General features: G+C 68.9%; 106 protein-coding genes, 1 tRNA gene and 1 other annotated feature. Of the genes, 43 read left to right on the top strand and 64 right to left on the bottom strand.

Features of this window, described 5'->3' with window-relative positions; all coding sequences use genetic code 11:
* The first annotated feature begins 6 nt into the window (after positions 1-6).
* The 3 genes from D9R14_RS10485 to D9R14_RS10475 are packed head-to-tail and all read left to right on the top strand — an operon-like array spanning position 7 to position 1925.
* A complete protein-coding gene (locus D9R14_RS10485; protein ID WP_121623275.1) occupies positions 7-762 on the top strand; it encodes an energy-coupling factor ABC transporter ATP-binding protein in 756 nt (251 codons plus the stop codon).
* Entirely contained in the window at positions 759-1376 is a 618-nt protein-coding gene (locus D9R14_RS10480; protein WP_121623274.1) for an energy-coupling factor transporter transmembrane component T family protein, read from the top strand. Before D9R14_RS10485 ends, D9R14_RS10480 begins: the two co-directional genes overlap by 4 nt.
* A 3-nt stretch (positions 1377-1379) precedes the next feature.
* On the top strand, positions 1380-1925 hold the full coding sequence (locus D9R14_RS10475) for a biotin transporter BioY (protein WP_121623273.1): 546 nt from the start codon (positions 1380-1382) through the stop codon (positions 1923-1925).
* 3 nt (positions 1926-1928) lie between these two features.
* Here the strand turns inward: D9R14_RS10475 and rnhA are convergent, their stop codons facing one another.
* From rnhA to ispH, 3 genes are read right to left on the bottom strand one after another with little or no spacing between them, the layout of a single operon-like run.
* Positions 1929-2390, bottom strand: coding sequence for a ribonuclease HI (rnhA, locus tag D9R14_RS10470; protein ID WP_121623381.1), 462 nt, complete (start codon positions 2388-2390; stop codon positions 1929-1931).
* Between the two features lie 13 nt (positions 2391-2403).
* Positions 2404-3369, bottom strand: a complete 966-nt coding sequence (locus tag D9R14_RS10465; RefSeq protein ID WP_121623272.1) for a homoserine kinase — start codon at positions 3367-3369, stop codon at positions 2404-2406.
* Positions 3370-3372: 3 nt separating this feature from the next.
* Positions 3373-4335 (bottom strand): 4-hydroxy-3-methylbut-2-enyl diphosphate reductase, encoded by a 963-nt coding sequence (gene ispH / locus D9R14_RS10460; protein ID WP_121623271.1) that lies wholly within the window; start codon positions 4333-4335, stop codon positions 3373-3375.
* A 312-nt stretch (positions 4336-4647) separates the two neighbouring features.
* Between ispH and D9R14_RS10455 the strand changes: the two genes are divergently transcribed.
* The 3 genes from D9R14_RS10455 to D9R14_RS10445 all read left to right on the top strand — a co-directional run bounded on the left by D9R14_RS10455 (position 4648) and on the right by D9R14_RS10445 (position 8766).
* Positions 4648-5349 (top strand): DUF1013 domain-containing protein, encoded by a 702-nt coding sequence (locus tag D9R14_RS10455; protein ID WP_121623270.1) that lies wholly within the window; start codon positions 4648-4650, stop codon positions 5347-5349.
* Positions 5350-5699: 350 nt separating this feature from the next.
* Positions 5700-8138 (top strand): EAL domain-containing protein, encoded by a 2439-nt coding sequence (locus tag D9R14_RS10450; RefSeq protein ID WP_121623269.1) that lies wholly within the window; start codon positions 5700-5702, stop codon positions 8136-8138.
* A 184-nt stretch (positions 8139-8322) separates the two neighbouring features.
* The gene (locus D9R14_RS10445; protein WP_121623268.1) at positions 8323-8766 is read left to right on the top strand and encodes an SRPBCC family protein; all 444 of its coding nucleotides are present in this window, start codon (positions 8323-8325) and stop codon (positions 8764-8766) included.
* Between the two features lie 12 nt (positions 8767-8778).
* Here the strand turns inward: D9R14_RS10445 and D9R14_RS10440 are convergent, their stop codons facing one another.
* A complete protein-coding gene (locus D9R14_RS10440) occupies positions 8779-9945 on the bottom strand; it encodes a M20 aminoacylase family protein (RefSeq protein ID WP_121623267.1) in 1167 nt (388 codons plus the stop codon).
* Between the two features lie 88 nt (positions 9946-10033).
* Between D9R14_RS10440 and D9R14_RS10435 the strand changes: the two genes are divergently transcribed.
* The 4 genes from D9R14_RS10435 (at position 10034) to D9R14_RS10420 (ending at position 13626) form a co-directional block, all read left to right on the top strand.
* The gene (locus tag D9R14_RS10435) at positions 10034-10879 is read left to right on the top strand and encodes an enoyl-CoA hydratase (protein WP_121623266.1); all 846 of its coding nucleotides are present in this window, start codon (positions 10034-10036) and stop codon (positions 10877-10879) included.
* A 6-nt stretch (positions 10880-10885) separates the two neighbouring features.
* The gene (locus tag D9R14_RS10430; RefSeq protein WP_121623265.1) at positions 10886-11353 is read left to right on the top strand and encodes an acyl-CoA thioesterase; all 468 of its coding nucleotides are present in this window, start codon (positions 10886-10888) and stop codon (positions 11351-11353) included.
* Between the two features lie 357 nt (positions 11354-11710).
* The gene (locus D9R14_RS10425) at positions 11711-12634 is read left to right on the top strand and encodes a PhzF family phenazine biosynthesis protein (protein WP_121623264.1); all 924 of its coding nucleotides are present in this window, start codon (positions 11711-11713) and stop codon (positions 12632-12634) included.
* 491 nt (positions 12635-13125) lie between these two features.
* The gene (locus D9R14_RS10420; RefSeq protein WP_121623263.1) at positions 13126-13626 is read left to right on the top strand and encodes a flavin reductase family protein; all 501 of its coding nucleotides are present in this window, start codon (positions 13126-13128) and stop codon (positions 13624-13626) included.
* A gap of 3 nt (positions 13627-13629) precedes the next feature.
* Here the strand turns inward: D9R14_RS10420 and D9R14_RS10415 are convergent, their stop codons facing one another.
* From D9R14_RS10415 to D9R14_RS10345, 15 genes are all read right to left on the bottom strand, one after another.
* Positions 13630-14241, bottom strand: coding sequence for a TetR/AcrR family transcriptional regulator (locus tag D9R14_RS10415; protein WP_170168573.1), 612 nt, complete (start codon positions 14239-14241; stop codon positions 13630-13632).
* Positions 14242-14419: 178 nt separating this feature from the next.
* On the bottom strand, positions 14420-15379 hold the full coding sequence (locus tag D9R14_RS10410; RefSeq protein WP_121623380.1) for a zinc-binding dehydrogenase: 960 nt from the start codon (positions 15377-15379) through the stop codon (positions 14420-14422).
* A 5-nt stretch (positions 15380-15384) separates the two neighbouring features.
* Complete coding sequence (locus tag D9R14_RS10405; protein ID WP_121623261.1) at positions 15385-17301, bottom strand: AMP-dependent synthetase/ligase; 1917 nt, start codon at positions 17299-17301, stop codon at positions 15385-15387.
* Between the two features lie 54 nt (positions 17302-17355).
* Positions 17356-18873, bottom strand: coding sequence for a tripartite tricarboxylate transporter permease (locus tag D9R14_RS10400; RefSeq protein ID WP_121623260.1), 1518 nt, complete (start codon positions 18871-18873; stop codon positions 17356-17358).
* A gap of 4 nt (positions 18874-18877) precedes the next feature.
* A complete protein-coding gene (locus D9R14_RS10395) occupies positions 18878-19369 on the bottom strand; it encodes a tripartite tricarboxylate transporter TctB family protein (RefSeq protein ID WP_121623259.1) in 492 nt (163 codons plus the stop codon).
* 34 nt (positions 19370-19403) lie between these two features.
* Positions 19404-20357, bottom strand: a complete 954-nt coding sequence (locus tag D9R14_RS10390; protein WP_121623258.1) for a Bug family tripartite tricarboxylate transporter substrate binding protein — start codon at positions 20355-20357, stop codon at positions 19404-19406.
* A 76-nt stretch (positions 20358-20433) separates the two neighbouring features.
* Positions 20434-20889, bottom strand: coding sequence for a VOC family protein (locus tag D9R14_RS10385; RefSeq protein WP_121623257.1), 456 nt, complete (start codon positions 20887-20889; stop codon positions 20434-20436).
* A 20-nt stretch (positions 20890-20909) separates the two neighbouring features.
* Positions 20910-22076, bottom strand: coding sequence for an LLM class flavin-dependent oxidoreductase (locus tag D9R14_RS10380; protein ID WP_121623256.1), 1167 nt, complete (start codon positions 22074-22076; stop codon positions 20910-20912).
* Positions 22077-22176: 100 nt separating this feature from the next.
* A complete protein-coding gene (locus tag D9R14_RS10375; RefSeq protein ID WP_170168572.1) occupies positions 22177-22545 on the bottom strand; it encodes a VOC family protein in 369 nt (122 codons plus the stop codon).
* A gap of 284 nt (positions 22546-22829) precedes the next feature.
* Positions 22830-23927: a CaiB/BaiF CoA transferase family protein gene (locus D9R14_RS10370; protein WP_121623254.1), complete on the bottom strand. Its 1098-nt coding sequence runs from the start codon at positions 23925-23927 to the stop codon at positions 22830-22832.
* Positions 23928-24056: 129 nt separating this feature from the next.
* Positions 24057-24704, bottom strand: coding sequence for a CoA transferase subunit B (locus D9R14_RS10365; RefSeq protein WP_121623253.1), 648 nt, complete (start codon positions 24702-24704; stop codon positions 24057-24059).
* Positions 24704-25420, bottom strand: coding sequence for a CoA transferase subunit A (locus tag D9R14_RS10360; protein ID WP_210210836.1), 717 nt, complete (start codon positions 25418-25420; stop codon positions 24704-24706). The genes D9R14_RS10365 and D9R14_RS10360 overlap by 1 nt, the downstream gene beginning before the upstream one ends.
* 15 nt (positions 25421-25435) lie before the next feature.
* Positions 25436-26458 (bottom strand): phosphotransferase family protein, encoded by a 1023-nt coding sequence (locus tag D9R14_RS10355; protein WP_121623251.1) that lies wholly within the window; start codon positions 26456-26458, stop codon positions 25436-25438.
* Positions 26455-27666 (bottom strand): acyl-CoA dehydrogenase family protein, encoded by a 1212-nt coding sequence (locus D9R14_RS10350; RefSeq protein WP_121623250.1) that lies wholly within the window; start codon positions 27664-27666, stop codon positions 26455-26457. Before D9R14_RS10350 ends, D9R14_RS10355 begins: the two co-directional genes overlap by 4 nt.
* A gap of 12 nt (positions 27667-27678) precedes the next feature.
* Entirely contained in the window at positions 27679-28461 is a 783-nt protein-coding gene (locus D9R14_RS10345) for an SDR family NAD(P)-dependent oxidoreductase (protein WP_121623249.1), read from the bottom strand.
* 138 nt (positions 28462-28599) lie between these two features.
* On the opposite strand from D9R14_RS10345, the gene D9R14_RS10340 reads away from it, so the two are divergent.
* From D9R14_RS10340 to D9R14_RS10320, 5 genes are all read left to right on the top strand, one after another.
* A complete protein-coding gene (locus D9R14_RS10340; RefSeq protein WP_245420707.1) occupies positions 28600-29376 on the top strand; it encodes a TetR/AcrR family transcriptional regulator in 777 nt (258 codons plus the stop codon).
* Positions 29377-29688: 312 nt separating this feature from the next.
* Positions 29689-29940, top strand: coding sequence for a DUF1427 family protein (locus tag D9R14_RS10335; protein ID WP_184759611.1), 252 nt, complete (start codon positions 29689-29691; stop codon positions 29938-29940).
* A 44-nt stretch (positions 29941-29984) separates the two neighbouring features.
* On the top strand, positions 29985-30674 hold the full coding sequence (locus tag D9R14_RS10330; protein WP_121623248.1) for a hydrolase: 690 nt from the start codon (positions 29985-29987) through the stop codon (positions 30672-30674).
* A 60-nt stretch (positions 30675-30734) separates the two neighbouring features.
* The gene (locus D9R14_RS10325) at positions 30735-32612 is read left to right on the top strand and encodes an amidohydrolase (protein WP_245420705.1); all 1878 of its coding nucleotides are present in this window, start codon (positions 30735-30737) and stop codon (positions 32610-32612) included.
* A gap of 123 nt (positions 32613-32735) precedes the next feature.
* Positions 32736-34328, top strand: a complete 1593-nt coding sequence (locus D9R14_RS10320; protein ID WP_121623247.1) for an MFS transporter — start codon at positions 32736-32738, stop codon at positions 34326-34328.
* 61 nt (positions 34329-34389) lie between these two features.
* Here the strand turns inward: D9R14_RS10320 and D9R14_RS10315 are convergent, their stop codons facing one another.
* Positions 34390-35283 carry a LysR family transcriptional regulator gene (locus D9R14_RS10315; protein WP_121623246.1) on the bottom strand — a complete coding sequence of 298 codons (894 nt, stop codon included), beginning with the start codon at positions 35281-35283 and terminating at the stop codon, positions 34390-34392.
* A gap of 248 nt (positions 35284-35531) precedes the next feature.
* Here D9R14_RS10315 and D9R14_RS10310 point away from each other — a divergent pair, with 248 nt between their 5' ends.
* Complete coding sequence (locus D9R14_RS10310) at positions 35532-35981, top strand: RidA family protein (RefSeq protein WP_121623245.1); 450 nt, start codon at positions 35532-35534, stop codon at positions 35979-35981.
* Between the two features lie 81 nt (positions 35982-36062).
* Here D9R14_RS10310 and D9R14_RS10305 read toward each other — a convergent pair whose 3' ends face one another.
* Positions 36063-37472, bottom strand: coding sequence for a DUF1254 domain-containing protein (locus D9R14_RS10305; RefSeq protein WP_121623244.1), 1410 nt, complete (start codon positions 37470-37472; stop codon positions 36063-36065).
* Positions 37473-37585: 113 nt separating this feature from the next.
* Here D9R14_RS10305 and D9R14_RS10300 point away from each other — a divergent pair, with 113 nt between their 5' ends.
* The 3 genes from D9R14_RS10300 to D9R14_RS10290 all read left to right on the top strand — a co-directional run bounded on the left by D9R14_RS10300 (position 37586) and on the right by D9R14_RS10290 (position 40891).
* Positions 37586-38671: an AraC family transcriptional regulator gene (locus D9R14_RS10300; protein WP_147453001.1), complete on the top strand. Its 1086-nt coding sequence runs from the start codon at positions 37586-37588 to the stop codon at positions 38669-38671.
* A gap of 371 nt (positions 38672-39042) precedes the next feature.
* The gene (locus D9R14_RS10295; protein ID WP_121623242.1) at positions 39043-39678 is read left to right on the top strand and encodes a hypothetical protein; all 636 of its coding nucleotides are present in this window, start codon (positions 39043-39045) and stop codon (positions 39676-39678) included.
* 211 nt (positions 39679-39889) lie between these two features.
* A complete protein-coding gene (locus tag D9R14_RS10290; protein ID WP_121623241.1) occupies positions 39890-40891 on the top strand; it encodes a LysR substrate-binding domain-containing protein in 1002 nt (333 codons plus the stop codon).
* A gap of 222 nt (positions 40892-41113) precedes the next feature.
* Here the strand turns inward: D9R14_RS10290 and D9R14_RS10285 are convergent, their stop codons facing one another.
* From D9R14_RS10285 to ehuB, 6 genes are all read right to left on the bottom strand, one after another.
* Positions 41114-42112 carry a D-2-hydroxyacid dehydrogenase gene (locus D9R14_RS10285; protein WP_121623240.1) on the bottom strand — a complete coding sequence of 333 codons (999 nt, stop codon included), beginning with the start codon at positions 42110-42112 and terminating at the stop codon, positions 41114-41116.
* Positions 42113-42209: 97 nt separating this feature from the next.
* Complete coding sequence (locus D9R14_RS10280) at positions 42210-43394, bottom strand: mandelate racemase/muconate lactonizing enzyme family protein (RefSeq protein WP_342634782.1); 1185 nt, start codon at positions 43392-43394, stop codon at positions 42210-42212.
* Between the two features lie 55 nt (positions 43395-43449).
* Complete coding sequence (locus tag D9R14_RS10275) at positions 43450-44214, bottom strand: amino acid ABC transporter ATP-binding protein (RefSeq protein WP_121623238.1); 765 nt, start codon at positions 44212-44214, stop codon at positions 43450-43452.
* A 13-nt stretch (positions 44215-44227) separates the two neighbouring features.
* Positions 44228-44884, bottom strand: coding sequence for an ectoine/hydroxyectoine ABC transporter permease subunit EhuD (ehuD, locus tag D9R14_RS10270; protein WP_121623237.1), 657 nt, complete (start codon positions 44882-44884; stop codon positions 44228-44230).
* Complete coding sequence (locus tag D9R14_RS10265; protein ID WP_121623236.1) at positions 44877-45533, bottom strand: amino acid ABC transporter permease; 657 nt, start codon at positions 45531-45533, stop codon at positions 44877-44879. The genes ehuD and D9R14_RS10265 overlap by 8 nt, the downstream gene beginning before the upstream one ends.
* A gap of 10 nt (positions 45534-45543) precedes the next feature.
* Positions 45544-46428 (bottom strand): ectoine/hydroxyectoine ABC transporter substrate-binding protein EhuB, encoded by an 885-nt coding sequence (gene ehuB, locus D9R14_RS10260; RefSeq protein WP_121623235.1) that lies wholly within the window; start codon positions 46426-46428, stop codon positions 45544-45546.
* 296 nt (positions 46429-46724) lie between these two features.
* Between ehuB and D9R14_RS23105 the strand changes: the two genes are divergently transcribed.
* Positions 46725-46913: a hypothetical protein gene (locus D9R14_RS23105; RefSeq protein ID WP_170168569.1), complete on the top strand. Its 189-nt coding sequence runs from the start codon at positions 46725-46727 to the stop codon at positions 46911-46913.
* 210 nt (positions 46914-47123) lie between these two features.
* Here D9R14_RS23105 and D9R14_RS10250 read toward each other — a convergent pair whose 3' ends face one another.
* From D9R14_RS10250 to D9R14_RS10215, 8 genes are all read right to left on the bottom strand, one after another.
* Entirely contained in the window at positions 47124-48329 is a 1206-nt protein-coding gene (locus D9R14_RS10250) for an ABC transporter substrate-binding protein (RefSeq protein ID WP_121623234.1), read from the bottom strand.
* Between the two features lie 95 nt (positions 48330-48424).
* The gene (locus tag D9R14_RS10245) at positions 48425-49921 is read right to left on the bottom strand and encodes an aldehyde dehydrogenase (RefSeq protein WP_121623376.1); all 1497 of its coding nucleotides are present in this window, start codon (positions 49919-49921) and stop codon (positions 48425-48427) included.
* 41 nt (positions 49922-49962) lie between these two features.
* Entirely contained in the window at positions 49963-50934 is a 972-nt protein-coding gene (locus D9R14_RS10240) for a hydroxymethylglutaryl-CoA lyase (RefSeq protein WP_121623233.1), read from the bottom strand.
* Between the two features lie 2 nt (positions 50935-50936).
* Positions 50937-52145, bottom strand: coding sequence for a CaiB/BaiF CoA transferase family protein (locus D9R14_RS10235; RefSeq protein WP_121623232.1), 1209 nt, complete (start codon positions 52143-52145; stop codon positions 50937-50939).
* Between the two features lie 172 nt (positions 52146-52317).
* Positions 52318-53022, bottom strand: a complete 705-nt coding sequence (locus tag D9R14_RS10230; RefSeq protein ID WP_121623231.1) for a helix-turn-helix domain-containing protein — start codon at positions 53020-53022, stop codon at positions 52318-52320.
* A gap of 633 nt (positions 53023-53655) precedes the next feature.
* The gene (locus tag D9R14_RS10225) at positions 53656-53772 is read right to left on the bottom strand and encodes an Arm DNA-binding domain-containing protein (protein ID WP_121623230.1); all 117 of its coding nucleotides are present in this window, start codon (positions 53770-53772) and stop codon (positions 53656-53658) included.
* Positions 53773-53884: 112 nt separating this feature from the next.
* Positions 53885-53969: transfer RNA gene (locus tag D9R14_RS10220), tRNA-Leu, on the bottom strand.
* Between the two features lie 229 nt (positions 53970-54198).
* A complete protein-coding gene (locus D9R14_RS10215; protein WP_121623229.1) occupies positions 54199-54969 on the bottom strand; it encodes an enoyl-CoA hydratase in 771 nt (256 codons plus the stop codon).
* A gap of 267 nt (positions 54970-55236) precedes the next feature.
* Here D9R14_RS10215 and mog point away from each other — a divergent pair, with 267 nt between their 5' ends.
* A complete protein-coding gene (gene mog, locus D9R14_RS10210; RefSeq protein ID WP_121623228.1) occupies positions 55237-55791 on the top strand; it encodes a molybdopterin adenylyltransferase in 555 nt (184 codons plus the stop codon).
* A 163-nt stretch (positions 55792-55954) separates the two neighbouring features.
* Here mog and D9R14_RS10205 read toward each other — a convergent pair whose 3' ends face one another.
* Positions 55955-56398, bottom strand: a complete 444-nt coding sequence (locus D9R14_RS10205) for a Ros/MucR family transcriptional regulator (RefSeq protein ID WP_170168577.1) — start codon at positions 56396-56398, stop codon at positions 55955-55957.
* A 672-nt stretch (positions 56399-57070) separates the two neighbouring features.
* Between D9R14_RS10205 and recR the strand changes: the two genes are divergently transcribed.
* Positions 57071-57676 carry a recombination mediator RecR gene (recR, locus tag D9R14_RS10200; RefSeq protein WP_121623375.1) on the top strand — a complete coding sequence of 202 codons (606 nt, stop codon included), beginning with the start codon at positions 57071-57073 and terminating at the stop codon, positions 57674-57676.
* 135 nt (positions 57677-57811) lie between these two features.
* Here the strand turns inward: recR and D9R14_RS10195 are convergent, their stop codons facing one another.
* On the bottom strand, positions 57812-58462 hold the full coding sequence (locus D9R14_RS10195) for a glutathione S-transferase family protein (RefSeq protein WP_121623226.1): 651 nt from the start codon (positions 58460-58462) through the stop codon (positions 57812-57814).
* Between the two features lie 481 nt (positions 58463-58943).
* On the opposite strand from D9R14_RS10195, the gene D9R14_RS10190 reads away from it, so the two are divergent.
* From D9R14_RS10190 to D9R14_RS10180, 3 genes are all read left to right on the top strand, one after another.
* Positions 58944-60161, top strand: coding sequence for a polyhydroxyalkanoate depolymerase (locus tag D9R14_RS10190; protein ID WP_245420732.1), 1218 nt, complete (start codon positions 58944-58946; stop codon positions 60159-60161).
* Between the two features lie 270 nt (positions 60162-60431).
* On the top strand, positions 60432-61721 hold the full coding sequence (locus D9R14_RS10185) for an MFS transporter (RefSeq protein ID WP_121623224.1): 1290 nt from the start codon (positions 60432-60434) through the stop codon (positions 61719-61721).
* Positions 61722-61843: 122 nt separating this feature from the next.
* A complete protein-coding gene (locus tag D9R14_RS10180; protein ID WP_121623223.1) occupies positions 61844-63274 on the top strand; it encodes a homospermidine synthase in 1431 nt (476 codons plus the stop codon).
* 53 nt (positions 63275-63327) lie between these two features.
* On the opposite strand, the gene ccrA is transcribed toward D9R14_RS10180, so the two are convergent.
* Positions 63328-64611, bottom strand: a complete 1284-nt coding sequence (gene ccrA, locus D9R14_RS10175; RefSeq protein ID WP_121623222.1) for a crotonyl-CoA carboxylase/reductase — start codon at positions 64609-64611, stop codon at positions 63328-63330.
* A 226-nt stretch (positions 64612-64837) separates the two neighbouring features.
* On the opposite strand from ccrA, the gene D9R14_RS10170 reads away from it, so the two are divergent.
* From D9R14_RS10170 to D9R14_RS10145, 7 genes are all read left to right on the top strand, one after another.
* Entirely contained in the window at positions 64838-65074 is a 237-nt protein-coding gene (locus D9R14_RS10170; protein ID WP_121623221.1) for a GlsB/YeaQ/YmgE family stress response membrane protein, read from the top strand.
* A 123-nt stretch (positions 65075-65197) separates the two neighbouring features.
* A complete protein-coding gene (locus tag D9R14_RS10165; protein WP_121623220.1) occupies positions 65198-67171 on the top strand; it encodes a protein meaA in 1974 nt (657 codons plus the stop codon).
* A gap of 124 nt (positions 67172-67295) precedes the next feature.
* On the top strand, positions 67296-67916 hold the full coding sequence (locus tag D9R14_RS10160) for an invasion associated locus B family protein (RefSeq protein WP_147453000.1): 621 nt from the start codon (positions 67296-67298) through the stop codon (positions 67914-67916).
* Between the two features lie 193 nt (positions 67917-68109).
* Complete coding sequence (locus D9R14_RS10155; RefSeq protein WP_121623218.1) at positions 68110-68991, top strand: VOC family protein; 882 nt, start codon at positions 68110-68112, stop codon at positions 68989-68991.
* A gap of 119 nt (positions 68992-69110) precedes the next feature.
* Complete coding sequence (locus tag D9R14_RS23100; RefSeq protein WP_170168571.1) at positions 69111-69266, top strand: DUF5993 family protein; 156 nt, start codon at positions 69111-69113, stop codon at positions 69264-69266.
* A 7-nt stretch (positions 69267-69273) separates the two neighbouring features.
* Positions 69274-69861, top strand: a complete 588-nt coding sequence (locus tag D9R14_RS10150) for a disulfide bond formation protein B (RefSeq protein ID WP_121623217.1) — start codon at positions 69274-69276, stop codon at positions 69859-69861.
* A 268-nt stretch (positions 69862-70129) separates the two neighbouring features.
* Positions 70130-71092 carry a DMT family transporter gene (locus D9R14_RS10145; protein WP_121623216.1) on the top strand — a complete coding sequence of 321 codons (963 nt, stop codon included), beginning with the start codon at positions 70130-70132 and terminating at the stop codon, positions 71090-71092.
* A gap of 46 nt (positions 71093-71138) precedes the next feature.
* On the opposite strand, the gene serA is transcribed toward D9R14_RS10145, so the two are convergent.
* The 13 genes from serA to D9R14_RS23095 all read right to left on the bottom strand — a co-directional run bounded on the left by serA (position 71139) and on the right by D9R14_RS23095 (position 84541).
* Positions 71139-72725, bottom strand: coding sequence for a phosphoglycerate dehydrogenase (serA, locus tag D9R14_RS10140; protein WP_121623215.1), 1587 nt, complete (start codon positions 72723-72725; stop codon positions 71139-71141).
* Between the two features lie 222 nt (positions 72726-72947).
* On the bottom strand, positions 72948-74123 hold the full coding sequence (locus tag D9R14_RS10135; protein ID WP_121623374.1) for a phosphoserine transaminase: 1176 nt from the start codon (positions 74121-74123) through the stop codon (positions 72948-72950).
* 173 nt (positions 74124-74296) lie between these two features.
* The gene (locus tag D9R14_RS10130; protein WP_121623214.1) at positions 74297-74638 is read right to left on the bottom strand and encodes a DUF6968 family protein; all 342 of its coding nucleotides are present in this window, start codon (positions 74636-74638) and stop codon (positions 74297-74299) included.
* Positions 74635-75474, bottom strand: a complete 840-nt coding sequence (locus tag D9R14_RS10125) for a metal ABC transporter permease (protein WP_121623213.1) — start codon at positions 75472-75474, stop codon at positions 74635-74637. Before D9R14_RS10125 ends, D9R14_RS10130 begins: the two co-directional genes overlap by 4 nt.
* A gap of 2 nt (positions 75475-75476) precedes the next feature.
* Positions 75477-76334: a metal ABC transporter permease gene (locus D9R14_RS10120; protein ID WP_121623212.1), complete on the bottom strand. Its 858-nt coding sequence runs from the start codon at positions 76332-76334 to the stop codon at positions 75477-75479.
* Positions 76335-76554: 220 nt separating this feature from the next.
* Positions 76555-77466: a manganese/iron ABC transporter ATP-binding protein gene (locus D9R14_RS10115; RefSeq protein ID WP_121623211.1), complete on the bottom strand. Its 912-nt coding sequence runs from the start codon at positions 77464-77466 to the stop codon at positions 76555-76557.
* Positions 77463-78425 carry a metal ABC transporter substrate-binding protein gene (locus D9R14_RS10110; protein ID WP_121623210.1) on the bottom strand — a complete coding sequence of 321 codons (963 nt, stop codon included), beginning with the start codon at positions 78423-78425 and terminating at the stop codon, positions 77463-77465. The genes D9R14_RS10115 and D9R14_RS10110 overlap by 4 nt, the downstream gene beginning before the upstream one ends.
* 73 nt (positions 78426-78498) lie before the next feature.
* The gene (gene ybaL, locus D9R14_RS10105) at positions 78499-80400 is read right to left on the bottom strand and encodes a YbaL family putative K(+) efflux transporter (RefSeq protein WP_121623209.1); all 1902 of its coding nucleotides are present in this window, start codon (positions 80398-80400) and stop codon (positions 78499-78501) included.
* Between the two features lie 243 nt (positions 80401-80643).
* A complete protein-coding gene (gene leuD, locus D9R14_RS10100) occupies positions 80644-81249 on the bottom strand; it encodes a 3-isopropylmalate dehydratase small subunit (protein WP_121623208.1) in 606 nt (201 codons plus the stop codon).
* Positions 81250-81354: 105 nt separating this feature from the next.
* Positions 81355-81906 (bottom strand): cytochrome b, encoded by a 552-nt coding sequence (locus D9R14_RS10095; protein WP_121623207.1) that lies wholly within the window; start codon positions 81904-81906, stop codon positions 81355-81357.
* 61 nt (positions 81907-81967) lie between these two features.
* Positions 81968-82390 carry a metallopeptidase family protein gene (locus tag D9R14_RS10090; protein WP_121623206.1) on the bottom strand — a complete coding sequence of 141 codons (423 nt, stop codon included), beginning with the start codon at positions 82388-82390 and terminating at the stop codon, positions 81968-81970.
* 477 nt (positions 82391-82867) lie between these two features.
* Complete coding sequence (gene leuC / locus D9R14_RS10085; RefSeq protein WP_121623205.1) at positions 82868-84292, bottom strand: 3-isopropylmalate dehydratase large subunit; 1425 nt, start codon at positions 84290-84292, stop codon at positions 82868-82870.
* An 81-nt stretch (positions 84293-84373) separates the two neighbouring features.
* The gene (locus D9R14_RS23095; protein ID WP_170168568.1) at positions 84374-84541 is read right to left on the bottom strand and encodes a hypothetical protein; all 168 of its coding nucleotides are present in this window, start codon (positions 84539-84541) and stop codon (positions 84374-84376) included.
* A gap of 159 nt (positions 84542-84700) precedes the next feature.
* Between D9R14_RS23095 and D9R14_RS10080 the strand changes: the two genes are divergently transcribed.
* Positions 84701-85114 (top strand): VOC family protein, encoded by a 414-nt coding sequence (locus D9R14_RS10080; RefSeq protein WP_121623204.1) that lies wholly within the window; start codon positions 84701-84703, stop codon positions 85112-85114.
* 102 nt (positions 85115-85216) lie between these two features.
* Positions 85217-85930 (top strand): MgtC/SapB family protein, encoded by a 714-nt coding sequence (locus tag D9R14_RS10075; RefSeq protein ID WP_121623373.1) that lies wholly within the window; start codon positions 85217-85219, stop codon positions 85928-85930.
* Positions 85931-85940: 10 nt separating this feature from the next.
* Here D9R14_RS10075 and D9R14_RS10070 read toward each other — a convergent pair whose 3' ends face one another.
* Both D9R14_RS10070 and D9R14_RS10065 read right to left on the bottom strand, forming a co-directional pair.
* The gene (locus D9R14_RS10070) at positions 85941-86771 is read right to left on the bottom strand and encodes a TrmH family RNA methyltransferase (protein ID WP_121623203.1); all 831 of its coding nucleotides are present in this window, start codon (positions 86769-86771) and stop codon (positions 85941-85943) included.
* A 10-nt stretch (positions 86772-86781) separates the two neighbouring features.
* Complete coding sequence (locus D9R14_RS10065; protein WP_245420702.1) at positions 86782-87813, bottom strand: LacI family DNA-binding transcriptional regulator; 1032 nt, start codon at positions 87811-87813, stop codon at positions 86782-86784.
* A 128-nt stretch (positions 87814-87941) separates the two neighbouring features.
* Between D9R14_RS10065 and D9R14_RS10060 the strand changes: the two genes are divergently transcribed.
* From D9R14_RS10060 to D9R14_RS10045, 4 genes are all read left to right on the top strand, one after another.
* Positions 87942-88862, top strand: a complete 921-nt coding sequence (locus D9R14_RS10060) for an NAD(P)-dependent oxidoreductase (protein ID WP_121623201.1) — start codon at positions 87942-87944, stop codon at positions 88860-88862.
* A 181-nt stretch (positions 88863-89043) separates the two neighbouring features.
* On the top strand, positions 89044-90207 hold the full coding sequence (locus D9R14_RS10055; RefSeq protein ID WP_170168570.1) for an OpgC family protein: 1164 nt from the start codon (positions 89044-89046) through the stop codon (positions 90205-90207).
* On the top strand, positions 90108-90914 hold the full coding sequence (locus tag D9R14_RS10050) for an SGNH/GDSL hydrolase family protein (protein ID WP_121623199.1): 807 nt from the start codon (positions 90108-90110) through the stop codon (positions 90912-90914). The genes D9R14_RS10055 and D9R14_RS10050 overlap by 100 nt, the downstream gene beginning before the upstream one ends.
* 126 nt (positions 90915-91040) lie before the next feature.
* On the top strand, positions 91041-91742 hold the full coding sequence (locus tag D9R14_RS10045; RefSeq protein WP_121623198.1) for an SDR family oxidoreductase: 702 nt from the start codon (positions 91041-91043) through the stop codon (positions 91740-91742).
* Positions 91743-91904: 162 nt separating this feature from the next.
* On the opposite strand, the gene D9R14_RS10040 is transcribed toward D9R14_RS10045, so the two are convergent.
* Positions 91905-92129, bottom strand: a complete 225-nt coding sequence (locus D9R14_RS10040) for a toxin-antitoxin system YwqK family antitoxin (protein ID WP_121623197.1) — start codon at positions 92127-92129, stop codon at positions 91905-91907.
* A gap of 103 nt (positions 92130-92232) precedes the next feature.
* Positions 92233-93723 carry a SulP family inorganic anion transporter gene (locus D9R14_RS10035; protein ID WP_121623196.1) on the bottom strand — a complete coding sequence of 497 codons (1491 nt, stop codon included), beginning with the start codon at positions 93721-93723 and terminating at the stop codon, positions 92233-92235.
* 66 nt (positions 93724-93789) lie between these two features.
* Positions 93790-93845 (bottom strand) — a sequence feature (sul1 is cis-regulatory element that is thought to sense ions involved in sulfur or methionine metabolism; They are found in Alphaproteobacteria).
* A gap of 192 nt (positions 93846-94037) precedes the next feature.
* On the opposite strand from D9R14_RS10035, the gene D9R14_RS10030 reads away from it, so the two are divergent.
* Both D9R14_RS10030 and D9R14_RS10025 read left to right on the top strand, forming a co-directional pair.
* Positions 94038-95867 (top strand): monovalent cation:proton antiporter-2 (CPA2) family protein, encoded by a 1830-nt coding sequence (locus tag D9R14_RS10030; RefSeq protein ID WP_121623195.1) that lies wholly within the window; start codon positions 94038-94040, stop codon positions 95865-95867.
* A gap of 180 nt (positions 95868-96047) precedes the next feature.
* Entirely contained in the window at positions 96048-97184 is a 1137-nt protein-coding gene (locus tag D9R14_RS10025) for a site-specific DNA-methyltransferase (protein ID WP_281041999.1), read from the top strand.
* Between the two features lie 7 nt (positions 97185-97191).
* Here the strand turns inward: D9R14_RS10025 and D9R14_RS10020 are convergent, their stop codons facing one another.
* The 3 genes from D9R14_RS10020 to mutY all read right to left on the bottom strand — a co-directional run bounded on the left by D9R14_RS10020 (position 97192) and on the right by mutY (position 101046).
* On the bottom strand, positions 97192-98559 hold the full coding sequence (locus D9R14_RS10020) for an APC family permease (RefSeq protein ID WP_210210834.1): 1368 nt from the start codon (positions 98557-98559) through the stop codon (positions 97192-97194).
* A 77-nt stretch (positions 98560-98636) separates the two neighbouring features.
* Positions 98637-99452, bottom strand: coding sequence for a methyltransferase domain-containing protein (locus D9R14_RS10015; protein ID WP_121623193.1), 816 nt, complete (start codon positions 99450-99452; stop codon positions 98637-98639).
* 439 nt (positions 99453-99891) lie between these two features.
* Entirely contained in the window at positions 99892-101046 is a 1155-nt protein-coding gene (gene mutY / locus D9R14_RS10010; RefSeq protein WP_121623371.1) for an A/G-specific adenine glycosylase, read from the bottom strand.
* 186 nt (positions 101047-101232) lie between these two features.
* Between mutY and D9R14_RS10005 the strand changes: the two genes are divergently transcribed.
* The 3 genes from D9R14_RS10005 (at position 101233) to D9R14_RS09995 (ending at position 104009) form a co-directional block, all read left to right on the top strand.
* Positions 101233-102417 carry a pyridoxal phosphate-dependent aminotransferase gene (locus D9R14_RS10005; protein WP_121623192.1) on the top strand — a complete coding sequence of 395 codons (1185 nt, stop codon included), beginning with the start codon at positions 101233-101235 and terminating at the stop codon, positions 102415-102417.
* A gap of 2 nt (positions 102418-102419) precedes the next feature.
* Positions 102420-102977: a lysozyme inhibitor LprI family protein gene (locus D9R14_RS10000; protein ID WP_245420700.1), complete on the top strand. Its 558-nt coding sequence runs from the start codon at positions 102420-102422 to the stop codon at positions 102975-102977.
* A gap of 111 nt (positions 102978-103088) precedes the next feature.
* Entirely contained in the window at positions 103089-104009 is a 921-nt protein-coding gene (locus tag D9R14_RS09995) for a sugar kinase (protein ID WP_121623191.1), read from the top strand.
* 4 nt (positions 104010-104013) lie between these two features.
* Here the strand turns inward: D9R14_RS09995 and hypF are convergent, their stop codons facing one another.
* The 6 genes from hypF to D9R14_RS09965 form a co-directional block, all read right to left on the bottom strand.
* Positions 104014-106344, bottom strand: coding sequence for a carbamoyltransferase HypF (gene hypF, locus D9R14_RS09990; RefSeq protein WP_121623190.1), 2331 nt, complete (start codon positions 106342-106344; stop codon positions 104014-104016).
* A 10-nt stretch (positions 106345-106354) separates the two neighbouring features.
* Positions 106355-107812: a nickel-dependent hydrogenase large subunit gene (locus D9R14_RS09985; RefSeq protein ID WP_121623189.1), complete on the bottom strand. Its 1458-nt coding sequence runs from the start codon at positions 107810-107812 to the stop codon at positions 106355-106357.
* Entirely contained in the window at positions 107809-108822 is a 1014-nt protein-coding gene (locus D9R14_RS09980) for an NADH-quinone oxidoreductase subunit B family protein (RefSeq protein WP_121623188.1), read from the bottom strand. Before D9R14_RS09980 ends, D9R14_RS09985 begins: the two co-directional genes overlap by 4 nt.
* On the bottom strand, positions 108819-110204 hold the full coding sequence (locus D9R14_RS09975; protein WP_121623187.1) for a sensor histidine kinase: 1386 nt from the start codon (positions 110202-110204) through the stop codon (positions 108819-108821). Before D9R14_RS09975 ends, D9R14_RS09980 begins: the two co-directional genes overlap by 4 nt.
* A gap of 77 nt (positions 110205-110281) precedes the next feature.
* Complete coding sequence (locus tag D9R14_RS09970; RefSeq protein ID WP_245420698.1) at positions 110282-111058, bottom strand: LolA family protein; 777 nt, start codon at positions 111056-111058, stop codon at positions 110282-110284.
* A 146-nt stretch (positions 111059-111204) separates the two neighbouring features.
* Positions 111205-112788: DNA translocase FtsK (locus D9R14_RS09965; RefSeq protein WP_281041998.1), on the bottom strand; the 1584-nt coding region annotated here is incomplete at its 5' end.

The raw sequence follows: 112788 nt of genomic DNA, 5'->3' as shown, positions 1-112788 counted from the left end.
GCCGCCATGTCCGCTACCGCAGGCTCCGTCACCGCCGCCTCCCCCACCTCCGCCGCCGATGCGCGGCTGCGGGGCGTGCGGCTGTCGCGCGGCGGTCGGACGGTGTTCGACGGGCTGGACCTCGATCTGTCCGAGCGCCGCATCGGCCTCGTGGGCGACAACGGCTCCGGCAAGAGCACGCTGCTGCGGCTGCTGAACGGCCTGCTGCTGCCGGATGCCGGCACGGTCGAGGTCTGCGGCCTGGAGACCCGCGCCCACCGGCGCGCGCTGCCCGCCCTCGCCGGCTTCGTGTTCCAGAACGTCGACCACCAGATCATCTTCCCCACCGTGGGCGAGGAGATCGCCTTCGGCCCCCTGGAGCAGGGAATGGGAAAGGCGCAGGCTTATGCCCATGCCGGACGCCTGCTGGCGGCGCACGGCTGCGCCGGCTGGGAAGGCCGCGCGGTGGAGGAACTCTCCGAAGGGCAGAAGCAGTTGGTGTGCATCCTCGCCGCGCTCGCGTCCGGCCCGCGCCTGCTGCTGCTGGACGAGCCCTTCGCCAGCCTTGATCTGCCGACCCGGCTGTTCCTATCGGACCGCCTCGCGGCACTGGACCTCCACGTCATCATGGCGACCCATGACCTGCACCTTCTGGAGGGCTTCGACCGGGTGGTCTGGCTCGACCGGGGCCGCGTCGCCGCCGACGGCGCGCCGGCTACCGTGCTCGCCGCCTATGGCGGCCACGCCCGCGCCAAGGCGGCGGCGCAGGGGAGCCTGCCGTGAGGGGCGGCTACCTTGCCGCCGACACCGCGCTCCACCGGCTGCCGGCCGGCGCGAAGCTCGCCGGGCTGGCTCTCGGCTCGATCGCGCTGCTGCCGCTCCAGGACCCCCGCCTGCTCGCGCTGGCGCTTGCGCTCGTGCTGGTGCCCTATGCGGCGCTGGGCCGGCGCGGGATGGCGCGGCTTACCCAATGGGCGCCGCTGGTGCCGCTGCTCGCCATCATCGGCATCATCCAGGCGCTGGCGGAGACGCCGGCCGCCGCGCTCGCGAGCGTCCTGCGCATCCTCGCCATGGTGCTGATGGCGGACCTGGTGACGCTCTCCACCCGGCTGGACGACATGATGGAGGCGCTCGGCGTTGTGCTGCGGCCGCTCGGCGCGGTCGGGCTCGATCCGCGCCGGCTGGCGCTGGCTGTGGCTTTGGTGCTGCGCTTCGTGCCGGTGCTGGCGGCGAGCTGGCGCGCGCGGGAGGAGGCCTGGCGCGCCAGGAGCCCGCGCCGGCCGCGCCTTGCGGTATTCGCCGCCTTCTTTGCCGGCGCGCTCCGCGGCGCCGACCAGGTGGCCGAGGCGCTGGACGCGCGCGGCTTCTCCTCTCATCGAACCCGCCGGAGGCCATGAGCCATGGAGACCAGGACCCTCGTGCGCATGGCGCTGATGGCTGCGCTGATCGGCGCGCTCGGGCTCGTGCCGCCGCTCTTCCTGCCGCTGGCGGCAGGGGCGCCCATCACCGCGCAGAGCTTGGGGGTGATGCTGGCGGGCCTGCTGCTCGGCGCGCGGGCCGGGGCCGGCGCGGTGGCGCTGTTCTGCTTCGTGGTACTGCTCGGCGCGCCGCTGCTCGCCGGCGGGCGCGGCGGGCTCGGCATCCTGTTCGGGCCGACGGCCGGCTATTTCCTCGGCTACATCGCCGGCGCCTACGTGACCGGGCTTCTCGCGCCGCGCCTGCCGCTCGGCGCGCTCGTCTCGGCCTTCGTGGCGGCGGTGATCGGCGGCATCGGCGTAGTCTATCTCTGCGGCATCCCGGTGCTCGGCGCGGTGGCCGGCATCGGCCTCCAGAAGGCCGCGCTGGCCTCCGCCGTCTTCCTCCCCGGCGATCTCCTGAAGGCGCTGGCGGCGGCGCTGCTGGCGACGACCGTGCTCAAGGGCTGGCGGGCGCCGCCTCCGGCGTGAGGCCTATTGCGGGCTGACGGCCCGGCGCAGCTTGAACGGGGCCATGCCCTCGCGGGCCAGTTCGTCGGCGCGCTCGTTCCCGGGGTGGCCGGCATGGCCCTTCACCCAGTGCCAGCGGATCTCGTGGCGCTTGAGCGCCCCGTCGAGCCGCTCCCACAGGTCCTGGTTCTTCACCGGCTTCTTGTCGGCGGTGCGCCAGCCGTTGCGCTTCCAGCCGTGCATCCACTTGGTGACGCCGTTCTTGAGGTATTCGCTGTCGGTGTGAAGGTCGACCGTGCACGGCTCCTTCAGTGCCTCCAGCGCGGAGATGGCGCCCATCAGCTCCATGCGGTTGTTGGTGGTGAGCGCCTCGCCGCCCGAGAGCGCCTTCTCGTGGGCGCCGAAGCGCAAAAGCGCGCCCCAGCCGCCGGGGCCGGGATTGCCCGAGCAGGCGCCGTCGGTGAAGACCTCCACTTCCTTCTTCATCGGAATGCCGCGCTCACGGGGCGAGGCCATAGTCGCGGGCGCTGTCCACCGCGCGGTGGAAGCGCAGCTTGCGCAGGTATTCCACCGGGTCCTTGGGCCGCACGAGCGCGCCTTCCGGCACGTTCAGCCAGTCCACGAGGCGGGTGAGCAGGAAGCGCAGCGCCGCCCCGCGCGCGAGGCGCGGCAGAGCGGAGGCCTCGTCGGCGCCAAGGGGGCGCAGGCTCTCATAGCCGGCGAGCAACGCCCGGCCCTTGGTGACGTTGTAGGAGGCGTCGGGCTCGAAGCACCACGAGTTCAGGCACACCGCCACGTCATAGGCGAGGAAATCGGTGCAGGCGAAATAGAAGTCGATGATGCCGGAGAGCGCGTCGTCGAGGAAGAAGGCGTTGTCCGGGAACAGGTCCGCATGGATCACCCCCGCCGGCAGGCCGGCGGGCCAGTCGCGTTCCAGGTCGGACAATTCCTCCTCGATGGTAGCCGCAAGGCCGGGCGCCACCTCGTCCGCCCGCCCGCGCGCGCCGCGATAGAGCGGACGCCAGCCAGAGACGGAAAGCGCGTTCGCCCGCCGCATGGAAAAGTCGCGGCCGGCGAGGTGGAGCTGGGCGAGGCCGCGCCCGAGCTCGGCGCAGTGCACGGCGCTGGGCCGGCGCACCGAGACGCCGGGCAGGAAGGTGACGATGGCGGCGGGGCGTCCCGAAAGTTCCCCCAGCATCGCCCCGGAGCGCGCCGCCACAGGCAGCGGGCAGGACAGGCCGCGCTTGGCAAGGTGCTGCATCAGGCCGAGGAAGAACGGCAGGTCCTCGCGCGCCACGCGCTTCTCGTAGAGCGTGAGGATGTAGGTCCCGGCCGTGGTCTGGACCAGGAAGTTCGAGTTCTCCACCCCCTCGGCGATGCCGTGGAAGGAGGTGAGCGTGCCGATGTCGTAGAGGCTCAGGAACGCGGCGATCTGCGCCGCCGAGACGTCGGTATAGACCGCCACGGCCTACTCCGCGGCGCTGGGGCGCAGCGCGCGGGGCAGAGGGAAAAACATGTCCTCCTGCGCCGACGTCACGCTTTCCACGTCCACCGCGAAGCGCTCGGCGAAAGCGTCGATGATCTCCTCCACCAGCACTTCCGGCGCCGAGGCGCCCGCGGTGATGCCGAGGCTCGTGACGGCGCCGAACACCGACCAGTCGATGTCGCTCGCGCGCTGCACCAGCGCCGAGCGGGCGCAGCCCGCGCGCTCGGCCGCCTCCCGCAGGCGCTGGGAATTGGAGGAATTGGGCGCGCCGACCACGATCATGGCGTCCACCTTCGGCGCCACCTTCTTCACCGCCTCCTGGCGGTTGGTGGTGGCGTAGCAGATGTCTTCCTTGTGCGGCTCGGCCATGGCCGGGAAGCGTTCGCGCAGGATGGCGACGATCTCCGCCGTGTCGTCGATCGCGAGCGTGGTCTGGGTGGCGTAGGCGAGATTCTCGGGGTCCGCAGGGGCGATGGCGCGGGCGTCCTCGGCGGTCTCCACCAAAGTGATGGCGCCCTCGGGCAGCTGGCCGATGGTGCCCACCACCTCCGGATGGCCCCGGTGGCCGATCAGCAGGATGTGCCGCCCGCGCTTGAAGTGCACCTGCGCTTCCCGGTGCACCTTCGTCACCAACGGGCAGGTGGCGTCGATGGCGAAGAAGTTGCGATCCGCCGCCTCGGCCGGCACCGACTTCGGAACGCCGTGGGCGGAGAAGATCACCGGCGCCTTGGTGTCCGGCACCTCGCTGAGCTCCTCGACGAACACCGCGCCCTTCTTCTTCAGCCCCTCGACCACGTATTTGTTGTGGACGATCTCGTGCCGCACATAGACCGGCGCGCCGTACAGCTTCAGCGCCTGCTCCACCGCGTCGATGGCGCGCACGACGCCGGCGCAGAAGCCGCGCGGGGCGCACAGGAGGATGCGGAGGGGCGGCTTTGCGTCCATCGAAGGTTCCGTCGGTGGCGGGGCCCGGATCAGCCCGCGCAACGCATCGGAGATGGGATGCTCCCGCGCGGCGTGTCAAGCGCGCAGGCGCCGGGGCGCGGCCATTTTACCATCCGTGAACGCTTCGCGTGCCCGCGGCCGCGTGGGAATTGCAACTGGCGCGCCGTCCGCCTATGTTGTGTGCATCCCGGACATCGCGATTGGTGCCGTGGTCCGCCCCAGGGGAGGGGCGTGCCGCAGAGCCCCCGTATCCCGAGCCCGCGCATCACGAACCCGAACACCGCGCTGAGCGCAAAGACATCCGAGGCCGCCATGTCGACCAACGTTCCGCTGATGCCCAAGGCCACCGCCGTCTGGCTGGTGGACAACACGGCGCTCTCCTTCGAGCAGATCGGCGACTTCTGCAAGCTCCACCCGCTGGAGGTGAAGGGCATCGCCGACGGAGAGGTCGCCCAGGGCATCAAGGGGCTAGACCCCATCTCCACCGGACAGCTCGCGCGCGAGGAGATCGCGCTCGCCGAGAAGGATCCGAACCGCCGCCTCAAGCTGCTGGAATCCAAGGTGCGCCTGCCGGAGCAGAAGAAGCGCCGCGGCCCCCGCTACACCCCGGTCTCGCGCCGCCACGACCGGCCGAACGCCATCCTCTGGCTGCTGCGCAACCACGCCGAGCTGAAGGACGCGCAGATCATCCGCCTGGTGGGCACCACCAAGGCGACGATCCAGTCCATCAAGGAGCGCACCCACTGGAACTCGGCGCAGCTCCAGCCCATGGACCCGGTGACGCTCGGCCTGTGCAGCCAGATCGATCTCGACATGGAGGTCCAGAAGGCCGCCAAGGACCGCCCCACCTCCCCCGCCGAGGAGCGCGGCGCGACGCTGCTGCCCGCCGACGTCACCACCGCCCACGAAGAGGCCGAGGAGCCGCGCGGCAAGGGTCGCGAGTCCCTCGATCTGGAGACCGTGTTCGCCAAGCTCGGCGGCTCCCGGAAGGGCGAGGAGGAAGAGGAGGAGTGAGGCCCCGCGCCCGCGCGGCCGCCCGGCTCCGACCGCAGCGTCGGCATCGGGCTTGCGTGGACGGCCCGCACCCGGCGCACGCCGCCGTTTGGCGGCGATGAAGGCCGGCTTTCCGCCCACACGCACGGGATCACTTCCCCGTTAGACGCTGACACGCGGCAAGCATGAAGCGAAGACCGTGCCGGATCGCGGCAGAATTTCCGGCGTGCGCGGGAAAGACCTCGGCGACGAACCGACGGCCCGTTGGCGAATTGACCAAGACGGCCGATGGGTGAAGACATGCGTCATGTCGTCATGGACCGCAGACTGAAGGTGGCATAGACTGCCATTTCTTCCGTGACGGTGGTCCGATGGGGATGACGGCAGACCGGAGGGACACGCTGATTCAGGCTCTTGCCGACGCATCGGGAGAGCTTATCCGCGTTTGCGACGATGCCGGCGACGGTCCGCTGCTGGTCGAGACCGACCAGGGCGCGGCGCGCCGGCAGGTCCGTATCCGGCGTCCCGACGGCAGCGACGGCTGGGCGGTCCTGTCCGAGGCGACCTTTCAGGTGGGCAGCGAGCAGCACCGGGTGGCGGTCCTGCACGATGCGTCGGAGGATCTTCAGGCCCGCGAACAGCTGCGCCGCCTCTCTCTGGTGGCGAACGCCACCGACCACGCCCTGCTTCTGCTCGATGAGCGTCGGCGCGTGATCTACGCCAATCCTGCCTTCACCGACCTGTTCGGCTACACCATGGCGGAGATCGTCGGCCGCGTGCCTACCGAGGTGCTGGAGGGACCGAACACCGATCGGGAAGCCCTCGCCCGGCTCCGCCAGCGCGCCGCCAGCGGCGAGTCCTTTCACGACGAGTTTCTTGCCCGCGACAAGTCCGGCCGGGACATTCTGGTCCTGATCTCGGTCAGCGCGGTGTTCGGTTCGGACGGCACCGTCGGCAACATCGTGCTCGTGATGGAGGACATCACCAAGGACAAGCAGATCGAAACCCTGCGTCGGGAGATGCTGGAGGCGCTGACCAGCGCCGCCTCGCTGCGCGACGTGGGCGATTTCCTGTGCCGGCGGGTCGAGGCGCTGGCGCCGGAGGTGGTGTGCTCTTTCATCCTGGTGGATGCGGAGCGCAAGCTCCGGCCCCTCTCCGCGCCGCGCCTGCCGGCCGCCTTCAGTGCGGCCATAGAGGGGGCCGACATCGGACCCTGTTGCGGAAGCTGCGGCACCGCGGCCTATCGCGGCGAGCCGGTCCAGGTCACCGACATCTACAGCGACCCCCTGTGGGCGCCGTTTCTCGATCTCGGCCTGCCGCCCCATCTCAAAGCCTGCTGGTCGTCGCCGATCAAGGCGCGGTCCGGGCGCGTGGTCGGCACCTTCGCCTTCTATTACGCGGAAAACCGCGGCCCGAGCCCGTGGCACGAGCAGATCGTCGCAACCTGCCTGCATTTGTGCATGATCGCCATCGAGCGGCACGAGGCGAGCGAGCAGATCACCCGGCTCGCCCATTTCGACCCGCTGACCGGCCTGCCCAACCGGACTCGCTATCACCAGGACATCGATGGCCAGCTGCGCGAGGCGGCGGGCGACAACGTCGCCTTCTTCTTCCTCGACATGGACCGCTTCAACGATGTCAACGAGACCCTGGGCCATAGCGCCGGTGACCAGATGCTGATGGAGGTGGCGCTCCGGCTGGAGCGCCTGTTCCACGGCGGCGATTCGGTCTACCGCTTCAACGGCGACGAGTTCCTCGTGGTGCTGCCGGTCTGCGCTGCGGAGCGTGCGGCGGCCGAGGCGCAGAGGATGCTCGCGGCGCTGAGCGAGCCATTCGATCTCGCCGGCGTCCGGCTGGCGAAGTCGGCGAGCGTCGGCATCAGCCTCTATCCGGAAAACGGCCGTGATGGAGAGACGCTGCTCCAGCATGCCGGCGCCGCGCTGTCGGAGGCGAAGAAGACGCAGCGCGGCACCATCCATTTCTTCAGCCCGGAGATGGATGCCGTGCTCCAGCAGCGGCTTCGCCTGGGCAACGCCTTGCGCGAGGCGATCGCGGGCGACGCGCTGGAACTGCACTACCAGCCCCAGCTGACGCCCGGCACCCTGGCATTGCACGGGGTTGAGGCGCTGGCGCGCTGGACCCATCCGACCCTCGGCCGCATTCCGCCGGACCAGTTCATCCCGGTCGCCGAGGAGACCGACCAGATCGAGGCCATCGGCACCTGGTCGCTCGGCGAAGCCTGTCGCCAGCTGGCGCGGTGGCGCGCCTTGGGCATCAGCATTCCCTCCGTGTCGGTGAACCTGTCGGCGCTGCACTTCCGCAACAGCGCCCTGCCCGGCTTCATTGCCGGCGTTCTGGAGCGATACGGCCTGCCGCCGCAATGCCTTACGGTGGAGATCACCGAGAGCATCATGGTCGACCGGGGCGGGCGCACTTTGGAGACCGTGCAGGCCGTTCGGGATCTGGGCGTCGGCCTGTCGATGGACGATTTCGGCACCGGATTCTCCAGCCTTTCCAACATCTCCCGGCTGCCGATCAGCGAGCTCAAGATCGACCGCAGCTTCATGCAGCATTTCGACGACGACGGTCATGCGAAGGCACTGGTGCGGGCGGTGATCGGCATCGGCCAGAGCCTGGGCCTGGACGTGGTGTGCGAGGGCGTCGAAACCGAGCCGCAGCACAATTTCCTGGAGGAGCTGGGCTGCTCGGTGGTCCAGGGCTACCTGTTCTCCCGGCCGCTGACCCCGGACGGCCTGATCGCCTGGATGACGGAGCGCGGCGGCCCCGCGCCCGCCCCGGCGACCCATTGACCGGGCGGGCAGTTCCGGACAGACAGCCTTGTTCCCGGCCGATGTCGGCAAATCCCGCACTCGTCCGTCCTCGGGGCGGGGGCCGGCAAGTCGCTGCCGCGGCACGCAGTCCGGCCCCGCACCCGCCGCAAGGCACCAGGACCGGACGGCGCAGTTCCGGCCGGTCCCAGGAGGACCCGCACCGATGCCCAGCACCATCCGCCTGCACCGCGTTTTCTCGACCAGCCCGCAGAAGCTCTACCGCGCCTTCACCGAGGCCGACGCGCTCGCCAAGTGGCTGCCGCCCGACGGCTTCACCTGCACGGTCGAGCACCTCGCGGCCAAGGTCGGCGGCACGTTCCGCATGTCGTTCCGCAATTTCACGAACGGGGAGAGCCACGCCTTCGGCGGGGCCTATCTCGACCTCGTCCCCGGCGAGCTCGTGCGCTACACCGACCGCTTCGACGATCCCAACCTGCCCGGCGAGATGGTGGTGAGCGTGGTGCTCAGGAAGGTCTCGGTCGGCACCGAGGTCGAGATCGAGCAGGCGGGCGTGCCGGACCTGATCCCGCCCGAGGCCTGCTATCTCGGCTGGCAGCAGTCGCTGCGCAGCCTCGCGCGGCTGGTGGAGGCCGAGATCGGCCAGTAGCGCCCGGGGCGCTCAGGCCCTCAGCGCCTGGCGCGCCACCTCCACCCACCAGGTGGCGCCGAGCGCCAGCACGCTGTCGTCGAAGTCGAAGGTGGGGCTGTGGAGCGACTTGCCGCCCTCGATGGGGCCGGTGCCGAGCCACAGATAGCACCCCGGCTTCTCCTTGAGCATGAAGGAGAAGTCCTCCGACACCATGGAGGGCGTGACCTCGGTGGCGACCGAGGTGGCGCCGGCAGCCCGCGCCGCGGCGGCGGCAAGGTCCAGCTCGGCCGCGGCGTTCACCGTCGCGGGATAGCGCCGGTCATAGGCCAGCGTCACCTCGCAGCCGAACGAGGTCGCGACGCCGCGGCAGATGTCGCCCATGCGGGCCTCGATCAGGTCCTGGGCGGCGGGCGTGAAATGGCGGGCGCAGCCGCGCATCACCACCTCGGCGGGCAGCACGTTGTAGGCGTCGCCGCCATGGATCTGCGTCACCGACACCACGGCGCTCTCCAGGGGATCGAGCGCGCGCGCGACGATGGACTGGAGCTGGGTCTGCACCTGGGCGGCGGCGAGCAGCAGGTCCGTGCCCTGGTGCGGCATGGCGGCGTGGGCGCCGCGACCGGACAGGGTGATGTCGAAGATATCGAAGGCCGCCATCAGCGGCCCGGCGCGGCCGGCGAACGAGCCCTTCTCCTGGCCCGGCCAGTTGTGCAGCCCGAACACCCGGTCCACCGGGAAGCGGGCGAACAGGCCGTCGTCGATCATCGCCTTGGCGCCGCCCGCGCCCTCCTCCGCCGGCTGGAAGATGAAGCGGATGGTGCCCTCGGCCGGCGGGTTCTCGGCGAAATAGCGGGCGGCGGCGAGCAGCATGGTCATGTGGCCGTCATGGCCGCAGGCGTGCATCTTGCCGGGAATGCGCGAGGCGTAGGGCAGATTGGTCTGCTCATGGATCGGCAGCGCGTCCATGTCGGCGCGCAGGCCCACCGAAGGCCCGGCGCCGCGCGAGAGGCTCGCCACCACGCCGGTGCCGCCGAGCCCCCGCTCCGGCTCGTAGCCGAAGCTCTTCAGCTTCTCGGCGACGTAATCCGAGGTCCAGCGCTCTTCATAGGCGAGTTCGGGATGCTGGTGCAGCGTGCGGCGCCAGTCGGCCATTTCCCTCGCGAGCGCCTCGAAATAAGCGGCTGCGTTCGATCCCATCTGCCTGCCTCCGATGGCCGCCGCGGCGGCTTGACGACCTACTTACTAATGGTACAGTAAAATTCAGAATCCGGACAAGGAGTCACCCATGACGCTCGCCCAGCCCTCGGCCGCGCCGACCGAGTTCGTGAAGACGTGGCGCGATGGCCCGATCGCCCGCATCAGCCTCAATCGTCCCGAGAAGCACAATGCCAAGAATCTCGAGATGATCCAGCAGCTTCACGATGCCATGATGGCGGCGGACGAAGACCCGGACGTGCGCATCATCGTGCTCAGCGGGGAAGGCCCCTCCTTCTCATCCGGCCATGACGTCTCCGACATCGACTTCGTGCCCGAGGTCGCGGCCATGTACGCGACCCCCGAGCGCCGGCTGGAGACCGAGCGCAAGATGTATTTCGACAAGTGCCTCGCCATCCGCAATACCCGCAAGGTGACGATCGCGCAGGTGCACGGCTATTGCCTCGCGGCCGGCATGATGGGGGCGGCCATGTGCGACCTCATCGTCGCCTCGGAGGATGCGAAGTTCGGCATGCCGGTGCTCAGCCGCTTCTGCGCGGTGGGCGAGATGCTGTTCGAGCCGTGGGACATGGGCGCCCGCCGGGCCAAGGAATTCCTGTTCACCGGCGACGTGGTGGACGCGCGCCGCGCCGAGCAGCTTGGCTTCGTCAACCGCGTGGTGCCGCGCGACCAGCTCGACGCGGAGACGAAGAAGCTCGCGCTCAAGATCGCCGCGCAGCCGCCGGTTTCGCTGGAACTCACCAAGGCCTCCATCAACCGCACGCTGGACATCATGGGCCAGCGGGAGGCGTTCGAATACCACTTCATGGCGCATGTCTTCTCGCATTTCACCCAGGAGGCGGAAGTCGAGCGCGCACGCCGCAAGGAGGCGGGCTCCACCAAGGACGCGCGCCGCATGACCCCGAAGGCGGTCTGACCGGCCATGGAGCGCGCGCAGGACAGCGCCGGGGCGCCGGAACCGGGGGCGCCCGTCTCCCTGGACATCAAGGTGCGCTTCAGCGACCTCGACGCCTCGGGACATCTGAACAACGCCAACATCGTCAAGTATATCGAGGAAGCCCGCATCCTCTATTACAAGACGGTGACGGGGATGGCGATCCCGCGCGATCTCGACCACTGGGTGCTGGCGGAGATCCTCGTCAGCTACCGGGCGGTGGGGCGCTTCGACGACGACATCCGCATCACCATCAAGGTGCCGTGGATCAAGAGGTCGAGCGCGGGGTGGGCCTTCACGCTCACCCGCCTGGCCGACGGCGCGCTGATCGCCGAGGGCAGCGGCGTGCATGTCCACGTGGACCAGGCGACCGGCAGAGGCAGCGCGATTCCCGACCGCTGGCGCCAGGCCATCCTCGACCACGAGGGCATCGCCACCGGTGCGCCCGCGGGCTAGAGCGCACCGATCCGCCGCAAGCTGATCGGACGATCTCCTGGAACTGCCGTGAGGAACACAGTCCCGCCGTCATCCCCCGACCTGTCCGGGGGATCCACCCGGTGCCGCGCCTGCGCTTAGCATCGGGGCGCAGGGCAGACGGCAAAGTGGATGCCCCGGACACGCCGGGGCATGACGGCGGTGAGAGCTTCCCCCCCCCGTCGCCCCCGTCACCGCCGTCGCCCTCCGGCTTGACCGGAGGGCCCATCCTGCGGCGGGGCGCAAGGCGGGGAGGTGGCCCGGATGCCCCGGACAAGCCGGGGCATGACGGAGCGAAACGAAGTCTGATGCCGTGAATGATCGGAACGCGAGACCGCCATGCCTGCCTCCGAAGACCTCTCTTATGTGCTGGTGGACGTGTTCACCGATACGCCGTTCGGCGGCAATCCGCTGGCGGTGTTCACCAAGGCGGAGGGCCTCTCGGACGGCGAGATGCAGGCCATCGCCCGCGAGCTGAACCTCAGCGAGACCACCTTCGTCTCCCCGCCGCCGGCGGGTGAGGAGGGCTACAGCGTGCGCATCTTCACACCGCTGTCGGAACTGCCGTTCGCGGGCCATCCCACCATCGGCACGGCGCTGGTGCTGCACGCTCTCGTCGGCGGCACGCGGATCGTGCTGCACGAGACGATCGGGCCGGTGCCGGTGCGCATCCTGGCGTCGGCCGGCGCGCCCCGCGCGGTGCTGTCCAGCCCGAAGATGCCGGAGCGGATCGCCGATGCGCCGCCGGCGTCGCTGCTGGCGCGTCTGCTCGGCCTCGCGCCGGACGACGTGCTGGACGGCGCCGTAACCCCCGCCTGCTGCTCGGGCGGCGTGCCCTTCACCTTCATCCCGGTGCGCGACCGGGCCGCGCTCGCGCGCATTCGCCTCGACGGCGCGCTGTGGCAGGCACAGATCGCACAAGGCCCGGCGCCGCACCTCTATGCGCTGGCCATGGAGGACTGGGGCGCCGGCACCGACATCTGCGCGCGCATGTTCGCACCCTCAATGGGCATCGCCGAAGACCCTGCCACCGGGGTCGCAGCGGTGGCGCTGGCGGCCTATCTCGCCGGGCTGCGGACGCTTGCCGAAGGCGAGGCCCGCTTCGCCATCCGCCAGGGCGAGGACATGGGACGCCCGAGCCTGGTGGAGCTGACCGTGGACGTTTCGGGCGGCCGCATCTCCGGCGTGCATGTGGGCGGCGGGGCGGTGCGCATCGGCGGTGGCGCCCTCTCCCGCGCCGCACTGGCCCGCCGCGCGGGTTGAGATCGGCCGGCGGCATGACGGCCGTTTGGCGAAGTTCCGCGCCCTGCCCTCCCTGAACCGCCGTCACCCCCCGGCTCGTCCGGGGGATCCACGCAACGGCCGGGCGGGCGCTCAGGATTGGGTCGCCGCGCATAGGGCGAGGTGGATGCCCCGGACAAGCCGGGGCATGACGGTGATGGGCATTGCGCCCCCTCGCCCCATCCACCGCCGTCGCCCGCCGACTTGATCGGAGGGCCCATCCTTGGACTGGTCGCGGGGCGGGGGAGGGGCATGACGGCGCGCGTGATCCAGGCGCGCTCTGACCGTTTCGGGGCGGCGATCACCGATACGCCGTTTGGCGGGCAACCTCAGGCTGGGGTCCCCGCGGGGCGCGGGCCGATGGAACCTCCTGCGATCGAAGAACATTTCCTGTCGCCGCACCGACGCGCCTTGACAGGTGCGGCGTTCTGGCCTATCTCTTACTTATCGATCAATAGAACGAGGTTCTCCCCATGGAGTCGCCCCTGTTCAAGACCATCATGTCCTCCTTCCCCACCGGGGTGTCGGTGGTGACGGCGCTTGATGGCGAGGGCAACCCGCGCGGGCTCACCTGCAGCGCCGTGTGTTCGGTGTCGCTGGAGCCGGCCATGCTGCTGGTGTGCATCGGCAAGGCCTCGGGCACGCTGCCGGTGCTGCGCGAGCGCGGCACGTTCGTGGTGAACTTCCTGGCGGAGAATGGCGGCGACGTCGCCTATGCCTGCGCCTCCCGCACGGCGGACAAGTTCGCCGGCCTCCCCTGGCGGCCCTCGGAGCGGGCGCACGGGGCGCCGATCCTCGCCGACCATGCGGTCGCCTATGCCGAATGCACGGTGCACGAGCTGGTGGATGCGGGCGACCATCTGGTGGTCATCGCCAAGGTGGAGGACGGCGCCGCGTTCGAGGCGCGCCATCCGCTGGTCCATGCGCGCGGGCGGCTCGCCCAGCTCCACAAGAGCGCCGCGCAGGCGGCGTGAGGCTCAGGAGGCGCGCTTGACGCGCCGGCGCGCCGCCTCGACCGGAACCGGCGCGGCGCCGGCGCTGCCCGGCGGGTCCTTGAAGGCGCCGCCGCCGAGGATGTCCATGTAGGCGCGCGCGATCTCGTCGGCGCCGAGCGCGCCGTCGGGCTTGTGCCAGCGCAGCACCCAGTTGGTCATGCCGATGATGCCGAGCGCCAGCATCTGCAGGTTCACGGCGCGCATCTCTCCGGCGCGTGCGGCGTCCTCGATGATGGCGCGGATCTGGCGGTAGTATTCCTCCTCCATCTCCGCGAGGCGCCCGGCGTGCTGCGGCTCCAGCTCGACGCGCTCGCGCAGGAAGATGGTGAACAGGTCGCGCTGCTTCAGCATCATGTCGATGTGGCGGCGCACGATCTCGCCCAGCTTCTCGCGGTTGGAGAGCGGGCTCCGCGCCACCTCGGCCGCCATCTCGCGCAGCTGGCGCACGGGGCGCACGATCAGCTCGCCGAGAATCTCCTGCTTGCTGCCGAAATAATAGTAGAGCGCGGCAGACGTGGTCCCCAGCTCGCGGCCGATGTCCTGGATCGTGCTGGCGCGATACCCCTTGTCGGAGAACACCGCGGCCGCAGCCATGAGTACCTCTTCCCTGCGTCCCCGGTTTGATTGCTCTTCCACAGTCATTCCTGAATTCCGCACGGTTGAAGGTCTCGCCGCTCGGCAGGCTCGACGCGAGGCTATTACGCCAGATCACGGCATGAAAGCAAACAAGCGGCGCTCCGGATAAATACGGGGTGAGGCCGATGGGCGCTCCTCACGGGCGCAGGATGATCTTGCCGGCCGCGCCGCGCTCCAGCGCCTCGAACGCCGCCGCCGCCTCGGCGAGCGCAAACGCCTGGGCCACCGGCGGGCGCAGGCCGTGCGCCGCGCAGAACGCGACCAGCTCCTCAAGCTGCGCGCGCGAGCCCATGGCGCTGCCGACGATGGAAAGGTCCATGGTGAACAGCCGGGCGATGTCGACGCTCGCCCGGTAGCCCGTGGTGCCGCCCGGCACCACCATCACGCCGCCGCGCTTCAGGCATTTCAGCGAATGGTCCCAGGTCGCCGGACCGACCGAATCCATCGCCGCGTCCACCCGCTCCGGCAGGCGGCCGCCCATCTCCACCGCCGCATCGGCGCCGATGGCAAGGCCGAAGGCGCGGGAGGCTTCGCTGCGCCCGGTGACGTAGACCCTCAGCCCCGACGCCTTGGCGAGCATGACGAGGGCGGTGGAGAGCCCGCCGCTCGCCCCCTGCACCAGGATGGCGCCGCCCGGAGGCACCCGTGCCTTCTCGAACAGCATGCGCCAGGCTGTGAGCCAGGCGGTGGGCAGGCACGCCGCCTCCTCGAAGCCGAGCACGGCGGGCTTCGCCACGAGGTTCGCGCGCGGCACGCACACCTGTTCGGCGAAGGTGCCGTCATAGCGGCCGGAGAGCACGCCGAAGGCGGGCCGGGCGATGAGCGGGTGGAGGATGACCTCCTCCCCCTCCTCCGTGATGCCGGCCGCATCCATGCCGAGGATGCGGGGCAGGTCGGCCTCGCTCAGGCCGGCGCCGCCGCGCTGGCGCATGGCCTCGCCGCCCTTCAGCGACCACAGATCGTGATGGTTCAGCGAGGCGGCGACCACCTTCACCCGCGCCCAGCCCTCCGGCGGCTCCGGCACCGGGCGCGGGCCCACCTTCAGGCCGGCGAGCGGGTGGCCGGGGTCGAAATGGGCCGCATAGGCCGCGAGCATGGCCGTCACCGCCGTCCCGCCGGCGTCGCGAGGATCGCCTCCTCCGTGCGGTCGTACATGCCCTCGACGAGGTCGTGGAACGCATCGCGCACCACGCGCCGCTTCACCTTCTTGGCCGAGGTGAGGGCGTCGGCGACGCTGTCGAGCGGCTGGGGAATGATGCGGAACTGCTTGACCTGGAGCACCCGGCCGAAGCCCTCATTGGCGCTCGCCACCTCGGCGGCGATCAGCTTCTCCACCTGCGGCGCAGCGGCAAGCTCGGCATAGGTCGAGGCGGAAAGGCCCGCGTCGCGCGCCCAGCGGGCGGTGCTATCGCGCTCGATCTCCACCAGCGCCACGAGGTATTTCTCGCCCTGGCCGAACACCACCGCCTCGGAGATGAAGGGGCTGAGCTTCATTGCGTTCTCGATCTCGGCGGGGTTGATGGTCTTGCCGCCGGCGGTGGAGATGGCGTCGTTCTTGCGGCCGACGAGGCGCAGGTCGCCGTCGGGCGTGCGCTCGGCGATGTCGCCGGTGTGGAACCAGCCGTCCTGGAGCGCCTTTGCCGTCGCCTCCGGCTGCTCCCAATAGCCCGAGAACACCATAGGCGACTTGAACAGGATCTCGCCGTCCTCGGCGAGCCTGAGGTCGCTGTCGGGCATGTTGTCCATCAGCCGGCCGATGGTGCCGGGCTTGGGGAAGGGCCGCTGCTGGTAGCACACGGCGCAGGCCGCCTCGCTGAGGCCGTAGGCCTCGCGGATGTCCATGCCCCAGATCGCCCACATGGCGGCGACGTCCATGGGCATCATGGCTGAGCCGGTCTGCGCCCGCGCCACCCGGTCGAGCCCCACGGTGGCGCGCAGGCGACGGAACAGCGTGCGCCGCGCGAGGTCGAGCAGCGCCACGCGCCAGCGGGCGGAGGGAACGCCGCGCCAGTAGTCGTCCACCACGCGCCGGCCGATGCTCATTGCGAGGCGGTGGGCGAGGCGGTCGAGGGTGGAGCCCTCCTGCTGCTTCAAGGCAAGCTGCACGGCGATCTTCTGGTAGAAGCGCGGCGTCATGCCGAGCACCTCGGGCCGGGCGCGGCGGAACACGTCCACCAGCTCGATCTTCTCCGGCGCGAAGTGCGGCTGGAGCTTCGACACCAGCGGAACGATCTCGGTCACCATGGCGGAAGAGACGTGGGCGGTGGAGAGGAACGCCACATGCACGTGCGGGCGCCGGCGGATCGGCGGGAAGCGCATCACCCACTGCTCGCCCACCAGCAGCCAGGCCTTGTGGGTATACATGACGCCCTTCGGCCGTCCGGTGGTGCCGGAGGTGAAGATGATGCGCGCGACGTCCGTGCCTTGGCCCTCATCCACCATCGCGCCAAACAGCGCGGGATCGGCGGCGAGCGCCGCAGCGCCGATGCGCCGCAGCTCCGAAAGGGTGATGATGCGCGCATCCGCGTCCGGCGGTTCGAGGCCGTCCGTCTCGCCCTCCATCTGCACGAACAGGCGCACCGGACCGAGCGGCTTCGCGGCACGCAGGCCGCATTCCAGGTGGCTGCGCTTCTGGCCGAAGAACACCAGGGGCCGCGCATCGGCGATGACGTGCGCCACCTCCTGCCAGGAACTGATCTGGTAGATGCCGACCGTGGTGCCCCCCGGCACCAGCGCGCCGAAGTCGCATTCCACCCATTCGAGCGTCGGCTCACCCATGATCGCGGCGCGCTCGCCGCGCCCGAAGCCCAGCGCCTTCAGCCCGGCGCCGATCTCGGCCACGGCGGTGCCGAAATCGCGCCAGGACACCGGACGGAAGCCCTCGCCCTCGGGCACGAAATAGACCGCCTGCTCGGCGTCGCGGACCATGCGCTCGCGCACGATGGCGGGGATGGTCCAGTCCGCGGTCTGGGCTTCCACCACAAGCGGTTCCGCTTCCCAGAAGATGTGCTTGGCCATGACGCAGTTCCGGACCGAGAGGATGGAGGATGGGAGGGAGCGCCTGCCGCCGTCTCAGGGCGCCGGCACGGTCTTGCTCCAGCCGCCGCGGCGCTTGACCCAGGCGAACACGGTGGGCAGCGCGAGCGCCACCACGCACAGCCCGACCAGCACCGCCGAGATCGGCCGGGTGACGAAGATCGACAGGTCGCCGCCGCTCAGGAACAGCGTCTCGCGCAGGGACTTCTCGAAGATCGGCCCGAGCACCAGGCCGAGCACCAGCGGCGCCATGTCGAACCCCATGCGGCGCAGGAAGAAGCCGGCGAAGCCGCAGGAGAACAGCACCACCAGGTCCCACATGCTGGAGCGCATGGTGTAGACGCCGATGATCGACACGACGAAGATCGACCCCACCAGGATGTATTGCGGCACCCTCAGCAGGCGCACCCACAGCCCCACCAGCGGCAGGTTGAGGACCAGAAGCGCGATGTTGCCTATATACATGGACGCGAGCAGGCCCCAGACGATGTCGGGCCGCTGGGAGAGCAGCAGCGGGCCGGGCTGGATGCCCTGCACGATCAGCGCCCCGAGCAGCAGCGCAACGTTTGGCGTGAAGGGGATGCCGAGGCTGATGACCGGCACCAGCGCCGAGGTCGCCACCGCGTTGTTGGCCGCCTCCGGCCCGGCGAAGCCCTCCACCGCGCCCTTGCCGAACTCGCGCTTGTGCTCGCGGGCGAGCCCCTTCTCGATCCCGTAGGACGCGAAGGTGGAGGTGAGCGAGCCCGGCCCCGGCAGGAGGCCGATGAAGAAGCCGATGCCTGAGCCGCGCACGATGGCGGGCCAGGCGCGGCTCCATTCGGCGCGCGTCGGCACCATGTCGCGCAGACGCACCGATTCCGCCTTGGGGAAGCCCTTGCGGGTCTGCAGCACCTGCAGCAGTTCGCTCATGCCGTAGAGGCCGAGCGCCACCGGCACGAGGTCGAAGCCGAGCGCAAGGCTCTCGGTGCCGAAGGTGAAGCGCGTGCTGCCGCCCACCGCGTCGACGCCGATGGTGGCGAGCCCCATGCCGACCAGCAGCATCATCATGCCCATCACCGGGTCGCCGCCGGTGATGCGGATCAAGGTCAGCGCGCCGAGCACCGCCAGGGCGCAGAACTCCGGCGAGGAGAAGCTGAGCGCCGCGTCCGAGAGGAACGGCAGGAACAGGCTGAGGCCGAGGATGCTGACCGTGCCGGCGATGAACGAGCCGACCGCGCAGATCATCAGCGCCGCGCCGGCACGGCCCTTGCGGGCGAATTCATAGCCGTCGATCGTGGTGACGATGGAGCCGCTCTCGCCTGGGATCTTGAGCAGGATCGCCGTGGTCGAGCCGCCATACATGGCGCCGTAATAGATGCCGGCCAGCATGATGATGCCGGTCACCGGCGCCAGATGCAGGGTGATCGGCATCAGGATCGCCATGGCGCCCAACACGCCGAGGCCGGGCAGCACGCCGGTCGCGGTGCCGACGAGCGCCCCGACCAAGGCGGCGAGGATGTTCTCGGGCTGGAGGGCGACCAGGAACCCGCTGGCCATCGCGCTCAGAAGATCCATGGTCCTACCCCCACCTCAGCGCGTCGAAAAAGGCTCCCGTGGGCAGGGAGAGGTCGAGCACGTTCACGAACAGCAGCCAGAAGGCGACGGCGAGGATGATGCTCGCCGCCATGGAGCGCAGCCATGGCGCGCCGCACATGCGCGCCATGGCGGTCATGAACAGGAACGAGGTGGCGATGGTGCCGAGCCACGGCAGCAGCACGATGTAGGCGCCGCACAGCGCCGCCACTGCGATGAGCCGCATCGCCATGGCGCGGCTGGGCCAGGTGCCCACCTCGTCGTCCTGGGCGCCGGGCGCGGGGGCCTTGAGCGTCACATAGATGCCGAACAGCACCCACAGCACGCCGATCACCATCGGCGTGCCGCCCTCCTCGCTGCCGATCGGGTCGCCGATGGGCAGCTTGGTGGCCTGCCAAGTATAGACCGCGCCGATCAGCGTCAGGATCGCGGCTGCGATCCTGACCTGCCCGCGCGTGATGTCCCGCAAACGCTCCATCCCGCTTCTCCCCTCGCCGGCCCGACGGGGCGGATCAGTTGGCGCCCTTCGCCTTGGCGAAGGCGTCGTAGACCTCGGTGAAGCGGGTCTTCATGTCGCCGCCGTCCTGGAACGCGACGACGATGCTCTGGGCCGAGAGCACCCTCACGAAGTCCGGATCCTTCACCGCCGTCTCGACCGCGGCGACCAGCTTCTTGCGCACGTCGGCGGGAAGGTCCTTCGGCGCATAGACCACATAGTCGGACGTGGTGATCACATCGTAGCCCAGTTCCTTGAAGGTGGGCACATCCGGATGGGTGGTGACGCGCGCCGGGGCGAAGATGGCGAGGCACTTGGCCTTGCCGGCGTCCATCTGGGCGCGCAGCGTCGGCCAGGTGAGGTTCACCAGCTCGGTGTTCTTGCCGAGGAAGGAGGCGATGCCGTCCGCGTCGCCGCTGTAGGGCACGAAGCGAACGTCGATGCCGGCGGCCTTGGCGAACTGGTCCCACGTGTACTGGTTGAGCCCGCCCTTGATGCTGGAGACCTTGAGCTGGCCGGGGTTCTTCTTGGCGTAGTCCACCATCTCCTTCAGCGTGTTGAAGGGCGCGTCCGGCTGGGCGCAGACGGCGTTGTACATGGAGCCGATGCCGCCCAGGATTTCGTAGGTTCCAGGCGAGTTCCAGGGCAGGCCGGCGACGTTGTGCACGGCGATGGTCATGGGGCTGTTGGTGGCGACGCCGATGCGGTAGCCGTCCGGCGGCGCGGTGACCACCGCGGTGACGCCGCGCGTGCCGCCGCCGCCGGCCACGTTCTCCACCGGCACCGGCTGGCCGAGCGGCTTCTCCATGGCGCGCGCGAGCGCGCGGCCGATGGCGTCGGAGCCGCCGCCGGCGGGATAGTTCACCACCAGCGTGACCGGCTTGGTGGGGAAGGTGTCGGCGCGCAGCGGGTTCGCGCAAAGCGTGGCGGCGGCGCACAGGGTAGCAGTGACAAGCTTCTGGAAGGTCATTGTTTTTCCTTTCAAGGCGCAAGGGGTCGCAGGAAGACGCCGGCCGGGCTTGTGGTGCCCGGTCGCAGGCGCGGCCTCAGTTGGGTCCTCCGTCTTCGGGGCTGCCGCGCTCGATCACCTCGATGATCATGCCGAGCGTGGTGCGCGGGCGCGTCCAGTTGGCCGCGCCGCCCTGCGGGCGTCCCGGGCCGGCCTCGAACCGCATGGGCGCGTCGAGCACCCATTCGACGCCGGCGGCGCGCCAGGCGGCCATCAGGTCGTCGAGCCCGCGGACCTCGATGGAGAGCGAGAACAGGCCCTCGCCCCGCCGCTCCAGGAACCGGGCGACCGGGCTGCCGGGATCGGCGGGCTCGACGAAGGAGAGCGAACTCTCCCCCACCGGCGACTGGAGATAGTTGATCTGCGCCGGCCGGTCCGGCAGGCGCACCAGGTCGGCCTGCCGGGTGGGCAGGCCGAGGCGGGAGAACAGGCGGCCGGCCGCCATCGCGTCGCCGACGGCCACGTTGATGGTGCCGATCCTGAGGATCTCCATGCCCGCCCCCGCCCCGGCGCCTAGACCGGCACCGGCGCGCCGGCGGCCTCTTCCTTGAGCCGCGCCAGCTCGGCGCGCTTGGCCTTGAGCTTGTTGCGCATGATCTCGGGGTGCTGCACCACCTGGCGCGGATCCTTGAACTGCGGGATCACGTAGCGCCCGATCAGCTCGATGGACTGCATCACCATGTGGTGCGGCAGGCTGTCGAGGCGGAACCACACCTCGTCGGCGCCCATGGCCTCGAACTTCTGGATCTGCTCGATGAAGTGGTCCGGGTCGCCGATGATGATCGAGCCGGATTCGAGCCGCAGATAGTCGAGGTTCTCCATGGCCTCGCCCAGCGCGGCGATGTCGCGCATGTAGGCATAGTCCGGCGAGATGGTGGACAGCCGCGCATAGGCGTCTCCGGCGAGCTTGCGCTCCTTGATGATGACCGCGCCGGCCTCGTCGATGGCCTTCTGCGTGGTATGGGCGCAGTGCGCCGTTGTGTTCACGGCGATGGCGTTGGTCACGTACATGCCCGAGGCCTCGGCGGCATCGGCCTCGGCGCGGTAGACCTTGATCGCGTCCTCCACGTAGGACCAGCCGCGCTCCACCGCGCTGGTGATCACGCCGAGGCCCTTCTGCCCCGCGCGGCGCAGCGAATCCGGGCCGGTCGAGGCCACGAAGATCGGCGGATGGGGGTCCTGGATCGGCTTCGGGATCAGGCTGCGCGGCGGCACGTTGAAGAACTTGCCCTCGAAGGTGAAGGGGTCTTCCGTGAAGGCCGCCTTGATCAGGTCGATGCCCTCCTCCCACTGCTCGCGGGTGGTGTCGATGTCGACGCCGAAGCCGCGCAGGGTCAGCATGGTGTTGCCGCGGCCGGTGCCCAGCTCGATGCGCCCGCGCGAGAGGATATCCTGGGTGGCGATGCGCTCGGCCACCCGCAGCGGGTGGTTGATCATGAACGGAAGCAGCGTCACCGCGTGGCGGAAGCGGATGCGTTCGGTCTTGGCGAACAGATAGGGGTAGAAGCACTCGGGCGCGGAGATGGAGGCGACGCCGATGGCGAAGTGCTGCTCGGAGGAGCCGAACACGTCGAAGCCCATCTTGTCGGCGTGGATCACCTCCTCGACGAGGTCCCAGTAGCGCTGGGAATAGGTCTGTCCCGGACGCGGATCGCCTTCCGAAAGAAAGCCGAATTTCATTGTCGTTTCCCTTTTCTGGCCGCCTCTTGGGGCGGCGCGGTCTTCAGGGCTTCGGGCGGCGCGGTTCCGGGGGCCGCGACGCCCGAAGGTCGTGTCGAGATCAGCCGGCCGGCTGCGGCAGGCTCTGGTAGAAGACGACGGCGTTGCCGCTCGGGTCGACGAGCGTCAGCGTGAGCTCGTGGGCGCCGCGCGCGATGGCGGGCACCGGCGCCGGGCTGCGTGCCGCGAGCGCGGCGGCGAAGGCGGCAAGGTCGGCGACGCGGAAGGCGGCGGTGGCGCCGCCCCCCGTCGCGCCCGGCGCCAGCGCGAAGGTGGCGGCGCCGGCGCGGAAGGCGGCCCAGCGGTCGCCGTCCTGGAACTTCAGCGGCAGGCCCACCACGTCGCGGTAGAAGGCGACCGCGGGCGCCATCTCGCGCACCGGATAGATCACCTGACCGAGGTCGGGCGTGCCGGATCCGGGCGCGGGCATACTCGTCTGGCGGAGGTCGACGCTCTGCATCGCCCACCTACTTATTGATCGGTTAATTCGCAGATTAAGGGGCCGATCCCGAGGCGTGTCAATAGGCCTCGGAGCAATTTGAGCCATCTCAATGCAAACGCGGCGGACCCGGGTCCGGAACGCAAAAAAAACCGCCGCAGCCCGAGCGGCTGACGGCGGTCATCGGATGCGTCTGCGGGGTCCGGGCGCTGGGGATCACCGCCTGCGGCGTGCTGCCGCTCCCGCGCCCGGCCGGACCCGCGTGCCCTGTGGAATCAGGCGCCGGCGCCCCAGCCGGCCAGCACATCGTCCGCCGATGCGGCAAGACCCATGGGGCGGTCGGGAACCTGGGAGGGGGTGCGGGAGAAGCGCGGGGCGGGGGCGGCCTGCACCACGCCCTCGCGGGTCACGAAGGCGCCGCGCGCGGCGAGGTGCGGATGCTCCGGCGCCTCCATCAGCCCCACCACCGGCGCGACGCAGGCATCCGAGCCCGCGAACGCCGCCACCCATTCCGCCTGGGTGCGGCGGGCGAACACCTCGTCCATGCGCGCCGTGAGATCCGGCCAGAGCGCGCGGTCGTTCTGCCGGTCGAAGGCCGGATCGTCGAGCCCGGCGATGCGGCGCAGCTCGGCATAGAATTGCGGCTCGATGGGCCCGACGCTGAGATAGCGCCCGTCCGCGCAGCGGTAGGTGTTGTAGTAATGGGCGCCGCCGTCGAGCATGTTGGTGCGCGGCGGACCCATGCGGCCGTGGGCGGCGAAGGCGTGGAACAGCGAAAGCAGGCTGACGACGCCGTCGCACATGGCGGCGTCCACCACCTGGCCCTTGCCGCTCGCGCGCGCCGCGATAACCGCCGCCAGCACGCCCGAGACCAGGAACATGGTCCCGCCTGCATAGTCGCCGACGAGGTTCAAGGGCGGCGTCGGCGCCCCGTCGCGGCCGCGGATGGCGTCGAGCGCGCCGGTGATGGCGATGTAGTTGATGTCGTGGCCGGCGGTGGAAGCGAGCGGGCCGTCCTGGCCCCAGCCGGTCATCCGGCCATAGACCAGCGGCGCGTTCGCGGCGAGGTCGTCAGGCCCGAGGCCGAGGCGCTCCATGACACCGGGGCGGAAACCCTCCAGCAGCACCTCGGCACGAAGCGCGAGGCGCTTTGCCGCCGCCTTGCCGGCCGGGTCCTTGAGGTCGAGCTCCACCCAGCGGCGGCCGCGGGAGACGATGTCGCGCGGGTCCTTCGGCGTGGTGCCGGGCCGCGTCACGCACACCACGTCGGCGCCCATGTCCGCCAGCAGCATGGCCGCCAGCGGCACCGGGCCGATGGCGGAGAATTCGAGCACCCTCAGGCCGGCGAGCGGCCCCGTCGCAGGGTCGGCCATGTCGGTTTCCTTGCGTCGTCTCCCGGACGCCGCCGCCCGTGTCGATGCCGGACGGTCGGCGGAACGAGAGCGACGCGCCGCGGGGCGGCGGCGCGTCGCTCGTTCGGCTGCGCGAAGGCGCGCCGGGCCTCAGTTGGCGAGGCCGACGTCGAACTTCGCCTCGGTCTTGGCGCGCACCTCGTCGAGGCTCACGCCCGGCGCCAGCTCCTTCAGCACCAGCGTGCCGCCGCGCTTGGTGAACTCGAACACCGCGAGGTCGGTGATGACGAAGTCGGTCACGTGGGTACCGGTGAGCGGCAGGGTGCAGCGCGTCACCAGCTTGGGCGCGCCGGACTTCTCCACGTGCTCCATCAGCACGATGACCTCCTTGGCCCCGGCCACCAGGTCCATGGCGCCGCCCATGCCCTTCACCATCTTGCCCGGCACCATCCAGTTGGCGATGTCGCCTTGCTCGGACACCTGCATGGAGCCGAGGATGGACAGGTCCATGTGGCCGCCGCGGATCATGGCGAACGAGTCCGACGAGGAGAAATAGGAGGTGTCTGGCACCTCGGTCACGGTCTGCTTGCCGGCATTGATGAGGTCCGGGTCCTCTTCGCCCTCATAGGGGAAGGGGCCGATGCCCAGCATGCCGTTCTCGCTCTGGAACGAGACCGTCATGCCCGGCGGCAGCGCGTTCGCCACCAAGGTCGGGATGCCGATGCCGAGATTGACGTAGAAGCCGTCGCGGATCTGCTGGGCGGCGCGGGCCGCCATCTGCTCGCGGGTCCAGGCCATCACTTCACCTCTTCGCGCTTGCGGGTGGTCACCTTCTCGATGCGCTTCTCGGCGCCCTGCTCGACGATGATGCGGTCGATATAGATGCCGGGGGTGTGGATGTTCTCGGGGTCCAGCTCGCCGATCTCCACCAGCTCCTCCACCTCGACGATGGTGATCTTGCCGGCGGTCGCCATCATCGGATTGAAGTTCCGCGCGGTCTTGCGGTAGATCAGGTTGCCTTCCTTGTCGGCCTTCCACGCCTTGATGATGGAGAGGTCGGCGGTGAGCCCGGTCTCCATCACGTAATGGTGGCCGTTGAACTCGCGGGTGGGCTTGCCCTCGGCGATCACGGTGCCGTAGCCGGTCTTGGTGTAGAAGCCGGCGATGCCCGCCCCGCCCGCGCGGATGCGCTCGGCCAGCGTGCCCTGGGGGTTGAATTCCAGCTCCAGCTCGCCGCCGAGATAGAGCTTCTCGAACAGCTTGTTCTCGCCGACATAGGACGAGATCATCTTGCGAATCTGGCCGTTGGCCAAAAGGATGCCGAGGCCGAAATCGTCCACGCCGCAATTGTTAGACACGACGGTGAGGTTCTTGACGCCGGCGTCGCGGATGCCCGCGATCAGGTTCTCCGGAATGCCGCACAGGCCGAAGCCGCCGGCCATGATCGTCATGCCGTCCGCCAGCACGCCGTCGAGCGCGCTCGCCGCGTCCGCATAGACCTTCTTTCGCAAGATCCCCTCCCTGATGCCTCAAGGCCAAATGAGTTCGGCCGCCCTCCGGGCGAAGGCCGCCGACAGCAACCCGGTCTGCGCGGCGTCCTGCGACGCCGCGTTGCCCGCCTTCGCCCGTGCCGCGATCCCCTCGAAGATGACAGACCAGCGGAACAATGCGAAGGCCATATGAAAGTTCGTCATCTTTGCCCCATGTCGGGCCGAAGCGGAATAGGCCGCGACATAGGTTTCAAGGTCGGGGATGCCGAGGGAGGGAAGGTCGAGCCCGCGGATGCCGCCATACTCCTCAGGCAGCGACACCCAGGCCATGGCGGAATGGGCGAGGTCCGCCAGCGGGTGGCCAAGGGTGGACAATTCCCAGTCGAGCAGCGCCACCACGCGCGGCTCGGTGGGGTGGAACATCAGGTTGCCGATGCGGAAGTCGCCGTGGACGATGCTGGTGGTCTCGTCCTCAGGCACGTTGGCCGCGAGCCAGGCCGCGAGGCGGTCGAGGTCGGCGTCCTCGCGGGTGCGCGACAGCTCCCACTGGCGCGTCCAGCGCGCGATCTGCCGGGCAAAGTAGTTGCCGGGCTTGCCGTAGTCGGCAAGCCCGATCGCGGCGAAGTCGACATTGTGGAGCGCGGCCAGCACCTTCGCCATCTCGCGGTACATGGCGCCGCGCTGATCGGGCGCGACCCCCGGCAGGGTGCAGTCGTGGAACACGCGGCCGTCCACCCGCTCCATCACGTAGAAGGGCGTGCCCACCACGGCGCGGTCGGCGCAGAACAGGGCCGCCGGCGGCACCGGCACTCCCATGCCCGCGAGCGCGCTGATGACGCGGTATTCCCGATCCACTGCATGGGCGGAGGGCAGGAGCTCGCCCGGCGGCTGCTTGCGCAGAACCAGCCGGCGGCCGGGATAGGTGACGAAGAAGGTGGGGTTCGACTGCCCGCCGGCGATGCGGCTCACCGCCATGGGGCCGGAGGTGCCGTCGAGCCGGTCCTTCAGGAAGGCGTCGAGCGCGGCGGCGTCGAATTCCGGGGCGTCGCCGGCACCGCTCATGACGCCGCCACCGGCCAGCGCCAGAAGCCGTCGCCTTCCTTGTCGAGGAAGCGCGAGAGCACCATCTGGTGCACCTCGTCCGCCCCGTCCACGAGGCGCGCCTGGCGGGCGTAGCGGTAAATCCATTCCAGCACGGTGTCCTTGGAATAGCCGCGCGCGCCGTTGATCTGGATCGCCATGTCCGCTGCCTGGTGCAGCGTGTTGGCGGCCTGGATCTTGGCCATGGACACCTCCTTGCGGGCGAGCCGGCCCTGGTCCAGCTCGAACGCCGCCTTCATGGTGAGCAGGCGGCCGATCTCTATTCCCATGGCGGCCTTGCCCAGCATGAGCTGCACGCTCTCCCGGTCGGCGAGCTTGACCCCGAAGCCGGTGCGCACGGCGGCATAGTCGCGGGCGATGGCAACGCAGCGCTCGGCGAGGCCGAGCCAGCGCATGCAGTGGGTGAGGCGCGCCGGGCCGAGGCGGATCTGCGTCATCCTCAGCCCCTTGCCCTCGCCCAGCAGCACGTCCTCGGCGGGGATATGCAGGCCCTCGAACTCCAGCTCGCAGTGCCCGCCATGCTCCTCCGGCCCCATGATGGGGATGCGCCGGACGATGCGCCAGCCCGGCTGGCCGCGGTGGAACAGGAAGGCGGTGAGCCCGGTGCGTTCGTCGTCCGAGGTGCGGGCGACGACGATGAAGTGCGCCGCCTCCTGCGCCCCGGTGATGAACCACTTGCGGCCGTAGATGCGGTAGGAGCCGTCCGCCTGCTTTTCGGCGCGGGTCGCGATCATGCCCGGGTCGGAGCCGCCGCCGGGATGCGGCTCGGTCATGGCGAAGGCGGAGCGCACCTTGCCCTCGGCGATGGGGGCGAGCCAGCGCGCCTTCTGCTCGGGCGTGCCGCAGGCCTCCAGCACCATCATGTTGCCGTCGTCCGGAGCGGCGGAATTGAACACCACCGGGCCGAAGATGGAGCGGTTCATCTCGCCGTAGCACACCGCCATGCCCATGCGGCCGACGCCGAGCCCGCCATTCTCGGGCTTCAATTGCAGGCACCACAGGCCCTCGGCCTTCGCCTTGGCGCGCAGGCTAGAGAGCAGATCGGCGCGGATGTTCTCGTGGGCGTCGTACGACGCGGGGTCCGCTTCCAGCGGCATGACGTTCGCGGCGACGAAGGCCGCGATGCGCGCGCGCAGGTCGTCCAGAGCGGGGGAGATGGTGAAGTCCATGGCGGCGGGCCTTCAGAGGGAGGAGACGAGATGGCCGCCGTCCACCGCCAGCTCCGCGCCCGTCATGTAGGCGGATGCGCCGGAGGCGAGGAAGAGCAGCGGCCCGGTGAGGTCGTCGAGCGTGCCGAGGCGGCGGGTCGGGATGCGGCGCACCAGCGCCTTGCCGGCGTCGGTGGCGAAGAAGTCGCGGTTGAAGTCGGTTTCCACATAGCCGGGGCACAGCGCGTTCACGCGGATGGAATGGCGCGCCCATTCGAGCGCCATGGCGCGGGTGAGCTGGATCAGCCCTGCCTTGGAGGCGGCATAGGCCGCCACCTGCCCGGCGACCCTGAGCCCGACGATGGAGGCGATGTTGACGATGGTGCCGCCTGTGCCGGCGGCGATCATCGCCTTGGCTGCCGCCTGGGCGGTGAGGAAGGCGCCCTTGAGGTTGGTGTCCACCACCTTGTCCCAGTCGTCGGCGGTCACGTCCAGCAGCGCCTTGGTGGTGGCGGTGCCGGCATTGTTGACCAGGATGTGGAGCCCGCCGAACGCCGCGACCGTGCCGGCGACCGCCGCCTCCACCGATCGGGGGTCCGTGACGTCGAGCGCGAAGGCGCGGGCGGTGCCGCCGGCGGCGGCGATCTCGTCCACTACGCGTTCGCAACCCGCGCGGCTGCGGGCGCACACCGCGACCTCGGCGCCCGCAGCGGCAAGGCTGCGGGCGAAGTGGGCGCCGAGCCCCTGCGACCCGCCGGTGACCAGCGCCACCCGACCCTTGAGAGACACGGTGAAATCCGAAGCCTGATCGCCCATCCCGACCCTCCCGAAGCCGCGCCGCCGGGCCCGCCGCATCCGTGGTCTTGATTTATCGAGCGAGCGCTCGCTTTATAGACGCAGGCGATTTCCCAAGGCAAGTGTTTGGCGGGTCTCGGGCGCGGCGGGGAGAGGGATTTGGCGAAGCGGACGGGCGTTCATGTGGCGGAACCGGCCGGGGCCGGCGGGACCGCCGCGGGCAGCGCGGCGGCGCGATCGCCCCGGCCTGTGCCGTTCGGCCTTCCGGTCGACCTCGACCTCTCGCCTGAGGCGCTGGCGGCGCGGATGCTGACGCGCCACCGCGCCACCATCCGCATCAAGAAGCCGGCGGTTGCGGTGCCGCGCCTCGCCCACATCGCCCAGGTGACGCTGACGCTCGCCAATGCGCGCGGCTTCCATTCCATGAGCCTGCGCGACCTCTCGGAGGGCACGGGGCTGAGCATGGGCGCGCTCTACGCCTATTTCTCCTCCAAGGAGATGCTGCTCTCCATGATCCTCGACGTGGTGGCCGAGGTGGTGGAGGAGGTGCTCGGCCATCCGCCGGAGGGCCTGCCCGACGCGCGCGCCCGCCTTGCCTGGCTGATCGGCGCCCATGTGGCGCTCACCGAGGCGATGCTGGACTGGTTCACCTTCGTCTACATGGAGGCGAAGGCCTTTCCGCCCGAGGCGCGCGCCCGCGCCGTGGCGAGCGAGGCGCGCACCGAGGCGCTGTTTTCCGCCGTGATCGAGGAGGGCCGCGCGGCGGGCCTGTTCCGGGCGGAGGACGTCGCGCTCGCCGCCGCCTTCATCAAGCCCATGGTGCAGGACTGGTATGTGAAGCGCGCCAAGTATCGCCGCCGCGGCATCACCCCGGAGCGCTTCGCCCAAGGCCTCGCCGCCTTCGCGGAGCGGGCGCTCGGCGCCGACGTCATGTGAACCGGGCGCGCCATCCGCGCGCACCTTGTACGCGCACCCTGCACGCGCACTTGGGGAGCGGTCCGCGGAGACGTGGGCCAGAGTGCCAATTGTTGCGCGTTCTGCAATTCAATGGGGCGATTCGCGGCAATTCTCAGCAATGGTGATCATCGGTATCTAAGGTCATGGCCAGTGCGCAGGCACGAGTGGACCGACAGCGATGCCCGAACCGATCAGATGCCTGCCTCGCCGACCGCTCCAGCGTGCGCGCGCCTGGAGCACGGGCGCTATAGTCAAATACAAGCGCGTTCCTTCCAGGTGCGCGCGATGACCATGAGCCAGTTGCAGCCCTATCTCATCTCGCTCGGCATGGGGCTCGGGATCGGCGTGGCCTACGGCCTGTTCTCGGTGCGGTCGCCGGCGCCGCCGATCATCGCCCTGCTTGGCCTCCTGGGCATGCTGGCCGGTGAAGCCGGCGTGCAGTGGCTCAGGGGCCACGGCAGCTTCCTACAGGCCTGCCTTCACGACAAATCGTTCGCGGTGCGCACCCCGGACAAGGCGCCGGAGGCGGGCGACCGCACCTGAGGCCTGCCGCATCAATTCCGACCGCTCACAAAGGGAAGCTCCCCATGTCCAGCAAACTTCAGGTCCTGACGCCGCAGAACAGCCAGCTCATCTTCATCGACCAGCAGCCGCAGATGGCGTTCGGCGTTCAGTCGATGGACCGCCAGATGCTGAAGAACAACGTCGTCGGCCTTGCCAAGGCCGCCAAGGTGTTCGACGTCCCGACCACCATCACCACGGTGGAAACGGAGAGCTTCTCGGGCCACACCTATCCGGAACTGCTCGCAGTGTATCCCGAGGCGCCACTGCTGGAGCGCACCTCCATGAATTCCTGGGATGATCTCAAAGTCCGGGAAGCGCTCGCAGCAAACGCCGGGCAAGGCCGCAAGAAGATCGTCGTGTCGGGCCTCTGGACCGAGGTCTGCAACACGACCTTCGCCCTGTCGTGCCTCGCCGACACCGATTACGAGATCTACATGGTGGCGGACGCGTCCGGTGGCACCTCTGTCGATGCGCACAAATACGCCATGGACCGCATGGTCCAGGCGGGCGTCGTCCCGGTCACCTGGCAGCAGGTGCTGCTGGAGTGGCAGCGCGACTGGGCGCGTCGCGGCACCTACGACGCGGTTATTTCCATCGTCAAGGAGCATTCCGGCGCCTACGGCATGGGCGTCGACTACGCCTACACCATGGTCCACAAGGCGCCCGAGCGCGTGGATCACGGCCCGGTGCTCGCCCCGAAGCCGGCGGCCTGAGACATCCGTTCTCGGGCAGGTCCGGGGATGCCCGGACCGACCCGAGGCGCGACCGCGCCGATGGCGACGCATGCGAAGGAGAACGGCGTGCCCAGCAGGGACATGATCATCGTCAACGCCAAGGTGACGACCCTCGACCGACAGAACCCGGTCGCCGACGCCATCGCCATCCGCGACGGGCGCTTCCTGCTCGTCGGCTCGCAGGCCGAGGTCCGGGCTGCTGCGCCGGAGGCCGACATCATTGACGCCCAGGGGCGCCGCGTGATCCCCGGCCTCATCGACAGCCATACGCACATCATCCGCGGCGGGCTGAACTACAACATGGAGCTGCGCTGGGACGGCGTGCCCAGCCTTTCGGATGCCATGGCGATGCTCAGGGCGCAGGTCGCCCGCACGCCCACGCCCCAATGGGTGCGCGTGGTCGGGGGCTTCACCGAGCATCAGTTCGCGGAAAAGCGCCTGCCGACGCTGGAGGAGATCAACGCGGTCGCGCCCGACACGCCGGTCTTCATCCTGCACCTGTACGACCGGGCCCTGCTCAATGCGGCCGCGCTGCGCGTCGTCGGCTACACGAAGGCGACGGCGAACCCGCCGGGCGGCGAGATCGTTCGCGATGCCGCCGGCAATCCGACCGGGCTGCTGCTCGCGCAGCCGAATGCCACGATCCTCTACGCGACCCTGGCCAAGGGGCCGAAGCTGCCGCCGGAGTACCAGATCAACTCCACCCGCCACTTCATGCGCGAACTCAACGCGCTCGGCGTCACCAGCGTGATCGATGCCGGCGGCGGTTTCCAGAACTATCCCGACGACTACCGGATCATCGAGAAGCTGCATGCCGACGGCGAGATGACCGTGCGCATCAGCTACAATCTCTTCACCCAGAAGCCCAAGGAGGAACTCGCGGATTTCTCGGCCTGGGTGAAGCAGGTCACGCCTGGACAGGGCGACGACGTCTACCGTCACAATGGCGCCGGCGAGATGCTGGTCTATTCCGCCGCGGACTTCGAGGATTTCCGCGTCGAGCGGCCCGATATGCCGCCGAATATGGAGGCGGATCTCGAACCGGTGGTGCGCCTGCTGGCCGAGAACCGCTGGCCCTGGCGGCTGCACGCCACCTACGATCAGACAATCGACCGGGCGCTCGACGTGTTCGAGAAGGTGAACCGCGACGTGCCGCTCGCCGGCATCAACTGGTTCTTCGATCATGCCGAGACGATCAGCGACCGCAATATCGACCGGATCGCCGCGCTCGGCGGCGGCATCGCCGTGCAGCACCGCATGGCGTTTCAGGGCGAATACTTCGTCGAGCGCTACGGGGCGAAGGCGGCCGAGCGCACCCCGCCGATCCGCAAGATCATGGACGCCGGCGTGCCGGTGGGCGCCGGAACCGACGCCACCCGCGTCGCCAGCTACAATCCCTGGGTTTCCTTGTCCTGGCTGGTCACATCGAAGACGGTCGGCGGCCTCGCGCTCTATCCGCAGCACAACCGCCTCGACCGCGAAACCGCCTTGCGGCTTTGGACCGAGGCGAACACCTGGTTCTCCAACGAAGAGGGCAGGAAGGGCCAGATCAAGGCCGGCCAGCTCGCGGATTTCGCCGTGCTGTCGGACGACTATTTCTCGGTGCCGGAGAGCGACATCGTCCACCTGCGGTCGGTTCTGACCGCGCTCGGTGGCAGGGTCGTGCATGGCGAGGGCGACCATGCCTCGCGCGCACCCGAACTGCCCGCGCCGATGCCGGATTGGTCGCCGGTCGCGACCGTCGGCGGCTATTACAAGACCAGGGAAGCCCGTGCCAAGCTGACGCTGAATTGCGGCTGCGCGAACGGCTGCGCCGTGCACGGCCACGACCACGCGGGCGCGCTCGGTGCGCATGTGCCGGCGTCCGACAGCCGCACATTCTGGGGCGCGCTCGGCTGCGGCTGCTGGGCGGTCTGACCGCGCCGCCGCTTCGCAGCAACCGCGCTTCGCCCGCGCTGCCGGACGGCCGGCCCAAGGGCGGCACGGGCGAACGATTTCAATGTATTCGGCCCCGCCGTTGCGCGGGCGAAAGGAGCAGGCATGACTGCGCCGCAACCGACAGGATCCGCCGGTGCGTCCGGGCCACTGAGCTTCCCGGTCTTCCGGGCGCTGTGGATCGCCACGATCATCTCCAATGTCGGCACCTGGATGCACGATGTGGGCGCCGGGTGGCTGATGACCTCGCTGTCGCCGAGCCCTTTGCTCGTCGCGCTGGTCCAGGCGGCGACCACGCTGCCGATGTTCCTCCTCGCCCTTCCCGCCGGGGCGATGGCCGACATCGTCGACCGGCGGAAGATGCTGCTGGCGGCACAGACCCTTAGCCTCGTCGCCGCGGCGCTCCTGGCGCTCCTGACCCTGCAGCGTCTCACGACACCCGAGGTGCTGCTGGCGGCGACCTTCGTGCTCGGCATCGCCGCGGCGCTCAGCGCGCCGGTGTTCCAGGCGATCGTGCCGGAGCTGGTGAACAAGCAGGCCTTGCCGGACGCGATCGCGCTGAACAGCCTCGGCGTCAACATTTCGCGCGCCATCGGCCCGGCCCTTGGCGGCGTCATCGTCGCGCTTGCCGGAACGCCCGCCGTCTTCGCGCTGAACGCGGTTTCGGTCCTGGCCGTGCTCTACGTGCTGGTGACCTGGAAGCGTCCCGAAACCGCCCATGCGTTGCCGCCGGAGCATTTCTTCGGCGCGCTGAAGGCCGGCTATCGCTACACCCGCCATTCTCCCGCGATGCGCCTCGTGCTGATCCGGGCGGCCGGCTTCTTCCTGTTCGGCAGCGCGCTCTGGGCGATGCTGCCTTTGGTCGCCCGGCGCGGGCTGTTGCTCGACGCGGCGGGTTACGGCGCGCTCCTGGGGTGCATGGGTGCGGGCGCGGTGGTGGGTGCGCTCCTCCTGAAGCGGCTGCGGAAAGCCGTATCGGCCAACACGATTTCGGTGGGCGCAACGCTGCTCTTCGCGCTGGCGACGCTGGCGCTCTCGCTGGTCCCCAATGCCTGGATCGCCGGAGCGGTGATGTTCGCGGCCGGCCTCGCCTGGATCGGCATGCTGACCGCCCTGAACGTGGCCGCGCAGATGGCCTCGGCGGGATGGGTGAAGGCGCGCGCGCTCGCAGTCTATCTGCTCGTGTTTCAGGGCGCGCTGACCGGCGGCAGCATCCTGTGGGGCACGCTCGCGAGCAACGCCGGCGTCGCCACCGCCCTTGCCGTTGCGGCTATCGGCCAGGCGGCGGCGCTGGTCCTGGCGTTCCGCTGGCGCCTGCCACAGGATCAGGCAATGGATCTCGCGCCCTCGAACCATTGGGCCGAGCCGGTGGTTTCAGTCCAGCCGGAGGATGATCGCGGTCCGGTTCTCATCGAGATCGAATATCGCGTCGAGCCGGCGCGGCTGGCGGAGTTCGTGGCGGCCTTGCGCAGGTTCCGCTCCGTGCGGCAGCGCGACGGCGCCATCCGCTGGGACGTGTGGGAGGATGTGGCCGAGCCCGGCCGGGTCGTCGAGGCCTTCATCGTGGAAAGCTGGCTGGAGCATCAGCGCCAGCATGCGCGCACGACCCGCACCGACCAGCTCGATCAGGATGTGCTCCGCGCCTTCCATCTCGGCGATGGCCCGCCCGCCGTCAGGCACATGCTCAAGCCGCTCTGAGCGAGCATGCCTTGCGGCCGGAGGTCCTGCCGCGCCGGTGCCGCGGCCGCGCCGATCCGGCTCACGGGTGCAGATCGCGCGGAAGATGCTCCTCGAAGAACTTCGAGAATGCGGCGATCCGCGGCGGCAGCTTCTGGAACGGGGGATAATAGAGCGTCAGCCAGAGATCGGGGGGCGCCCACCCTCTGAAGACGCGCTCCAGCCGACCGGCGCGAAGATGTTCCGCGATGTTGAACCCGGGCAGCAGCGCCACGCCCAGTCCACTTGCGGCCATTTCGGCGAGAACCTCGCCGCTGTTGGCGCTGAACGCGCGGCCAGCCGGGAGGGTCACCGTGGAGCCTCCATCGGAGAGGACCCATGTCTCGCGGCGGCTGTCGCCGCTATACGCCAGGCAGTCGTCGGGGTTGAGCTCGCTCGGATGCGTCATCGCCGCGAAGCGGCTGCCGGGCGCCGCGACGAGTATCCGGGGAACGACACAGATCTTGCGCCAGATGGTGTACTTGTCCGATGGCTGGAGCGAGATGCGTATCGCCAGGTCGTAGTCGTCCTCGATGATGTTCACCAGTCCGTCCGAGAGCGACACCTGAAAGCTCATTTTCGGATTGAGCTTCAGGAACCCCGCGATGATCTCGGGCAGAATGGCTTTTCCCAGCCAGATCGGGGCGCTGATCCTCAGGCGACCTTCATCGACCTTGCTCGCGTTCATGACGTCGCGGCGGGCGGTGTCGAGGGTGTCGAGCGCCGGCTTGATCTGGGCCGCATAGATCGCGCCGTCGGTCGTGAGCGAGACTTGCCGCGTCGTTCGCACGAACAGCTGCACGCCGAGTTCCGCCTCCAAGGCGGCGATGGCGCGCGTGACGGCGGCGGGCGTCATGTCCAGCTCCCGCGCGACCTGGGCGAAGTTCTTCTTCTCGACGGCGAGGAGAAAGGTTTTCAGGCTCTTGTAATGGTCCATTTGATTATTACTGATCCCGCAACTCAATCGTGAAGAATATTGCAATTCATTGAGGGCGGCAACCGGCCTAGACAAGAGTCCTGCCCGGGCCGGCCCTTGGGAGATCGCTGCCCTTCCGCACCGATGGCTCGGCGACCCGAAGGAAGGGCGGCCCTCCTGGCAGCATGGGCGGAGCGGCACGCGGTCCGCTCCGCCGGGCGGCAGTCCTTTCGCAGTAAAGCCGAACACCCCGACGAGGAGGTCATTCGATGAAATCAGAAGTCATCAAGAAAGTCGCCAACCACGGCGTTGCCTGGGAAGCGGGATATGGCTACGTGCAGGCGATCCAGGTCAAGGACACGATCTACCTGTCCGGCCAACTGAGCCATGACGGCGAAGGAAATTTCGTTGCGGCCGCCGCACTGGACGATGCAGGCCGGCCCGCAGACTACTCCCAGATGGAGAACCAGTTCCGCCAGACATACGTCAACGCCAAGAAGTTGCTCGCCGAATTCGGCGCCTCGCTGGACGACGTCGTCGAGGAAGCCGTGTTCGTCCTCGACATGCCCGCCGGCTTTGCTGCCGCCGCCAAGGTCCGCAAGGAGATGTACGGTCGGGACGTCCCGCAGTGCGCCAGCAGCATCTTCGTGGTATCCGCGCTCGCGCAGCCCGTACAACTGGTCGAAGTCGCCTTCCGCGCGGTGGTCGCCCGGCCGTGAGAGGCCGCCGAAAAAGCGCAAAGCCCTGAGCGGGCTTTGCGGGGTCCTGGCGGAGGACGGTCGGTCTCGACGGCGACGCCGTCAGTTCACCTTGACGACCCGGGGCGGCGTCCAGCTGCCGTCGAGAATGGACGGGTCCTTCTCCTTCGGCCAGTACATCCGCAGCATCGGCAGGAACGCGCCCTTGGGGGCCGGGAGCCAGTTCGCTTCCTTGTCCTTGCCGGGCGTTTCGTTCTGGAAATAGAGCGTCACCGAGCCATCGGCATTGGGAACAAGGTTGTTGCGCGGGCTCACCGTGAACTTGTTCAGCGGATTCGGCACGAACCACCAGCCCTTGTCGATCTCGTACATGGTGATCGACCAGAAGCCGTCGACCGGCGGCTCCTGACCCTTGGCGAAGGTCAGGGTATATCTGTTGGCGCCCGTGAGCGGCTGGCCCTCCTTGTCCACGAAGGTGTAGGGATAGACCGCGTCCTGCGGCAGGTTGGCGGGCCAGCCGAACGCCGCCAGCACCGCGCGCTTGAGGTAGTCCGTGCCATAGGTGCCGACCATGGCGAAGACCCAGCCGTTCCTTTCGACGCCCATCTTCGTCTCGTTCTTGCCGAGATGGTCGAGCGCCTGCTGCGGCAGGTCCTTCAGCGCCGCGGCGGTTTCGGCGCCGAGCGCGGCCAGGCTGAACGGCTTGCAGGGCGCGATGCCGATCTTGGCCATCTCCGCCAGGATCGGCGCGTCTTCCGCCGCGGGCGGGGCGTCATGGCACATCAGCCTGGCGAGGCGGTTGAAATAGCCCTCGGTGCCCATGCCGAGGATCACCTCCTGCGGCTTGTCGGTCATCGAGTAGCCGGGATTGGGATCGACCGGCGGCGCCTTGTAGACGTAGTCCGCCTTGCCGTAGCTTGAGAGCGGGCGAAGGTCGTACTGCGCCTGCAGGGCGTTCACTTCCTTGTAGTCCTGCTCGGTGCCGGTGGCGTAGGTGCGGCCGAGGATCAGGACATAGCGGGTGGGGACGTCGATCTTGGTCACCCCCTTGGGAACCTCGCCCTTCCAGCCGGGACCGGCCAGAAGATAGCTCGTCGCCTTGCCGCCGGCCGTCCGCGAGCCAGGAGAGGCGATCACCGGCACCCAGAGACTGTAGGTCGGGAACAGGTAATAGCGATTGCCCATGTCCGGGTGCGAGAAGACCCAGGGCTCCTTGTCCAGGTCCATCCAGGCGACCGAATAGAGCGTATCCGCATTCGGCGCAGAAACGCCGCGATAGTCCGCCGGCGGGTAGCGCTTGACGTTGAAGAACTGGCCCATGGGCGCGTGCATGCCCTCGGGCTTCTCGACATTGGTCATCTGCACCCGCGTGACCTCGGTGGTCACCAGCGAGTAGCCGTAGACATAGGCGTCGAGGGCGATTTTCTTCGCCTCGTCGGGGGTCACGGCCTGCGCCGCTCCGGCGGACGCCATCATGCCTGCGGCCAGCAGCAGGCTCGAAATCTTTCGCATGAGCGTTCCCCTTTGTGACTGCCGGATGCCGGCTCGCGCTGCGGCGGCCGGCATGGCAATATTCTGCGCACCAGGCCAGCACGGCTCGCCCGGTGGCGAAGGAATGGACAGTCTTGGTCGGGGCCACCACTCATTTTGCGCCAGTCCCGCGCAAGCTCCCCCGCGCGGCGGATGCGGGCACGCCAACGATGATTTCGGTCACCGCTCTGGCTCGGGTCCCGGCTTTGGTACGCCATTCCTTTGGGGAAACCGTGCTGCGGCAGGCCAACCGCGCGGCGATGCTCGACATCGAGCTGATCGAGGATCGCGACTGCTTCATTCCGCACGCGACCATGTGCGATTTCCTCAGCGAGATCGAACGGCGGACGAAGGAAGAGCATATCGGTCTCATGGTCGCGCCCTATCTGACGTTCGAAGCCTATGGGTGCTGGGGCGATTACGTGCTCGCCGGCGATACCCTTGGGGATGCCATCCGCCGGGCGGCATCGACCATCGGCTTTCACAGTTGCGGCGAAGCCATCGCACTGTCGGTGGAGGAGGGCATGGCGCGCTTCGCCTACTTCAGCGCGGCGCGCCGCAGCCCGGCCTATCTCCACATCGCCGCGGGTGCCGCAGGCGTGATGCTCGATCTGTGCCGATCCTTTGCCCCGCCGGGCTGGCATCCGGTGCGCATCGAACTCGACATCGCGCGCCCGCGGGCGGCCTTGAGCTTCGAAGAGACCTTCGGCTGCCCGGTTGTCTTCGATGCGCCGGCGGTGGCCATCTGGTTTCGGGCCTCCCTTCTCGGCGTGCGGCGGCCGCTTTCGTCCAGACGGCGGCTGATGACCGTCGACGATCTTGCGCGCGCGCGGCTCGACCCGGCGAGCCGCGGCGATCTGATCGGCGTGGTCTCCGCGCAGGTGTGGACGCAGGTGCTGGCCGGGACCGTATCGCTGGATGCGGCGGCGCATGCGCTCGCCCTCAGCACGCGGACGCTGCAGCGGGTCTTGCAGGTCCATGGCACGGATTTCCGCAGCCTCGGAAACGTCATCCGGGCCAAGCGGGCCACGGAGCTGCTGCGCGGCACCAATGCAACCGTCACCGACATCGCGTCCGAGCTCGGCTATTCGGCGCCGGCAAACTTCGCGCGCGCCTTCCGCAAGGCAACCGGCCTTGCGCCCGAGGAGTTCCGGCGTGGACTGAAGCGCAGCGCTCTCTGAGGGCCGCCCCGCTCACGAATGGCGCCCGTTCCACGGCCTGGCACGGCGTGGGCCGCGCTCCTCAATGAGCCGTCGCCGAAACTGCCATGACACCGCCGGGGCCTGGAGCGTTTCGTGCTTGCATGCGGCGCAAGGGCCTTGCCCGTCGAGGCGCCGCTTCTTGGCGTGCCAGAGCCATGTGGGCACGCTCCGTCTGTCGGCATCCTGATGTGGGCTGGGGGCGACACCTTTAGAAGAACACCTGAGCAGCGCGGGCGTCCCCATGCGGAACCAGCTCCCGATCTTTACCCAAAGCGGCCTTCCCGGATGTGGATGGGAACGTGCGCCCTGCCCCTTTTGTTGCGGCGCCGCGCGCCATGGTAGAAGGCGCCATGCGCTGCCTTCTCCCGCTCGTCCCGCTGCTTCTTCTGGCGTCCCCAGCCGTTGCGAAGGCGCCGGGCCGGCCGCAGCCCCCTCCCCTCGTGATCGCCTGCAAGGACGCGTTCGCGAAGACGGCGAGCCACCGCGGCCTGGTGCGCGCCTACGGCGCCGGGAACGTCACCTTCGAGACGGTGAACCGCCCCGGCGGCGAGGTCGCCAAGGCCACGGTTCTGTTCGCGAAAGAGCCGCAGCGGCGGGTCGAAATCGAGTGGTACGACCTGAAGCGGCGACGGCTTGCGAGCACGATCACCGTTTTCGGCGAAGACAACCAATGGAGCGGCCCGCTCGGCCTGCGCAACGGCATGACCATAGCGGAGCTCGAGCAGCGCGCCGGCAAGCCGTTCAGGATCAACGGCTTCGGCTTCGACGTGGCGGGCGCGGGACATTTCGAAGACACGGCGCTCGCCGACCTTCCCGGCGGCTGCGGCTTTGACGGATATTTCGAGATCGAAGGCGGACTTCCCCCGGACCACCTCAGCCGCTTCATCGGCGAGGTGGAGATTCCATCGAACGACCCCGACCTCATGACGCTGAAGCCGAGACTTTGGATGTATACGCTGACCTATCCGTCGCCCAACGCCGAATAGGCCGGGGCTGAAGGTGGCGGCCCGGCATTCAGGCCGCGCTGAAATGCGCACGAGACATCTGCCGGATAGTCACACCCGTCGGCTGATCCGCGCCGCAGCCCCGCGTCCGGAGATACGCCCGCGTGGCGCAAGTGGTGGGGACCTCAGGCGGAAATGGCGCACCCGGTCACGATGACCAGACGGCATCTTTTGGGACAGGAAGGCGGGTAGTATGATCAGCCACAGGCAAATCGAGGCGTTCAATGCCCTGATGTCCGTCGGAACGACGATCAAGGCGGCTGAGATTCTGGGCGTATCCCAGCCTGCGGTCAGCCGGCTGATCAGCCAGCTTGAATCTGAGATCAAGCTGAAGCTGTTTGACCGCGAACGTGGTCGCATGCAGCCGACGCCGGAGGGTCGTATCTTTCATCAGGGCGTGGACCGAGCGTTTCTATCACTGCGTAAGCTGGAGCTGATCGCGCAGGATATCCGGACCCAGTCGCAAGGCCACTTGAGAATCGGCGCCTTGCCGTCTCTGGGGTTCTCTTTCATTCCTGATGTAGTGGCTTCTTTTGCGAAGGCAGAGCCACGAACCATCATTAAAATGGACATCATAAGCTCTGTTATTGTCAGGGATGGAATTGCGAACGATCAGTTCGACATCGGGTTCGTCGCCGACGAGGTGGACCTATCCGGGATCATTTCCGAGAGTTTCATAGCCCCGCCAGTGGTCTGCGTCATGCCTCCCGGGCATCCTCTCGCATCAAAATCGGTCATCAGGCCTGAGGATCTGGCCGATGTGCCGTTCATTTCCTTGTCCCATGTGGACCGGACGCGGCAGCGGATCGACGCGCTGTTCGAGAAACGAGGGATACATCGGAACATTGTTCATGAAACGCACTTCGCCCTGTCGATCTGCCAACTTGCCGCCCGGGGAATGGGCGTAGGGCTGACCAACCCCTGCAGCCTCGGCGAAGTCGCGCCGGACGATCTGGTGGTGCGCCCCTTCGTTCCCCGCCTGAACTTCCATGCGCTGATGATCTATCCGCCAGACCGCCAATTGTCGAAGACCGTTAAGTCATTTCGCAAGACCACGCACGGGCAGATCGTCAGCTTTATAGAAAAGGCGCTGGAGCGACACAAAGTCATGACGGATGAAGAAGCCCGGAGCGCCATCGGAATGATCGCGCCACCCGGACCGTGGATCCGCAAGCCGCGCGGCTATGACGATTAGGAGAGTGCCGCGAACAGGGTTGAGAGCCCCTGGATTGGCAAGAATTCGTGTGTAGAAATAGAGTATCCAGGAGCTCAACAGGCAAAAAGCGAGCAGAACGACTTCATCCTTGCCGGCAGACGTCCCGATGGGTGATCGGTCGCAAAGACCGCCCATCCTCGATCGCGGCCAGGGTCCATGCTCACCGGCTGAATACAGGCGGGGCGTCACGGAGGGTGACGGTCAATAGCCCCGCTCGGGGTCGATGGCGTTGCGCAGCGGCAGTGCAGACCTGGCGCGCAGCAGATTGTCAGCGAGAATGGCAAGGCACCGATCGATGTAGCCATCGGGATCATCTGCGGACACATGGGGAAATACCATCAGATTCGGGACATCCCACAGAGCGTCGTCGCTGGGAAGCGGCTCCGTCGCGAACACGTCCAGTATGGCGCCGGAGAGATGTCCTTTCACCAAGGCGGACACCAGCGCCGAAGTGTCCAGCACGGCACTGCGAGAGATGTTCAGCAGCCCTGCCCCGCTGGGTAGCGCCGCGATTTCCCGGGCTCCGATCAGACCGCGCGTTTCCGCAGTCAGCGGGCAGGCGAGGATCAGAATGTCCGCCTGCGCCAGTTCCTCGTGAAGACGGTCCGGCGTCGTCATGCGTTCGACAGCTGGATGGGGCGCGCCGCGGCGGCGGATTCCGATGGTTCGAAAGCCGGCGAGACGGAGCTGTTCGGCCACCGCTCCACCTATGGCGCCCACCCCATAGATCAGGACGCGACGCCCGGCGCACGGGCCGCGTAACTGCCGCTTCCACACGTGCTGCCGCTGGTTTGTGGCAACGTGCGGCACGCCTTCGTGGAGCATCAAAGCTGCCATCAGCCCAAACGCGCCCACTTTCGATGCGTGCACCCCGCTGGCATTGGTCAGCGTCGTGTTCGGCCCAAGCCAGTCGAAGGGGATGTAGCTCTCGACGCCAGCGCTGGTGCACTGGATGATCTTCAGGTTCTTCGCGTGCTCCGCGATGACCGCGGTGGGCAAGCGGCCGGCGATTAGGATATCCGCGCGCCGCAGCGCATCCAGATTGCGCGTGTCGGCAAAGTGGCAGCTCAGCTCCGCCGGTTGGCAGATGGACTGAAGATTCCGGGTGACGCCCTCCGTGGTGACCTCATAGGCAGGATCGCGGCCACGGGTATTTTCCACATAGATCCGGGGCGCGAAGGTCCAATCTTGATCCACCATGACTTTTTGCCTCTTGCGGACCTTCGGAGCGCCGCAGCCTGGCGAGGGAGAACCGCGGAGCGGGATCGGACGACCCCGCTCCCGTTGCCAAGCGGGCTCAGTGGCCTTTGACCGTCGCCCAAAGAAACGGCTGAACCGCTTTCTGAACGAGGTTGATGCCGAGGCCCGGCGTGGAGGGAATGGCGATCTTGCCGTTCTTGACGCGCGCTTCGGGCGGATCGTCGGTGATCTCGACATAGTCGGCCGCCGTCTGCCAGTAAGGATAGAGTTCCTGGATGCAGAAGTTCGAGATGCAGGCATCCATCTGGAGCGCAGCCGCCGTCGCGAGGGGACTACCGCAGACATGGGGCTGGACGCGCATGTCATAGGCTTCAGCCATGGCGGCGATCTTCTTGGTCTCCATCAAGCCGCCGGCAAGGCAGATGTCCGGCTGCACCACGTCCACCGCATGGGCTTCGAACACCTTGCGGAAGCCATAGCGGGTGTACAGACGCTCACCAACCGCCATGGGTATGCGCACGTGGTCGGAGATCTTCTTCAGCGCACCCACATCGAAGGGGTCGCACGGCTCTTCGACGAAGAAAAGGTCCAGATCTTCCAGCTTTCGACAGAACCTGATGGTTTCGTCGCACGTCAGGCCGCCGCTGAGATCCAACATGATTTCGACGTCCGGACCGACCGCCGAACGCAGAGCCCTTACCTTTTCGAGGGCAAGCTTCAAGACGTCTTTGTCCAAGGACCGCAGCGACGGATGCTTGGACGTGGCCATCGGGTTGGGATCGCGATAGGCGAAGGGGTAGCACTTCAGCGCGTCATAGCCCTGCGCCACGGCCTTCTCGGCCGCATCGACAAAGGCCTTGACCTCGATGTGCTCTTGGCCCCAGCCGTTGGCGTAGACACGGACCTCGTCGCGAAACTTTCCGCCGAGCAGTTCGTAGACAGGAACCCCCAATGCCTTGCCTTTGATGTCCCACAGCGCCTGCTCGATGGCGCTGATGGCTGCGAAGACGATCGCGCCGCCGCCCTTGGCCCAGAACGTGTGGTCGTACATCTCCGACCAAAGCGCCTCGATGCGCGACGGATCCCGACCGATGAGCATACGCTCGGCGATCTCCTTGATCATGCCGGCCGCCGCGGTCTGGCCCAAGCCATAGGCAACGCCCGCTTCGCCCACCCCGGTAATACCCTCGTCGGTGATGACTTCGATAACGACCGGGCGCAGCCGTCCCGTGACGGTGCAATAGATTTTCACTTCACGGATTTTCATAACGTCTACCTTCAGATATACTTCATCTTATTCAGGACATTTCGGGGCCAGCAGGCCCGACGGCTCCCGATCAGTGGAGCAGTTGTGACAGGAACTTCCGGCTGCGCTCATGCTTGGCTGCGCCGAAGAACTCTTCCGGCGGGGCTTCCTCGACGATGGCCCCGGCATCCATGAAGACGATGCGATCGGCGACTTCTCGGGCGAACCCCATCTCGTGCGTGACGCACAGCATGGTCATGCCTTCCCTGGCCAGGCCCGTCATGACCTCGAGCACTTCCTTGATCATTTCCGGATCGAGTGCCGACGTCGGCTCGTCGAAAAGCATGACCTTCGGCCGCATGCAGAGCGACCGCGCGATGGCCACGCGCTGTTGCTGGCCGCCGGAGAGCTGGCTGGGATACTTGTTGCCGTGCTCCGGGATGCGGACCCGCTCAAGAAAATGCTGCGCAACCTCGATCGCTTCAGCCTTGGGAATCTTGCGCACCCTGGTCAGCGCCAGCGTACAGTTTTCCATCACCGTCAGATGGGGGAAGAGATTGAAGTGCTGGAACACCATTCCCACCTCCTGACAAATCAGGCGCAGGTGATCGGACCGGTGATCGACCAGATGACCGTTCGCCAGGATCCGCCCCTCGCTGTACCGTTCCAGCCCGTTGACGCAACGGATCAAGGTCGACTTGCCCGATCCCGAGGGCCCGCAGATGACGATCTTCTCTCCGCGACGAACATCGAGACTGATGTTCTTTAAGGCATGAAACGGCCCGTACCATTTGTGCAGATTTCTGATCTGAACGATGGCATCATCATCGGACTTGGCGTCGTGTTCTTGGGTCATCCGATGTCCATCACTACCGCTTGAGAGACGCGAGAAGCCGAAGCTCCAGCCAACGCACGGCCTGGGCGATCGTCAGCGCGAGAACCAGGAAGATGATCCCGACGGCAATCATCGGCTCCGGGTATCGGAAGGTCTCCGAGCCGATATCGAGCGCCGTTCCGAGCATTTCATGAACCGAGATCACCGCAAGATACGGCGTCGCCTTGAGCAGGGAGACGAAGTAGTTTCCCATCGGTGCAGCGACGGCGCGGAGCATTTGCGGAAGCACGATGAGCAACGTGGTATCCAACCTGCCAAGGCCCAGTGACTTGGCTGCCTCGAACTGCCCCGCCGGGATGCTGTCGATGCCCGCCTTGAATACTTCGGCCAAGTAGCCTGAATAATAGAGGCTCAAAGCGAAGACGCCGATCACCAAAGCCGGCAACGTGACGCCATACTGGGGAAGCACGAAGTAGAAGAAGTAGATCTGAACCAGGATCGGCGTCGACCGGATGAAGTCGATCACAAATCGCATGGCATATCCGGAATAACGGCCGGAGCGGCGCGCGATCTCGAAAGAAAATCCCAGCAGGGCCGCGCCGATGCTGGCGACAAGGGTCACCCAGATCGTGGTGCCCATCGCCTTGAGAAGGACGGGCACGGTTGACAGCATGAATGGGAAATCAAACATGGCCGCCCTCCTTCGCCACGGCCAGACGACGCTCCAAGCTGCGGCCAAGAATGGTCAGTGGATAGCAGATGATGAAGTAGGACAGGAGCAGACCCATGTAAGCGGACGCGGGGTCAAACGTCATTTGAGCCACGCTTTTCGCCTTGTAGGTCATGTCGGCCAGCGTAATCAATGACACCAAGGCGGTGCCCTTGACGAGCTGGATCAGAAGGTTGACGAAAGTGGGAACCATTGCCTTGAGGGCTTGAGGAAGTTCGATCAGCATCAGGGTCTGAATTCTGGTCAGCCCCATCGCCATGCCGGCTTCATACTGCCCCCGATCCAGCGACTGAAGCGCCGCGCGAACCGCCTGGCTGCCATAGCCACCGATATTCAGTCCGAGCACCAAGGCGGCGACGGACATTGCCTGAAGCGTCAGACCCGCAAGCGGCAAGGCATAGTAAAATACGAACAAAAGAATGATGACTGGAGAGCTTCTCCAGAACTCAATCACAATCGTTGCGGCGTGTCGGCACCAGCCCTGCGTGGTGAACTGCAGGATGCCGAAAATCAATGCGAACGGCACGCCATAGGCGAGGCTGAGCAGAGTGACCTCGGCGGTTACGCCGAAGCCACTCCAGATGACCGACAGGACGTCAAGAAAGCTCATGGACCGGGGTCTACTTCTTGCCTGCGCAGACTTCGGTGCTGGTCAGGCCATCCGGAGCCTTTTCATCGGGCGAGAAGCCGTACTTGGCCATGATCTTGGCGATCGTGCCGTCGGCTTTCAGCTCCGCCAGGCGCTTGTTGAAGAGGGTACGCAAGTCCTCGTCCTGCGGACGAAAGACCGCGGCGACGTATGAGACGACGAGCTTGCCGTTGGCATCGGTGCGGCCGGTGAAGGGCGTCGCGCGCTCGACACTGGCCGCGACTTGCGGTGTGGCCAGCAGGGCGTTGGCCGTGCCCGACGTGAAGGTGATGCCGTCGACGCGGCCGGCCACCAGGGCGGAAATGGTCGATTCGGTATTTTGGAAGAGCTGGAGTTGATCGCCGGTTACGCCAGCCAACTCGGCATTCTTTGCCTGCTGGCTGCCGCGGCTGCCACCGATCTTGAGTTGGGGATTTCTGATCACGTCATTGAAGCTGGCGATCTTGTTCGGATTGCCCTTTTTGACCAGAAGCGCGTCGACGCTGGTGAGTTCAGGATCGCCGAAGCTGACCAGCTTGCAACGCTCCTCGGTGATCACCACGGCCGAATCCACGATATCGAATCGGTTGGAAAGCAGCCCCGGAATGAGCGAGCCGAAATCGCCGGTGACGAATTTGATCTCCTTCACCCCCAGCGGCTCGAACACAGCCCGGACCACGTCGACATTGAACCCTTCGACGTTTCCATCCGGCGTATTGTAGCCCCACGGCTTTCCGTTATGGATGCCGGCCACCAGCTTCTTCTCGCTGAGGATTCTGTCCTTTGTATCAGCCGCCTGTGCCGGTGGGAGCGCATAAAGGCCGGCCAGCGCGCTGACCGCGATTGCCGTGAAGGCCGACTGGAATCTCTTTCCCATGTCCTGTTCCCTGTCCCTGGTTAGGATCTGTTTCGACGAAAGGCGGCGTGGGCTGGTGCGGCAGCAGGCGACCGGCTTTTCTGCTCCGCAGCGTCCACCTGGAAACGACGCTTCGCTGCGACCGATCCTATGGGGCGGATTGCTTTCCGGTCTAATAGCAAGAGGGGCTCAGGCTATTCTGAAATGTTATAGGGGTGCGCTTTCCCGGGCGGCGGAGATCTGAGCCCAGGAAACCGGATCGGTCGGAGTTGGAGTTTTCCGCGCGTCCCCCCTCAGCGCGGGAGGAGCGCAAGGCGATGAAGGCATCGCCGTTTTCAGAGGCCCAGAAGGCGTTCATCCTGAAGCAGGGCGCTGATGGGATGCCGGTGGTGGACGGGATGGACTTCGTCCACGATCAACGGGGCGCCGGCCGCAAGGTCCGCGTGCGGACCGTGGGCGACAGCTTCTCGCGTTTCTCGCCGGTGGTCGATCCGCACTTCAGCTAAAAGTCGACGTCACGAAGGACCACTTTTCAGGGGCAGGCCAGCCCGCATCGCTGCGGCAAGGGGCACTGCTGCGATGCGGGCTGACGCCTGAGCCTCCTGAAAAATGGAGCGCCTTTTGCAGGCGAGGCAGAAGAACGCGGTATCCGACCAGATTGCCTTGCAAGCTGGTCGGCACCTGCTCTGACCCGCGCTGCGGGCGCCGGCCTTGTCCTACTGCCCGATCAGATGGCGGCATCCGCTTTCGGCAGCAGGGATAAACAGTCCATCGCTGGGCAGCGTGGCGAGGAGCTTGTACATGTCCGCCGGGCCCCTGGATTCGGCCGGCGATTTCACCTCGAACACATGCATGTCGGACACCACGCGCCCGTTCGCCTGGATCTTTGGGTTCTGGATGATGTTCCCTGTGATCGGCATGGCGCGCATCGTGGTGGCGATGATCGTCGGATCGTCGGTCTTGGCGGCTGCCACAGCCTTCAGATAGTGCGTGGTGGCCACATAGGCGAGGGCATGGCCCATGGTCGGCACCTTGCCGCCATTGCGCTCCATGAAGCGCTTCGACCAGGCGCGGGTCTCGGGATTGAGGTCCCAGTAGAAGTTGGCAGCGAGGCGCAGGCCCTGGGCCGCATCGAGCCCGAGCGCGGTCACATTGTTCTCGAACACCAGCATGGTGGCGAGCTTCGCCTTGACGCCGAATTCCTTGGACTGCTTCACGGTGTTGACGAGGTCGGGACCGGCATTTGCGACGCCGATCACGTTGGCACCCGAGGACTCCGCCGCCAGCAGCGGCGACGACAGATCGACCGAGTTCAGCGGATGCTTCACCTCGCCCAGAACCTGCCCGCCGGCGGCCTTCACAGCCTTGCCCGCATCGCTCGCGAGCGTCTGGCCGAAGACGTAATCGGCGACGATGAAGAACCAGCGATTGCCGCCGGTTTCCACCACGCCCCGCGCCACCGAACGAGCCAACTCGGCGGTTGAGGGCGCCCACTGAGTTCCATAGGGCGAGCACTGGTCACCGGAGAAATTGGGCGCGTAGCCGCCGCTGACCAGTGTCGTGATGCCGCGCTCGCGCGCGATCGCCTGCACCGCGAGACCGACCGAGCTCGACCCGCCCGGCAGGATGACCTTCACGCCGCGCGTGTCGATGAACTGGCGCGCCTGCGTGGAGCCGATGTCAGGCTTGCCCTGGTGGTCGGCCTGGATGACCTCGATCTTGCGCCCCAGCACGGAGCCGCCGAAATCCTCGACCGCCATGGTGGTGGCGAGCACGGTGCCCGGCCCGCCGTTTCCGGAATAGGTGCCGGACATGTCGTCGATGACGCCGATGCGGAAAGGCTCGTCCGCTGCGCCCGCCGACCCCATGATGGCCAGTGAGAGCGCGGCAATCCACGCTGACTTAACGCGAAATCTGCTCATTTTTGTTCCTCCCGTTCGTCTTGATTTTGACCGCAGGGCCTTTGCCGGTCCGGCGGGCGTCTGGTGGCGCTCGCGTCGACTGCGCGCGGGTCCGGTCAGCCGAGGGTGAACGGGTTGCGCACCGCCGGCGTCGGATTGATGAAGACGCTCTTCGGCTCCAGATATTCCATGATCGCGGCGGCGCCGTTCTCCCGCCCGATGCCGGACGCCTTGACGCCGCCGAACGGCGCGAGATAGCTCACCACGCGGTAGGCATTGACCCACACGGTTCCGGCATGCAGCCGCTTCGGCATGTGAAGTGCGCGCGCCATGTCGCTGGTCCAGATCGCCGCCGCCAGGCCGTATCGGCTGTCATTGGCGAGGCGGATCGCCTCTTCGTCGGTCTCGAACCGGATGACCGACAGGACCGGCCCGAAGACCTCCTCCTGGGCGATGCGCATGTCGTTCGTCACGTCGACGAAGACGGTGGGCTCGACGAAATAGCCACTCTCGCATCCCGCCCGCAGGGATCGCGTCCCGCCCAGCACGCAGCGCGCGCCTTCGGCCTTCGCCACGTCAATATAGTGCAGCACTTTCCTGAGCTGCGGCTCGGTCGCCACCGGCCCCATCTCGGTGGCCGGGTCACGCGGGTCGCCGATCTTCACCTGCTTCATGCGGGTAAGGATCCGCTCCACCACGGCGTCGTGCACGGAGGCGTGCACGAGCAGGCGGGAGCCGGCCATGCAGGTCTGTCCCGCCGCGGCGAAGATGCCGGAAATGACGCCGTTCGCGGCGGCATCGATGTCGGCATCCGCGAAGATGATGTTCGCCGACTTGCCACCAAGCTCCAGCGACACGCGCTTGAAGTCGCGCGCGGCGGCCTCCGCGATCTTCGCGCCGCCGGCATCGGAACCGGTGAAGGCGATCCGTCGCACCAGCGGGTGGTCGACGATGGCCTTGCCGGCCTCCTCGCCGAAGCCGGTGACGACGTTGAGCACGCCCTTCGGAACGCCGGCCTGTTCGAACAACCGTGCGAGTCCCAGCATGGAGGCGGAAGCGAACTCGGACGGCTTGACGACGATGGTGTTGCCGGCGGCCAGCGCCGGGGCGATCTTCCACACAGTCAGCAGCAGGGGCGAATTCCACGGAGTGATCGCGCCCACCACTCCGACCGGCTCGTGGACCACGTAGTGGAACAGTCCGGGCTTGTCGATCGGCGTGACCGATCCCTCGATCTTGTCGGCGAGGCCGCCATAATACTGGAACCAGCGCGGCAGGTAGCGCATCTGCCCGAGCATCTCCAGCATCAGCTTGCCGTTGTCCCGCACCTCCAGATCGGCGAGATGCTCGGCATTCGCGGCGATCAGGTCGGCGATGCGATAAAGCAGCAGCCCGCGGTCGGATGCGCTCATTGCAGGCCACGGGCCGCTGGTGAAAGCGGCATGGGCGGCCTCGACCGCGGCGGCCACATCCTCGGCATCGGCGCGCGGCAGCAGCGCCCAGGGGCGGTCCGTACAAGGGTCGCGGGTCTCGAACCAGCGGCCGGACGCCGCCGCGCGCCAGGTGCCGTCGATATACATTTCAAGCCGGCGAAGCTCCGCGCCGCCGGCCATCTCTTCCTCGTGCGGCGAGCGGGTGATGGTGCTGGCCTCGTTCATGGGGTCACTCCCTCTTGGCGCGCAGGCGTGGGCACGCGGCCCTCTTGCGTGCGGTGTTTTTCCGGATTGGCGCGGGCGATGGGCCGCCCGGCCCGCAGTTCGGTCCGCACCTGCACAGCGGTGGCCGCGAGGCGCGCGGCATCGACCCCGTGGCGAAAGCCTTCCGCGTCGAGCATCGCCACGAGGCGCCCGGTGTCGAGGTTGCCGGCGGCACCGGGGGAATAGGGGCACCCGCCGAGGCCGGCGACCGCGCTGTCCACGGTTCTCACCCCCAGATCGAGGCACGCGCGGGTGTTGTCGAGCGCGCGGCCGCCTGTGTCGTGGAAATGGACCGCAACGGATGGTGCGGAGATGGCGGCAATGGCGGCCTGGGCCATCGCCTCGGCGCGCTCGGGCGTGCCGCGGCCGGTGGTGTCGCAGACAGACACCTCGTAGCAGCCCAGTTCCATAAGCCGATAGGCGAGGTCGGCCGTCACCTCCGGCGCAACCCAGCCCTCGTAGGGGCAATGCAGGGCGCAGGAGACATAGCCGCGCACCATGACCCCTTCTGCGACCGCGGCACGCGCCACCGCTGCGAAGCGCGCGAAGGTCTCCTCCCGCCCGCCATTGAGATTGGCGCGCGCGAAGCCCTCCGTGGCGGCGGCGAACAGGGCGATGCAGCCGGCACCGGCCGCGCGGGCCAGCGCGTAGCCCTTCAGGTTCGGCACCAGCACCGGAAGGCTCACCCCCGCAAGGTCGCGGGTCGCCTGCAGAACCTCGGCCGTCCCGTCCATCTGCGGCACCCACCTTGGCGACACGAAGCTGCCCGCCTCGATGGTGGCAAGCCCCGCCTGGGCAAGATCGGCGATCAGCGCCGCACGCTGCGCGACAGACAGGACGACCGGCTCGTTCTGAAGGCCGTCGCGCGGGCCGACCTCCACGATGCGAACGAAGGCCGGCGTCCCCGTGATGTGTCGGGCGGCCGCCATGGTCAGATCACGCCTTCGGCCGCGAGGCGGTCGAGGCTGGCGGCATCAAGGCCCAGGGCGTCGGCCAGGATGTCGCGGGTATGGGCGCCCACCTCGGGGCCGGTCCAGCGGATCGTGCCGGGCGTTCCGTCGAGCTTGGGCACCGGCCCCTGCATGGTCACCGAGCCAAAGGAAACGTCCGGCACCTCGACGATGGCGCCCCGGGCACGGAAATGCGGATCCGACACCACCGCGGCAGCGTCGTTGACCGGGCCGGCGGGAATGCCGTGCCGGTCCATCAGGGCGATGACTTCACCCCGCGGACGGTCCTTCGTCCATGCGCCGATGATGGCGTCGAGTTCGGCCTGCCGGGCGCCGCGGGCTTCGTGGGTGGCAAAAGCGGGATCGTCGGCAAGGTCTGGCCGCCCCATGGCCTCGCACAGGTGGCGGAACAGGCCATCCGCATTGGCGGCGATCACCACCTCGCCTCCCTCGGCGGTGGGGTAGACATTGGAGGGCGCGATTTTCGGCAGAACCGGCCCGGAACGGGTCCGCACGGCACCGGTCGCGGCCTGTTCTGACAGGATGCTCTCCATGACGCCGAGGACCGCCTCGGCGATGGAGACATCGATGGTCTGGCCGGCGCCGGCGCGCTGCCCGCGAGCGACGACCGCCGTCAGCACGCCGATGGCGGCATAAAGGCCGGCGAGGGAATCGCCGATCGAAATTCCGACGCGGGTGGACGGTCGGTCCGGGTATCCGGTGAGGGTGCGCAGCCCGGCCATAGCCTCGGCCACGGCCCCGAAGCCGGCCTTCTCGCTGTAGGGGCCGGTCTGCCCGAAGCCCGACACCCGGGCGACGATGAGGCTGGGATTGTCGCGCCGCAGGTCCTCGGGCGCGAGGCCCCATCGCTCCAGCGTTCCGGGGCGAAAATTCTCGATCAGCACGTCGGCCTCGGCGACCAGCCGACGCAGGATGTCGCGGCCGTCGGGCTTGCGCAGGTCGAGGCTGAGGCTGCGCTTGTTGCGTCCGATCACCGGCCACCACAGGGACTTGCCGTTGGACGTGCGCGCCGCTCCCCAAGTGCGCATGGCGTCACCACGTCCGGGGGGCTCGACCTTGATCACGTCCATGCCGAGGTCGGCCAGAATCTGGCCGCAGAACGGGCCGGCGATGAAGGCCCCGACCTCGATCGCCCTCAAATGCGACAAGGCACCCGCAGGCGCTGACATGGAGGCCTCCCACCCATCGACAGGGTCGATCAGCCGTGAGGACGTCTCGCGCGTTCTTCAGGCTGCCGGGAGCCCTTCTAACATGTGCAATTCTGCGATGGAAGAAAAAATCTTCTAAAATAGAATTTTATGGGCGCTCCGGCGTGCCTGAGCGGCGTTCCGGCGCGCCCGTTCAGATCCGCGGCTTGCGGATGACGACAACATAATATTGGCAGATTATACTGCCTGCATTACGCAGGATATACGGGGTATTCAGTTCGAAATGGAATGTATCCCCCGTCTGGATCGAATAGCGATCGTCGCCGATTTCCACCATGAGCTCGCCTGAATGGACGATAATGTACTTGTCCGTCGGCACAGTATAGGCCGGAAGGATGCCGGATGATTGTCCAGGGGGGATAACATGCAGGAGGATTTCTACCCCGGTCTCGTCGTGTGCGGGCGACAGGACGCTGCGCTCGAAACCCGTGTCGGGGTCGACATAGGTGATGCGCTCGCCAAGCCGTGCGATGCGCACTTTGGTCCCGTCCGGCTGTGAACCGAGGAGGGAGGAGAGACTGACATTGAGTCCGGTCGCGATGCCGACCGCGATGGACAAAGAGGGAGACTTCTCGGTGCGCTCCACCTTCGACAGCATGGCGCGGCTCACGCCTGAGCGAGAAGAAAGGTCCTCCAGGGTCAGGCCGAGTTCCTGGCGCAGCCGGCGTATCCTGGGTCCGAGATCGGCCATGGCCGGCGCGACGCTCGGGTACTTGCCACGAGCATCGAGGGCAACACGCGCAGCGGAAGGGCGAGGCTCCTTCGTCGCTTGAGCTAAACCGTTCTGCGTCCTGGTCTTTCGCATCTGCCACTCGATCACGGAGCCGAACCACGCCATCGGAATTGCGCCATCGGCAGGTCGATACGGTGTAGCGCGAGAGCAATCTCCATTGCTAGTCCATCCCCTTGTTCGCGCTCCCGAACCAGCGCGGCGAGATCAAGAGGCTCGAGCGCGGTCTTCGCTCAGGGGAACCTGCATCGACCCCGCGCCCCTCTCGGAAGGCGAGCCAACGGCACGCCACGCGCTGGCCCCGGCGATTGGCCGGAATCCGCGTCTGCCCCCGCCGCTCCACCCGCCCGAGATGGCTCAGGCGACGGGCCGTTTCCAGCCGGCCGCTGCGCTCGACCTGCTGCAGCAGGGAAAGAACCTCAACGTCGCAAATCTCGAATCGGCCTGTGGCTCAGCGCGGGCCCGGCAATGTCGGTTAGAAGCCATCGCTTCTTGGACATGGTGGCCTCGGCAATGCCGCGACGCTCCAGGCGCGCCATATACTCCTGCGCGACCGCACCAAACGAATTGGCCGAGGAAACGCTGGCGGCGACCTTTTCGAGCTTGCGCGCGGTGGAGAGGTCTTGTCGTTGAGAAGCAGTTTCTTGGCGTCCTCGCACTTCTGCCGCGCTTCGACCTGCGTCACCATCGGGTAGGGGCGAAGGAAAGCTGCTTCGGCTTTTCGGCGAAGCGATAGGCCAGTCACCAGACTCTGCTACCGGTCGGGTTGACGAGAAGGTGGAGGCCGCCGCCGTCGAACAGCTTGTATGGCTTGTCCTGCGGCTTCGCGTTCCGCAGCGCCATGTCCGTCAGAGCCATGCAGGCACGAGCTTCAAGCGGACGGCGCGGGATCAGGGGGGGGCGTCAGAAGCGTCTATCGCCTTGAAATCTCAGAGAAATCAGCCGTTATCGGACATCTCTGGATGGTAAATGGTGCCCAGGAGAGGACTCGAACCTCCACGGCTTTCACCACTGGTACCTGAAACCAGCGCGTCTACCAATTCCGCCACCTGGGCCCCGTTCGGCCGAGGCCGTCAGGAGCCGCGACACATAAGGGGGCGGTGCGGGGCTGTCAACGGTTCGCAGGGGGCGGTGCGCAACAATCGACGGGTGGGGCCTGCCCGCGCGGCGCCGGGCGCGCGGGCAGGCTCCCGGGATGCCTCCGGGGCCCATATCCGGCCGGGCGGCGCCAGGCCGCCCGGATGTCCGGAGCGGCCTGAGCGCTGGCCCCGGACACGCGACGGATCAGCGCTGGAACTTCGGCGCGCGCTTCTCGATGAAGGCGGTCATGCCCTCCTTCTGGTCGGCGAAGGCGAACTGTGACTGGAACACCCGCCGCTCGAAGCGGATGCCCTCCGCCAAAGTGGTCTCGTAGGCCCGGTTCACGCTTTCCTTGGTCTGCATGGCGACCGGCAGCGACATGTCGGCGATGGTCTTCGCCACCTTGAGCGCCTCGGCCACGAGGTCGGCGGCCGGCACGACGCGGGAGACGAGGCCCACGCGCTCGGCCTCGGCGGCGTCCATCATGCGGCCCGTCAGGCACATCTCCATGGCCTTGGACTTGCCGACGAAGCGGGTGAGCCGCTGGGTGCCGCCCGCGCCCGGCATGACGCCGAGCTTGATCTCGGGTTGGCCGAACTTCGCCGTGTCGGCGGCGAGGATGAAATCGCACGACATGGCCAGCTCGCAGCCGCCGCCGAGCGCGAAGCCCGCCACCGCCGCGATGATCGGCTTGCGCGCCCGCGACAGGCGCTCCCACGAGGTGATGAAGTCGTCGAGATAGGTCTCGGGGTAGGAATAGTCCTGCATCTGCTTGATGTCGGCGCCGGCGGCGAAGGCCTTTTCCGATCCCGTGAGCACCATGCAGCCGATGCCGCGGTCGGCCTCGAACGCGTCGAGCACGGTGTTGAGCTCGCCGATCAGCACGGAATTGAGCGCGTTCAGCGCCTGCGGGCGATTGAGGCGGATGAGCCCAACGCGCTCGTGCCGCTCCACCAGGATCGTCTCGTAAGCCATCTCTTCTGCCTCCCATCCCCGCCCCGTGACGCGGCGGGCTCGTGCATTTAGAGCGGGACGGCGAAAAGGAAAAGCAAGTCCCCCGTGCGCCGCTGCATCCCGGCACGCGCCCACGGGGGGCAAGCGAGGCCCGGCACGGCCGTGCCGGGCGGCGTCGCACGGACCCTTTCCTGTGCCGCCTCCGGCGCGCGGGCTCCGGCGCTTGCATTTGCCGCGGCGGGAGGCCACCACTCGCCGTCGGCGACACATGCAGGGGACGCGACGCTCATGGCAGAAGCTCACGCCGCACAGGGGCCGGCGCGCATCGGCATCCTCACCATCTCGGATCGGGCGAGCGCCGGCACCTATGAGGACAAGAGCGGGCCGGCCATCGAGGCGTGGCTGCGGCGGGCGATTTCGAGCTCCTGGGAGGCGGATTACCGCGTCATTCCGGACGGGCTTGAGAGCGTGCGGGATACGCTTGTGTTTCTCTGCGACGTGGCCCGGCTCGATCTGGTGCTGACCACCGGCGGGACCGGGCCGGCGCCGCGGGATCTGACCCCGGAAGCCATGGCGAGCGTGGTGGAGAAGCCGCTGCCGGGCTTCGGCGAGCAGATGCGGCGCATCAGCCTCAACGAGGTGCCCACCGCCATCCTCTCGCGCCAGGAGGCGGGGGTGCGCGGAAAGACCCTGATCATCAACCTTCCGGGCAAGCCCGCGTCGATCTCGGTGTGCCTCGACGCAGTGTTCCCGGCGGTGCCCTATTGCCTCGATCTGATCGGTGCGGCGCGCATCGAGACCCATGCCGAGGTGGTGGCCGCGTTCCGCCCGAAAGGTGCGTGAAGGCGGGATTTCGGGACCAGGACCACGCCAGCCCAGCCCGGCGGCAGATTCCGCCTGTTCTGCCCTACCCCCGTCCTGCGAAAAAAATATCCGGAGCGCGGAGCGCTCCGGATATCCGAGGTATCGAAGTAAAGCCGTTGCCGGCCGAAGTCGTCGCAGCCGCTCAGGCGGCAGCGCGGCGGCGGGCCGGCTTCTTGGCCGGGGCGGGCGCCTTCTTGCGGCTCTGGCCGAGGCCCATGTTCTTGGCCAGCTCGGAACGCGCCGCCGCATAGGCCGGAGCGACCATGGGATAGTCCTTCGGCAGGCCCCACTTCTCGCGGTAGGCTTCCGGCGTCATGCCGTAGCTGGTGCGCAGGTGCCGCTTCAGCGACTTGAACTTCTTCCCGTCTTCCAGGCAGATGATGTACTCGGGCGTCACCGACTTCTTGATCGGAACCGCCGGCTTCTGCTCTTCCACCGGCTGGGCCGCCGGGGTGCCGAGCTGGCCGAGGGCGCGATGCACCGCCTCGATCAGGGCCGGAAGCTCGGCGGCCGAGACGCTGTTGTTGCTGACATACGCCGCGACGATGTCCGCGGTGAAGTCGATATGGCTGGGCGCCTGGGGCATGCTGGCCGTTTCGCTCACGGGTATCCCTTTCTGCATTCGCTGCTCCGCCACAGGCCGAGCAGTTGGGTCTCGATTCAACACAATTGTTTCACAGCACTCCAATTAAGGCAAATTTTCTATTTTCCAATCTTTTTTTCAAAACTGGTCCTCGAACATGAACTCTTGCCGTGCCAGCAACGCCACGGCATCGATGTCTCTTCCGTTCCGCAATGACGAGTGGCGCGCCCCGCCATTGCGCGCGAAATTGCGGTGATTCGCCGAACAATTTCCCTTGCGGCGCGCCGAACCGGAAATTGATCTTGCGCAATCCGCAACCATCCGGGCCTCAACGGCATGCGCTCCGCGCAGAGCACGCGCCCATGCAGCTGCATCGCAAGCTGATCGGAAATCGGCTGCGATGTCCTGAAATAGGTGGGAGAATTCACCGGGAAAACGGTTTCTGTTTTCTCCGGTCGCACGCCGCTGCAAGAGTTCCCATGGCACAGAACGGGATCACATCTGCGCGTGATCGATCCGGTCGGCGCGAATGTCACGGCACCGGTGCGCATGCCCCTGCCGCCCGGCCCAGGCCATGGCCACCGCGGCACCGGCGTCCCCGTTGGCGCGGGCGCGCCGAAGGGCTACATGCGGGGGAGCCCCCACAGCGCCGCGCCGCCGCGGCCGGAACCCGCCATGCCCCGTGCCGTCGCCGGCCCCGAGATCGAACGCCTCATCCAGCTCCTTGCGCGCCTGCCCGGGCTCGGCCCGCGCTCGGCGCGGCGCGTGGCGCTGCATCTCATCAAGAAGCGCGAGGGGCTGATGGCGCCGCTCGCCGCCGCGCTCACGGACGCGCTCGGCAAGATCGTCGTCTGCCGCACCTGCGGCAATGTGGACGTGTGCGACCCGTGCAGCATCTGCACCGATCCCACCCGCGATCCGCTCACGCTGGTGGTGGTGGCGGACGTCTCGGACCTATGGGCTTTGGAGCGCGCCGGCGTGCTGAATGCGCGCTACCACGTGCTCGGCGGCGTGCTCTCGCCGCTCGACGGCGTCGGGCCGGAAGACCTCAACCTCGCCGCCTTGGTGGACCGCGTGCACCAGGGGCCGGTCGCCGAGGTGATCCTGGCGCTGGGGGCGACGGTGGACGGCCAGACCACCGCCCACTACGTCACCGATCTGCTGCGCGATCTGCCGGTGAAGGTGACGCGCCTAGCCCAGGGCGTGCCGGTGGGCGGCGAACTCGACTATCTGGACGAGGGCACGCTCTCGGCCGCCATCCGTGCCCGCACGCGGATGTAGCGGAGGGATCTGCGGAGGGATGTAGCGGACCGGCGCACTCCCGTAGCCGCACAAAATTTGTGCATCGCAGGACGCCCCGGGACGCCGATCGGCCGCGCTCAGTCCCTTCCCGTCGGCCGAAGCGGTGCGCCGGGCTCAGAATTCGACGTCCAGCTCTTCCAGCTCCTCGGGCTCGGCCAGGGCGCCTGCAATCCATTCCTGCATGGGCTCCAGCGCCATGACGCGATCGCGATAGCCGGCGCAGGCGGCGTCGAGCGGCACGTCATAGGTGGTGAAGCGCGAGCACACCGGGGCATACATGGCGTCGGCGAGCGTCGGGTGCGGCCCCATGAGGAACGGCCCGCCATGGGCGGTGAGGCAGCCGCGCCAGATGGCGACGATGCGCTCGATGTCCGCCTGCGCGCCCGCCCACACCTTGAAGCCGGGATAGCGCGCCTTGATGTTCATGGGCAGCGCCGAGCGCATGTTGGCGAAGCCCGAATGCATCTCGCCCGAGATCGACAGGCAGTGCGCGCGCACCGCCCGGTCCGGCGGCAGCAGGCCGGCCTCGGGAAACACCTCGTTGAGGTAGGAGCCGATGGCGAGGGTGTCCCACACGGTGACGCCCTCGTGCACCAGGCGCGGCACCAGGAAGGAGGGGGAGAGCAGCAGCAGCTCCGCCTTCGCGTCCGGATCGTCCACCGGCACCCGCTCCTCCTCGAAGACGAGGCCGGCCATCTTGCACATCAGCCAGCCGCGCAGCGACCAGGAGGAGTAGTTCTTGCTGGAGATGGTGAGCGTTGCCATGGTCCCGCGCGCCTTCCGTCCCGATCCCGGGTTTCCCCGCCACAGTGTTTTCCACCGGGGGCGTCGCCCCGGAGTCTTTCGCCTGCCGGCACGAGTGAACCATCTCGCGCGGCGCGGCCTCAAGCCTCAAAATATGAGCACGAATTCCGCGATCTGCTCATGCGGCAAGCAGACCCGCCCCCGCCGCGCCATCCGGACCAAGCATCCGCTGGAAAACCGGGCGCCGACGACTTGGACTTCCGGTTGCGTGTTGCATTGCATCACGCGCCGTTTCAATATCATTGGAACTGCTACTACCTCTCGGGGTCTCTGAAAAGATCGAAAACGGCCCTGCGACAATAACTTAAGGTTCCGACGTCCGCGGGGGGCGCCGGTCCACCGGAAGGCGCGGAACAGAAGGGTTCTTCAAGAACATGACTGAGCTTTCCCTCTCGTCCTCCTGCGCCGGGCGGAACGCCTGCGCGGCGTGTCCGCGGCGCCCGTGATGTATCGCGCCTATCAGACCCGCGCCGATCTCATGGAGCCGATCCGGCTGATGGCGGGCCTCGCCCGGCAGACGCTCACCGGGCCGCTCGTCAACGGCTATGCGCATGCGGGGCTGAGACACCTCGCCGCCACCTGCGAGATGATCGAGCGCGCCGGGCTCACCCACGGCCGCCCCGATTTCGGCATCCGCTCGGTGGAGGTGGGCAACCGCGAGGTCGCGGTGGTGGAGGAGCGCAGCAAGGTGCTGCCCTTCGGCACGCTGCTGCGCTTCAAGAAGGACGTGGAGATCGCCCAGCCGCGCGTGCTCGTGGTGGCGCCGCTCTCCGGCCACTTCGCGACGCTGCTGGTCAACACCGTGAAGACGCTGCTGCCCGACCACGACGTTTACATCACCGACTGGCACAATGCCCGCGACGTGCCGCTCTCCGAGGGGCCGTTCGCCTTCGACGACTATGTGGAGCACATCGTCAAGTTCCTGGAGCACCTGGGGCCGGGCGCGCACCTGCTCGCGGTGTGCCAGCCCTGCGTCCAGGCGCTGGTGGCGACCGCGGTGATGTCGCAGGACCGCAATCCCGCGACCCCGGCCTCCATGACGCTGATGGCCGGCCCCATCGACTGCCGCATCAATCCCACGGTGGTGAACAACCTCGCCACCTCCAAGCCCATGAGCTGGTTCGAGCGCAACCTCATCTCCAAGGTGCCGGCGGGCTTTCCGGGCGCCGGGCGCCGGGTCTATCCCGGCTTCATGCAGCTCACCGCCTTCGTCTCCATGAACATGACGCGGCACCTGAAGGCGCATCTCGACCTCTACAACCACCTCGCCGAAGGCGACCTGGAGAAGGCCGAGGCGGCCAAGACCTTCTACGACGAATATTTCGCCGTGCTCGACCTCGATGCCGACTTCTATCTTGAGACGGTGCAATACGTGTTCCAGGACTACCGGCTGCCCAAGGGCGAGCTGACCTATCGCGGCAACCCCATCGACTTCCGCGCCATCCGCAAGACGGCGCTGCTGACGGTGGAGGGCGAGCGCGACGACATCTGCTCCATCGGCCAGACGGTGGCGGCGCAGGACATCTGCTCGGCGCTGCGGCCCCACAAGAAGCGCCACCACATGCAGGCCGGCGTCGGTCATTACGGCGTGTTCTCGGGCCGCAAGTGGGCCGGCCAGGTCTATCCCATCGTGCGCAACCACATCCTCGCCAGCGACTGAGAGGGCGAGGCAGGCCGGGGCCAGCCGGCGGTCTTTTGCGCGCCGCCGATTTCCGTCCGGCCGTCATCCCCCGCCTTGTGCGGGGATCCACTTTGCGGCCAGGCCGGCGTTCACCTTTCCAGGGAAGAGCAAGCGACCGGGTGGATGCCCCGGACAAGCCGGGGCATGACGGCGGCTTGACGAAAGGAAGCCGGGTCCCCGCGGCCCTCAAACGCGAGCCATGCGCAATTCGGCCTTCCGCGCTCCACGTCGCGTGCGGTATCGCAGGCCATGACCGCGCCTCCCCCGCCGCCCTCAGCTCCTCCGTCGCGAGCTCCGCGCCTCACCGACCATTCCGACTTCAGGCTGTTCTGGATCAGCCGCGTGGCCTCCTCGCTGGCGTTCCAGGTGCTCGCGGTCGCGGTGGGCTGGATGGTCTACGACCTGACGCGCAGCGCGCTCGCCCTCGGGTTGGTCGGCCTGTTCCAGTTCCTGCCGCTGCTTCTGCTCACGCTGGTGGTGGGGCAGGTGGCCGACACCTTCGACCGGCGCCGCATCATCCTTGTGTGCCAGGCGATCGCGGCGGCGGCCATGGCGGCGCTGGGGGCCGGCCTCGTGACCGGCGCGGCGGGGGTGCTGGCGCTGTTCGCGACGGTGAGCGTGATCGGCGCCACCCGCGCGTTCGAGCATCCGACCCTCAACGCCTTGCTGCCGGGTCTGGTGCCGGGCGAGCTTCTGCCACGCGCGCTCGCGGTCTCGTCCTCGGCGATCCAGACCGCCACCATCGCCGGGCCGGCGCTGGGCGGGCTCGCCTATGCCGTCGCCCCCACCCTGCCCATCGCCATCGCCGGCGCCTGCTACGCCGTCGCCGCGCTCGCCATGGCGCTGGTGCGCCACCGCGCGGCGCGGGTCGAGCGCGGGCCGGTCTCGCTGGAGACGCTGCTCTCGGGGCTGGCCTTCATCCGCCGCAGCGAGGTGGTGCTGGGTTCGATCTCGCTCGACATGTTCGCCGTACTTCTGGGCGGGGCGACCGCGCTGCTGCCGATCTTCGCCAGCGACGTGCTCCATGTGGGCGCGGAGGGCCTCGGCGTGCTCCGGGCAGCGCCGGCGGCGGGCGCGGTGGCCATGGCGTTCGTGCTTGCCCGGGTGCCGCTGATGCGGTCCGTGGGGCCGACCATGTTCGCCGCCGTCACGGTGTTCGGGCTCGCCACCATCGTATTCTCGCTCTCCACCAGCTACTGGCTGTCGCTCGGCGCGCTGGCGGTGCTCGGGGCGGCGGACAATGTGAGCGTCGTCATCCGTTCTTCGCTGGTGCAGCTCTCGACGCCGGACGAGATGCGCGGGCGGGTGAGCGCTGTGAACTCGCTGTTCATCGGCACCTCGAACCAGCTCGGCGAGTTCGAATCCGGCGTCACCGCCGCGCTGCTCGGCCCGGTGGGAGCGGGCCTCATCGGCGGCGTCGGCACCATCCTCGTCGCCGCCTGGTGGGTGCGTCTGTTCCCCGCGCTGTGGCGCATCGACGCCATGCCGGCGCGGCCGAAGCCCGCACGTGAGGCGGCGAAACCCATTGAAATCACCTGATTTGCCGGCTCTCCTCCGGTTCCTTTGTTGACGCGCCGGGCGCAGTTTCCCATGGTGCGCCCGCCTGCGGCCCGGTTCGGGCCGGCAGGCCCTTCCCGCGCTGACCCGAGGAGTTTTGCGCCATGAGCGACTGGCCGGTCCACGCCAAGATCGACGGCCCCATCGTGATGATCGGATTCGGTTCCATCGGCCGGGGCACCCTGCCCCTGATCGAGCGGCACTTCGACTTCGACCGCGAGCGCATGGTGGTGATCGATCCCGTCGCCGACCACCGCAAGCTGCTGGATTCCCGCGGCATCCGCTTCGTCCAGGCCGAGGTGACGGCGGAGAGCTACCGCGACCTGCTCACCCCGCTGCTCACCAACGGCCCCGGCCGCGGCTTCTGCGTGAACCTGTCGGTGGACGTGTCCTCCATCGCCGTGATGGAGCTGTGCCGCGAGCTGGGCGTGCTCTACGTCGACACCGTGATCGAGCCCTGGAAGGGGTTCTATTTCGACGAGGCGATGCCGACCGCGGCGCGCACCAACTACGCGCTGCGCGAGAGCCTCCTGGCGGCGCGGCGGCGCAATCCCGGCGGGCCGACGGCGGTCTCCACCTGCGGCGCCAACCCGGGCATGGTGTCCTGGTTCGTGAAGCAGGCGCTGCTCAACATCGCGCACGACACCGGCCTCGACCGGCCGGACCCCACCAGCCGCGAGGAATGGGCGCAGCTCGCGCGCGGCCTGGGCGTGAAGGGCATCCACATCGCCGAGCGCGACACCCAGCGCGCCCGCGAGCCGAAGGTGATGGGCCAGTTCTGGAACACCTGGTCGGTGGAGGGCTTCGTCTCCGAGGGCCTGCAGCCGGCGGAACTCGGCTGGGGCACGCACGAGAAGAGCCTGCCGCCGGACGGGCGCACCCATGAGGGCGGCTGCGGCGCGGCCATCTATCTGCTCTCGCCCGGCGCCGCCACCCGCGTGCGCTCCTGGACGCCGACGCCGAAGGCGCAGTACGGCTTCCTCGTCACCCACAATGAGAGCATCTCGATCGCCGACTATCTGACGGTGCGCGACGGCGCAGAGGTGGTCTACCGCCCCACCTGCCACTATGCCTACCACCCCTGCAACGACGCGGTGCTGTCGCTGCACGAGATGTTCGGCAATGGCGGCCACTTCCAGGAGAGCTGGAAGATCCTCGACGAGCACGAGATCGTCGACGGCATCGACGAATTGGGCGTGCTGGTCTATGGCCACGCCAAGAACGCCTACTGGTTCGGCTCCCAGCTCTCCATCGAGGAGACGCGCGAGCTGGCGCCCTACCAGAACGCGACCGGCCTCCAGGTGACCTCCGCCGTGCTCGCCGGCATGGTGTGGGCGCTGGAGAACCCCGACGCCGGCATCGTCGAGGCCGACGAGATGGACTTCCGCCGCTGCCTGGACGTGCAGACGCCCTATCTCGGCCCGATGATCGGCACCTATACCGACTGGACGCCTTTGACCGGCCGCCAGAAGCTGTTCCCCGAGGACCTGGACCTCGAAGACCCCTGGCAGTTCAAGAACATCATCGTCCGCTGACGGGGATGGCGGGTGCTCCGGTCACGCGGAGCACCCGGAAAAAGGCGCCGGCCTCAGGCCTTCTGGCCGGCCTCGATCACGTCGTCGAGGGTGCGCAGGCCGGTGCGCGGGGCATTCACCAGCACCGCCATGTTGCCGGGGGCGTGCTGGTTCTTCCACATCTTGGTGTGGGCTTCGGGGATGCGCTCCCAGGGGAACACCTCGGACATGCAGGGGTCGACGCGCCGGTCCATGATGAACTGGTTGGCCGCCGAGGCCTGCTTCAGATGCGCGAAGTGCGATCCCTGGATGCGCTTCTGGCGCATCCAGACATAGCGCGCGTCGAACGTGATGTTGAAGCCGGTGGTGCCGGCGCAGAACACGATCATGCCGCCGCGCTTGCCCACCAGCGTGGACACCGGGAAGGTGCTCTCGCCGGGATGCTCGAACACGATGTCCACGTCGCGCTTGCCGGTGATGTCCCAGATGGCCTTGCCGAACTTGCGGGCTTCCTTGGTCCACTCATTGTATTCCGGCGAGTTGACCTTGGGCAGCTGGCCCCAGCACTTGAAGTCCTTGCGGTTGATGACGCCCTTGGCGCCGAGGCCGAGCACGTAGTCGCGCTTGGTCTCGTCCGAGATCACGCCGATCACATGGGCGCCGGAGGCGGCGGCGAGCTGGACGCCGAACACGCCCAGGCCGCCCGAGGCGCCCCACACCAGCACATAGTCGCCCGGCTTCACGGTGTGCGGCGGATGGCCGAACAGCATGCGGTAGGCGGTGGCCATGGTGAGGGTGTAGCAGGCGCTCTCTTCCCAGGTCAGGTGCTTGGGGCGCGGCATCAGCTGGCGCGCCTGAACCCGGCAGAACTGGGCGAACGAGCCGTCCGGCGTCTCATAGCCCCAGATGCGCTGGGAGGGGGAGAACATCGGGTCGCCGCCGTTGCACTCCTCGTCGTCCCCATCGTCCTGGTTGCAGTGGACGACCACCTCGTCGCCCACCTTCCAGCGCTTCACCTTGGAGCCCACCGCCCAGACGATGCCCGAGGCATCGGAACCGGCCACGTGGAACGGCGCCTTGTGCACGTCGAACGGGGAGATCGGCTGGCCGAGGCCGGCCCAGATACCGTTGTAGTTGACGCCCGCCGCCATCACGAGGACGAGAACGTCGTTCTCGCCCAGCTCCCAGGTGGGAACCACCTCCAGCTGGAACGAGTCCTCCGGCGGTCCATGGCGTTCGCGGCGGATGGCCCAGGCATACATCTTCGCGGGCACGTGACCGAGGGGCGGGATCTCGCCCAGCTCATAGAGATCCTTCAGCGCCCCTTCATCCGCTCCCGCGGTTGCAGTCTGGCCCATGGCGTCGCGTCCTCTCGCTGGCGGACCGTTCGGTCACGTTGGATGTCATATCGCAGTGCAGCGTAGCAGAGAATAATTCCAGGTCGATAGCCCACTTTCGGGGTGCTGCAGTGAACCATAGGGCCGCGCTCGCGTTCCCATTTCCGCACGCCGCCGCGGCAGCTAAGGTGGAGGCGGCCGCGGGGCCGCGCGCTGCTCCGGATCGGCGGTGGAGAGGGAGAAGAACATGGGTATTCTGTGGATGATCATCGTCGGCGCCATCGCCGGCTTTCTCGCAGGCCAGCTGTTCCGGGGCTACGGCTTCGGGCTGATCGGCAACATCGCCGTGGGCATCGTCGGCGCCCTCATCGGCGGCTTTCTGTTCGGCAACGTGTTCCTGGTGGGCGGCCTCATCGGCCAGATCGTCTCGGCCACCATCGGCGCGGTGATCCTGCTGTTCGTGATCTCGCTGGTGAAGCGGTAGAGCGCGCATCCGGGCGGGCCGCTGCGGCCCGCCCCGGAACGCCGGGCGCGAGATTTCCATCGACGGCGCGCGCATTGCGACGCACAATTCCCGTCAGGATGGTTCTGAACACGGGGAACGAGTATGGCGGGCCGCGATAAACCTTGGCTCTTCCGCACCTATGCCGGGCATTCGACGGCGGCGGATTCCAACAAGCTCTATCGCTCCAACCTCGCCAAGGGCCAGACCGGCCTCTCCGTCGCCTTCGACCTGCCGACCCAGACCGGCTATGACAGTGACCACCCGCTCGCCCGCGGCGAAGTGGGCAAGGTGGGCGTTCCGATCTCCCATCTCGGCGACATGCGCACATTGTTCGAGGGCATCCCGCTCGCCGAGATGAACACCTCGATGACCATCAACGCCTGCGCGGCGTGGCTGCTCTCGCTCTACATCGCCACGGCCGACGAGCAGGGCGCGGACCGGACCCGGCTCCAGGGCACGACGCAGAACGACATCATCAAGGAATATCTCTCGCGCGGCACCTATGTCTTCCCGCCCGCGCCCTCCATGCGGCTCACCAAGGACACCATCATCTTCACCACCGAGCATCTGCCGAAGTGGAATCCGATGAACGTGTGCTCCTACCATTTGCAGGAAGCCGGGGCGACGCCGGTGCAGGAGCTGGCCTTCGCGCTGGCCAACGCCATCGCCATCCTCGACACGGTGAAGAAGTCCGGCGAGGCCGAGGGCCCGGTGTTCGGCGAGGTGGTGGGGCGCATCTCCTTCTTCGTGAACGCGGGCATGCGGTTCATCACCGAGATGTGCAAGATGCGCGCGTTCGTGGACCTCTGGGACGAGATCTGCGTCAACCGCTACGGAATCACCGACGCCAAGCAGAAGCTGTTCCGCTACGGCGTGCAGGTGAACTCGCTGGGCCTCACCGAGCAGCAGCCCGAGAACAACGTCTACCGCATCCTCCTGGAGATGCTGGCCGTCACCCTCTCCAAGAAGGCGCGCGCCCGCGCCGTGCAGCTCCCCGCCTGGAACGAGGCGCTGGGCCTGCCGCGCTCGTTCGACCAGCAATGGTCGCTGCGCATGCAGCAGGTGGTGGCCTACGAGACCGACCTGCTCGACTACGGCGACATCTTCGACGGCTCCACCGAGATCGCCAGGAAGGTGGAGGAGCTGAAGGAGGAGGCCCGCGCCGAGCTCGCCCGCATCGACGGCATGGGCGGCGCGGTGGCGGCGATCGAGAATTCCTACATGAAGCAGGCGCTGGTGGAGAGCAACACGCGGCGCCTGGAGGCCATCGAGCGCGGCGAGCAGGTGGTGGTGGGCGTCAACCGCTGGACCGAGACCGAGCCCTCCCCGCTCACCACCGGCGAGGGCGCCATCCTCACCGTGCCGGAGGGCGTGGAGGCCGAGCAGATCGCGCGGCTCCAGGCGTGGCGCGAGGCGCGCGATGCCAAGGCGGTCGCGACGGCGCTGACGGCGCTGAAGAGCGCGGCCCAGGAGGGGCGCAACGTGATGGAACCGTCCATCGCGTGCGCCAAGGTGGGCGTGACCACGGGCGAGTGGGGCGGCTGCCTGCGCGAGGTGTTCGGCGAATACCGCGCCCCCACCGGCGTCGGCCGCGCGGCGCGCGCCGACACCCAGGGGCTCGACGCGGTGCGCGAGAGCGTGGACGCGGTCTCGGCCAAGCTCGGCCGGCGCATCAAGTTCCTGGTGGGCAAGCCGGGCCTCGACGGCCATTCCAACGGCGCCGAGCAGATCGCCGTGCGCGCCCGCGACTGCGGCATGGAGGTGGTCTATGAGGGCATCCGCCTGACCCCGGCCGAGATCGTCAACGCGGCGCTGGAGGAGAGCGTCCACGTCATCGGCCTCTCCATCCTCTCCGGCTCCCACGTGCCGCTGGTGCGCGACGTGATGGAGCGCCTGCGCGCCGAGGGCCTCTCGGACGTGCCTGTGGTGGTGGGCGGCATCATCCCGCCGGAGGACGAGGCGCAGCTCAAGGGGTTCGGCGTGGCAGCGGTCTATACGCCGAAGAATTTCGAGCTGAACCGCATCATGGCGGACATTGTCTCCATCGTGGACCGCGAGGCGCAGAAGGCCGCCTGATCGCCGGCGGCCACGGCCGGCGCGGCCCAAAAATGGACCGGGGCCCGCCCTGCGGGTGGGTTCAATTTGCCCCCACCGCGCTCTAGATTGCCCCGCGGACGACGCGCGCAACGGGGGCTTCGGCGTGGGACATCATTCGGGACGACGGGACTCATACCGGCGCGCGGCGCGCGGCGCCGGCCTCGCGGTGATCCTCGCGGCACTCGCCGCATCGGGCGCCGCGGCCCAGACGCCGCCGCCCGCAAAGCCGAAGCCGGAGCCGGCCAAGCCCGCGGCCCCGGCCGCGGCGCCCGCCCCCGCGGCTTCTGGCCCCGATTCCACCGCCGAGACCTATGGCGACTGGGTGCTGCGCTGCTGGCCCAATGGCGCCGCGCGCCGCTGCGAGCTGAGCCAGCGCCTGCTGGTGCAGGGCCAGTCGGCCCCCGTCGCCCTGATCGCCTTCGGCCGGGACGGGAAAGGCGCGCCGCTGCGCATGGTGGTGCAGCTGCCCGTCAACGTGACCATGGAGGGCGGGGTGAAGGCCGCCGCCGCCTCGGGCGACGGGCTCGCCGACCTCGCCTTCCGCCGCTGCGCCCCGGGCGGCTGCTTCGCCGACGTGGTTCTGGCCGATCCGGCTCTCGCCAGGCTCAAGGCCCAGAGCGAGCCGCCGGCCCTGAAATATCGCGATGCCGCCGAGCGCGAGATGGCGCTGCCCTTCTCCCTCAAGGGCTTTGCTGCGGCGATCGACGCGCTGCTCCGCTCCTGAGCCATCGCCGCCCGCTCCGGCGCCGGCTCGCGTCGCCACGGCCTGCTTGCATTAGTGCAATCGCATTTTGGGTCGGGTGGCGCCATATTTCCGGAAACGCCCGCTTTCGCGCCCGCGCCATTCCGCCTGCATCGCAAGCCGGACGGACAGCGCGATCTCTTTCCTGAGCCTAGCGGGCGATCGGAGATGACCCATGCCCGACCTTCGTCCTGACGCCCATCCCGGCGACGCGCCTGCCCTCCTGCCCGACGGCCTTGCTCTGGGGCCGGTGACGCTCAGGAGCCGCGATCCCGATGCGCTCGTGCCGTTCTACCGCGCGGCCGTCGGCCTCGACGTTCTGGCGCGCGCGGAGGGCGGCGTGGTGCTCGGCGCCGGCGGACGGCCGCTGGTGGAGGTCGTGCGCGATGCGGCGGCGCCGCTGCCGCCCGCCCGCGCGCCGGGCCTGTTCCACCTCGCGGTGCGCGTGCCCGACCGGGCCGCGCTGGCGGCGCGGCTGCTCGCGGCGCGCCGGCTCGGCCTGCGCCTCGGCGCGTCGGACCATCTGGTCAGCGAGGCGCTCTATCTCGACGATCCGGACGGCAACGGCGTCGAGATCTATCGCGACCGCCCGCGCGAAGCCTGGCCCGCCACCGAGGACGGCACCATCGCCATGGAAACGCTGCCGCTCAATCTCGCGGCGCTCTCCGGGGAGGCGACCGAAGAGGGCGGACCGGCCCCCGCCGGGACCGACATGGGGCATGTGCACCTCAAGGTATCCGACCTCGATGCCGCCCGGCGCTTCTGGGTGGACCTCGTGGGCTTCACCGTGATGGCGGCCTATCCCGGCGCGCTGTTCGTGAGCGCGGGCGGCTACCACCATCACCTCGGGCTCAACGTCTGGCATTCCGCCGGCGGCGCGCCGCCGCCCAAGGGTTCAACCGGGCTCGACCATTTCGAGGTGCGCCTGCCCGGCGATGGCGTCGCCGCGCTCGCCGGGCGCCTCGCCGCCGCCGGCTGGCCATTCGCGCGGCAGGACGGCGGCATCGTCACCGCCGATCCTTCGGGCAACGGCGTGGCATTCCGCGCCGCCGGCTGAACCGGCCACGCCGGGCGTTCGCAAACGGGGCAAATCAAACTAGGGTGCGGTTCAAGGAGGCGGCCCGCCGGGCCCCTCCCAAGAACACGGGCGCGGCACGCGCCCTGGAGGCGACACCCATGATGTCCATCCCCTTCTTCGGGGTCTTCCTCGCCTTCGTGGCGACGCTGGCGGGATCGCGCACCCTCGCGCTCGCCTTGTGGTTCGTGTCCATGGCGGCGATGCTCGTGCTGTTCAAGCTGCACGCCACCGACCCGCTCAACATCGCGCTGTGAGGGGACCATGAGCCCGGACCTCTCCCGCACCCTCAACGCCCTCGGCCTCGCGGCGGTGTGCGTCGTGCTGATCGTCGCGTTCGCCGACCAGCTTCTGTTCGGCGACCTGCCCTGCCCGCTCTGCATCCTCCAGCGCGCCGGCTTCCTCGGCGTTGCCATGGGCCTCGCGCTGAACGTGAAGTTCGGCCCGCGCCCGTCGCATTATGCGGTGATGCTGATCTCGTCGCTCGCCGGGGCGGCGGTCTCGCTGCGCCAGACGCTGCTGCACATCGTGCCGGGCGAGGGCGCCTATGGCGACGCCTTCTTCGGCCTGCACTTCTATGCCTGGGCGTTCATCGTCTTCATGGTCTGCGTCGCCGGCACCGCGGCGATGCTGCTGTTCGACCGCCAGTTCGCGGACGGGCTCAAGCCGCCGGCGCGGATCGGCGCGCTGGGCGGCATCATGGTGGCGCTCGGCCTGCTGCTCGCCTTCGCCAACGGCGCCTCCACGGTGCTGGAATGCGGCGGCGGCCTGTGCCCGGACAATCCCACCAGCTACCTCCTGCTGCAGGACGGGGCGGCCGGCGCGCCGCTGCGCCAGCTCTTCGGCCAGTGATGCGCCCCCATCAAGGTTGCTGATCGAGCCCCAACGAGAATGCATTTCAGGACCGCAGCGAAACCGGCTAGATGAGCCCACAAGGCTGGATCACCGATCCGGCCAAGCTGTTCTGAGGGCTGGATCACCGATCCGGCCCTGATCGGTCTTGCGGCCGGATCGGTCATCCGGTGCCCGCCCCGGCGCGCGGGCGGTTCGCATGGCGCCTGCCTCGGACCGCGGCCGCTCCTCCCTCCTCACCCGCCCCGCAACGCCTTCGGAAGAGGTCATGTCCGCACCCCGCTCGACAGGTCCGCTCGGCGCCGTCTTCAACGCGCCCTATCTGCTGCTGGTGCTGGTGGCGATGCTCTGGGCGGTGAACATGGTGCTCGGCCGCTACATCGTGGGGCACGTGCCGCCGCTCACCCTCGCCTTCGTGCGCTGGACCGGCGCGACGCTGATCCTGCTGCCGTTCGCCTGGTCGCAGCTGATGCGTGACTGGCCGCTGGTGCGCACCCACATCAAGAGCCTGCTGCTGCTCTCGGCCACCGGCATCTCCTGCTACAACTCGATGACCTATTACGGGTTGCAGTACACCGAGGCGGTGAACGGGCTTCTGGTCCAGTCCACCACGCCGCTGATCGTGGCGGTGTGGACCTTCCTGCTGTTCCGCGACCGCCTCTCGCTCGGCCAGACGGCGGGCATCGGCGTGTCGCTGGTGGGGGTGATGTTCATCATCAGCCGCGGCGACCTCGACACGCTTGTGCACCTGAAGCCCAACGAGGGCGACCTGTGGCTGCTCCTGGCCATCGGCATCTACGGCTTCTACGCGGCCATGCTGCGCAAGCGGCCGCCGCTCGGGTCGCTGTCGTTCCTGCTGGTCATCATGGCGATGGGCGCGGTGGTCCTCATCCCCACGGTGCTGTGGGAGATGCACCTCGGCATGTATCTGAAGTTCGACACCCTGACCCTGTCGGCCATGGCCTATGTGGCGGTTGGGCCCTCGCTCATCGCCTACATGTTCTTCAACCGGGCGGTGGAAATGGTGGGCGCGAACCGCGCGGCGCCGTTCATCCACCTGCTGCCGGTGTTCGGCACCGCGCTCGCCATCGTGTTCCTGGGCGAGCGCCTCGCCTGGTACCACCTCGTCGGCTATGTGCTGGTGATCGGCGGCATCGGCCTTGCTACATTCTCCGGCCGCGGACGCGCCGCCGGAGCGCCGGCCACCACCGAGCCCACGCCCCCGGGCTGACCGGCGGCATCGCCGCCGGTCAGCCCGCCGGTGCGGGAGCCGCGCCTCAGAAGCCCAGCGCCTTGGCCTGCTTCACGTGCGGCAGGCCGAGCACCTTGCCGAGCACGTCGGACGGCACCTTGCCGTCCACCGCCACCAGAGCGATGGCATCGCCCCCCGCATGGTCGCGGCCGAGGGCGAAGGTGGCGATGTTCACGCCGGCATCGCCCAAAAGGCCCGCGAAGCGGCCGATGAAGCCGGGCTTGTCCTCGTTGGTGACGTAGATCATGGCCGGGGCGAACTCGGCGTCCACCTTGATGCCCTTGATGTTGACGATGCGCGGATGGCCGTCGGCGAACACCGTGCCGGAGACCGAGCGCTCGTACTTGTCCGTCACCACGGCGAGGGTGATGAGGCTGTCATAGTCGCCGGTTGCGGCGCGGGTCATCTCCTCGATGACGATGCCGCGCTCCTTTGCGACCGAGGGGGCGGACACCACGTTCACGTCCGGCAGCGCGGGGCGCAGCAGGCCCGCCACCGCCGCCGAGGTGAGCGCCTTCACCTTGAGGTCGGCCACCGCCCCCTCATAGGTGATGCGCACGGTCTTGATGTCGGTGTCGGTGAGCTGGCCGGCGAACGAGCCGAGCTTCTCGGCCAGCTCGATGAACGGCTTCAGCTTCGGCGCCTCTTCCGCGGTGATGGAGGGGAAGTTCACCGCGTTGGAGATGGCGCCGGACAGCAGGTAGTCGCTCATCTGCTCGGCCACCTGGAGCGCGACATTCTCCTGCGCCTCCGTGGTGGCGGCGCCGAGGTGCGGGGTGCACACCACGTTGGCGCGGCCGAACAGCGGGTTGGTCTCGGCGGGCTCCACCGTGAACACGTCGAACGCCGCGCCGGCCACATGCTTGCTGTCCAGCGCCGCCGCGAGCGCCGCCTCGTCCACCAGGCCGCCGCGGGCGCAGTTGATGATGCGCACGCCCTTCTTGGTCTTGGCGATGTTCTCGGCCGAAAGGATGTTCTTGGTCTTCTCGGTCAGCGGCGTGTGCAGGGTGATGAAGTCGGCGCGGGCGAGGAGGTCGTCCAGCTCCACCTTCTCGACGCCGAGGTCGAGGGCGCGCTCGGGCGAGAGGAAGGGATCGAACGCGATCACCTTCATCTTCAGTCCCACGCCGCGCTCGGCGACGATGGAGCCGATATTGCCGCAGCCGATGATGCCGAGGGTCTTGCCGGTGACCTCGACGCCCATGAAGCGGTTCTTCTCCCACTTGCCGGCCTGGGTGGAGACGTCCGCCGCCGGGATCTCGCGGGCGAGCGCGAACATCATGGCGATCGCATGCTCGGCGGTGGTGATGGAATTGCCGAACGGCGTGTTCATCACGATCACGCCCTTGGCGGTGGCGGCCGGCAGGTCGACATTGTCGACGCCGATGCCGGCGCGGCCGATCACCTTGAGGCGGCTCGCCTTCTCCAGGATCTTCGGCGTCACCTTGGTGGCCGAGCGGATGGCGAGGCCGTCATAATTGCCGATGATCTCGGCCAGCTTGTCCTTGTCCTTGCCGAGGTCGGGCTGGAAATCCACCTCGACGCCGCGGTCCTTGAAGATCTGGATGGCGGCGGGGGAGAGCTTGTCGGAGATGAGAACGCGGGGTGCCATTGGGGGCTCCGGGAATTGCGAAGGGTATGGGCCGGGCATGCGCGCATCATCGCGGCTTCACCGGCGTGAACCCTCTCCCGCTTGCGGGGGAGGGCAGGGAGGGGGAACGCGGTTGGCGCCGGGAGCTGCGGGTTCTTCAGGGGAGGGCGAATGCCCCCTCCCCACCCCTCCCCCGCAGGCGGGAGAGGGAGCCGGGCGGCTCAAGCGCTGACGCAGCCAGTCTCACGCCGCCTTGGGCAGCGCGGACTTCGCCTCGTTAAAGGCCCAGTCGAGCCAGTGGGTCAGCGCCTCCACGTCGAAACGCTCCACGGTGGCGCCGCACCAGATGCGCAGGCCGGGCGGGGCGTCGCGATAGGCGCCGATGTCGTAGGCGATGCCGCCCTTCTCCAGGCCCGAGGCGATGGCCTTGGCGAACGCCGCCTGGGCGTCGGCCGGCAGCGCGGTCACGTCCGGGTCCACCACGGTCAGGCACACCGAGGTGTTGGAGCGCGTCACCGGGTCCTTGGCCAGGAAGTCCACCCACGGCGTGCGGTAGACCCACTGGGCGATGGCCTCGAAATTGCGGTTCGAGCGCGCCTGGAGCGCCGAGAGCCCGCCGATGTTCTTCGCCCACTTGAGCGCATCGAGATAGTCCTCGACGCACAGCATGGACGGGGTGTTGATGGTCTCGCCCTCGAAGATGCCCTCGATCAGCTTGCCGCCCTTGGTCATGCGGAAGATCTTCGGCAGCGGCCAGGCCGGCTTGTAGGTCTCAAGCCGCTCCACCGCGCGCGGCGAGAGGATGAGCATGCCGTGCGCCGCCTCGCCGCCGAGCACCTTCTGCCAGGAGAAGGTCACCACATCGAGCTTGGCGAAATCGAGCTTCTGCGCGAACGCCGCCGAGGTGGCGTCGCAGATGGTGAGGCCGGCCCGGTCGGCCGGGATCCACTCCGCATCCGGCACCATGACGCCGGAGGTGGTGCCGTTCCAGGTGAAGACCACGTCGTGGGAGAAGTCGACCTGGGTGAGGTCCGGCAGCTCGCCATAGGGGGCGGTGAGCGTGCGCGCGTCGGCGAGCTTGAGCTGCTTGGCGACGTCGGTCACCCAGCCTTCGCCGAAGCTCTCCCAGGCCAGCATGTCCACCGGGCGGGCGCCCAGCATGGACCACAGCACCATCTCGACGGCGCCGGTATCGGAGGCGGGAACGATGCCGATGCGGTAGTCGGCCGGAACTTCGAGCACCTCGCGGGTGAGCTCGATGGCTTCCTTGAGCTTGACCTTGCCCACCTTGGCGCGGTGCGAGCGGCCGAGCGGCGCGTCGGAGAGCTGGTCCAGCGACCAGCCGGGGCGCTTGGCGCAGGGGCCGGAGGAAAAATTCGGATTTTCCGGGCGCGAGGCCGGAGCAGGATTCGTCGTCATGTCATCCATCCTTACAGATGGGCGCCTCCCGTTGGGGGGAGGTGTCCCGCGGATGGGGTTACGCCTGTGGGGGTGGGGGCGTCAAGGGTGGGGTGGGGCCGAATGCCGAAGGCTTGATCTTGGCGCTTAATTTAGGGGCAGGGCAGGGGCGGCAAATCGCGGGCACGCCATCGTCAATCATTCCCATCGACGCGGGCGTCGTCGCCGATCAGCTCGTCGCGCATCGCTTTCGGAACGGGAAAGCCGTATCCCCCGCCGGGCTCGCACCAGCGCAGCCGGCCCTCGCTGTGGGCGTCGCTCATATAGAGCTGAGCTCCAACCATCTGCATGGTGAGAAATAGAGCCTGAACAGCGTCGATGCCGTAGACGGTGTCGTCCCTTACGCCGTCCGGCCAATGTATCGCGAAGTGGCAGCTCCAATCCTTAGCGGCCGCCACCGGTGCGGATATCCGGACCGGGACGCCTACCTCGGCGCCGTCCACAAACAGCAGCAGCAGACGCTCCGCGATCATCATGACGCGCTCTTTGCCCCCTCCACCCGCCCTGCCATCACCCGCCCCCACCCGAACACCCCGACAAACACCGCCGTCATCAAGAGCACGATGGTCGGCGCCGGCGCGCTGTCGAGGAAGAAGGAGAGGTACACCCCCGCGAGCGAGCAGGAGACGGCCACCAGAACCGCCGTCACCAGCATCCAGCCGAAGCGTTTGGTTACGAGAAACGCGATGGCCCCCGGCGCGATCAGCAGCGACACGGCGAGGATGATGCCCACCGCCTTCAGCGCCGCGACGATGGTCAGCGAGAGCATCACCAAGAGCCCGTAATGCAGCAGGGCGGTGTTCAGCCCCACGGCCTTGGCCTGGGCAGGATCGAAGGCGTTCAGCAGCAGGTCGCGCCATTTCGCCAGCAGCGCCAGCGTCACGAGGCCGGCGATGAGCGCGCTCTCGGCGATGTCGCCCCAGCTCACGCCCAGCATGTCGCCGAACAATATGTGGTCGAGATGCACGTCGGTCTGGATCTTGGTGTAGAGCACCAGCCCCAGGCCGAACATGCCGGAGAACACGACGCCCATCACCGTGTCCTCCTTCACCCGGCTGTTGTCCTTCAGGAAGCCGGTGGCCAGCGCGCACACCATGCCGGCGGCGAAGGCGCCGAGCGCCAGCGGCAGGCCGGCGATATAGGCCAGCACCACGCCCGGCAGCACCGCGTGGGAGACCGCGTCGCCCATCAGCGACCAGCCCTTCAGCACGAGGAAGCAGGAGAGCAGCGCCATGGGCACCGCCACCAGAGCGGCGATGACGAGCGCGGTGACGATGAAGTCGAACTGGAACGGCAGGAGAAGCGTCGCCATCCTCACGCCTCCCGCTTCAATGCCAGCGCCGCCTGGCGCCGCGCCGCCAGCAGGCCGTGCTTGGGCGCGAACACGAAGGCGGCGAGGAAGATCAGGGTCTGCAGCACGACGATGATGCCGCCGGTGGCGCCGTCGAGGAAATAGGACAGGTAGGCGCCTGAGAAGCTGGTGCCGGCGCCGATGGCGACCGCAAGGCCGATCAGGCGCGGGAAGCGGTCGGTGAGGAGGTAGGCGGTGGCGCCCGGGGTCACCACCATGGCGATCACCAGGAAGGCGCCCACGGTCTGCAGCGCCGCCACCGTGCAGGCGGCGAGCAGCGTGAAGAACATGATCTTCAGGGCAAGCGGGTTGAGGCCGATGGTGCGGGCATGGCTCTCGTCGAAGAAAGTCACCATCAGGTCCTTCCAGAACACCATCAGCAGCCCCAGCGAGACGAAGCCGATGACGGCGAGCTGGAGCGTATCTTCGGGCGTGATGGCGAGGATGTTGCCGAGCACGATGGTCTGCACGTTCACCGAGGTGGGCGAGAGCGAGACCATGAACAGGCCGAGCCCGAAGAAGGAGGTGAAGATCAGGCCGATGACGGCATCCTCCTTCAGCTTGGTGCGCTCCTGGAGGAACAGCATGGCGCCGGCCGCCAGCGCGCCGGAGAAGAAGGCGCCGATGGAGAAGGGCAGGCCCAGCATGTAGGCCCCCGCCACCCCCGGCACGATGGCGTGGGAGAGCGCATCGCCGATCAGCGACCAGCCCTTGAGCATCAGGAACGCCGAGAGGAAGGCGCACACCGCCCCCACCAGGGCCGACACCCACATGGCGTTCACCATGTAGCCGTAGGAGAAGGGTTCGAGGAGGAGGGTCATGACATTGCCCCCCGGCGCCGGCCCGTATCCCGGCCGACCGCAGCGGCACGCGAGCGCAGCGGAGAGAGAGCCGGGATCCAACGTAAGAACGTGCCGAAGGCGCTTTGCTGCGGAGGCCGCTGGATTTGGGCTGCTGCGCAGGAGTCTTGCGCTGGACCCCGGCTCAGCGCTCCCGCTGCGCGGTCGCTTGGCCGGGGCGCGAGGTTGGCTTCCCGTCCCATCAGCCGAGCCCCTCGCTGGAGCCCGCGGTGCCGCTCTGGGCCGGGCGGTCGCGGTAGAGCACCAAAGGGCGCTCGTCGTCGGTGAGCACGCCGAGCGTGCCGGGGGTGGCGGCGTGGCTCTCGTCCAGCACGAAGTGGCGCAGCACGCCGCCGAAGGCCTTCTCCAGGTTCGCCTGGGTGAAGATCTCGGAGGTGAGGCCATAGGCCAGCACGGTGCCCTTCACCAGGACGGTGCGGTCGCAGAATTCCGGCACGCTGCCCAGATTGTGGGTGGAGACCAGCATCACCCGCCCCTCGTCGCGCAGCGCCTTCAGCAGGTTGATGATGGCGTCCTCGGTCTTCACGTCGACGCCGGTGAAGGGCTCGTCCAGCAGGATCACGCGGGCGTCCTGGGCGAGCGCGCGGGCGAGGAAGACGCGTTTCCTCTGGCCGCCGGAGAGCTCGCCGATCTGCCGGTCGCGGAACTCCAGCATGTTGACACGGATGAGCGCCGCCTCCACCGCCGCGCGGTCGGCGGCGCCGGGAATGCGCAAAAGGCTCATGTGGCCGTAGCGGCCCATCATCACCACGTCCTCCACCAGCACGGGGAAGGTCCAGTCCACCTCCTCCGCCTGGGGCACGTAAGCGACGAGATTGGCCTTCAGCGCCGCGCGCACCGGCTGGCCGAGGATCGCGATGGAGCCCCGCGCGGCCTTCACGAAGCCCATGATGGCCTTGAACAAAGTGGATTTTCCCGAGCCGTTCACGCCCACCAGCGCGGTGATGGTGCCGGTGGGAATCTCGAACGAGGCGTCGCGCAGCGCGGTATGGCCGTTGCGGTAGGTGACCGTCACGTCGCGCACGCAGATGCCGGAGCCGGCGGCGCCCGCGGCCGCCGCCGAAGGGAGGGAAGCCAGCAGCTGCGCGTTCATCGGCCGGCTCCGGCGCGGAGTTCCCTGGCGATGGTGCCGGTGGTGGCGGCGATCAGGTCGAGATAGGTCGGCACCGGGCCGTCGGGCTCGCTCAGGGAGTCCACATAGAGCACGCCGCCGTAGCGCGCGCCGGTCTCGCGCGCCACCTGCTCGGCCGGGGCAGGCGAGATGGTGCTCTCGGAGAAGATCACCGGGATCCTGTCCGCCCGCATCCGGTCGATCACCCGGCGCACCTGCTGCGGCGTGCCCTGCTGGTCGGCGTTGATGGGCCACAGGAACAGCTCCTTCAGCCCGAAGTCCCGGGCGAGATAGGAGAAGGCGCCCTCGCTGGTCACCAGCCAGCGCCGCTCCGGCGGCACCGCTTCGAGTTCGGCGCGGATCGGCGCGATGGTGGCGCGGATCTTCGCCTTGTAGGCCTCGGCATTGGCGGCATAGGTGGCGGCGTTCTTCGGGTCGTATTTGGCGAAGGCGTCGCGGATGTTGTCCACGTAGATGAGCGCCACTTCGGGCGACATCCAGGCGTGGGGATTGGGCTTGCCCTTGTAGGGTCCCTCGCCGATGCCCATGGGCGCGATGCCGTCGGACACCACGACGCTGGGTACGCCCTTGAGGCGGCTGAAGAACTTCTCGAACCACAATTCGAGGTTCAGCCCGTTCCACAGGATCAGGTTGGCGCCCTGCGCCTTGATGAGGTCGCCGGGGGTGGGCTGGTAATTGTGGATCTCGGCGCCGGGCTTGGTGATGGATTCCACGATCGCCGCGTCGCCTGCCACGTTCTTCGCCATGTCGGCGATGATGGTGAAGGTGGTCACGGCCTTGAACTTCGCCGGCGCTTTCTCCTCGGCGGCCGCGGGGACAACGGCGGCAAGGGCCGCGAGGACGGCGGCGACAAGAAGGCCGGTGAGGGCCGCGCCCGGACGATTCAGGCCGGCAGGAAATCCGCGTGTGGGCGAGCGCATGCGCGCGTCTCCGATGCTCCCAGGAACAGCATCAAGATACGCGTTAAAAAATGCAATTGCAAATCATTCGCATTTAAGCTGGCGACAGCGTGCCACCCTGCTCCCGCGTGGAACCCGGCGTCTCGCTCCCATCCGGAGCCGCCGGCGGCGGGGAATTTGCAAGGGCGATCTCCTCCGCAGCGGACGACCCGCCCTCGGCCTGAGCGTCCCCCTCCTCCGCGGACGGCGCGCCGTCCGCGGACGTCCCGAGCGGGCCGCGCGGTGCCGGGGTCGATTCCGCGTCCGCGAGCACGTGCGCGAGCATGCCGCGCGCCACCTCGCGCTCGCCCATGATGATGAGGTCCGCCCCGCTCTGGCGCAGATGGCTCACCTCCGCGTCGGAATGGGCGCGGGCGACGATCTCGATCTGCGGGTTGAGCACGCGTGCCTTCTTCAGCACCCCGCTCGCCTCGAACCCGTCGGGGATGGCAAGGATGAGCCGCCGCGCGCCGGCGAGGTTGGCGGCCTCCTGGGCGGCGGGCGAGGCCGCATTGGCGTCCACCACCTCGATGTCGAGCTTGCGCAGTTCCTCCACGCGGTCCTCCTGGTCCTCGATGACCAGGAACACGGTGCCGGCGTCCTTCAGGCCCTCCGCCACCAGCCGCCCGACGCGGCCGTAGCCGACCAGGACGATGTGGCCGTCCTTGTCGGTGCGCACCAGTTCGGGCGCCGGGATCGGCGCTTCCGCCGCTCCCGGCGCGGGGGCAGCGGCCACCGCGGCTGCCGCCTTCTTGGCGCGGAAGCGGTCCAGGACAAGGAAGAAGAAGGGGTTGGCGAGGATCGACAGGATCGCGGCGGCGAGGATGAGGTCGCGCGCCTCCGCCGGCATCAGGCCGAGGCTCACGCCGAGCGCGGCGAGGATGAAGGAGAATTCGCCGATCTGCGCCAGCGAGGCGGAGATGGTGAGAGCGGTGAGCTGCGAATAGCCGAAAAGCCGCACCAGCAGATAGGCCGCCACCGACTTGCCGAACAGCACGATGGCCAGCGCGCACAGCAGCGGCAGCGGGCTCTTCACGACAATCGCCGGGTCCACCAGCATGCCCACGGAGACGAAGAACAGCACGGCGAAGGCGTCGCGCAGCGGCAGCGTCTCCTCCGCCGCCCGGTGCGACAGCGGGCTTTCGCTCAGCACCATCCCGGCGAAGAAGGCACCGAGCGCGAAAGAGACGCCGAACAGCTTCGCCGAGCCGAAGGCGACGCCCAGTGCGATGGCGAGCACGGCGAGCCGGAACAGCTCGCGCGAGCCGATGTGGGCGACGAAATGCATGATCCAGGGAATGACCCGCCGCCCGACCAGCAGCATGAACAGCACGAAGCCCGCGACCTTGGCGAGCGTCACGCCGAGCGAGGTCCACAGGTCCATGGGGCCGAGGAAGGCCGCCGCGGCGCCGGCGTCCACCGCCTTGCCGCCGAGCGATTCCGACAGCGCCGGCAGCAGCACCAGCGCCAGCACCATGGCGAGGTCCTCGACGATCAGCCAGCCGACCGCGATGCGGCCCTGCTCGCTCTCGATCAGGCGGCGCTCCTGGAGCGCGCGCAGCAGCACCACGGTGGAGGCGACGGACAGCGCGAGGCCGAACACGAGGCCGCCGCCGAGGCCCCAGCCCATGGCATAAGAGAGCCCGACGCCCATCAAAGTGGCGACGCCGATCTGCAGCACCGCGCCGGGCACCGCGATGGCCTTCACCGAGAGGAGATCGCGCAGGGAGAAATGCAGGCCGACGCCGAACATGAGCAGGATCACGCCGATCTCGGCGAGCTCCACCGCGATGTGCTGGTCGGCCACGAAGCCGGGGGTGAAGGGGCCGGCCATGACGCCGGCGAGCAGGTAGCCCACGAGGGGCGAGAGACGCAGCCGCTGCGCGATGGCGCCGAACACGAAGGCGAGCACGAAGGCGCCGACGAGGGTCGCGATCAGCGGCGTATCGTGGGGCAATTTCGCACCTCCTTCCAGGCAAAAGGGACCATCCGCGCGGCGAGGCGCAGGCGCAAGACTGATTGGAATGCCAATAGATTAAGCAATTCCCATGACGGGTCCAGAGCTTCGCGAAAGATTCTTTCCACGGAAGCAGAAAAAGAACGGGCGCCCCCGGCGGGAGCGCCCGTTCTTCGTGCGAACTTGATCCGGTGGACCGGAGCGGCCGAGTTGCGTGGGGCTCCGCGGCGCGCGGCCCCGGACCTACAGCCAGGGCTGCTCGGCGCCCTTGGCGGTCTCGTAGGCGGCGATGCTCGGCGCCTTCTGGAGCGTCAGGCCAATGTCGTCGAGGCCCTCCAGCAGGCAGCGCTTGCGGAACGGGTCGATCTCGAAATGGATCGCGCCGCCGTCGGGGCCGCGGATCTCCTGGTTCGGCAGGTCGATGGTGAGGGTCGCGTTGGCGCCGCGCTCGGCGTCCTCGAACAGCTTCTCCAGCTCCTCGGGCGAGACCTTGATGGGCAGCACGCCGTTCTTGAAGCAGTTGTTGTAGAAGATGTCGGCGAACGAGGTGGAGATGATGCAGCGGATGCCGAAGTCGAGGAGCGCCCAGGGGGCGTGCTCGCGCGAGGAGCCGCAGCCGAAATTGTCGCCGGCCACCAGCACCTTCGCGCCCTTGTAGGCAGGCTGGTTCAGCACGAAGTCCGGATTGTCAGAGCCATCCTGCCGATAGCGCATCTCGGAGAACAGGCCCTTGCCGAGGCCGGTCCGCTGGATCGTCTTCAGGTACTGCTTGGGGATGATCATGTCGGTGTCGACATTGACCAGCTTCAGCGGAGCCGCGACACCTTCGAGAACGGTGAACTTGTCCATCGGAATCCTCGGAATTTCTCGTTGTTTGTTCTTAGGGTGGAGTGCGCTTTCGCGCTTGGGGTCAGTCCTAACAGGCACCGGCGCGGTTGCCCAGCGCCGGCGCGGTCAGCGGGGTCCGGGCAGCATGCGGCGCAGCACGTCGTCCTTCAGCACGAAATGATGCAGCAGCGCCGCCGCGGCGTGAACGAGGGCGAGCACGACCAGCGCGTTCGCCAGCCATTCGTGAATCTCCTTGATCTCGCGGGCGAACGTACGGTCGACCGGGATCGGTGCGGGGATGGTGAACAGCGAGAAGAAGGTCACCGCGTCGCCGCGCAGGAAGGCGAGCCAGATGCCCACCAGCGGGGTCGCGATCAGCAGCAGGTAGAGCAGCCCGTGCGCCGCCTCCGAGGCGATGCGGACCGGGCGCGAGAGCGCGGCCGACGGCGCCGGCTGGCGCGCCGCGAGGCGGTTGGGAATGCGCAGCGCCATCAGCGCCACCAGAAGGAGCCCCACGGAGATGTGGGTCCACCAGATGTAGGACCGCCCCACCGAGCCACGCGGAAAGACCGCTTCCAGGTAGGTGACGCCATAGGCCACGAGCACCGCGAGCACTACGAGCCAGTGCAGCGCCCGCATGGAGGTGGAGTAGCGTTCGGGCTGGAGAGTGGAGGTCATGACGGGCTCCTGTTGTTTGGAGCATTTCTAAATTGTGCCTGATTGAGCGGTCCATGTGACATCACGGCCCATCGGCCAGCTCCTCGATGCGCTCCATGTCCTCGTCGGAGAGGCCGAAATGGTGGCCGATCTCATGCACCAGGACATGGGTCACGAGCCCGCCCAGCGTCTCCTCGTGCTCGGCCCAGTAGTCGAGCATGGGCCGGCGATAGAGGAACACCATGTTGGGCATCTGGCCGGTCTGGGAGGTCGCGCCGTCCTGCGCGCGGCCGATCCCCTGGAACAGGCCGAGCAGGTCGAACGGCGTCTCCGCCTCCATGGTGTCCAGCACCTCGTCGGTGGGGAAGTCCTCGACGCGGATCACCACCCCGGCGCACAGCCGCCGGAAGGCTTCGGGCAGCCGCGCGAAGGCCTCGCGCGCCAGTTCCTCGAAATCGCCGAGGCTCGGCGCTTCGCGGTCGCGCCAGGCATTGTGCGTGCTCATCTGCTCCGCTCCCGCTCCTGATGGGGCTCTTCGCTCGAACTATTGGCGCCAGCCGGCCGAGTACTCACGCGGGCGTTACAAGGCTGAACGCTTTATGAACGCCGACCTCAAGCGCCGTTCAGCCCGGTTTGGTTAAGGAACTCTTAATGGCTCTGCATCGTTGTCGACGCAGATGAGGAATTGGGAGAGTGACCATGCTTCGGAAGCTTGCGGTCACCGGCGCGCTGGTGACGATCATTGGAATCGCTGCGTTTTTCGCCCCCCACGAGGCGAGTGCCGCCTCGGTGTCCGCGGTGGTCTCCGCCCTCGGATGAGGAGAGCGGAGCGGCGAACGGCCGAGAGACCGTTCCCAAAGGCAGAGATTTCACGATCTTGTGATTGAAACGGGCGACCCTTTTGGTTGCCCGTTTTTCTTTTGCAACACTCCCGGACAGCGCCGCCGGCCCCGCCGGCGGCCTCCTGCTACCTTCGAAAACGTCAGGCCTGCGGCCAGGTCCGCACGTCCACGAAGCGGCCCGCGATCGCCGCGGCGGCCGCCATGGCGGGCGAGACGAGGTGGGTGCGGCCCCGCGGACCCTGCCGGCCCTCGAAGTTGCGGTTCGAGGTGGAGGCGCAGCGCTCCTCCGGCGACAGGCGGTCGGCGTTCATGGCGAGGCACATGGAGCAGCCCGGCTCACGCCACTCGAAGCCCGCGGCCAGGAAGATCTTGTCGAGGCCCTCGGCCTCCGCCTGCTCCTTCACGATGCCGGAGCCGGGCACGATCATGGCGGCGACGTTCGGGTTCACCTTCTGGCCGGCCACGATCTTCGCCACCGTCCTGAGGTCCTCGATGCGCGAGTTGGTGCACGAGCCGATGAACACCCGGTTGAGGGCGATATCGGTGATCTTGGTGCCCGCGGTGAGGCCCATATAGGCCAGCGCCCGGTGCTTGGCGGCGCGCTTCACCTCGTCGGCGATCTGCTCGGGGTCCGGCACCATGCCGTCCACGGAGATCACGTCCTCCGGGCTGGTGCCCCAGGAGACGATGGGCGGCAGGCGCGCCGCGTCGAGCTTCAGCTCGGTGTCGAAATAGGCGCCCTCGTCGGTGCGCAGCGTGTCCCAGTAGCGCAGCGCCGCGTCCCAGTCGGCGCCCTTCGGGCTCTTGGGGCGGCCTTCGAGATAGGCGTAGGTCTTCTCGTCGGGCGCCACCATGCCGGCGCGCGCGCCACCCTCGATGGACATGTTGCACACCGTCATTCGCCCCTCCATGGAGAGGGCGCGCATGGCGTCGCCGGCATATTCGATCACATAGCCGGTGCCGCCGGCGGTGCCGATGGTGCCGATGATCGACAGGATGATGTCCTTCGCGCCCACGCCCTCCGGCAGCGTGCCGTCGACCGTGACGCGCATGTTCTTCGCCTTCTTCTGGATCAGCGTCTGGGTGGCGAGCACGTGCTCCACCTCCGAGGTGCCGATGCCGTGGGCGAGCGCACCGAACGCGCCGTGGGTCGAGGTGTGGCTGTCGCCGCAGACGATGGTGGTGCCGGGCAAGGTGAAGCCCTGCTCCGGGCCGATCACGTGGACGATGCCCTGCCGCTTGTCGAAGCCGTCATAGTATTCGATGCCGAATTCCTTGACGTTCTCCGCCAGCGCCGCGATCTGCGCCACGCTCTCCGGGTCCGGATTCGGCAGGGTGCGGTCGGTGGTGGGGATGTTGTGGTCCACCACGGCGAGCGTCTTGTCCGGTGCGCGCACCTTGCGGCCGGTCACGCGCAGGCCCTCGAAGGCCTGCGGGCTCGTCACCTCGTGCACCAGGTGGCGGTCGATGTAGAGCAGGCAGGTGCCGTCGTCCTGGCGCTCGACCACGTGGTCGTCGAAGATCTTGTCGTAGAGGGTGCGGGGGCCGCCGACGGGTGCGTTCATGGGTCTGTGTCCCTTAAGGATGCCCGCGCGCGCGAATGCGGCCGGGCGGATGATCTCAGTGCGGGGAAGTCGGGAAGGACGTCAGCGACGAAGCACCGCCGAGGCGGCGGTGGTGAAGCGTCCGAAGAAACGGCCGGGCAGACGCACATGGTCGGGCACCGCGGCAAATTCCATCGTGGTGCGCGCGAACGGTCCGGCGGCGCAGAAGGCCGCCCGGGACCAGGGAGAAGCGGGCACGGTCATGGACATAAGCGGTTTGTAGCAGTTCCACTATGCGGCGACAATCTTGCACCGCAGCGACGCCGTTTGGTCCCCGACCGTGACATCCCCTTGTCAGGAAACCCGACTGATGCTCCGGTTCCGCTGGGCGCGCCGGATGGGCGGCGGCGCCGGGGAGAGGGCGCGAACATGGCGGAAGCGACAGGATCCGTGATCCCCTATCTCACGGTGGGCTCCGCGCCCGATGCGATCGCCTTCTATCGACAGGCGTTCGGCGCCGAGGAAACCATCAGGATGATGGCCGAGGACGGCCTCAGGGTGCTGCATGCGCGGCTGAGGATCGGCGCGGGGGTCGTGATGCTGTCCGACGATTTCCCCGAGTTCGGCAACGGCGCGATCGCTCCCGTGCCGGGGGCGCGGGCCTGCGTCTCGGTTGCCCTCGCTTTGGCGGTCGCCGCCGACGTGGACACGACCTTTGCCCGCGCGCTCGCGGCAGGCGGCACGGGAGAGATGGCGCCGTGCGACGCGTTCTGGGGCGACCGCTTCGCCGTCCTTGGCGATCCGTTCGGCCATCGCTGGATGCTGGCGGCCCCGCTGGGCTGAGGCGCATGAGAACTCCTTGCCAGCCGGCGCCCGGACGCCGATGGCAGGGCGCGGCGGAAACGGCGCGGTGGCAGCCGGCAGGACGCAAGGATGGGGGCGGCGTTGCGTTTCATCGAGACTTTCAGCAGCACGGACTTCGCCGACACCGTCGTCAGCCTCGGGGCAGCGTTCGTGCTCGGCACGCTGATCGGCGCCGAGCGCCAGTACCGCCAGCGCACCGCGGGCCTGCGCACCAACGTGCTGGTGGCGGTGGGCGCCGCCGCCTTCACCGACCTCGCCGCGCGCATCGGCACCACCACGGATGTGCTGCGCGTGGTGGCGAACGTCATCACCGGCGTCGGCTTCCTCGGCGCCGGCGTCATCATGAAGGAAGGCCTCAACATCCGCGGCCTCAACACGGCGGCGACGCTGTGGTGCTCGGCGGCGGTGGGCGCCTGCACCGGCTCGGACATGCTGGCCGAGGCGCTGCTCATCACCTTCATCATCATCGCCGGAAACACGCTGCTGCGCCCGCTCGCGGGCGCCATCGACCGCGTGCCGCTGAACGCGCGGTCCTCGGAGCTGAGCTACGAGGTGCACCTCACCGCCGATGCCCATGCGGTCGCCGAGGTGCGCGAGGCGCTCATCAAGGCGCTGCAGGCGGCGTCCTACCCGGTGGGCGACGTCACCTCCTCGGTCCAGGGCGATGCGGTGGAGCTGGTGGCGCGGCTGGTGAGCACCTCGGTCGACCCGGACGAGCTGGACCAGGTGGTGGCCGGCCTCGCCCGCACCCGAGGCGTCACCCACGCGAACTGGGAGAGCACCACCCAGGATTGAGGCATAAGCGTCAGTCCACGCGCCCCGCCTGCGCGAGGTGGTGCAGGACAATGCCGCAGGTGGTGGCGACGTTGAGGCTGTCGAAGTCCCGCGCCATGGGGATCGCCACGGTACGCGTGCGGGCCAGGATGTCCGCGGGCAGGCCCGGCCCCTCGGTGCCGAACAGCGCCGCGACCCGCGCCGGCGGCACCACGTCGGCGAGCCGCTCGGCACCGGACGGCGAGAGCGCGAGGGCGGCAAAGCCGCGCGCCGCCAGGAGGTCCAGCAGCGCGCCCGCATCGGCCACGCGCGCGAACGGCACCGTGAGGCTCGCCCCCACCGAGACGCGGATCGCCTTGCGGTAGAGCGGATCGCACGAGGCGCGGTCGATCAGCACCGCGCCGGCACCGAAGGCGGCGGCATTGCGGAAGATGCCGCCCATATTGTCATGGTTGGTGATGCCGAGCGCCGCCACCACCACCGCGCGCGGGCCGAGCGCATCGAGCAGCGCGCCCGCATCCCGAGCCGGATGGCTGCGCCCCAGCGCCAGCACGCCGCGATGGATCGGGAAGCCGGAAATGTCGTCCATCACCGCCTGCGGCGCCACATAAGCTGGCAGGTCGTCCGGCAGGCTCGCCAGCAGGCCGGCAAGCCGGTCGGCTTGCCGCTGCGAGATCAGCAGCGCCTCCAGCCGGTGCCCGGCGCCCGCCGCTCCGGTGCGGGCCATGTGGCGCGCCAGCAGACGCAGCACCACCTCGCCCTCGGCCATGAAGCCGCTGCCGCGCCCCACGAGGTCGCGCTCGCGCACGTCGCGGAAGGCGGCGATGCGCACGTCGTCGGCCGACGTCACCGCGACGATCATGGCGCCGCCGTCACAGCGGCCGGCGCTTCACCGGCACCGGGGCGCTGGTGGTGTCGCGCACCACGAGGCGCGGCGGAAGCTCCACCCGCTCCACCGGCCGGGAGAGGTCGGCCATGCGGGCCAGAGCGAGCTGCGCCGCGGCGCGCCCGTATTCCGGGATGAAGGTGTGCACCGTGGTGAGGGAGGGATGCCACAGGGCCGCCTCCGCGATGTCGTCATAGCCCACCAGCGAGAAGTCGCGGCCGGCCGTCAGCCCGGCGGCCTGGAGCCCCATGAGCGCGCCGAAGGCGGACAGATCGTTGAACGAGACCGCGGCGGTCGGCGGCTCCTCCAGCGCCAGGAGGCGCATCATGGCGCGCCGCCCCTCCTCGCGATGGCCCGGGCCTTCCATCACCAGCGCGGGATCGAACGGGATGCCCGCCGCCTTGAGCCCGGCCTGGTAGCCGGCGAGCCGCTTGCGGCCGGTGGAGATGGCGCTGAACCCGCCGATCATGCCGATGCGGCGGTGGCCCAGTTCCACCAGATGGGTGACGCCGAGCGCCACCCCGGCGCGGTCGTCCGAGCCGGCGAAGTCGAAGCCTGACCCCTCGATCTCGCGCGTCACCTGCACCACGGCGATGCCGGTGGCGGCGAGCGCCTTCAGGTCCTCGACGCGGGTATGGGCGGCGGGCGAGACGATGAAGGCGTCCGGACGGTACTCCGCGAGCGTGCCGAGGGTGCGGGTCTGGCGCGCCACGTCCTCCTGGCTGACGCCGAGCAGCACCGTCTTGCCGGCCGCCGAGAGCGCGTCCTCGATGGCGGCGAGCAGCTCGGTGAAGGACGGGTTGACGATGTCGTGCAGGCCGACGCCGACGATGTTGGTGCGGGCGGTGCGCAGCGCCGCGGCGCTGCGGTTCGCCACGTAGCCGCGATCGCGGGCCGCCTCCTGCACCCTGAGGCGCGTGATCTCCGCCACCACCGGGCTGTCGCGCAAGGCGAGCGAGACGGTCGCCGTGGACAGGCCCAGCTCCAGCGCCAGGCGCTGCAGGGTGACCTTCCCCAACTGGGCGCTCCTCGTGTCCTCCATGCTCCCCCCTTTGAAGGGTTGTTTCGCGCATCGCGCAGCGCCTTGTCACATGCTAAACGATTTAGAACGCAGGACCAAAAGAGCTTTTCACGGGGAGGTCGGGAATGGACAAGGCGCGGATCGGCTTCGTTGGCGTCGGGCTGATGGGGCATGGCATGGCGAAATGCTTGGTGGAGAAGGGCTTTCCCCTCTCCGTTCTGGGTCATCGCAACCGCGGACCGGTGGTCGACCTCATCGCCCGGGGCGCGTCGGAGGCGGGCAGCGCGGCGGACCTTGCCGCATCGAGCGACATCGTCTTCCTGTGCGTGACCGGCGCGCCGCAGGTGGAGGCGATCCTGCGCGGGCCGAGCGGGCTGCTCGCCGGCGCCAAGCCGGGGCTGCACATCGTCGACTGCTCCACCTCGGAGCCCACCCTGACCCAGGCGCTGGCCGCGGAACTCGCGCCGATGGGCATCGCCTTCTGCGATGCCCCCCTCGGCGGCACGCCGGTTCAGGCGGAGACCGGCGCCCTCACCGCCATGGTGGGCGCGGACGATGCCGCCTTCGCCGTGATCGAGCCGGCCGTCGCGGCCTTCGCCAGCCGGATCGTGCGGGTGGGCGCGCCAGGCGCGGGCCACACCATGAAGCTCATCAACAATTTCCTCTCGCTCGGCTATGGCGCGCTCTATGCCGAGGCGCTCGCCATCGCCGCCAAGGCCGGGGTGACGCCGCAGGTGTTCGACACCGTGATCCGCGGCGGGCGCATGGATTGCGGCTTCTACCAGACCTTCATGGGCTATGCGCTGGACGGCAACGAGAACAGCCACCGCTTCGCCATCTCCAATGCCCACAAGGACATGCGCTACGTCACCAGCCTCGCCACCAATATCGGCGCGGCGGCCTTCGTGAGCGCGACGGTGAAGAACCTCTACGCCGCCGCCGAGGGTTTGGGCTATGGGGCGAAGAACGTGCCGCTGCTCGCCGACGCGGTGGCGGCCATGAACGGCCTCCCGCCCGTTCCCGGCGCCAAGGCGGCAGCCGAGTAGCTGCCCTTAACCCGGCATTTGCCCTGTTCCGCCCGCTTCTGTGGATCGGCCGCGGGATGCTGCAGTGCGTCCTCGCGGTGCCACATTCGCGGGGAACCTTGTGCCGCGTCGCCTCGTTGACCGGACGCGCTCCAAATCCGGGGTGCCGGCCGTTCGGGCCGAGGCAGGGAGGAACACCAGGGTGCAGCCGGGAGGACGACTGGTCAGCATCGATTTCTGGCGGGGCTTCGCCCTGCTGACGATCTTCGTCAACCATGTGCCCGGCCACTTCCTGTCGCCCTACACCTTCCGCAATTTCGGTTTCTCGGACGCCGCCGAGCTGTTCGTGCTGCTGGCCGGCATCTCCGCCGCCTTCGCCTATCTGCGGCCGGCGGCCGGGGGAGATCTGCTCGGGACCACCATGCGGGTGATGCTGCGGGCGTTCCATCTCTATGTGGCGCATCTCGCGCTCGTGGTGGTGGCGGTGGTGGTGGTGGGCGGCTTCGTGGTGCTCACCGCGGACAGCCGCATGCTGGAGCTTTTCCACCTCGACCTGGTGAACCTGTTCCCGCTGGAATCGCTCGTTGGCATCGGCCTTCTGAGCTTCCAGCCGGCCTATCTCAACATCCTGCCGCTGTATGTGGCGCTGCTGGTGCTGTGCCCGCTCCTGCTGCTTCTGGCGCGCACCAGCATCGCGCTCGCGCTCGGCGTTTCCACCGCGCTCTATCTCGCCACCCAGCTGGCCGGCCTGGAACTGCCGGTCTGGCCGGGAACCGGGCGCTGGTACTTCAATCCGTTCGCCTGGCAGTTGCTCTTCACCTGCGGCCTTGCCATCGGCGCGGTGCTGGACCGCGGCGCGCGCCCGGCGCCGAGCCGGGTTCTGGACATCGTGGCGCCGGCCTATCTCGTCGTCGCCATGGCCTGGGCGATGATGGGCTTTCCGGTGGCGCTCGATCTCTCGCCGCTGCCGGCCTTCCTGTGGGACTTCGACAAGACCAACCTCGCCCTGCCGCGGCTGCTGCACGTGCTGGCGCTCGCTTACTGCGTCTCGCGCCTGCCCGTGGAGCGCTGGCTGAAGGCGCGGCCCGGCCTCTGCGAGCCGGTGGGCCTTCTGGGTCGCCAGGCGTTGCCCGTATTCTGCGTCGGCACCGTTCTGAGCCTCGCGGCGCAGGTGACGCGGCCGGGCTTCGATGGTGCCTTCCTCTACGACCTGCTAATCGTAGGTGTGGGCGTTTTCGTCCAGTGGCTCGTGGCATGGACACTCGAATGGCACCGCCGGGGCCTCAGGACCGGCACCCGACCGGCGGCAGCGCCGGCATCTGCGCCCGCAAGCGTGCAGACGACCGTCGCCGGCCCGGCCGGCTGACGCGGGCGGCGCGCGCCGGCGCGCTGGCGCTCTGCCTCCTCCTGCCGCTGCCACTGTCCCTGCCCGCGCACGCCGACATCTCCAAGGGATGCCGGGTGCCGGACATCTTCCTGACCTTCGACAGCGACTTGAAACGCACCGAGCGCCTCGTGGACCGCTCGGCGCCGGTGCGCATCCTGCTGCTGGGGCCGAATCCCGAGCGCCAGGCCCTGTCGCAGAAGAAGCGCACCCGCCTCGAGCTGGAGCTGAACCGGCGCCTGCCGGACATCCGCTTCTCGATTGTCGACGAAGGCCCCTCGCGCGGGCTGGTGGACGACGACTTCGAGCGCCTGCGCGGGGCGGTTGATCGGGTCCAGCCGGACCTCATCATCTGGCAGGTGGGCACCGGCGACGCGCTCGCCGCCACCGACGCCGACGCCTTCGCCCGCACGCTCGGCCGTGCGGCAGACTGGCTGAAAGGCCGCAACATCGACCTCGTGCTGATCGACCCTCCGTTCATCGCCGGCGTGCCGCACGAGCATCTCTACGGCCGCATGGTCGACCAGATCGACGCCCTGTCCGACCGGCAGGGCATGAACGTGGTGCAGCAATACCAGGCGACAAACTGGCTGCACCGCTCCGCCGACCCCGCTCTGAAGGGCATGGACGCCCGCCTGTGCATGCCGGAGCTGGTGGCCGAGGCGATCGTGCGGGCGGCGACGCGGTAGGGGAGCGGCCGCGGCCCCTCGGCGGACCGCGCGACATCCGATAGAACGGGACATGAGAACCGGCGCGGCCCGCTCGCGGGCGCCGCCGACATCGCTGCCGCGCGCGGCGCACGGGGAGGCAGATCCATGGGTGAGAAGGTAGCCATCGTCACGGCGGGCGGCTCGGGCATGGGGGCGGCCTGCGCGCGCCGCCTCGCGGCGGACGGCTACCGGGTCGCGATCCTCTCCTCGTCCGGCAAGGGCGAGGTGCTCGCCAAGGCGCTGGGCGGCATCGGCATCACCGGCTCGAACCAGTCGAACGACGACCTGAAGCGCCTCGTGGACGCGACGCTGTCCGCCTATGGCCGCATCGACGCGCTGGTGAACAGCGCGGGCCATGGCCCGCGCGCGCCGATCCTGGAGATCACCGACGAGGCCTGGCACGCGGGCCTCGACACCTATTTCCTGAACGTGGTGCGGCCCACCCGCCTTGTCGCCCCGGTGATGGCGGCGCAGAAGAGCGGGGCGATCGTCAACATCTCCTCCGCCTGGGCGTTCGAGCCGAGCCCGCTGTTTCCCACCTCCGCGGTGTTCCGCGCCGGGCTCGCCGCCTATACGAAGCTGTTCGCCGACGCCTACGCCGCCGACAACGTGCGCATGAACAACGTGCTGCCCGGCTGGATCGACAGTCTGCCCGCCACCGAAGAGCGCCGCGCCGGCGTCCCCATGGGCCGCTACGGCACCTCAGCCGAGATCGCCGCCACGGTCGCCTTCCTGCTCTCGGAGGGCGCCGGCTACATCACCGGCCAGAACCTGCGCGTGGACGGCGGGCTGATGCGGTCGGTGTGAGGGGGGCGGTCCCATCCTCGCCGTTGCGTGCAGATGGGATTGTACTCGCGCCCTGGCCCAGGCACGCGAGACCACGATCAAGACGCCCGCCGTTGCCGTGCGCGACGCCCAGGACCGGGCGCATGGTGACGGGCGCGGCGTCGGGCAATCGCCTGCTGAACCCTACCCCTCCTTCATCCGCGTCACCTTGTAGACCGCGCCCGTCTTGTCATAGGTGGTCCACTCCCCCACCTGCCGGCCCGCCTGGAAATGGCCGGAGCGCAGGCGGGTACCGTCGATCCGGAACCATTCCCAATAGCCGGTGGGCAGGTCGTCCAGCGTCTGGCCGCGCGCCCACAGGGAGCCGTCGCGGTGGCGCTTCTCGAACGGGGTGGGCGTCTTCTCCATCCATGCGCTCCGCGGGGGGCGGCGCGGGCCGCGCCGCACCGCGCGAGGATGGCGCGGCGCACCGCCTCGGGCAAGCCGCACCTGCGCCCAGTGCAGCGTGACTTCAGTGCAGCGCGGCGGGGCGGGTGCCGTCCTTGTCGTGCAGCGCGAAGCGGTCGACCATGGTGGCGCTCGCTTCGTTGAGGCCGAGCACGGTGACGGCGGCGCCGCGCTGGCGCAGCTTCATCACCGCCTTGTCGAGCGCGCCGATGGAGGTGATGTCCCAGAAATGGGCGTGGGTGAGGTCGATCACCACCTCGGCCGGGGTCTCCTGCGCTGCCCTCCCCTCCAGGTCGAAGCCGCGCAGGAACGCCTCGGAGGAGGCGAAGAAGATCTGCCCCAGCACGGTGTAGCGCACGCATCCCTCGGCCTCGGTGCGCGTCACGCTCACGAGCCGCGCCACCTTGCCGGCGAAGAACACGCCGGAGAGCAGCACGCCCACGAGCACGCCCTGTGCCAGATCGTGCGTGCCGACAACGGTGAAGACGGTCGCCGCCATGACCACGGACGACGGCAGCGGATTGGTGCGCAGGTCGAGGATCGAGCGCCACGAGAAGGTGCCGATGGAGACCATGATCATCACCGCCACCAGCGCCGCCATCGGGATGACGCGCACGAGATCGTCCAGCACCAGGATCAGGAACAGGAGGAACGCGCCCGCCACGAAGGTGGAGAGACGTCCGCGCCCGCCCGAGGTCACGTTGATGACCGACTGGCCGATCATGGCGCAGCCCCCCATGCCGCCGATCAGCGCCGAGGCGACGTTGCTCGCGCCCTGGCCGATGCATTCCTGGCTCTTGTTGGAGAGCGTGTCGGTCATGTCGTCGACGATCTGCGCGGTGAGCAGAGATTCCAGCAGGCCCACGGCCGCGAGCGTCACCGAATAGGGGAAGATGATCCTGAGCGTTTCGAAGGTCAGCGGCACGTCCGGCAGCAGGAAGGCCGGGAAGCTCGAAGGCAGTTCGCCCAGATCGCCCACGGTGCGCAGGTCCAGGCCCGTCCACCAGGCGAAGGCGGTGAGCACGGCGATGGCCACCAGAGGCGAGGGCACCGCCCGGGTCAGGTAGGGAAACAGATAGATGATGGCGAGGCCCGCCGCGACCATGACGTAGGTCTCGACCGGCACGCCGATCAGCTCCGGCAGCTGCGCCATGAAGATCAGGATCGCGAGCGCGTTGACGAAGCCGGTGATGACGGAGCGGGAGACGAAGCGCATCAGCCGGCCGACGCGCAGCAGCCCCGCGAGCACCTGCAGGACGCCCATGAGGATGGTGGCGGCGAACAGATATTGCAGGCCGTGATCGCGCACCAGCGAGACCATCACGACGGCGGTGGCGGCGGTCGCCGCCGAGATCATGCCCGGCCGCCCGCCGAGGAAGGCGGAGACGCAGGCGATGGCGAACGAGGCATAGAGGCCGACCTTCGGGTCGACGCCGGCGATGACGGAAAATCCGATGGCTTCGGGTATGAGCGCGAGGGCGACCACGATGCCGGCGAGGATGTCGCCGCGAATGTTGGAGAACCACTGGCGGAAATAGAGGTTGTGGGCAGACATGGGAGAGTAATCCGCAATAGAACACCATCCGCCCGCGAGGCGGCGTGCAAGGCACCGTGTCATTTGCGTTGTCCGGCGGATCGGCGGCCGGAAGAGCCACCCGGAGTTGCACCGGGTCCTGATTGCTGAAGCCTTGGGTATCGGCAATCTTGTTGCGACGCAACGCCATAAATTGTGCAATGGGGACGAAGTCCTGTCGAGGAATTGACCCAGCTGGGCGATGCGCGCCCGGGCTCGCCGCGGCGCCATCCTTCCGTTACGAAAGAGACCGGCCGCGCGGCTCGCGGCATCCATCCATCTTCGCGGGGTCTGCCATGGCGGAAGCGTCCAATTTCGAGCTGGTGCAGATCGTCGCCGTCCTGGGCGCCGGCGTCGTCGCCGCGCCTTTGTTCAAGCGCGCCGGCTTCGGCTCGGTGCTCGGCTATCTGGCCGCCGGCCTCGCCATCGGCCCGTTCGGCCTCAAGGTGATCTCGGCGCCCGAGGCGGTGCTGCACTTCGCCGAGCTCGGCGTCGTCATGTTCCTGTTCGTGATCGGGCTGGAGATGAAGCCGCAGCGGCTGTGGAGTCTGCGGCGTGAGATCTTCGGCCTCGGCTTCGCGCAGGTGGCGGTGTGCGGGGCGCTGCTCACCGGCCTCGGGCTCCTGGCGGGCCTCGCGCCGGCGGTGGCCTTCCTGGCGGCCATGGGCTTCGTGCTCTCCTCCACCGCCGCCATCATCCAGATCCTTGACGAGGCGGGCGAGACCGCGACTCCGGCCGGCCAGCGCGCGGTGTCGATCCTGCTGCTGGAAGACCTCGCGATCGTGCCTCTGCTGGCGCTGGTGGCGTTGCTCGCGCCCGCATCGGGCGGCAGCGGCGGCGCCGACTGGCAGGCGATCGGCATCGCGGTCGGCGCGGTGGCGGTGGTGGTGGCGGCCGGGCGCTGGCTGCTGAACCCGCTGTTTGCTTTGCTTTCGGCCGCGCGGGCGCGCGAGATCATGACCGCGGCCGCGCTCACCGTGGTGCTCGGCACCGCGCTTTTGATGCAGCTCTCCGGCCTCTCCATGGCCATGGGCGCCTTCCTCGCCGGGGTGCTGCTCTCCGGCTCCACCTTCCGCCACCAGCTGGAGGCCGACATCGAGCCGTTCCGCGGGCTCCTGCTCGGCCTGTTCTTCATGGCGGTGGGCATGTCTTTGAACCTGACCGTGGTGATGGCGGACTGGCGCATCGTGGCGCTGGCGGTCGTCGGCTACATGGTGGTGAAGGCGATCGGCATCTTCGTGATCGCGCTGATGTTCGGCGCCGACAGGCGCGAGGCGCTCTACCGCGCCGCGCTGTTCGCCCAGGGCGGCGAGTTCGCCTTCGTGCTCTACGGCGCGGCGGCGGCCGTTGGCATCTTCGATGCCCGCACCAATGCGGTGATGTCCACCACCGTCATCCTCTCCATGGTGCTGACCCCGCTGACCGTGATCGCCGCCCGCCGCCTGCTGCCGCCGGAGAAGGTGGACCTCGACGGCGTCGAGGCGCCGGATGGGCTCTCGGGCTCGGTGCTGGTGGTGGGCTTCGGCCGCTTCGGGCAGGTGGCGAGCCAGACCTTCCTCGCCCGCGGGCTGGAGGTGACTATCATCGACAACGACCCGGAGATGATCCGCGCCGCCGCCAAGTTCGGCTTCAAGATCTATTACGGCGACGGCACCAACCTCGACGTGCTGCACGCCTCAGGCGCCGGCGGGGCGCGCGCGATCGCCATCTGCGTGGACAAGCGCGAGGCGGCGAACAAGATCGTCGCCCTCGCGCAGGAGACCTTTCCCAATGCCGGCGTGCTGGTGCGCGCCTACGACCGCGGCCACGCGCTCGAACTCATCAACCTGAACGTCGACTTCCAGATGCGCGAGACGCTGGAATCCGCCCTCGCCTTCGGCCGCGGCGCGCTGGAATATCTCGGCCTCTCGCCCGAGGAGGCGCAGGAGACGGTGGACGACGTGCGCCGCAGAGACAAGGAGCGCCTGTGCCTGGAGCAGACCAGCGGCTTCTATGCCGGGCTCGACCTCTTGCACGGCACCGGCCCGAAGCCCGAGCCCTTCACCCGCCCGCGCCATGCCGCGCAGCCGCTCAATCCGGCGGCGGACGCCATCGCGGGAGACGCCATCGCCGCGGAGCAGCGCTAAGCGCGGCGGAAAGCGGCTGACGCTGCGTCGGTGTAACTGCACCTTAACCCGCCCCCGCCACACTGCCCGCCATCGGTAAGTGTTGCGTAGGGTTGCGTCATGCGTCGTGCGGCCAAGGGGGAGCCTCTGCGTTCTGCGCGCCAAGTCGGCGTGCGGGTGGACAGCGCGGATGCGCCTTCCTTGGCCGCCCACGGCGGCGTCCTTGGACGCGCGCCGGAGCGGCTCCCGCGGGACCTCGTGATCGTCGGCGACAGCATCGCCGAGATGGTGCGGCTGCCGGAGAAGAGCGTCGATCTCGTGTTCGCCGATCCGCCCTACAATCTCCAGCTGGGCGGCGAGCTGAAGCGCCCGGACGAGAGCCGGGTGGACGCGGTGGACGACGCCTGGGACCAGTTCGAGAGCTTCGCCGCCTACGACGCCTTCACCCGCGCCTGGCTGCTGGCGGCGCGCCGGGTGCTGAAGCCGAACGGCACGCTGTTCGTCATCGGCTCCTACCACAACATCTTCCGCGTCGGCGCCGCGCTCCAGGACCTCGGCTTCTGGATCCTCAACGACATCGTCTGGCGCAAGGCGAACCCGATGCCCAATTTCCGGGGCCGGCGCTTCACCAATGCCCATGAGACGCTGATCTGGGCGGCGCGCGACGCGGGCGCGAAATACACCTTCAATTACGAGGCGCTGAAAGCCGGCAACGACGATGTGCAGATGCGCTCGGACTGGCTGTTCCCGCTCTGCACCGGGCAGGAGCGCCTGAAGGACGATGCGGGGCGCAAGCTCCACCCCACCCAGAAGCCCGAGGCGCTGATCGCCCGCGTGCTGCTCTCGGCCACCCGGCCCGGCGACGTGGTGCTCGACCCGTTCCTCGGCTCCGGCACCACCGCCGCGGTGGCGAAGCGCCTGCGCCGGTCCTTCATCGGCATCGAGCGCGAGGAGGCCTATGCCGCGGCCGCGCGCGCCCGCATCGATGCGGTGGAGCCGCTGGCCGAGGACGTCCTCATCGCGCCTCCAAGCGCCCGCGAGGCGCCGCGCGTCGCCTTCTCGGCCCTGGTCGAGCGCGGCTTCGTCACGCCGGGCGCCGAGCTGACCGACGCCAAGGGCCGCTTCCGCGCCGTGGTGCGGGCCGACGGAACCATCGCCCTCGCCCATGCCGCGGCCGACCGCAGCGTCGGCTCCATCCATCGCATGGGCGCGCTGGCCCAGGGGGCCGAGGCCTGCAACGGCTGGACCTTCTGGCATGTCCGGGAGGAGGGCCGCCTCCACCCCATCGACGTGCTGCGCGCCCGCCTGCGCTCCGAGATGGGCATCGCCGCCGAATAGCGCGCGTCTACTCCGCGGCCGGCTGTGCCGCCGCCCGGTCCGGCGCATCGGGTCGCCGCATCAGCAGCAGAAGCGGCAGCCCGGCGAGCACCACGCCGACGCCGATCAGCGCCCCGGTTCCGGTATAAGCGAGGCTCGAATAGATGAGGCCGGCGCAGGCGGCGCTGAACAGAATCGGCGTCAGCGGATAGAGCGGCACCTTGAACGGCCGCACCCGGTCCGGCTCGCGGATGCGGAACAGGAACAGCGACAGGCTCACCAGGAACAGGAAGCTCCAGAACACCGGGGCCGTGAAGTCCACCATGGCCTTGAATCCGTCGCGGGTGAGCGCACCGAGCAGCACCAGCAGCAGCGCCACGGCGCCCTGGACCAGCAGCGCCGCCACGGGCGCGCGGGCCGTGATGTCGTCGCGGCTCAGGAAGGACAGCACCGGCACGTCGGAGCCGAGCGCGTGGAAGGCGCGGGCGCCGGTGAGGATGGTGCCGTTGAGCGTGCTCAGCGCCATGATCGCCACCGCCACCGCCAGCAGCGCCTCCCCGGTGCCGCCCCCGAGCGCACGCATGAGGTCCGCCGCCGGCGCGTCGGACGCGCGCAGGCCCTCGAGGCCGAAGGCGTTGAGCAGCGCCAGGTTGAACAGACCGTAGACCAGGACCACCACCGCGGTGCCGATGACGAGCGTGCGCTTCATGGTGCGCTGGACGTCGCGCATCTCGCCGGAGAGATAGACCGCTTCGCTCCAGCCGCCATAGGTGAGGAGCACGAACACCATCGCCATGCCGAGCGCGGCCGAGGAATCGACGCCGGCGCTCGCCCGCACGCCCGGCTCCGCGCCCGGACCGAGCAGGCCCACGCCTGCCACCAGCAGGATCATGAGGAGCGTCACGCCGGTGAGCGCACGCTGGCTCAGGCTGGAGCGCCGCGTGCCCCAGACGTTCAGCGCGGTGAGCGCCGCCACCGCCAGTGCGGCGTGGATCGACGGCCCCCAGGGCCCAAGCGGCAGCAGCGCCTGCATGTAGTCGCCATAGACAAACGCCACGGCGGCGATGGCACCGGTCTGGATCACGCTGCCGCGCGCCCAGGCGAACAGCACCGCAAGGCGCGGGCCGTAGGCGCGGGAGAGGAAATGATACTCGCCGCCGCGGTCGGGATGGGCGGTGGCCAGCTCGGCGTAGCAGAGCGCTCCGGCGAGGGTGATGAGACCGCCCGCCACCCATACGGCGACGAAGGCGAGATCGCTTTCCACATTGGCGGCGACAAGCGGCGGCGTCCGGAAGATGCCGATGCCGAAGACGATGCCCACCATGACGGCGACGCCGTCCGTGACGGTGAGGCCGCGGCCGGCACGGCTGGTTTCCGAAGAGGACGGACGGTGCATGGAGGTGTTCTCCCGCGATGCAGGGCCGCGGCGCGGCCCCGCTCTCGCGTGTGGATCGGGAAAGTGGGAGGTCCGCTCTAGCTCCGGGTCGCCTGCCAGCCGCCCTCCGAAGGCTCGATCCGGGTGCCGTTCACCGTGCCCCGATAGGTGCGCGGACCGCCCTCGGCGGCGACGGTGAGCTCGATCTGGTCTCCCACCAGCTTCGCCTCGACCGGGACCGAGCGGCCATCGACCGCGGCCGAACCCCTCACCACCTGAAACGACTGGGTGAGGTTCAGCGTCACCTTCCGCTCCCCGTCGGCGATCGCCCATCGCCCGCCCACCTGCGCCGGAACCACCCAGGCGAAGACCTCGCGGCCATTGACGCGGGCGGTCTGGTCCGGTTGCCAGTCGCCGAGGGTGAAGGCGTGGGAGACGAGGCGCGTGCCGGGCTTCAGCTTGGCAAGCGTGGGGCGCAGCTGCGCATTGACCGATTCCAGCAGGTACATGGTGATGACGTCGGCGGACGCCAGGTCGGTCTGGAACAGGTTCTGCTCGCGGAACTCGACCATGCCGTCGACGCCGGCCGCCTTGGCGTTCTCCTGCGCCTCGGCAATGCGGGCGGGGTCGATGTCGACGCCCAGGGCACCGCGTGCGCCGCGCTCCTTGACCGCGGCGATGGCGATGCGCCCGTCGCCCGAACCGAGGTCGATGACGAAGTCGTCGGCGCCCACGTCGCCCATCTCGAGCATGCGCGCGACCACCTCGTCAGGCGTGGGAACATAGGGCACGTCGAGCTTGGGTTCGGCGCGCACGGGCAGGGCCAGGAGCAGCACGGCCAATGCTGTGCCGACGCCAGCGGCAAGGGAGCGGGGTCCGACAGGCTGGATGCGCGCGAAAGGGAGATGGCTCATGACACTCCTCACGGGGAAGGCCGGCACAGAGCGTGATCGGCTGAAGGGAATATTCGGTGTGTATCCGCCTCGCCCAATGGAGGCCGACAGGATCGACCTTCATGCCCATTCGTGACGAGACATTGGTCTTGGCCGATCAAATATCCGTAGGCTGATTATTAGGCACCTTCCCGAGAAGAAGTGCCGTAAAGTCTTGAAACTAAAATAAGTTCCCTTACGGCAGTTTGAGCACGAAACTGTTATCGCAACCCTCTCGGCTTGGTCTGCAAGGAAAGACATCATCAGCCGGGAATGGCGGCGCTGGAAATGGGCGGCTGCTTTGCCCCCGGGCCTGCCCGCCCTGGGGGATGCGGCGCCGGAACCGGCCGACTGCTCCAGGGCACGCGCCGATCGGCTTGCCCCCGCACGCTGATCGGACAACGCGTTCTCTGCCAATAATTTAGGTGGCGCGCCCGTGCGCCAGCACCTTGCGCATCACCGAGGGCAGCGCCTCGCGGCCGAAGTCGCGCGGCACCACGAAGCGCATGCCGGCAGGTGCCGCCGCCGTCGCCGGCAGATCGGCGCGCCAGACCACGAGATCCAGCGCGAAATGGGTGAAGACGTGCCGCACGGCGCCCGGCAGGGGGCGCCACGGCGCCGCAAGCGGCGCATGCGGCCGGGCGTCGGCGTGGCCGGCGCCTGCTTTCTCCCAGGGGGTGGACGGCACCTCCGTCATGCCGCCGAGCAGGCCCTTTTCCGGCCGCGAGCGCAGCAGCACCGCCCCGTCCGCGCGCACGGCGAGGAAGGCGGTGCCGGCGCGCGTGGGCTTGTCGCCCTTCGCCGCCTTCACGGGGAAGCGGGCGGGATCGCCCTGCGCTCGCGCGGCGCAGTCCGCCATCAGCGGGCAGATGCCGCAGGCCGGCGCGCGCGGGGTGCAGATGGTGGCGCCGAGGTCCATCATGGCCTGCGCGAAATCGCCCGGCCGCCGGTCCGGCACCAGCGATGCCGCCAGCGCCTTGATGCGGGGCTTGGCTCCGGGCAAGGGGGTGTCGACGGCGAACAGGCGGGAAACCACGCGCTCGATATTGCCGTCCACCGGGCTCGCCTTGCGGCCGAAGGCGATGGCGGCGATGGCGGCCGCCGTGTAGGGGCCGATGCCCGGCAGTTCGAGCAGCGCCTCTTCGTCGTCCGGGAAGGCGCCGCCATGGCGCTCGCTCACCGCCTTGGCGCAGGCGTGGAGGTTGCGGGCGCGGGCGTAATAGCCGAGGCCGGCCCATTGGGAGAGCACCTCCTCCTGCGCCGCCGCCGCCAGGTGCCGCACGGTCGGCCAGCGGGCGAGGAAGGCGCCGAAATAGGGGATCACCGCCTTCACGGTGGTCTGCTGGAGCATGATCTCCGACAGGAACACATGGTAGGGGTCCGCCCGCTCGCCCGCCCCGGCGCGCCAGGGCAAGCGGCGGCGATGGGCGTCATACCAGGCGAGCAGCGCCGTGGCGCGGGCGCCTGCGCCCGCCGCTTCGTGCCGCACCGGCGTCTCGGCCGCGGCCTCATGCGGCACGGCCGGTGCACGGATGCGCCGGCGCGGTCGGGCGAGGGGGGCGGACGGATCGGCCATGGCCGGAAGGTGCGATGCCGCGGGCGCCGCCGCAAGGGCCGGCGGCGCGCCGTCCACGCCTCAGGCCGATGCGCCCGGATGCGCGACGTCGGTGTTGATGCTATCGAAACAGGCGCGGCCCCCGGCCAGGAGCGGGCCGCTTGCACGGGCAGGCGCCGAACGCGCCGCCGCGAGGGAGAAGACGCCATGCTCGCCACCAATCCCGCCTTCGACCGCATCGGCGAGGAGAACGCCTTCGCCGTGCTGGCGCGGGCCACTGCCCTCGCCGCCCAGGGGCGGGACATCCTCAATCTCGGCATCGGCCAGCCGGACTTCCGCACCCCCGACCACATCGTGGCGGCGGCGGTGAAAGCGCTGCAGGACGGCCAGCACGGCTATACCCCCTCGGTCGGCATCCTGCCGCTGCGCGAGGCGGTGTCGCGCGACCTCTACAAGCGCTACGGCGTCGAGGTGAGCCCGGACCTCGTGATGATCGTACCCGGCGGCAAGGTGACGATGTATGCCGCCATCCGCCTGTTCGGCGAGCCGGGGGCGGAGATTCTCTATCCCGATCCCGGCTTTCCCATCTACCGCTCGATGATCGAGCACATGGGCGCCACCCCCATTCCGGTGCCGATCCGCGAGGAGAACGGCTTCGCCTTCTCGGCCGAGGAGACGCTGGCCCTCATCACGCCGGCGACGCGGCTCCTGATCCTCAACTCGCCCGCCAATCCCACCGGCGGCGTCACCCCCAAGGCCGAGATCGACAAGCTGGTCGCCGGCCTCGCCGCCCACCCGCACGTCGCGGTGATGTCGGACGAGATCTACGACCAGTTCCTGTTCGACGGCGAACAACACCAGACCCTGCTCGCCTATCCCGAGATCCGCGACCGGCTGATCCTGCTCAACGGCTGGTCGAAGACCTATGCCATGACCGGGTGGCGGCTCGGCTATTCGGTGTGGCCCAAGGACCTCTACGACAAGGTGAGGAAGCTCGCGGTGAACGCCTGGAGCTGCGTCAACGCCGCCACCCAGTATGCCGGCATCGCCGCTCTGGAGGGGCCGCAGGACGCTGTGGCCAACATGCTGGCCGAGTTCGACGCCCGCCGCCGCATCGTCGTCGACGGGCTCAACGATCTGCCGGGCGTGTCCTGCGCGACGCCGAAGGGCGCGTTCTACGCCTTCCCGAACGTCTCGCGCACCGGCTGGGGCTCGGCCAAGCAGCTCGCCTCCGCGCTGCTGGAGGACGCCGGGGTCGCGGTGATCGGCGGGCCGGACTTCGGCGTGCACGGGGAGGGCTATCTGCGCCTGTCCTATGCCACCTCGCGGGAGAACATCGTCGCCGCCATCGGCCGCATGGGCGAGTTCCTCGCGCGCCGCAAGGTCGCCTGAGCGTGGCGGCAGCGGCGCGGCCCGGCCTTCTGGCGCGCCGCGCGCTGCTGCTGGTCATGCTCGCCGCGGCGCCCGCGCGCGCCGCCCAGGGGCCGGAGCAGAAGCCCGGCGCGCTGACGCCGGACTACTGGGCCGGGCTCACCATCTGTCCGCGCGACCAGGTGGCGCCGCGCGACTACAACCGCTGCCTCTACGACGCCCAGCGCACTTCGGAATCGGCGCTGGAGGCGGAGGTGGGCAACGCCGTCGCGGTGATCGAATCGCGCGCCGATCTCGTGGCGGTCCAGCGCAGCCGCTGGAAGAACCTTTTGGACGAGGCGCAGTCGCGCTTCCTGATCTTCCGCAATTTCGACTGCCAGAGCGTCGCTCCGTTCGAGGGCAAGCGCGGCATCGGCAATTTCGAGCAGCGCACCTTGTGCCTGATCGAGGCCAATACGCGCCGGGCGCGCGAGCTGCGCGGGCGCTACGGCGATCCGCTGCCGGCCGCCCCCGAGGGGCCGAAGGGTCCGCAGGCGCGTCCCGGCGCCTGGGTGTTCCCCACCAGCCCGCCCGTGGACTGAGCGCGGCGGACCCGTGGGCGGGAATATGCTACAGGGCGAACCGAACGGCCTGAACGGGCCGGCATCGAGCGTGGCCGGACGCGGCGGCGCGGCAGCCAAGCGGAGGGGCACGTGTCCAAGGTGATCTGCGTGGGCGAGGTGATGGTGGAGCTGGCGCGAGGCTCCGACGGCCGCTTCGGCCTCGCCTTCGGCGGCGACACGTTCAATACCGCCGTCTATCTCGCCCGCGCCGGCACCGAGGTCGGCTATGCCACCGCGCTCGGCGACGACACCTTCTCCGTCGGCATCCTCGACCTCGCCCGCGCCGAGGGGGTGGATACCAGCGCCGTGATCCAGGTGCGCGGGCGCAATCCCGGCCTCTACCTCATCACCACCGACGAGGCGGGCGAGCGCAGCTTCCATTACTGGCGCGACAGCGCCCCGGCGCGCATGCTGTTCGAGCTGGACGGCTGGCAGGCGGTGGCCGGCCAGATGGTGGAGGCCAAGGCGGTCTATTTCTCCGGCATCACGCTCTCGCTCTATTCCAATGCCGGGCTCGGCCGTTTCCTCGCCACCCTGGAGATGGTGGGGGAAGCGGGGGCGCTGCGCGTGTTCGACGGCAACTTCCGCCCGCGTGGCTGGGCCGGCGACCTCGGCCGGGCGCGCACCGTGTTCGCCGAGGCACTGAAGCGCGCCTCCGTGGCGCTGCCCACCTTCGAGGACGAGGCGGCGCTGTGGGGCGACGCCTCGCCCGCCGCCACCATCGAGCGGATCACCACCTATGGCGTCGCCGAGGTGGTGGTGAAGAACGGCGCCGGCGGCGCGCTGGTGCATGCGGAAGGGCGCACCTTCGAGGTGCCGGTGGGGCGCGTGGTGAGCCCGGTGGACACCACCGGCGCCGGCGACAGCTTCAATGCCGGCTATCTCGCGGCGCGGCTCTCCGGCGCGAGCCCGGAGGCGGCGGCGGAGGAAGGGCACCGGCTCGCCGGCGAGGTCATCATGCACCGCGGCGCCATCATCCCGCGTACGGCGGTCAGCGCCACCCACCACTGACGGCTCAGCCTTCGGCCGCCTGACTGGCCATGAGCCGGGCGGCCGCCACGGCCGCTTGGCCAAATGCGAGGCCGCCGTCATTGGCCGGCGCCTCGGCCGGCAGGAGCACCGCGAGGCCGCGCCCGGCGAGCCGGCGCTCCATCGCCTCCATCAGGATCGCGTTCTGCATCACCCCGCCGGACAGCGCGACGGCGCCGATGCCGTGCGCCTGCGCGAGGTCCGCGGCGGCGTCCGCGAACGCGTCCGCGACGCCCGCGTGGAAGGCGGCGGCGATCTCCCCCGGCGGGCGCCCCGCCGCAAGGTCGTCCAGCGCCGCGCGCCAGAGCGGACCTGGGTCGATCTCCTGGAGAACGGCGCCGTCCGGCCCCCCCTCGGTGGTTCGGATCGCGAACGGATACGGCGCCGCCCGATGCCCGAGCGCGGTGGCCTCCAGCGCCATGGCCGCCTCGCCCTCGAAGGAGAGGCGCTCCGGCGCGAGGCCGAGGAGGCGCGCCATGGCGTCGAACAGGCGGCCGGCGGAGGAGGCGGGCGGCGCGTTCAGTCCCTTGTCCATCATGGCGCGGAGCGTCGCCACGGGCCTGCCGGCGAAGCGCCGCGCGAGCAGCGGGTGGGCGTCCACCGCGTCGCGCCCCAGCGCCGCGTCGAGATGGGCGAGGAGCACGCGGAACGGCTCGCGCGCCGCCGCATCCCCGCCGGCGAGCGGGATCGGCGCGAGGCGCGCGAGGCGCGTCATGGCGCGGTAGTCGCAGGCGAGGATCTCCGCGCCCCAGAGGGTGCCGTCCGCGCCGAGGCCGAGGCCGTCGAGCGCGATACCGATCACGGTTCCCTGGTCGCGCCGCCAGCCGGCTTCCGCCAGAACGGCGGCGATGTGGGCGTGGTGGTGCTGGACCGCGACCAGCGGCAGGCCATGCTCCTGCGCCAGATCGGCGCCGTCGCGGCTCGCCCGGTAGGCGGGGTGGAGGTCCACCGCAACGGCCTCCGGCGCATGGCGGAAGATGGCGGCGTAGTCGGCATGCGCCTCTCCGAAGGCGTCGGCGGTGGCCGGCTCGTCGAGGTCGCCCAGATGGTGCGAGAGCAGCGCGTTGCGCCCGCGCGTGAGGCAGAAGGCGCTCTTCACCTCCGCCCCCATGGCGAGCACGGCCGACGCATTCTCGAAATCCTCCGGCAAGGTGAGCGGCAAAGGCGCGAGCCCGCGGCCGCGCCGCATCACCCGCGCCCGCCCGGCGGCGATCCGCACCACGCTGTCGTCGAGCCGCCGGGCGATGGGCCGGTCGTGCATGAGAAAGGCGTCGGCGATGCCGGCGAGGCTCCGGCGGGCGGCGGCGTCGCGAAACGCCTGCGGTTCGGAGGAGCGGTTGCCGGAGGTCATCACCAGCGGCAGGCCGGCCTCGGCCAGCAGGAGATGATGCAGCGGCGTGTAGGGCAGCATCAGCCCGAGATGCCGCTGGCCCGGCGCGACGCCCGCGGCGAGCGCCGTTCCGGGCCGCAGGGGCAGGAGCACGATGGGGGCGGAGGGATGCGTCAGCGCCGCGCGGGCCGCGCCGTCGAGCTCGCACAGGGCCGCGGCGGCCGCAAGGTCCGCCATCACCGCCAGCGGCTTGGCCGGGCGCTGCTTGCGGGCGCGCAGGGCGGCGACGGCCACAGCGCTGGTGGCATCGCAGGCGAGGTGGAAGCCGCCGATGCCCTTCACCGCGAGGATCGCCCCCGCCGTCAGCAGCCGCGCCGCTTCCACGATCGGATCGGCTGAAGGCAGAACCGCCCCCTCCCGCTCCAGCCACAGGCGCGGCCCGCAGGCCGGGCAGGCGATGGGCTGGGCGTGGAAGCGCCGGTCGGCGGGGTCGTCATATTCGCTGCGGCAGTCGGCGCACATGAGGAAGCCGGCCATGGTGGTCGCCGGCCGGTCGTAGGGCAGGCCGGCGACGATGGAGAAGCGCGGCCCGCAATCGGTGCAGTTGGTGAAGGCGTAGCGGTGGCGCCGCGCCGCCGGGTCCCCCATCTCCGCCCGGCAGGCCGGACAGGTGGCGACATCGGGCACGATGCCCACAGACACCTCGCCCGCGCCGCTCTCGGCAATGGCGAAGCCCGCCCCCTCGGGCGGCGCGGCCGGACGCCGCTCCAGGCCGTTGATGCGGGCGAGCGGCGGCGCCTCGGTGTTGAGCGCGCGGGCGAAGGCCTCCAGCGCGTCGGCCGCGCCCGCCACATGGATGGCCACGCGGTCGCCCGCATTGCGCACGCTGCCGCTCAGGCCGTGGCGCAGCGCGAGCCGGTACACGAAGGGGCGGAAGCCCACCCCCTGCACGATGCCCCGGACGACGATCTCCTCGGCGCGCTCCATGGCGAGGTGCCTAGTGCACCGTGCAGACCATGCACGGGTCGAACGAGCGCACGATGTGCTGCACGCTCACCGGCGTGGTCTCGCCTTGGCGCACCGGCGCGCCGACCAGCGCCGTCTCCAGCGGTCCCGGCACGCCGTCGCGGTCGCGGGGCGAGAAGTTCCAGGTGGTGGGGGCGATGATCTGGTAGCGGGCGATGCGGCCCTTCTCCACCACCACCCAGTGGCCGAGCGCGCCGCGCGCGGCTTCCGTCAGCCCGAAGGCGCGGCCCTCCTGCGGCAACGCGCCCTGGGCGCACCACGGCGCGGTCGGCTCCAGCTCCCGCACCCAGCCTTCCATGGCGATCAGCGTGCGCGCCGCCTCGACGAGGCGGCCGATGACGCGGCTTCTCACATTCGCGCCCTCGCGTGCCGCGAGGGCGCGCGCCAGCGGTTGGCCGGCCACCACCTGCCGGGCGAAGGCACCGGTCTCGAACGGCGCGCCCGCAAGGCGCGGCGCCTTGCACCAGGTGTAGCCCGCCTCGTCCGCCCCGTCGGGCAAGGTCGAGCCCTCGAACGGAGCGTGCGGCGCATCGCGCCCTTCCATGCGGGCGAAGGTATGGTCCTCGGTGATGGCGGCGGGATCGAGCGGGCCGAGCGTCCCGCCCGCGAAGGTGCCGCCGGCATAGAGGCGGCCCGCCGCCTGCGGATAGGCCCCATAGGACAGGAAGCGGTCATGGGCGCGGCCGAGGCCGGCCAGCTCCAGGTCCTCGGCGATGTCGAGGAACAGCCGGAGGTCGCTGGCCGGCCCCGCTTGGCGCCACGCCTCCAGCGCCGCCGCGCCGTCGAGGGCGGCGACCTCCTCCAGCGGCGCGCCGTAGAGCCGGTCCTGAAGGTCGGCGCGCACGGCGGCGAGCGTCGCCAGCAGCCGCATCTTGTCCCGCTGGTCGGCCGAGCGCGTCACCCCGCCCGCCTGGAGCGCCAGGGTGTGCGGCCAGCGGCCGGCGAGCAGGCCCAGCACGTGGAGCAGCGTCGCGCGGGTGGCGATGGCGGCACGCACGCTCGCCCCCTGCGCCGCCTTGAAGCGCCGCTCGGCCTGCGCGAACCAGGGCCGGTCGGCATACACCTGCCGGGCGAAGTCCGGCATGAAGAAGACGTGGAAATGGGTGATGTGGTCGGCGACGTTCTCGGCGGCGAGGATCAGGTTGGTGGCGACGCGCCCGTTCGGCGTCGGGGCGATGCCCTCCAGCCCGGCTAGCGCCAGCGCCGCCGCGTGCGACTGCGACACCGAGCAGATGCCGCAGATGCGCGGCGCGATCACCAGCGCGTCGCGCGGGTCGCGTCCCTCCAGGATGCGCTCGAAGCCGCGGAACAAGGGCGAGGCGACGAACGCCGCGCGCACGCGCCCGTCGGCGACGTCGAGGCGCACCTCCAGGTCGCCCTCCACGCGGTTGAAGGGGCCGACCACCAGACGCCTTGCCTCCGCGCTCATCGCCGCTTGATGTCCTTGACGGCGGGCGGGGTCAGCACGTGGTCGGCGGTGGCGTTGCGGCGCAGGCGCTCGGGCGTTGCCGCCTTGGCGAGCGAGGAGAGCGCGATGAACCAGGCCTTGGGCATGTCGGTGGGCAGGCCCACGGGGATGCCGCCGATCTTCGGCGTCTGCAGGAAGGCGTGACCCGGCTCCTCGAACTCGGGCGCGGTGCAGTTGATGCAGGAATAGCCGCCGCGGGTGCACGAGCCCTCGCCGTTCCACAGCCGCGTGTTGCAGTCCGCATGGGCCTGGGTGCCGAGGCAGCCGAGGTGCTCCATCATGCAGCCGAGGTCGGAGAGCTTCTCCGCGCTCGCCTTGTATTCGTAGTATTCATTGCGCGGGCAGCCGTGGTGCACCAGGTGGTCGGCGTAGAAGCGCGGCCGGCCGTAGACGTCGAGGTCGGCCTCGCCGAGCAGCCCGGCGGAGAGCAGCATCAGCGTCTCGGTGATCCAGTTGGGATGCGTCGGGCAGCCCGCGACATTCACCACCGGCAGGCCGGAACGGGAGCGGAACGCCTCGCCCAGCGCGCCGCCGCGCCGCCGCCCGTCAAACTGGAGGCCGCAGGCGTCGGTGGGGTTCACGCCCGCCGCCGTCACCCCGCCATAGGCCGCGCAGGAGCCCACCGCCACCACATGGCGCGCGGCGCCCGCGAGCCGCCGCACCCAGTCGATGGTGGGGATGCCGGTGCCTGCCAGCACGTGGAAGCGCCCGGTGCCGTTCGGCCCGCGCAGCAGCGCGCCCTCCACGCACAAGGCGTCGAGGGCGATCTCGCCCGCCAGCACCGCCTCGAACAGAGCGGTCGCCTCGGTCCCGGTCTCCTCGGACAATGTGGGGTGCCAGAGGAAGCGGATGTTGGCGCTGTCGAGCGTCGCGGCCAGGTCCGGCGCCTCGGCGCAGAGCAGCGACATGGTGCAGCCACCGCAGCCGCCGGACTGCAGCCAGAGCACGGTGAAGGGGGCGGGCCGGCTCATGGGCGCGCCTCGGGTGCCGGCAGGGTGAGCGTCATCACCGCCCCGCCCGCGGGATGGTTGTCCGCGTCGAGCGCGCCCTGGTGCTCGGCGACGATGCGGTAGCAGATGGAGAGGCCGAGCCCGGTGCCCTTGCCCACCGGCTTGGTGGTGAAGAAGGGGTCGAAGATGCGGCCGATCACGTCGTCCGGAATCCCCGGCCCGGTGTCGCGCACGCTGACCCGCACGGTGCCGCCGGCCACCGTGCCGGCGATCTCCAGCCTGGCGTCGGGGCGGCCCTCCATGGCGTCGACCGCGTTCTGCACCAGGTTCATCATCACCTGGTGGATGTGGCCGGGATGGCCGATGCCCTCGAACGGCTCGGGCAGGTCCACGACGATGGCGAGGTCCGGCATCTGCGACTTCGCCACCCAGTCCACCGCCGCGCGCACCACGGCGGCAAGGTCGAACACGCTCGGCGCCTCGCGCCGGTCTGAGGAGAAGCGGCGCAGATCGGCGACGATGTCGCGCACCCGCTCGGCGCCGTCCAGCATTCCGGCAAGCGTCGGGGCGAGGTCGGCGCGGGCGCGGTCGATGCGCAGTTCCTCCCGCGCGGCCTTAAGCGCGGCCGCGGAGGCCCCGTCATGCACCAAGTCCAGATAGGCCAGCAGCCGGTCGGAATAGCGCTTCAGGGCGTGGGCGTTGCCGTAGACGAAGGAGATCGGGTTGTTGAGCTCGTGGGCGACGCCCGCCACCAGGCGGCCGAGTGAGGCCATCTTCTCCGCATGCACCAGTTGCTGCTGGGTGTGCTTGAGGTGCTCGTGGGCAGCGGCAAGGTCGGAATAGGCGCGGCGCAGTTCGCCGAGCGGGCGGCCGACCAGCACGATGCCCACCGCGCGCCCGCGCGGATCGAAGCGCAGCGCGCCGTTCACCGCCACCTGCTCGGGGCCGTCGGGGGTGGCGAAGGTGAACTCGCTGTCGACGATGCGGCGCCGGCTCGCCATGGTGGCCAGCACGTCCTGGGCGGTGGCGCGCGAGGAGGGGTCGATCAGGTCCGCCAGCGGCTGGCCGATCAGCGCCTCGGCCTTGAGCCCGAAGGCGCGCTCGGCGGCGCGGTTCACCTGCTCCACCCGGCCGGAGAGGTCGCAGGCGATGAGCAGGTCGGTCATGGCGCCGAGGAGGCCGGCGATGAAGCCCTGGGCCTCCTCCAGCGCGGCGTTCTTGGTCTCCAGCTCCACCTGCTGGCTGACCAGCTCGGCGTAGGTCTCGTCCATCTTGCGGATGACGGCGATCCACGCCTGGTCCGCCTCGGCGCCCGGTGCCAGCGGCACGGCTTCGCCGCCGAGCGCCGGGAGGCCGGCGCGCGGGCTGTCCTTCAGCAGGTCCTCGCCCTTAGAGGCGGGCATGGCGGTTCCCACGGCCGTTGCGGGGCGACCATGCTATGCGAGCGGCGGGATGGCGTCCAATGGGGGCCGGGCGGCCGCTACTGGAGCATGCGCTCGAAATTGATGACGAACAGCTTGGGGTCCTGGCGGCCGTTGGGCTTCAGGTTGGCGATCGACACCTGGGTGTCGTAGCCCTGCGGATCGGTCACGATCCACTGCTTCAGCGTGTAGTCCTTGGCGTCGAACAGGATCAGCAGGCGGTAGGTGCCGATCATGGGCACCTTCTCCTCGATCGCCACCGAGACGAAATGGTCGTCCTGGTAGACGCCGGTCACGTGCGGGTCGTTGGCGAGGTCGATGCGCTCGGAGAGCAGGAAACGCAGCGGGGTCTGGTCCAGCGGCGTGATGTCCTGGGTGTTGAGGGAGCGGTCACGCACCGCCACCGACTGGCCGTTGGCGATCAGCTCGATCGGGCTCGGCGCGTCATATTCGAAGCGCACCCGGCCCGGCTTCTGCATGTAGAAATCGCCGGTGCGCCGGCTGCCGTCCGGGTCGACCTGGGTGAAGGTGCCGGTCAGCGACTGGATGGAATTGTAATAGGCGTTGACCCGATCCACCGTGGCGCGCTGGGCGCGGCCATCCGGCGCCGGCGCGGGCGGCAGCGGGCGGGGGCCCGTGGCCTGGGCCGGCGGCGCCGGCTTCTTGGGCGGCAGTGGTGCGCCGGGGGCCTGGGCCTGCGCCTGGGTCGCGGGGGCCTGGGTCGCGCCCTGGCCGCGCGTCACGTCCGCCGGCGGCAGCAGGCCCTGCGCCATGGCGACGGAGCCGGCCGCCAGCCCGAAGGCGAAGGCGAGCGGGGAAAGGGTGCGAAGCAGCATGATCGGTTTCTCTGACACGGATGAGCGCGGCCGTCGAGGACCGGCCGTCTCCCGTAACTGCGGCCTGTGGCGATCCTGTGGCCCGCCGCGGCGGGATGCAAGCGGCATCTGACGGCGCGGCAAGGCCTTCCGCCAAGCCGGGCGCGCTATTCGGCGGCCTCGTCCGACAGCAGGATCTCGCGCTTGCCGGCATGGTTGGGCGCGCCCACCACGCCTTCCTTCTCCATCCGCTCCACCAGCGAGGCGGCGCGGTTGTAGCCGATCTGGAGCCGGCGCTGGATGTAGGAGGTGGAGCACTTCTTGTCGCGCAGCACCACCTGGACCGCCTGGGAATAGAGGTCCTGCCCCTCCTCGCCGAACGATCCCTTGTCGAACACCGCGCCGTCCTCGTCCCCGTTTTCCTCATCCATGTCGGCGGTGACCGCCTCCACATAATCGGGCACGCCCTGGGCCTTGAGGTGGCGCACTACGGTCTCCACCTCCTCGTCGGCGACGAACGGGCCGTGCACGCGGGAGATGCGGCCGCCGCCGGCCATGTAGAGCATGTCGCCCTGGCCGAGCAGCTGCTCGGCGCCCATCTCGCCGAGGATGGTGCGGCTGTCGATCTTGCTCGTGACCTGGAACGAGATGCGGGTCGGGAAATTCGCCTTGATGGTGCCGGTGATGACGTCCACCGAGGGGCGCTGCGTCGCCATCACCAAATGGATGCCGGCGGCGCGCGCCATCTGGGCGAGGCGCTGGATCGCGCCCTCGATGTCCTTGCCGGCCACCAGCATCAGGTCGGCCATCTCGTCGACGATGACGACGATGTAGGGCAAAGGCTTGAGGTCCATCTCCTCGCTCTCGTAGATGGCCTCCCCGGTCTCGTGGTCGAAGCCGGTCTGCACCGTGCGCGAGACGGTCTCCCCCTTCTCCAGCGATTCGCGCACCCGGGCGTTGAAGCCGTCGATGTTGCGCACGCCGAGCTTCGACATCTTCTTGTAGCGGTCCTCCATCTCCTTCACCGCCCACTTGAGCGCCACCACCGCCTTCTTGGGGTCGGTGACGACCGGGGCGAGCAGATGCGGGATCCCGTCATAGACCGACAGCTCCAGCATCTTCGGGTCCACCATGATGAGGCGGCACTGCTCCGGCTTCAGCCGGTAGAGCAGCGACAGGATCATGGTGTTGATGGCCACCGATTTGCCCGAGCCGGTGGTGCCGGCCACCAGCAGATGCGGCATGCGCGCGAGGTCGACGATCACCGGCTCGCCGCCGATGGTCTTGCCGAGCGCGATGGCGAGCTTGTGGCCCGAATCGCCGAAGTCTCGGGTCGCCAGCAGCTCGCGCAGAAGCACCTTCTCGCGCTTGGAATTGGGCAGCTCGATGCCGATCGCGTTGCGCCCCGGCACCACGGCGACGCGGGCGGAGATCGCGCTCATGGAGCGGGCGATGTCGTCGGCGAGGCCGATCACGCGGGACGACTTGATGCCCGGCGCTGGCTCCAACTCGTAGAGCGTCACCACCGGGCCCGGCCGCACCTGGCCGATCTCGCCGCGCACGCCGAAGTCCTGGAGCGTGCCTTCGAGCAGGTTCGCGGTCTCCTTCAGCGCCTCCGGGCTCATGGCGGGCGCCTTGGCGGGCGGCGGGGCGGCCAGGAGGTCGAGGGCGGGATGCTGGTAGCCGCCGCCGCGGCGGCCTTTGGGCGGGTCGCGCGGGGGCGGCCCGGCGGGGCGGCGCTCCGCGGGCCG

It is taken from the genome of Xanthobacter tagetidis, from assembly GCF_003667445.1.
Taxonomy (GTDB): domain Bacteria; phylum Pseudomonadota; class Alphaproteobacteria; order Rhizobiales; family Xanthobacteraceae; genus Xanthobacter; species Xanthobacter tagetidis.
The sequence above is the reverse complement of the archived record's forward strand: the minus strand, read 5'-3'. Positions and strand labels throughout refer to the sequence as shown.

Coding starts and splice junctions, on each gene's coding strand:
- D9R14_RS10205 (WP_170168577.1), bottom strand. CDS start 56,398: ATGCCCCAGGCGCCCAGCCATATCGACTTCACCGCGGACATCGTCGCG.
- mutY (WP_121623371.1), bottom strand. CDS start 101,046: ATGGCCGATCCGTCCGCCCCCCTCGCCCGACCGCGCCGGCGCATCCGT.
- D9R14_RS10265 (WP_121623236.1), bottom strand. CDS start 45,533: ATGAGCTTTCTTGACGTCCTGTCGGTCATCTGGAGTGGCTTCGGCGTA.
- D9R14_RS10310 (WP_121623245.1), top strand. CDS start 35,532: ATGAAATCAGAAGTCATCAAGAAAGTCGCCAACCACGGCGTTGCCTGG.
- D9R14_RS10110 (WP_121623210.1), bottom strand. CDS start 78,425: ATGCGCTCGCCCACACGCGGATTTCCTGCCGGCCTGAATCGTCCGGGC.
- D9R14_RS10180 (WP_121623223.1), top strand. CDS start 61,844: ATGAGCGACTGGCCGGTCCACGCCAAGATCGACGGCCCCATCGTGATG.
- D9R14_RS10250 (WP_121623234.1), bottom strand. CDS start 48,329: ATGAGCAGATTTCGCGTTAAGTCAGCGTGGATTGCCGCGCTCTCACTG.
- D9R14_RS10095 (WP_121623207.1), bottom strand. CDS start 81,906: ATGACCTCCACTCTCCAGCCCGAACGCTACTCCACCTCCATGCGGGCG.
- D9R14_RS10425 (WP_121623264.1), top strand. CDS start 11,711: ATGCCTGCCTCCGAAGACCTCTCTTATGTGCTGGTGGACGTGTTCACC.
- D9R14_RS10420 (WP_121623263.1), top strand. CDS start 13,126: ATGGAGTCGCCCCTGTTCAAGACCATCATGTCCTCCTTCCCCACCGGG.
- D9R14_RS10440 (WP_121623267.1), bottom strand. CDS start 9,945: ATGGGATCGAACGCAGCCGCTTATTTCGAGGCGCTCGCGAGGGAAATG.
- D9R14_RS10070 (WP_121623203.1), bottom strand. CDS start 86,771: ATGATCGTCGCGGTGACGTCGGCCGACGACGTGCGCATCGCCGCCTTC.
- D9R14_RS10020 (WP_210210834.1), bottom strand. CDS start 98,559: ATGCACCGTCCGTCCTCTTCGGAAACCAGCCGTGCCGGCCGCGGCCTC.
- D9R14_RS10225 (WP_121623230.1), bottom strand. CDS start 53,772: ATGGCTCTGACGGACATGGCGCTGCGGAACGCGAAGCCGCAGGACAAG.
- D9R14_RS09975 (WP_121623187.1), bottom strand. CDS start 110,204: ATGCCCGCCTCTAAGGGCGAGGACCTGCTGAAGGACAGCCCGCGCGCC.
- D9R14_RS10485 (WP_121623275.1), top strand. CDS start 7: ATGTCCGCTACCGCAGGCTCCGTCACCGCCGCCTCCCCCACCTCCGCC.
- ehuD (WP_121623237.1), bottom strand. CDS start 44,884: ATGTTTGATTTCCCATTCATGCTGTCAACCGTGCCCGTCCTTCTCAAG.
- D9R14_RS10435 (WP_121623266.1), top strand. CDS start 10,034: ATGACGCTCGCCCAGCCCTCGGCCGCGCCGACCGAGTTCGTGAAGACG.
- D9R14_RS10330 (WP_121623248.1), top strand. CDS start 29,985: ATGTCCAGCAAACTTCAGGTCCTGACGCCGCAGAACAGCCAGCTCATC.
- D9R14_RS10015 (WP_121623193.1), bottom strand. CDS start 99,452: ATGAGCCATCTCCCTTTCGCGCGCATCCAGCCTGTCGGACCCCGCTCC.
- D9R14_RS10145 (WP_121623216.1), top strand. CDS start 70,130: ATGTCCGCACCCCGCTCGACAGGTCCGCTCGGCGCCGTCTTCAACGCG.
- D9R14_RS10135 (WP_121623374.1), bottom strand. CDS start 74,123: ATGACGACGAATCCTGCTCCGGCCTCGCGCCCGGAAAATCCGAATTTT.
- D9R14_RS10130 (WP_121623214.1), bottom strand. CDS start 74,638: ATGATGATCGCGGAGCGTCTGCTGCTGCTGTTTGTGGACGGCGCCGAG.
- D9R14_RS10125 (WP_121623213.1), bottom strand. CDS start 75,474: ATGGCGACGCTTCTCCTGCCGTTCCAGTTCGACTTCATCGTCACCGCG.
- D9R14_RS10230 (WP_121623231.1), bottom strand. CDS start 53,022: ATGGCGTGGTTCGGCTCCGTGATCGAGTGGCAGATGCGAAAGACCAGG.
- hypF (WP_121623190.1), bottom strand. CDS start 106,344: ATGGAGCGCGCCGAGGAGATCGTCGTCCGGGGCATCGTGCAGGGGGTG.
- D9R14_RS10170 (WP_121623221.1), top strand. CDS start 64,838: ATGGGTATTCTGTGGATGATCATCGTCGGCGCCATCGCCGGCTTTCTC.
- D9R14_RS23100 (WP_170168571.1), top strand. CDS start 69,111: ATGATGTCCATCCCCTTCTTCGGGGTCTTCCTCGCCTTCGTGGCGACG.
- leuC (WP_121623205.1), bottom strand. CDS start 84,292: ATGAACGCACCCGTCGGCGGCCCCCGCACCCTCTACGACAAGATCTTC.
- ispH (WP_121623271.1), bottom strand. CDS start 4,335: ATGGACGCAAAGCCGCCCCTCCGCATCCTCCTGTGCGCCCCGCGCGGC.
- D9R14_RS10045 (WP_121623198.1), top strand. CDS start 91,041: ATGGGTGAGAAGGTAGCCATCGTCACGGCGGGCGGCTCGGGCATGGGG.
- D9R14_RS10120 (WP_121623212.1), bottom strand. CDS start 76,334: ATGACCCTCCTCCTCGAACCCTTCTCCTACGGCTACATGGTGAACGCC.
- mog (WP_121623228.1), top strand. CDS start 55,237: ATGGCAGAAGCTCACGCCGCACAGGGGCCGGCGCGCATCGGCATCCTC.
- D9R14_RS10040 (WP_121623197.1), bottom strand. CDS start 92,129: ATGGAGAAGACGCCCACCCCGTTCGAGAAGCGCCACCGCGACGGCTCC.
- D9R14_RS10395 (WP_121623259.1), bottom strand. CDS start 19,369: ATGGAGCGTTTGCGGGACATCACGCGCGGGCAGGTCAGGATCGCAGCC.
- D9R14_RS10415 (WP_170168573.1), bottom strand. CDS start 14,241: ATGGCTGCGGCCGCGGTGTTCTCCGACAAGGGGTATCGCGCCAGCACG.
- D9R14_RS10385 (WP_121623257.1), bottom strand. CDS start 20,889: ATGGAGATCCTCAGGATCGGCACCATCAACGTGGCCGTCGGCGACGCG.
- D9R14_RS10325 (WP_245420705.1), top strand. CDS start 30,735: ATGGCGACGCATGCGAAGGAGAACGGCGTGCCCAGCAGGGACATGATC.
- D9R14_RS09980 (WP_121623188.1), bottom strand. CDS start 108,822: ATGAGCCGGCCCGCCCCCTTCACCGTGCTCTGGCTGCAGTCCGGCGGC.
- D9R14_RS10195 (WP_121623226.1), bottom strand. CDS start 58,462: ATGGCAACGCTCACCATCTCCAGCAAGAACTACTCCTCCTGGTCGCTG.
- D9R14_RS10090 (WP_121623206.1), bottom strand. CDS start 82,390: ATGAGCACGCACAATGCCTGGCGCGACCGCGAAGCGCCGAGCCTCGGC.
- D9R14_RS10295 (WP_121623242.1), top strand. CDS start 39,043: ATGCGCTGCCTTCTCCCGCTCGTCCCGCTGCTTCTTCTGGCGTCCCCA.
- D9R14_RS10370 (WP_121623254.1), bottom strand. CDS start 23,927: ATGGCCGACCCTGCGACGGGGCCGCTCGCCGGCCTGAGGGTGCTCGAA.
- ehuB (WP_121623235.1), bottom strand. CDS start 46,428: ATGGGAAAGAGATTCCAGTCGGCCTTCACGGCAATCGCGGTCAGCGCG.
- D9R14_RS10150 (WP_121623217.1), top strand. CDS start 69,274: ATGAGCCCGGACCTCTCCCGCACCCTCAACGCCCTCGGCCTCGCGGCG.
- D9R14_RS10390 (WP_121623258.1), bottom strand. CDS start 20,357: ATGACCTTCCAGAAGCTTGTCACTGCTACCCTGTGCGCCGCCGCCACG.
- D9R14_RS10320 (WP_121623247.1), top strand. CDS start 32,736: ATGACTGCGCCGCAACCGACAGGATCCGCCGGTGCGTCCGGGCCACTG.
- D9R14_RS10450 (WP_121623269.1), top strand. CDS start 5,700: ATGGGGATGACGGCAGACCGGAGGGACACGCTGATTCAGGCTCTTGCC.
- D9R14_RS23095 (WP_170168568.1), bottom strand. CDS start 84,541: ATGTCCATGACCGTGCCCGCTTCTCCCTGGTCCCGGGCGGCCTTCTGC.
- D9R14_RS10400 (WP_121623260.1), bottom strand. CDS start 18,873: ATGGATCTTCTGAGCGCGATGGCCAGCGGGTTCCTGGTCGCCCTCCAG.
- D9R14_RS10315 (WP_121623246.1), bottom strand. CDS start 35,283: ATGGACCATTACAAGAGCCTGAAAACCTTTCTCCTCGCCGTCGAGAAG.
- leuD (WP_121623208.1), bottom strand. CDS start 81,249: ATGGACAAGTTCACCGTTCTCGAAGGTGTCGCGGCTCCGCTGAAGCTG.
- rnhA (WP_121623381.1), bottom strand. CDS start 2,390: ATGAAGAAGGAAGTGGAGGTCTTCACCGACGGCGCCTGCTCGGGCAAT.
- D9R14_RS10240 (WP_121623233.1), bottom strand. CDS start 50,934: ATGGCGGCCGCCCGACACATCACGGGGACGCCGGCCTTCGTTCGCATC.
- D9R14_RS10275 (WP_121623238.1), bottom strand. CDS start 44,214: ATGACCCAAGAACACGACGCCAAGTCCGATGATGATGCCATCGTTCAG.
- D9R14_RS10430 (WP_121623265.1), top strand. CDS start 10,886: ATGGAGCGCGCGCAGGACAGCGCCGGGGCGCCGGAACCGGGGGCGCCC.
- D9R14_RS10305 (WP_121623244.1), bottom strand. CDS start 37,472: ATGCGAAAGATTTCGAGCCTGCTGCTGGCCGCAGGCATGATGGCGTCC.
- D9R14_RS09970 (WP_245420698.1), bottom strand. CDS start 111,058: ATGCTGCTTCGCACCCTTTCCCCGCTCGCCTTCGCCTTCGGGCTGGCG.
- D9R14_RS10080 (WP_121623204.1), top strand. CDS start 84,701: ATGGCGGAAGCGACAGGATCCGTGATCCCCTATCTCACGGTGGGCTCC.
- serA (WP_121623215.1), bottom strand. CDS start 72,725: ATGGCACCCCGCGTTCTCATCTCCGACAAGCTCTCCCCCGCCGCCATC.
- D9R14_RS10285 (WP_121623240.1), bottom strand. CDS start 42,112: ATGGTGGATCAAGATTGGACCTTCGCGCCCCGGATCTATGTGGAAAAT.
- D9R14_RS10345 (WP_121623249.1), bottom strand. CDS start 28,461: ATGGGCGATCAGGCTTCGGATTTCACCGTGTCTCTCAAGGGTCGGGTG.
- D9R14_RS10445 (WP_121623268.1), top strand. CDS start 8,323: ATGCCCAGCACCATCCGCCTGCACCGCGTTTTCTCGACCAGCCCGCAG.
- D9R14_RS10050 (WP_121623199.1), top strand. CDS start 90,108: ATGGCACCGCCGGGGCCTCAGGACCGGCACCCGACCGGCGGCAGCGCC.
- D9R14_RS10380 (WP_121623256.1), bottom strand. CDS start 22,076: ATGAAATTCGGCTTTCTTTCGGAAGGCGATCCGCGTCCGGGACAGACC.
- D9R14_RS10005 (WP_121623192.1), top strand. CDS start 101,233: ATGCTCGCCACCAATCCCGCCTTCGACCGCATCGGCGAGGAGAACGCC.
- D9R14_RS10335 (WP_184759611.1), top strand. CDS start 29,689: ATGAGCCAGTTGCAGCCCTATCTCATCTCGCTCGGCATGGGGCTCGGG.
- D9R14_RS10215 (WP_121623229.1), bottom strand. CDS start 54,969: ATGGCTTACGAGACGATCCTGGTGGAGCGGCACGAGCGCGTTGGGCTC.
- D9R14_RS10375 (WP_170168572.1), bottom strand. CDS start 22,545: ATGCCCGCGCCCGGATCCGGCACGCCCGACCTCGGTCAGGTGATCTAT.
- D9R14_RS10405 (WP_121623261.1), bottom strand. CDS start 17,301: ATGGCCAAGCACATCTTCTGGGAAGCGGAACCGCTTGTGGTGGAAGCC.
- D9R14_RS10185 (WP_121623224.1), top strand. CDS start 60,432: ATGACCGCGCCTCCCCCGCCGCCCTCAGCTCCTCCGTCGCGAGCTCCG.
- D9R14_RS10115 (WP_121623211.1), bottom strand. CDS start 77,466: ATGAACGCGCAGCTGCTGGCTTCCCTCCCTTCGGCGGCGGCCGCGGGC.
- D9R14_RS10165 (WP_121623220.1), top strand. CDS start 65,198: ATGGCGGGCCGCGATAAACCTTGGCTCTTCCGCACCTATGCCGGGCAT.
- D9R14_RS10245 (WP_121623376.1), bottom strand. CDS start 49,921: ATGGCCGGCGGCGCGGAGCTTCGCCGGCTTGAAATGTATATCGACGGC.
- D9R14_RS10035 (WP_121623196.1), bottom strand. CDS start 93,723: ATGTCTGCCCACAACCTCTATTTCCGCCAGTGGTTCTCCAACATTCGC.
- D9R14_RS10475 (WP_121623273.1), top strand. CDS start 1,380: ATGGAGACCAGGACCCTCGTGCGCATGGCGCTGATGGCTGCGCTGATC.
- D9R14_RS10355 (WP_121623251.1), bottom strand. CDS start 26,458: ATGAGCGGTGCCGGCGACGCCCCGGAATTCGACGCCGCCGCGCTCGAC.
- D9R14_RS09985 (WP_121623189.1), bottom strand. CDS start 107,812: ATGAGCGCGGAGGCAAGGCGTCTGGTGGTCGGCCCCTTCAACCGCGTG.
- D9R14_RS10155 (WP_121623218.1), top strand. CDS start 68,110: ATGCCCGACCTTCGTCCTGACGCCCATCCCGGCGACGCGCCTGCCCTC.
- D9R14_RS23105 (WP_170168569.1), top strand. CDS start 46,725: ATGAAGGCATCGCCGTTTTCAGAGGCCCAGAAGGCGTTCATCCTGAAG.
- D9R14_RS10060 (WP_121623201.1), top strand. CDS start 87,942: ATGGACAAGGCGCGGATCGGCTTCGTTGGCGTCGGGCTGATGGGGCAT.
- D9R14_RS10235 (WP_121623232.1), bottom strand. CDS start 52,145: ATGTCAGCGCCTGCGGGTGCCTTGTCGCATTTGAGGGCGATCGAGGTC.
- D9R14_RS10030 (WP_121623195.1), top strand. CDS start 94,038: ATGGCGGAAGCGTCCAATTTCGAGCTGGTGCAGATCGTCGCCGTCCTG.
- D9R14_RS10350 (WP_121623250.1), bottom strand. CDS start 27,666: ATGGACTTCACCATCTCCCCCGCTCTGGACGACCTGCGCGCGCGCATC.
- recR (WP_121623375.1), top strand. CDS start 57,071: ATGCCCCGTGCCGTCGCCGGCCCCGAGATCGAACGCCTCATCCAGCTC.
- ccrA (WP_121623222.1), bottom strand. CDS start 64,611: ATGGGCCAGACTGCAACCGCGGGAGCGGATGAAGGGGCGCTGAAGGAT.
- D9R14_RS10365 (WP_121623253.1), bottom strand. CDS start 24,704: ATGGCCTGGACCCGCGAGCAGATGGCGGCCCGCGCCGCCCAGCAGATC.
- D9R14_RS10455 (WP_121623270.1), top strand. CDS start 4,648: ATGTCGACCAACGTTCCGCTGATGCCCAAGGCCACCGCCGTCTGGCTG.
- D9R14_RS10410 (WP_121623380.1), bottom strand. CDS start 15,379: ATGCTCGCGGCCTATGCGGCCCATTTCGACCCCGGCCACCCGCTCGCC.
- D9R14_RS10290 (WP_121623241.1), top strand. CDS start 39,890: ATGATCAGCCACAGGCAAATCGAGGCGTTCAATGCCCTGATGTCCGTC.